Origin of the sequence: Enterococcus sp. 125944, from assembly GCF_051909435.1 — a bacterium.
GTDB classification, from domain to species: Bacteria; Bacillota; Bacilli; order Lactobacillales; family Enterococcaceae; genus Enterococcus_D; species Enterococcus_D gallinarum.
This window is the reverse complement of record NZ_JBQASY010000004.1, coordinates 57,672-173,014: the sequence shown is the minus strand read 5'-3', so window position 1 is coordinate 173,014 and position 115,343 is coordinate 57,672. Positions and strand designations below refer to the sequence as shown.

Genomic DNA, 115,343 nt, shown 5'->3' with positions numbered 1-115,343 from the left:
CTTTCAGCTGCTGGAGATTTTGGTAATCCCGGCATCGTCATAACAGCTCCTGTCAGCGCAACAATAAATCCTGCCCCGGCAGATACTTTGAGATTACGGATCATCACAGTAAAATCTTTTGGCGCTCCAAGTAGTGACGCATCATCTGAAAATGAGTATTGAGTTTTTGCCATACAAATTGGATAATTACCAAATCCAAGACGTTCCAATTCCTTTAATTCTTTTTTCGCACTTGGTGCCAATTCTACGCCTGCCCCACCGTATACTTTTTGGACGATTTTATTTAGTTTTTCTTCAATTGAATCATCCAAATCATAGACATAGCTAAAATGATTTGGCTCTTCTGCTAGTGCAACTACTTTTTCCGCCAACTCTTTACCGCCTGCACTTCCTTTCCCCCAAACATCAGATAGAACAACTGCAACGTCCATTTCTTTACAAGCTTTCTCTACCGCAGCTAATTCTGCAGCTGTATCTGTTGGAAATTTGTTAATAGCTACAACAACTGGCATCCCGTATACTTCTTTAATATTCTCTAAGTGTTTAGACAAGTTAGGTATTCCAGCAAATACTGCATCGACATTTTCTATTCCTAAATCGCTTTTCTTCACGCCACCGTGCATTTTTAACGCACGAATCGTTGCTACCAAAACAACCGCATCTGGTCGTAGATTAGCTAAACGACATTTGATATCTATAAATTTCTCAGCTCCCAAGTCAGCGCCAAAGCCGGCCTCTGTCACTGCATAATCGGCATACTTTAGCGCAAGTTTCGTTGCCAATACGCTGTTGCATCCATGTGCGATATTTGCAAATGGACCTCCGTGAATAAAAGCAGGGGCATGCTCCAATGTCTGTACAATATTTGGCTGAATTGCCTCTTTTAATAGGGCGGCCATTGCCCCTTCTGCTTTCAAATCCCCAGCAGTTACCGGCTCCCCATCGTAATTATATGCAACGATGATTTTTCTCAGCTTATTTTTTAAGTCAGCAATATCGTTAGCTAAGCATAGAATGGCCATAATTTCTGATGCAACTGTAATGTCATACCCATCCTCACGTGGCACGCCATTTACTCGTCCTTGAAGACCATTTACAATGTGACGCAATTGGCGATCATTCATATCTACCACACGTTTCCAAGTAATTCTGCGAGAATCAATTTGGAGAAGGTTCCCCTGATGAATATGATTATCTAATAGTGCCGCTAATAAATTATTGGCGGCACTAATTGCATGAAAATCACCGGTAAAATGTAAGTTGATGTCCTCCATTGGGACTACTTGAGCATGTCCACCACCAGCAGCACCACCTTTCACACCAAATACAGGACCTAATGAAGGCTCGCGTAATGCAATCACTGCTTTTTTCCCAATGGCTGTCAATGCATCGACGAGACCTACTGAAGTAGTGGTCTTTCCTTCTCCAGCAGGTGTAGGCGTAATTGCGGTCACTAGAATGAGCTTGCCATCCTCGTTGTCATCCAATGACTCAATATTATTGATCTTTGCTTTATATTTTCCATAAAGAGACAGATTTTCTTTAGCAATACCAATTGATTCAGCAATTTCTTCAATCGGCTTCATCACAACAGAATTTGCAATTTCAATATCTGATAAGACCATGTCCATAAACTTCCTTTCTATCTACCAATCTAAATGATTACAGCGATTCAAGTATTTGTTGATAGGTTGCATCAGCAATTTTGCTGCCTTCCTCAACTAGCGATTCCCCGGCTTTGCGGTATTGGCGAACAAACATTTCGTCTTTGATGCTTGCAAGGTTAATCAATACATTCAACCACGCACCTTGTAAAGCTGCCTTTAAATTCAAAGCAGCTACTCCCAAATCACTAGCAGCATTGGTATTTGATTTGCCAACCGCAGCCTGTGTGACTTTTAACGCATCCACAATTTTTTCCATCATAGAAAAAGGTGTAACAGCTGCTCCTTTTAAAGCACTCTGCATTGCTTCTCGGCGGGCTTTTTTTTCTTCTTCGGTTGTTTTTGGAAGTCCAAAAACAGCTGACACTTGATTAAAAGCTTCTGTATCTTCATCAATTGCCCTGAGTAAACCCTCTTGCAAAGATTTAGCTTTTTTTTGCAGTAATTCAATTTCGTCTTCGAACTCTGCATATTTTTTTTTGCCAATCGTGAGTTCTGTCACCATCTTTGTCAAAGCAATTCCCTGTGCGGCAGCTAATGCTGAAGCAGATCCCCCACCTGGTGCCGGTGTATCCGAACCTAAAACAGCAATGAAATCGTTTATTTGCATCTCAACGAGTTTCATGACAATCCCCCTATCAATTCAATAAATGATTTTCGAAAACTTGCTTATTATAATTGAACTCTTCAATCTGTAAATAATATTCAGCACAATCAATCAAGGCTTTTGCTGGCGTTAATCCGATTACTTCACTGCCAATAACCGACACACCATAACGTTTTGCTTCAAAGCGAATCGTTTCAAACACACGATACAGTGGTGTTTTCTCGAAGTTCACCATATTCATAGATACTTGAGCAATATTACGATCTTCAAGCATGACACCAATACCCTTGCAGTATTTCCATCCTCCAGAGGATCCGCGAACAATTTTAGCGATTTTATTGGCAATCTCAATATTATCTGTATCCAAATTCACATTGAATGCAACTAAAGGCATTCTGGCACCCACTGCTGTGACACCAGCGGTTGGATGAATTTTGCGTTCGCCATAATCTGGTTGCCATTCTTCTTCCAAAAGTTTTTCTGGCATTTTCTCAAATTGTCCTTTGCGGATCTTCGCTAAATTTTTACGTACGGGTGTAGTGGCTGAATCTTCATATAGAAAAATGGGAATCTGTAATTCTTCATTGATTCGTTGAGCTACTTTCTTAGAAATAGCAATGCACTCTTCCATGGTGACATCTTTGATCGGCACAAAAGGAACCACATCTGTTGCCCCCATACGAGGATGTTCTCCTTGATGCTTCGTCATATCAATATTTTCACTTGCAAACTTCACTAATTGAAATACTACTTCTTGGATTCCTTCTTCATCACCAACGAGTGTAAAAACACTACGATTATGAGATGTGTCAGAAGAATGATCCAACAATGTGACACCTTTAACATTCTTAGCGATCTCCACCAACCCATCAATAACCTTTTGATTTCTTCCATCACTGAAGTTCGGAATACATTCAATTAATTTTGTCATGGTCTATTGCTCCTTGTTTTTATTTTGAACTTTAGGTACGGCATAAATTTGTTCTTACTACATTAAAAAAAATCTATGAATAGCGTTATTTTTATTTCCACACCTCCTAATATACCAGTTTGTTTGTTACCGCTTTCATTCACCGAAATCAGCTTAACACTCTTTCAAATCGGTTGCAAACTCCGTAAAAAAAAGCTTTTCATAATTTTTTCATAATTAAAATTCTGTTTTTTTTTTGGAAAATCCGCCTAATTGTCTTCCGCATTTTTTTGTCTTTTATTTTATTTGACCTTTTTTTGACTTTCTTTTTTAAACTGAAGGTAACCTATCGTTGCGCATTGAATAAAAAACAAGACAGACTTTATTTAATCTTTTTGATTTCTTTTACAAAGTACTTTTTTTGCTTGAATAGGTACACTCATAAACAAAAATTTGTAATCAACACATAAAAAATCTTCAAGTTTTATTTTTGACGTTTAATAGTCGGTGCCCTTCGTTTTTTATACATAAACATTAGAAAAAAATAATTATTATGCCGATAATTCTTTTGAACTTTTGGAAAATTATCAGCAAATAAAGAGGTGGAAACATGAAGAAAATTGTTTTGTTGATTGATTTTGGCAGCACATATACAAAATTAACTCTGGTCGATCCTAGCGCCATGGAAGTCCTTCATACAGCTCAGATTCCCACAAGTAGTCAAGAAGGGTTACAGTTGTGCTATACAGAAGGGAAAAAAGCATTACTTCAAACGTTAAAATTTTCTGATCAAGTAAAGATAGAAGAATATTTCTGTTCTTCCGCATGGGGAGGCTTTAAAATGATTGCCATTGGTTTAACTGAGAGTTTGACATTAGAAGCGGCGAAAAGAGCGGCTCTGGGGGCAGGCAGTCGTATTCTTCAAACTTTTTGTTATCGTTTGACACTGGACCAGCTTGAGGAAATAGAACAACAAAAGCCAGATGTTGTTTTGTTGACAGGAGGGTGTAATGGTGGAAATCAAGAAATCATCCGTCACAATGCCCGTCTTCTTGCTCAGCTTTCTACAGAGATTGCATTGATTGTAGCTGGCAACGAAGACAGCTATGGAGAATTATCTAAGCTCTTGCAAGATCGAAATAATACTTACTTTACCGAAAACGTGATGCCTGATGTTAATAAGCTGAATCCTATTCCGGTTAGAAAAATTGCCCAAAAAGTTTTCTTAGAAAAAATTGTTCATTCAAAAGGGATCCATCAAGTTGCAGCTCACGCAAGTGCCCCCATCATCCCCACCCCTAAAGCTGTATTAGCTGCAGCCATGCTATTAAAAGAAGGGACACAAACTTCGAAAGGTTTTGGGAATTTAGTCGTTGTTGACATTGGGGGAGCGACAACAGATATTCATTCTGTTGGAGATGGTTTACCCCAAGCAGAAAATGTTTACTTTGAAGGATTGGAAGAACCCTATTTGAAGCGTACCGTAGAAGGTGATCTCGGTATGCGTTCTTCTGCAGCAAGCTTGCTAAGGTGCATTGTAGAAGATTCCAATCGAATCAGGGCATTGTCTTCTTGGAAATTTACGACCCTTCAAGCTGCTTGCTATTATAGATGTAGTCATCCAACATATGTACCAAAGACACGAGAAGAATGCCTAATTGATCAATTTTTAGCTCAATCGGCAACGGCTATCGCTTTAGAGAGACATGCTGGAAAGATAAGAAAAGAATATACGCCAAATCGTACAATCTACTACCAGCATGGAAAAGATCTTCGAAATTTCCAAACAATCATTGGTACTGGTGGCGTTATCATTCATAGTCAATCTCCTAAAAAAATAGTTAAACCTGACATCAAGGGCATGTCTAATACTTTGCTACCAGTAGATCCGCAAATTCTTATTGACCAAGACTACCTTTTATCTGCAATGGGACTTTTAAGTCAAAACTATCCCGAAGCAGCATTGAACATTCTAAAGAAGAAACTTTATCGACTCAACCCTTAGTTGTGAAAAGAAGCTGTGACAAAAGTTTTGTCACAGCTTCTTCTGAATAAGCGGTTAGTAATAGCTTTTTCGGAAATTCCTTCTCATTTCTTGAAACTGATCACATCTGTCACAGCCTCAGATATCAATCTTAATGATTTACATGAAAGAATTCTTTTAAAACTTGCAACTCATAGCGGTCTCGGTATTGACTAAGGTTGTCCATTGCTTTTGTCAAATAGTACGATAAATCTTCTTCAACCAAATGATTTAATTGTAGATTTGCATGCCTCTCATTTAGACACTTTTCTTTTACCAGTGCTTTGATAAAATAAACGAGACCACTATCACGCGGATTAGCTAGTTGATTTTGGTAACAGCTTGTCTTTTCAATAAACTCTATCACTTTTCCATAATCTTTTTTGTGAAGGTAAATTAATGTTAAATAAGCATTTAACTGAACCCTTTTCCATAATGAAGTAGTAACTTCAAAATATTCATTTGCCTTGAGAAAATAGGTTTCCGCTTGATCATAATCTTTTTTTGCATACAGTGTAATTCCCATATCAACATAAAAAATAGCCAAGCTCGTCACCAAATTATTTCCTTCACACAAATTGATGGCTTTTTGTTGCAGTTTGATAGACTGCTCATAGTTAGACCGCAAACGCTGGATTTCTGCTAGATAATCATACGCGGCAGCAATATTGCTGTTATACTTTTCGTCAAAACGGTTGGCAATATTAAAAATTGTAATCGATTCTTGGATGTACGATTCTGCTTGATCCAAATCACCGATCATCAGATGATACAAACCTTTCAATCGCAATAAAATACCGATAGATTCGTTGTTATTGGCAGTAATTGCTACATCCATTGCCAAATCGATATAATGTGCCATGTCCGTCGCATTATCAGTTTGAATATAGTAATAAATCATTTGGCGATACCCTCGCAATAAATAGGTTGTTAGATGAAAGTCTTTCGCTTTTACGATTACTCGCTGAATATTTTCAATTCCTCGATTATAGTCCCCGGAATTGATGAAAAAGCGACCTTCTAGATAAAGAAATCTGACGAGCAACAACTGATAAGTACTATCTTCTGCATACTGTCCTTCAATTTCTTTAAGTCTTGCACCTATCTCTTTGAATTTTTCTAATTCATTTGGGTCTTCTCTTCTGACCGATTCACGTGATGCCAAATGTTCTTGATGATAGATTGGAAAGAGTTCATGTTGAATACGTAAAAATAATTGATGATGAGAAAGTTCATAATCTAAGGACTTAAGTTCTTGATGCGCCTGACGATAGTGATACCCGATTGCTGCCAATAATTCGCTATCGTTTTTTGCTTCATTTAACTTTTGCTCTAATAAAACAGCAATTTTTTCATGTATCACACGTAATTTCATATCTGATTGTTGTGCATAAATAAATTGTTTCATCTTATTATGTTTAAAACTAAGGCATACTTCATCGAGATAAATATTCTCATTGATCAATCCTTGCTTGATTAAATTATCGAGCGCTTTATAAACCTCTGCTTTTTGACCATCGACTAACTCAATTAGTACACTCATAAATGCTAATTTCTGAAAGAAAGAAATCAAGTCAATCAATTCCACTTCTACAGGCAATAAGTTTACAAACTGTAGACTAAGCTTATCCTTTATGTTTTGCGTTAATCTTTCCAATGTGTTGCTCTCTTCCAATTGATTTAAGTACTCACTAATGTACAGAGGAACACCTTCTGATTCTCTCATAATAAAATCTATTGTAGATGTTTGGAACGTATGATTAGGCAATTGTTTCTCACAAAAAGCCCTGACCTCAAAATCTTGAAATGGAAGTAATTTCAATGTGATAATTTTTTCATAGCGGCGAACGCTTACGATAAAGTCTTGTATTTCCTTGCGAAAGCTTGATTGCAATGTCATGATAAAAATGATATCCCGATGGGGGTTATGCAGAATTAAACTCGTTAATAGCCTAATACTGGTTCGATCCATCCATTGTAAGTTTTCAATAAAAATGACAACAGGAGTTATTTTCCCCAACTGTTGCAAAGCTTCCGATATGCATTGTGCCAAAAAATTTAACTCAACAGAATCAATGGACCGAAGTACGCGTTGTGCTATTAAATCATTAAAAAATGGAAATTGTTGACTAAATGTTTGTTGCCATTGACTAACTTCAGCTAGCTTTTCTCTTTGCAATAAATGGATGATCTGTTGCAGTAGTTCACGCCATGGACGCAAGCAATGCTCTTGTTCCGTTTTATAACAAGTCACTTTGAATAGCTCATAAGGATATTGAATGTTTTCTATGACTAATTGACACAATGAAGACTTTCCCACACCTAAATCTCCGGTAACTAAGACCGATTGAAATGGCTTTTTTTGTTTTAAATTCGCCAAATTCAACTCCAAGCGCTCCACTTCATTGGATCGTCCATAAAAGTGATTCGCGCGTTTTTTTTGACTTACTCGCTGTTTTTGATTGGCAATCTGTAATGTTCTTTGATAGAGCTGTTTTGTTTCTTCACTTGGTTCAATTCCTAATTCATCTCTAAGTGTCTCTGCCAATTCATAATAGGTTTCAATTGCTTTCCCATTGCGATGATTTTCAATATAAAATTGCATCAATAATTGATAATTGCGCTCATCAAATTCATCAATTGCAATTAATTTTCTGATATTTTTTTCTACATCGGCTACGGCATGAAATGAAATGTCTTCTGCAACCTTTTGATAGCAGCATTCTATAAATTGATGTTCATAGAGATTACGCATCTTAGTCAACCATGCATCAAACAGATCGGAATCTTTCAAATAAAATCCTTTTAAAAATTCATCCCGATAGTCTTCCAGATGAGCATAAGCATCCTTTTCAAAACGATACGTATCACTCTCAATGATTAAATCAGAATTAAACGTCAAAATAGATTTATTCGGTGAAACAATAAATTCCCCTCCCAACGAGCGATTTGCTTGATAAATTGTATTTCGCAAATTCTTCTTGGCACTTTTTTCATCTTTACTAGGCCATAAAATACCTGCTATTTCATCCCGACTAATTTGTTTGTTGATCACCATGTAATACAGCAAAGCATTGATTTTTGAAAAAGAAAAAATTTTTATGTTCCCATCCACTTTTATTGTTGGTGTTCCTAATAATTTAAACGACAATGTATGCTCCATCACTGCTCCTTCTTTCAGTTTTACTAATCTTTATTTTAAAACAACCAACCTAATAAAGATACCGCTTACAACACTGTCCATTATAACCTTCTAAACCTTTTATAAGAAAAACTCTCTAACTCTATCACTAGAATTGGAGAGTTCTCTGCAAAAAGATTTCTAACTATGCTGACGTTGCGAGACGACAAGATCTCCAGCCTTATATACATGTGTAACCAAATTAGTTGCAAAAAAATACAATGGAAAATCGATATTCGGTGCATCAAAAATAGTAATATCTGCCGATTTTCCTTTGTCTAGGCTTCCTACGCTCTTTGATCGACAAATAGAATACGCAGCATTAATCGTAACCGCATTAAAGACTTGAATTGGAGTAAGCTTTTGCATAAAGCAACCTAACTGCATAATAAACTGTAAATTTGCTGTTGGACAACTTCCAGGGTTACTATCTGTCGTTAATGTAATTGCCATACCCTTGTCGATCATTTTTCTTGCTGGTGCATACGTGTTTTCCATTAAGCTAAAGGTGGTTCCAGGCAGCAAATTCCCGATAACTTTGGCTTCGCTCAACTTTCTGATTCCTTCGTCAGTTATCATCATTAAGTGTTCAGCACTAACTGCACCTAACTGTGCAGCAATATCTACTCCCCCAATCGATGCAATTTCATCCGCGTGTATACGTAATTTAAATCCCATTTCTTTTGCGGATTTTAACAATCGATAAGATTCTTCGGCAGAGAAAACCCCTTCTTCACAAAACACATCACAAAATTCTGCTAGTTTTTCTGCTTTTACTTTTGGGAGCATTTCATCAATGATTAAATCAATAAACTCATTAGAACGTCCCTGATACTCTGCTGGAATCGCATGAGCTCCCATAAAAGTAGAAACAATATCGATTGCATGCTCGTTATTCAATTTTTTTGCAACTTCCAATTGTTTTTTTTCTGTTTCCCAATTCAATCCATAGCCGCTTTTAGCCTCTACTGTTGTCACACCATGCATCAGCATTTTATCCAGCAGATCTGCGGATTTATTATACAGCGTGTCAAATGAAGCTTGTCTAGTCGCATTCATTGTATTTAAAATCCCACCACCATCAGCTAAAATCTCTAAGTAAGGCACACCATTTAATTTCTTGGCAAACTCATGCTCTCGGCTACCACCATATACGAGGTGTGTGTGACAATCAATTAATCCAGGTGTCGCTAGTTTCCCTGTGTAATCAATAATTTCCGTATGTTTATCAACCAAATCATTGTTTGGCTGTCCTTCCCCTACGTGCAAAATCTTTCCATCCTTGATAGCGATATAGCCTCCGTTGATGATTATCGCTTCACTCATCTGCTTTCCTCTCAATGGTGCACCCTGATCAATCGGACAAAAAATTTGACTAAAATTGTTTAAAATTTTTTCTGCTTTCATTATTCTTACTCCTCTACAAATTATTCATATTCTGAGTATAAAAAATCATAGTCTAACAGAAGTCAAACGACGCATCTCAACCATTCATAAAATTGGAATAAAATTATTTGTGCGGATAGACGTTTCGTTGACACCGCTTACATATACTGAGAATCGTAAGCCGATTAAGAATATTTTATTCATTCACCATTATTATACACTTGAGGAGGAAATATTAATGATTCAATTACAAGACATCGAACAAGCGATGACAGTTAAGTTAGATGACTTTTTACCTGAAAAAACTATTTTTCAAGAAGGCATTCGCCGCGCACCTGATCGCGGATTCCGTTTAACAAAAGACCAGACAGAACTCGCATTAAAAAATGCATTGCGTTACATTCATCCAAAATATCATGAAATCGTGATTCCAGAATTTATAGAAGAGTTAAAGACACGTGGGCGTATTTACGGTTATCGGTGGTATCCTAAGGAAAGAATCTATGGCAAACCAATTGATGCATATAAAGGTAAATGTACTGCCGCAAAAGCAATGCAGGTAATGATTGATAATAACCTTGATTTTGCTGTGGCGCTTTATCCCTACGAACTTGTAACTTATGGAGAAACTGGTCAGGTTTGTTCCAACTGGATGCAGTATCACTTGATTAAAAAATATCTCGAAATCATGACAGAGGAACAAACATTGGTGATTGAATCAGGTCACCCTTTGGGCCTTTTCAAATCAAAAAAAGACGCTCCCCGTGTGATTATCACGAATGGATTATTAGTTGGGGAATACGATAATATTGATGACTGGGAAATTGCCGAAGAAATGGGAGTAACCAATTATGGACAAATGACCGCTGGCGGCTGGATGTACATTGGTCCTCAAGGAATCGTTCATGGCACGTTCAATACCCTTTTGAATGCTGGTCGTTTGAAACTTGGAATTAAAGATGATGGCGATTTAGCTGGAAAACTGTTTGTTTCCTCTGGACTTGGTGGGATGTCTGGCGCTCAGGGTAAGGCTGGAGAAATCGCCAATGCAGTGGCAATTATTGCTGAAGTGGATAAGTCACGAATCGATACAAGATTAGAACAAGGATGGATTTCTAATCTTGCGGAAACTCCAGAAGAAGCAATAAACATTGCTACAAGCTATCTAAATAAAAATGAAAAGACTTCAATTGCCTATCACGGCAATATTGTCGATTTATTGGAATACATTGACCAAAATGATGTACCAGTTGATTTACTATCTGATCAAACCTCTTGTCATAATGTGTACAATGGAGGATACTGCCCTGCTGGCATTACGTTTGAAGAAAGAACAAAACTATTAGCCACAAATAGTGAAAAATTCCATCAGCTAGTGGATGAAACATTGAAACGCCATTACCATGTAATCAAGTCGCTTGTTGCAAAAGGCACCTATTTCTTTGACTATGGTAACTCTTTCATGAAAGCAATCTATGATTCTGGCATTAAAGAAATCTCAAAAAATGGGATTGATGATAAGGATGGCTTCATTTGGCCATCTTATGTTGAAGATATCATGGGACCAATGCTTTTCGATTATGGCTACGGTCCATTTCGTTGGGTGTGCTTAAGCGGTAAACACGAAGACTTGGTCGCAACAGATCATGCTGCAATGGAAGTGATTGATCCGACTCGCCGTTATCAAGACCGAGACAATTACAACTGGATTCGTGATGCAGAAAAAAATCAATTAGTCGTTGGTACACAAGCTCGAATCTTATACCAAGACTGTATGGGGCGAGTGAATATTGCACTTAAATTTAATGAATTGGTTCGAGAAGGTAAAATTGGTCCTGTTATGCTAGGACGTGATCACCATGATGTTTCTGGAACAGATTCTCCATTCCGTGAAACATCAAATATTAAAGATGGAAGTAATGTTTGTGCCGATATGGCTACACAATGCTACGCCGGAAATGCTGCTAGGGGGATGTCTTTGATTGCACTGCATAACGGTGGTGGTGTCGGAATTGGCAAATCAATCAATGGCGGTTTTGGACTTGTACTAGATGGTTCAGAACAAGTGGACGAGATCATCAAGTCAGCGATTGCCTGGGATACGATGGGCGGAGTGGCACGTAGAAGCTGGGCTCGAAATGATCACGCAATTGAAACGTCCATTGAATATAACAAAATGAATCAAGGGACTGATCATATCACTATCCCTTATCTTGCAGAACAAAGCAGCATCGATGCCGCAATCAATGCGCTTTTTGATTAAATCAAACACGGATTATTTTTTCCCAGGAACTGTGATATAAGTACTTTTTAATAAACTAAACATCTGAACTGCATGATACTATTTACGGTGAAGTCGGTCTTCAGCACAATCTTAAGAGAAAGACAGTTCATCATTATAGAGAACGGATACCTTTTGGCTAGTTTATACTTCTGTCACACTTCCTTTTTTAAGTGATCTACTGAAAGGAAGCGAACCATGTACGCACCAGAAGAAATTGTTGAAATAGCAATCAAAAACGGGGCAAACAAAACAAAAAAAACACTAATAGCAAAATGTTTGTTAGGCTTTATTGGCGGTGCTATGATTTCTTTGGGATATTTAGCTTATATCCGAGTATCCGCCCCCATACCACCAAACTTTTCCGGATTAGGGACATTGTTAGGATCAGCAATTTTTCCTATTGGATTAATCGTCATTTTACTAGCTGGCGGGGAATTAATCACTGGAAACATGATGGCTGTAACAATTGCCTTTTACGATCACCGGATTTCTTATCAGAAGCTTGTAGGCAACTGGGTATTGATTACAATTACAAACATGATTGGAGCAATTTTTGTTGCCTATTTTTTTGGTTACTTTGTTGGACTGACGCATACTGATGTCTTTAGAGAACAGGTCATAAAAATAGCGCAGCACAAGCTAAACACTTCTTTTTCACAAGCCTTCATTTCCGGTATTGGCTGTAACTGGTTTGTTGGACTCGCATTGTGGTTATGCTACGGTGCAAAAGATGCGGCAGGAAAGATTCTATCTATCTGGTTTCCAGTCATGATTTTCGTGGCAATTGGATTCCAGCATAGTGTCGCTAACTGCTTTGTTATTCCCGCAGCAATCTTTGAAGGAGAAGCTACTTGGAAAGCGTTTGTTTTAAATTTTATCCCTGTCTATCTAGGAAATATAGTAGGTGGTGCAGTTCTCGTATCTGGATTTTATTATCTTAGTTATTCAGCAAAAAATGCTACTACCAAAGATAACTAGCACAGAATAAAAGAAGATGAACATATGTATCCTCAATACGTATGTTTATCTTCTTTTTAAGACGTATACCTATTCGTTATTTTCCACTATAAAATAGTTCAGCACCTACTTCGCAAATGCATCTTGCCCTCCATACTTATTCTGGTGGATGGTCTCACTGATCAAGTACTCGTAGATGGAACGCGGAATCTGTACGCCATCTTGCTTTGCTTTCTCAAACTGTAGTTGACTGATCTCACCTGGATAATAGACCTCTGATTGCCCTTCTACAGGCGGAATTTCATGTAATTCATTTACCATTTGATCCATCTGTTCTTTAAATGCCGAAAGATTTGTAAAGCGTTTGGGATCAATGACTAGAAACATTTGTCCTAGGCGTCTTTTTTCAGTGAGATCGGCATACATAGAAGATACATGTTTCCCGAAAGGCAGTCCTAACAGTGAACCGGCTAAAATATCCACCATCATCATCAAGCCATAGCCCTTGGCGCCAGCGATCGGTAATAATCCTTTAACGGCCGTAGGATCTGTGGTTGGTTGTCCTATCTCGTCCACTGCCCAATTTTCTGGGATCGGCTGATTTTTGGCTCGGGCATCGAGTATTTTGCCCCACGCTTGAACGGTGGTAGCCATATCAAAAACAATGGGTTCATGTCCCGCTCGTGGCGCAGCAAATGCAATTGGGTTCGTGCCAAAGTAATTGCGGGTACCGCCAAAGGGAACTGCCATTGGATCTGATTGACACATCGCTAATGCGATCAACTCTTCTTCTGCCGCTTTTTTGACATAATAAGCCATGGTACCACTATGACTGGTTTGTTCGACACCGACATAGGCAATTCCAGCTTCTTTGGCAAGATGGATCGCAATCTTCATCGCTTCATTACAGACGTATTGTCCCATGCCATTGTCGCCATGAAAAATCCCTGTAGCAGGGCCGGTTTTCTCAAAAGATAATTTGGGCGCCAATGTGATTCCGCCTTTAGCGATCCTTTCGGCATAATAGTCCATGCGTACAGCACCGTGGGAATGGACACCTGTTGCATCTGCAATAGCTAAATGTTTCGCCGTTTCGCTGGCAGCTTCTTGCGGCAACCCAGCAGCGATCAGTTTTTTCTTCATCAATTCTTCCAATTGAGTAATAGAAAGAGTGACTAGTTCTTCCATCGTGAATCCTCCTTTAACAATAAAGGAGAAGTACCTGATAGTGACAACAGCGACTTCTCCTTTCTCTTATTGATTAAATATCTGATAGTCCAATTCATCCGCAGATTTCGCAATGATCATCGCAGAATAAACATCTGAATTGACATTCAAAATCGTTCGCAGCATACCGACAAACCATTCTACACCAGCAAAAATCGCGATACTCTCGATTGGGAGTCCTAATTGAGGGACGACAATCGCCAGTGAAACGAGGCCAGCTCCCGGAACAACTGCATTCGCCAAGGACACGAATGTTGCAGTGACAGCCACTGTAATCATTTGGATCAAATCAAAAGGCATTTGATACATCTGGGCAATCGTCATCACTGTGATCGCCATATGCATCGCAGAACCATTACTATTTAAAGACATTCCTAGTGGTAAGACTAGATTTGCGATACGGCTGCTTAATCCCAGCTTATGTTGGGCTTCTTCCATAGCGACCGGTAATGTGATGGCGGACGAGGTAGTCGCTAATGCCATAATGGTCATATTTTTCATATTTTGGATCAAGCGCCATGGATTCACGCGACAATAGATCATCAAAGCAACAATCCATATGGCAAGAAACGTCAGTGTGGCTAACCCATAGATTAGAAGATACTTTCCTAGAGGTAAAATGATCTGTAACCCCAAAGAACTGATCGTTGAAGCAATCAGCGCAAAGATCCCGATGGGCGCTAAAATCATGACATAGCGGATGATCGTCAGCACGACTTCATTCAAGTCAACAATGATTGTTAATAATTGCGACTGCGGATTCTTTTGCAAAAAACGATTTAAAGCAATCCCAAAAAACAGGGCAAAAACGATGATCTGAATAATCGATCCTTTTGACAAGGCATCGAAAATATTGGTAGGAATAAAATTGATCAGCGTCTCCGATGGTGAGATTTCTTGCGCTTGGACAGTGTCAGCAGCCGTTTGTGAAAAATCGATCCCTTTACCAGGGGTAAAGAAAACTGCCATTGCGACACCCCAAGCCGCAGCAAGTAAGGAGGAAATCCCGAAGACCGCGATTGTTTTCCCACCTAACCGTGTCAATTCTTTGGGGGCAATGCCCCCAACAGCCTGAATGATTTGCCCTAAGATCAATACCGGTATTGCCATTTGCATGAGCCGTAGAAAAATATCGCCAACGATTTTTAAGTGAACGCCCGCTTGTGAAAACAGTAATCCAAAAACGATCCCCAACAAAACAGCAATAACGATTTGTGTGACCATTGGTATTTTTTTTATTTTCACCTTGATCCCCTCTTTATTTGCGGAGTATAGTCCCTACCTGTTGATCAAGTACAGCTAAATTTTCAATTGAGGTAATGATCGCTGTCCTTGACGCATCCTCGTTTACAAAGCCGATGGCTGCCTGGATCTTCGGTAACATACTGCCAGCAGCAAAGTGTCCTTCTTCAATATACTGTTCTGCTTGCTCGACAGTGATTTCTTTGAGAGCTTGTTGGTCTGGTTGATTGTAGTTAATGTAGATATTATCAACACCCGTTAAAATAATCAGACGATCTGCTTGGACATTGTCTGCCAAAACCTTGGCTGCAAAATCTTTGTCATTGACTGCTTCCACGCCAACATAGTGCTGATTTTCTTGATAAACAGGTACCCCACCACCTCCAGCACAAATCGTGATTACACCGGCATCGACTAGGGTCTTGATCACGTCTTTTTCGACGATTTCTTGTGGCATCGGAGAAGGAACCACTTTTCGGTAGCCCCGTCCGGCATCTTCTTGATAGACACCCCCGGTTTTAGCCATCGCTGCTTCCGCTTCTTCTTTATCATAAAAAGGACCAATCGGTTTCGATGGTTTTTGGAAAGAAGGATCGTTTTTATCCACTCTGACTTGTGTGATTAAAGAAATCACGGATTGCGGCACACCCCGTTGGGCAAATTCATTGGTTAGTGCATGTTGCAACCAATAGCCGATACTTCCTTGCGTCATCGCAACACAGGTATCCAATTTCAGCTGTGGATTTTTTTCGCTTTCAGCAGCTCTTTGCTGAAGCAGCAAATTACCGACTTGTGGGCCATTTCCATGACACAAAATCACTTGTTCGCCTTTTTCAACAAAATCAGCAATATATTTGGCTGCTTGAGCAACTACCGCTTTTTGTCCACTATCACTAGGGTCTTTATCCAAAATGGCATTTCCGCCTAGTGCGATCACATTTAAACTCATTTTACTGTCTCCTTCTCATTTTCCTTCGCTAATACGGCAAATATTCCTAATCCGATCAGCAGCAACACACACGATAAGTAAAAACCGACTTGCATTGATCCTAATGAATCTGCTAAAAATCCTGTGACATATGGCGCGAGGATCGAACCAGACATTCCGATGAAGTTGTAGGCACTAAGCGTCGTGCCTAACGCTCCGGCTGGTGCATTTTTCGTTACAAATGTCACCACGATTGGATCAAGAGCAAGCTTGCCCGTCAATCCATACAAAATCAACACGGCGATCAATATCGTGCGGTCTGTAACAAAGGCAATCGCAAAAACTGAAAGTGTCGCAAGGGATACCAAGAAATACACCAGTTTTTTCGTTGCTCCTGTTTTGTCGTTCAACCGAGCAAAAATCAAGGCACCAGGAATCGAAGCCCATGGGACGAGAGAAGCAATAAATCCAACACTTGCTCCTTCAAATCCACGTTCTGCGATCAAAAATTGTGGTAACCATGTAATGATAACAAAATTTGCATAAATGCTAGTAAAACATAAGATAAAGGCAGCCACTAAATTACGATTAGAAAAAATTTGTTTAAGAGAGATTTTTTCTTTTGGTCCTTCTTCTTTAACCACTTTTTCTTCATCTTCAGGACGGATGACTTTCTCTTTCAATACCGTGTAAAACAAGATACCGAGAATCAATGTTGGGATCGCCATGATAAAGAATGGTTTGCTCCAATGATCGCCATTATCCAAAACAAGTTTACTTGACAATAGATACCCGCCAGAAGTCCCAAAAGCCATTCCGCTGTTGATAATCGCATTCCCAACGGTTCGTTTGTTATCTGGAATCGCTTCTGTTGATAACGCGTATTGAGGCCCATAATACGCACCTTGACCGATACCGGCAAGTGCGCGAATGACTAAAAACAAGACAAAACTCGTAGCTAATCCACTGAAATACGTGGTCACGGCCAGCAGTACAAACCCAATGGCAATGACTAGCTTTCGACCGATTTTGTCCCCAACGATCCCAAAAGGAATTTGGGCGATGGCATAGGTCAAGAAGAAGATACTATTTGCTAGACCTAGTTGCGTATTGCTTAAATTGAATTGTTCTCCGATCACACCCATGATTGGATTAAAGATCGTCCTTGTGGCATACATTAAGATCCAACCCACAAAGAAAATGGCAACAACTTTTTTCCAATAATTGTTACTTACTTTTTCAGCTGGTCGCTGGTTGATAGATTCCATGATTTCTCCTCTTTTCTATTCTAAAGTGATTGATTCCAATGCTAGCAGCATGCCAAAACACAGATCAATGCCCGATGAATGGCCGATTTTCATGACATCCTTTACATCTTTTTCGATCAGCTGCTGATCTTGGCTTTTCAAATCAGTCAATAATCGATAGATCAATGAATTGACATAACCTTTGATAGAGGCGGAAATATAGGCTTTACTGACATCAGTAGTAGACAAAGGAACCGCTAGAGCAGTTGCTAACTTCTCCACTGGTTGGTCAAAGGCATAAAGCATTGCTTGGTAAGCAACCAATAGATCATCTCCGCTAGGTGTCAATCCCTTCCCTCGGCCAATTAGATAAGCAGTCACTTGCTGCCAATCTGGCTCGGGATGCCGCAACGCTTCAAAAATTTCTAAGGCTCGTTTTTCTAAAGGAAGTCCAATTTTTTCTACTAAATTTTGCTGGGTCAGTATTTCTTTTAAGCTGTTTCGCTCCGCTGCAGTGAAGGTAAGGTCCTTCACTTGCAGCGAAACAAAAGCAACATCTGTCAAAGGCAAAACAATCGTTCCTTTGGTACTATAAAATGTCAAACTATGACTACGTATCTTGACTAAATTTCCCGGCTCCACATAAGGCATGATTGCCCGAAACTGTTCTTCAGGTAAATACATCCCAAATCCTGCCAGATAGCTGCGGTAATTATTGATGTTGATCAACTGTTCATTGACTTGAATATTAAATGAACGATCAAATACACTATGGATTTTCCCCATTCCTCCAAATTGCTGGATCGGAGACAGGTAATCACTCGCAACGATTTTTTCAGTCAACGTCGATCCCTAGTTTCTTCGCATAAGCTGTTAGAGCATTTTCAAAACAGCCTAGAGGTGCTCTAACCGTTCCCGCACCAACTTGTCCTACTCCAGCTTCTTTGTGGGCGATTCCAGTATTGATCACTGGTGTGATCCCTGTTTCGACTACTTTTCGAATGTCGATTCCTAAACATGTTCCTTGGAAGTCCCATGTTGGGATCGAAAATGTCGAATTGTGTCCCAGACAAATTTTTGCCATTTCATTCGATGTTTCCAAGGCATCTTCAAAACCGCCGGCACCGACAAAACGCGTCACGCCTGGTGCAGCAACCATGGCCATTGCCCCAACACCGACGGTTTCCGTAATGGCGCTGTCTCCGATATCAGGATTACCGTCTGCTTCAGTAAAGCCGGTAAAGTACAGACCTTTTGGCGTATTGACCGGGGCAATGTGCCATTCGTCCTCTGTTTCTGCGATACGAATCCCAAAATTGACACCGTTACGGGTCATCGTTGTCACTACTGTCCCTTTTGTTTCTGAACGAGCACCGTCAACGATGGCCTTACCGGTAGCCATCATGATGTTCAAGAAGAATTGATCAGTATCTGCTAAGAACTTGATAACTTCGTACTTTTGATCTTCCGGAATATCTGTTTGAATGATTAGTGGCGAAATTTCTTTCAAGAAGTTCAATGAGGCCGCAATGTTTCGTTGGTGGAATTCATCCCCCATCGTGATCGAACGCGCGATCAAGACATTCAAATTGATGCCTTCTTCTGTCAACTGCAATGCTTTAGCGATCGTCGGTCCTAAAACATCTTTGATCCAATCCAAGCGATCAATGACTTCTTGGGAATAAGCACCAAAACGTAACACTTTGCCGATACCCTCGTTCAAAATACAGTAAGCACGATTTCCTGTCAGACGATTTTCAACCACAAAGACAGGCATGTTTGCAGAAGTGATTCCACCCATCGGGCCAACAGCTTGTACATGATGACAAGGCATGAAACGAACTTCTCCGCTTTCCAACAACCGGCGTGCTTCTTCTTCATTCGTTGCCCACCGTTCAAATAACGCCGCGCCAATACAAGAACCTTGCATCGGTCCAGTCATTTCTGACCACTCGATTGGAGGTCCAGCATGTAATAACGTTTTTTGCTGCTCATTTAGTTCAGCAATGACTGTTTTAGCAGGTACCACATCGATCAAGAAAGGTTGAGCATTCTTGATTTTGTCTGTCACTTCTTGGTTGTCCGCTGCAATTTGATCCTCAAAATCTTCCAGTGCATCCAGAATGCGAATCATTTTTTTATTGCCGCTCGCTCTAGGACGCCAGTTAAATTGCTCCGTTTGTCCACCATATTGCAAGATCGATTCATTAAAACTTTGTAAGCCGACATTGATGATTCGCGGTTTTGTTGTCAATAATTCCATCACTTGCTCACTAACCGTTGGTACATCAATCGTTGTCCCCGTGTAGTCTTCCACCGCTTTATCTGCTTCTGACATTTCGACACCTTTTAACAAGAGTGCTAATTGAACAGCTTTCGCGTTGCTTTCTGCTACATAAACCCCCGCTGCTTTCAAGCGATCGACTGCATCTTGATAATTTTGCGGATCTTTCGTGGTTCCGCAGACTGTAGCCACGAAGTAAAGATCACGCCCAGCTGTTTTAGCTGTTGTTTGTGCTGCTTCGATGGCAGGTAGCAATGCTCCGACCATATCTTCATGTGCACCGTAACCTAAAACCACGTCGAACAAAATAATTCCTGTTTGTTCATCCTCTGCATACTCTTCGATTTTTTGAATCCGTACCTCTGGATCGATCATTGGATGAGGTTTTCCTTGCGTATAAATATCATCGCCTAAATCGATCACATCGTAGCCGTGAGAATGCAAAATATATCCTTCTTGCTTGACTAAACCTTCTAAGTTCAACGCTTCCGAAATCAACATGCCCGCTTCAGCAGCTAGTGTGCCGCCAGAATAAAGGCCTTTAACAACTTTGTCTTTGTCTAAAGTGGATACGTTTGGTTTGTCCAATTTTGTAAAATAATTCCGTTTGACAGCTTCTTCATTTGCTAAATCAACAGCGATTTGTGCAGTTTCTTCCAATGTGTGTGCCAAGTAAACTTTTCCTTCATGGGCTTCAGGTTTTTCACCTAAGAAAATAGCAACGACTGGCTTGCTGATACTTTGCAGCAATTGAACGACTTCATCCCGCACTTCTTTTGCAGGTGGCTTCGAGATGACACAAATCACATCGGTTGGTTCATGATTTTCCAGAGCGACGATCGCATCTTTCACAGTGATGGCTCCCACCTTATCACTGAGATCACGTCCACCAGTTCCGATTGCATGTACTACCCCGCCACCTAGACGATCGATGATCGTTGTGACTTCTTGGATCCCTGTCCCTGATGCACCAACTACACCAATATTTCCAGGTGAAACCACATTAGTGAAGGCAATCGGGATACTAGAGATAATCCCTGTTCCGCAATCTGGTCCCATCATTAATAGTCCTTTTTCATGCGCTAATTTCTTTAAGCGAACTTCATCTTCAATAGCTACATTGTCCGTAAAAGAAAAAACATGCAGACCATTCTTCAAAGCCTTTTCCATCTCGGCTGCGCCATATTCTCCCGGAATACTGAACAACGCCACATTGGCATCCGGCAAAGCAGTCAGTGCTTCTTGCCAAGAAGCTGCAGCAGGTTTCTCTTTGTCGTCACCTTTAGCGGAAAGATCAGCTAGAAAGGTATCGATCGCCGGTAAAACTTCCTCCATGATTTGCTCGTCTTCACTGTCGACAACGATCATCATGTCATTCGGGGAAGCAGCTTCTGCTTCAGGCGTCAGCAAGCCAGTGTTATTTAAAATATCTTTGTTTGCATCTGTCCCCATCATGATCTGACTCATTGTCACGCCATCAAGATCATTGATCGTATTCGTCAACAACATGAGATTGATCGAATCTTGATAGTTGTTCTTTAAGATCACTGTGTTTAACATTTGTTCTCCTCCTTTTCTTATATTTTTATTCTAACGCGACTTGTTTGCGTTTTCATTGGATAAAAGTCTAAAAAAATGCTATACTTTTTATCCAAAAGGGGAAAAAGGAGAATCTTATGCAATTAAAAGAATTGATTGAGCTGCCGCTTTTCAAAGATAGCAAGACACTGACTGGCACGATTGGTTTAACAAATCCGGTGGCCTCTGTCATGGTGCTTGAAGCCATCGATATTGAAAAATGGAGTAAGAAAGATCAGTTGATCTTGACTTCATTCTATGCCTTCACGGATCTTTCTATGGATCAGTTGCGTGTTTTTTTTGAAAAGATGCAGCAGATTGGGGTCAGTGGGTTAGTCGTCAAAGTCGATCGCCTGATTCCAATGATTCCTGAATGGATCATTGGTCTTAGTTTTGATTATCAGATCCCATTGATCAAAGTACAGCAAGATGTTAGTTACGAAGCAATCATGTTGGCTGTTTATGAACCGCTTTTGAATCACCAAACACATCTCTTGCGAACCTACTATGAGGTCCGTCAGCGTTTCATGAAGGTTGAACGCAACCATTCGTCCTTTGAGCAGATCATGCAAGAGTTTTATCAGTTGATCGAAAAACCTTGTTCATTACGGATCCCCCATTTGGATGTTCAAGTTGCGATCGGTCAATCCTTTAAGAATTATGTAGTCACAAAGAGTGAACCAATGAAAACCATCGAATTCACAAAAAATCATTATGAATATCTAGAGCTTTTTTCTCATGAGAACAATCAGTATGTCACTGCAATCAAAGTGGATATCATCAACCCATTCAATGACTTATGTACATTGATCGTTTATCAAAAAGATTCTCAGATCCCCGAAGCAAAGGTCATGATTATCGAGAATGTCGTAGACGTTATTTACGAACGGCTGCAAATGGAATATCTTCTAAAAAAAGAGCGCTATAATCGGATGAATAATCTGGCCGAAGCCATTTTGCAAAGTACACCGAATAATTCCGAAGAATTAGCTGCATTGCTGCAAGAGGCACAATTAGATCGTTATGATTACTACCAAGGAATTGCTTTTGCCTCCAATACCTTTAAAGATAAGCAAAGAAAAATAGCTGTCCTGCACAAATTACGGGCATTGAAAACTGCCCATGTGTTTTTTGAGCATCATAATTATTTAGTCGTCCTGTATAATTTTCAGCAGCTAGCCCAAGAAATCAGTAAAAAGAACTTGGAAAAACAATTTGAAGTCTCTCTCTTATCAGAAGAATCTGCTTGCTTAGCAGTCAGCGAAGTCTTCACTAAAGAACATATCAAGGAAATCTTGCCCCAATGTCTCGATGCCATTCGCTTCAACCGCCAGTTCTATCTAGGACCGATCTTAACTTACAGTGATTTAGGAATCTTTAGCTCCTTTATCAAAGAAAATCAGTTGGAACGACTGCAGCAAAGCATTCCCCCAAAGTTGTACCAAATGTCAGAAGAAGACGAGGAATTATTCGCTACTTTCTATACTTTTTTTATCAGCAACCGCAATTACAAGAAAACTGCCGAGGCTCTTTTTCTGCATTCGAAAACGATTCGCTATCGTCTCAACAAAATCGAGCAGTTGCTGGAGATTGATTTGACAAATCCTATCCAATTGGTCAATTATGAAATCGGTACGTATTTATTAGAATTGAAGAAAAGGAGTCGTTTATAAATGAAAACAGACTTTTTATTATCTACCGGTGCCTCAGTTAGTCTTTACCCTGCTGATTCCATTGAGCAAGAGAGCTATCTGATTTACTTGCATGGTGGCGGATTCGTTTACGGCAGTCGGCAGGATATTCCCAAACCATTGATCGAATTGTTTCATGAACACAACTATACGATCCTATCTATGGACTATTTGTTGGCACCAAACAGTTCACTTTCTGAAATTATTGCCGCTACCTGGGAGAATTTCTTGGAATTAAAAGCGAAAGTAATCAAGGAGCACCCTTATCGAATCTGCGGTCGTTCAGCGGGTGGGTATTTGATGATGGCACTGACGAAAAAAATTTTTGCTGAAAAACTGCCAATGCCCGAAAGCCTAATTAACTTTTATGGCTATACAGACTTAGCTTTCATTGAAACTTCTCGTCAGACGACTCAACCACCATTGTCTGAGTCCCTTCTGCCAAAAATCGAGTTAACAGAGAAAGTATGGGATGATCCCCAGTTTCAGCGTTATCTCTTTTATATTTATGCACTTCAGCAACAAAAATTGACTGAGGTATATGGCATTTCCTCCAATCAGTTGACGGATTATGCGCTCCCAGCGGAAGAGCTACAACTCTTTCCTCCTGTTTTTAGTACAGCCAGCAGTACCGATGAAGAAGTCCCATTTCGCTATAGTAAGGCATTAAAGAAAATTCCAGATAGTAAATTTATAGCTGTTTATGACCTGCCGCATGACTTCCTGAAAGAAACAGATGATGACCAAGTCCAAATGGTTTTTTCCCGTTTAAATATCTGGTTAAATGACCACTGACAAAAAACTAAAACAAAATCATTTTTGACAGGCAGCAGAGTGTTATAAAAAGAACTCTCTGCTGCCTTTGATCAATTTTTCTTCTCTTTCAACTTGAAAATCAGCAAACAATGCTTACTTACACCAAGATTGCTGGTTACATGCTATACTAAAAATGATTATTTGAAAGAAAGAAGGATGAATTTAATGGAATTTGTGGGTATCTTATGCCTAATCCTCCTCACAACAACTCTTTTCTCTCATATAGCAAGACGGATGGGCGTCCCTGCTGTAATTGGGCAATTGTTGGCTGGTGTTTTATTAGGAGGTGCAGGACTTAATTGGGTACATCCAGACATTTTAGTACACGATTTTTCTGAGATCGGTGTTATTTTGCTAATGTTTTTAGCTGGTTTAGAAAGTGATATTTCTTTACTGAAACGCTATTTTCGCCCTGGAATGTTTGTAGCGATCTTGGGGATCCTCTTCCCGATGTTATTCGGCTATCTCACAGGTATCGGATTTCAAAGCAGCGGAACGGAAGCCTTCTTTTTTGGTATTGTTCTAGCAGCAACTTCTGTCAGCATCTCTGTCGAGGTACTCAAAGAACTAAATGTTGTTAATACCAAAGAGGGTTCGACGATTCTAGGCGCCTCAGTTGTCGACGATATTTTGGTTGTTTTGGTATTGAGCCTCAGCCTTTCCTTTTTGGGAGGTTCGGGTACGCAAAGCACCCCTTTGCCTGTCACACTATTTGTAGAACTTATTTATTTTGTTTTGATCTTCTTACTTGTTAAATGGATTGCGCCGTTCTTACTTTCTTTAGCAGAAAAGCTCTTTGCCAATGCCTCAGTCATCATCATGTCTCTGATCATCTGTTTAGGTATGGCTTATCTTGCTGACTTAGTCGGTTTGAGCTCTGTGATTGGTGCTTTCTTTGCCGGGATCGCTGTTAGCCAAACAAAAGTCAAAGAAGAAGTGGAACACAGTGTAGAAGCATTGGGATATGCCGTGTTTATTCCAGTATTCTTTGTTAGTGTCGGCTTAGAAGTAGACTTTTCTTTGTTGAATGAGCAATTACTCTTTATCTTAGCCTTTACGGTAGTAGCTATTTTGACTAAACTTGTCGGAGGCTTTGCTGGCGGAAAAATCGCTCAGTTCTCCAACAATAGTGCTTGGATGGTTGGTGCAGGGATGATATCTCGCGGCGAAATGGCTCTGATCATTTTACAAATCGGACAACAAAATAACTTGATCACACCTGCTCTTTATTCACCCTTAGTAATTGTGGTTTTATTGAGCACACTGATCTCCCCACTGATTTTGAAATATTTTACAAAAAAAATCTATTGATGCAATTCGTAAAAGGCAAAACACCTTCTCAACTGAATTGAGAAGGTGTTTTATTGTATTTAAAGCAAAAAAACATTACAATAAAGCTATATAGGATCAAAAGGCCGACAACACATCGTGAAAGGGCGTATTCTCATGAAAATCATCAAGAACTCCATTGAAAATCACCAAAAGAAAAAAGAGCAAAAAAAACTGATTTTAAGAAAAAAGAACTTTGAATTACGTGAAAGAGGAAAAGATCCTCATAAAGGGTGGCACCCCATGGTCGATACCGGATCCGGCGGTGCGAATGGTGCACTCGTTAAAATCAATAGAGGCACCATCGATATTACCGGAAACAATGACGAAACATTCAACTATTTTTTAGAAGAACAAAGACGAGTTGCTGATCATTCAAAAAGGCAGAACTAACTCTTGTTTAGAATGACTGGCAAGAGCACTTTTCAACTGCTTCTACGATAAATACTATTCAATCCAGACGGTCTCAATCAGTAAATATAATAGTCATCGCTTCCTGCCTGATAGATCTCGATCACTAATTTATGAGGTAAACAAATACTGGTTTGTCCATTTTGAGAGATCCAGCCAGTTTTAACAGCAATCTGATCTGGACTATTGTCTTCTTTCACACGAATTTTTCCGTTATTTATTTCGATAATATTATATTGTTTTCCAGACGGAGCATACGTTTTTGTCAATGATTCAATTTGTTCGAGATTGAATCGGTCAACCTCTTGCCCGTTGATTCGAACGATCGCGTAACGATCACCTGTATTCTCCGCAGCTTGTGCAGAGAAAAAGAATGGCAGAAAAGATCCTACAATCAATGCAGCAAAGAGGAGGTAATCAAAGGGTTTTAATAAACGAATAAAAGAATCTAGCAGCCTCATTCGTATCACCTCTTTCTTTTTTTACTGTTTTTTCTTTAAAACAGCTAGTCGTCTAGTTATGTCCTTTGCTGATTTCAATAATTGAATAAAAAGGCATTGGCAAAAATCACCTGATTTTGCCAATGCCTTTTTATTGAATACAATTAAAATCATAAATGATTGGTTGTGCTCATCATGCGTTTCAATGGATGCTTCCTGTTTTTGCATCATTGTCAGCTGTGGCTACTTAAATCGTTTCTTTTTTAATGGTTTCAATCATTTGATCGATTGCTTGTTTGATTTCATCTTCTGTATCGGGTAATTTGCTTGGTACCCCATCATGCTTACCACTGTCGACTTCTCCGGAAAAACTTACTTCATCCCCTGAAACATTGATTTGGTCTTGATACCCTTTTACAGCGATATAGGCTTTGGCAAGCACCTCAGTTTCTTTCACATCTTCAATTTTTTTCATTGTACTTCCCCTCCTGAATCTTATTGTAGCAACTTCTATTTAAAAACCAAATTGATTTGCTTTGTTTTTCCCAGTTTTAATATCTCCAAAAGAAAAACGAAAGTAGGAAGGACTATTTTTCGGATGGAAAACAACACCGTTTTTTTGTTAAAGTATTTGCATATCTTCTATTGAAAAAAAGCTTTTTTCAATTGATCTTTCTATTCGATAGTTGGTTCTGATAATCTACGGTCTTCAAAATAAGCCGATAAATCAATCAATTCATCCTCTGTAAACTGATTCATTTCTACTTCACCTAAAATCCTTTCTTGCAGTGTTCGATCCATTTCCCAGAAATGGTCGATCTTTTTGAAATGGTCAGCCGAAAACCTGGCAAATACTGGATAAAGAATCAAGAAGTCAGTGTATGTCAGGTCCATGGACTCTGTATAATCCTTTACGTAACCTGAATCTAATGCTTCTTTGGTTGGTTCACCCTTTGGCCCAATCAATCCTTTGTGATATAACAGCTGAAAAATTTCTGCTTTAGTGACTGTCGGATCAACTTTCTTTTGGTAGCAATAAGCCTCTTCAACCAATGATGGATATTGGATCATCATTATTCTCTACTTCCTTTCAGTCATTTGCTTTCGTTATGATCGGTTTCTTCAAAAGATATTCCTTTAATGACACATGGTGACTTCGTGTATAATTCCCACTGGTACTGTCAAAATGGATGGCTGGCTTCTTCAATTGTTGATTTCTCCGCCGCCGGTTTTTCTTTGCCTTTGAAGTTTTTCTAGCTGGTACTGCCATTTTTAATCCTTTCTTGGAAAAATAGTTTCGTTAGCTAATTTTTTTCTTGTTCCGCTTGTATTCATGGATAATTTTTAGCGCACGCTTGCGAGTCTTGATATTTGGACTTTTCAAGCGGCGATAAGCACTTGCCAGATCTGTTTTTTCCAATCATTTTTCCTCCTTTATCGTCCTACTTCTCTCTTTAAGATTCATCTGTATTCTTTACTCACTTCTTTATTTCACGAAAAATTGCTTTTCGCCGTAGTTTTGGTGAATATTTTTTTAATTCCAATCGATAGGGTGTGTTGCGCTGATTTTTGCTAGTCAGATAGAGTCGTTCTCCGGTTTCTACACATTCCAATATAATATTATTTCGCATCCTCAAACTCCTTCCAAAAATCTCTTCAAAAACAAAACGTAACGATTACGTTTTAAACCTTATCATAGAAAAGTAGAAGATTCAAGAAGTTTTTTTATATTTTTGTTATTTTATAAATGAAAGATGTTTCATATGAGTCGTTGATCGTTTCTGAAAAAAATTCTATTTAATAAAATACCAGAAATAAAAATAGCTGTTTCTCTCTTTAAAAACTTTGATTTAACAAAAAAAATAAGATACCCGCAAGCTGGTATTTTAGAACAACTTCTTAAAAATTGTTCTAGTAATTATCCAATACTTTACTGGTATCTTGTTTTTTATTATTCGTGTGTCTTCATCCATTCCGTGATAGCCGACAACCGTTCAAGGCGTAAATTGGGCAACCCGCTGCGAGAAAGGCCATGACTAGAATGCGGAAAGAGGATCAATTTCGTGTCAATGTCATTCCGTTTTAATGCCGTATAAAATTGTTGTCCTTGTTCTTGCGGACAACGCAGATCATTTTCACCATGTAAAACAAGCGTTGGTGTGCTGACATGATCTGCATACGCTAATGGTGACATTTCCCAGAGTGTCTTAGACTCATCTAGGTCATGCAGCAACTGATATTTTACGAAAAATGGTCCAATGTCGCTGGTTCCATAGAAACTGATCCAATTGGAGATCGACCGCTGTGTGACGGCAGAGCAGAAACGATCCGTGTGCCCTACGATCCAATTGGTCATAAAGCCCCCATAACTACCGCCAACGACATGAATTTTTTGGGGATCGATCTCTGGATGATGATTAAGCACGTCCTCCACACCTAAGAGCAAGTCTTGGTAATCTTTATTGCCATAATCTCCTAGGATCGAGCGAACAAACTCCTGACCATAGCCTTGCCCACCGCGAGGATTCAGCAAAATCACTCCGTAACCATTGGCTGCATGAACTTGCATTTCGTGAAAGAACGTCTCCCCATAGCAAACTTGCGGTCCACCGTGAATATATAAAATCGCAGGGTGCTCTTGACTGGTCTCGATCGGTGGTAGATACCATCCTTGGATTTGCCAACCATCTGCTCCCTCATACCAAAAACGCTGCGGTTCACTGATCGACAGGTCATTCATCAGAGCTTCATTCGGATCAGCTACTAGTTCTAGCTCGCCACTAGTTAAGTCAAGCACCGCTAGTCGACTTGGGATCGTTGGTGTCGAATAAGTGATTGCTAAGTGGGTTTCATCAATCTTTGCTGCATCAGTGATATCCATTAATTGGTCAAATAGTAATGTCCATTGTCCTTTCGTATCGACACGGTACAATTGCAATTTTCCATGAGTAGTCACTGGTACGATAAACTGTTGTTTGTTGATCCAGGTTACTGAAACACCACGATTTTTTTGTTGAAAATCACCGATGATCGTATTGCCGATGGCAAGGTCTTGTTCATTTGAGAGGTTGACTACTTCCTTTGTTTCAAGGTCCATGAGATAAAGATCTTCCTGGGTAACAAATCCATAGGTTAGGTCATTCCCCAAAAGCAGCAATTGGTTGCCAGATAAAGCAGCAAAAGAATAAGTCCCTTCAGGCAGATCAGATTCAAATGAGTGATGCTGATTCGTTGTCAGATCATACGCATACAGCATACTTCCATAATGCCATTCTCGTTCGGGTTTCGTCTCTGCGGTATAGAGTAGACCTTGCTCTTTTTCCATGATTGCTTCAAGATGGATTTCCAGATCTGTTTCAAAAATAGTTGCTGATTCTTTCGTCGTTAATAAGACTTTCTTTACGCGCGTGATTTTCTCAGATAAAAAGCCCGCACCATCTGCTTGATAGCCTAATTTGGTCGTCATTTTTATTTTAGGAAAATCGTTTTCAGCAGCTTTTTCTTTTGACGTATCGTATTTTTTCTCAGAGTCATCCACTCGTTCTTTTGATTTATCTGCTGAGACTTGATAATAGACCGCTGTAGCATCGTCTGTCCAAAAATAATTGCTGATTCCCTGCTCTGCTACTAAGACAGAAGCTCGTCCACCGTTTAACGGCATAATCATTAGTTGATTTTTTTCTGTTTCTTTCTCTGTCGACAGAAAGCTCAGCCATTTTTCATCGGGAGAAACTTTTAGCTCGGTACTATTTTTTAATTGGTTGCCCCATACCTGAGATTCTTTTGTCACTCGATCAACACTGAATATCTCCGATTCATAGCAATTCTTTTCCTCATTGACTGTATTCTCAAGATAGAATATGCGCTCACCAGCAACTACTGGCTGTGCCACACTTTTCAACTCAAACAACGACTCTTTTTTTATTTTCATTTACCCGCCTCCAAAATTAGGATAATTCCATTATAGCAAAATCCGCTGACATGATGTCAGCGGATTCACTCTTTATTCTTAATAGGTATATCCACGAACGATGCCGGATTCTTCAAAACCGGTAGAGAAACCCGTTTGTCGGAAAATCGTCTGGCCATTTTCTATCAACGTCAGCAAAATCTCCGTACTGGCACTTTCCCGAATAATTCGATTCATCACACCATCCGTTGGTGCCATCAAGGAATGGCCCTCTTTTTCTGCAACTTCAATCGTTAGTTCAAGCCCTTTTTGCCTAACAATAATCACTAATCGACCTTGTTTGCGAGTCACAGAATCTAAGCGGGCACCATAATACGTTGCCAAGCGATATTCTTTATCCCCTATTTGTAAGACTGAAATAATCCCTAAAAAAGCCGTTCCTAAAAAAGGAATGTCTGCTGCTGAGAAAAAGAATCGGACATCAGGCGCTTCAAATTGATTGCATTGCGCCCAAAGATAGGCAGCGGGAAACGATGTTCCCCAGTCTTTTTCGAGATACCCGATTCCTTCAGAGAAATCAAGTGACTGCTCATTCCATAGCAAAGTTCCCGAGAGGCTATGAGCCATACTTAAAATACCATGGTAGCATTCCATAAATGAAAGGTAGGAAAATGGCCCCATAATACTTGGGGCATAGCGACTCCGAGATATTGGATGAAAGGCACCGTAGGTCAATGTGCCTTTAACTGATAATTCCGCACTCTCTAATGATAACGAAATTCCCTGTTCGCTAAAGTGATTCTCCCCGATCTTAATTAATAACTGATCTTCAGCAGCTGAAAATTCCGCTTCACTAAAAGGAAAATAATGAGAGCCTTCATGGCTGATCACTTGAATAAATGGCTGTTTTCTTCCATCCGATTCAATCGATAGCCCCGGAATAAATGCATACACCTCATCCCCAATTTGATGTTTGAAATACCATCCTTCAAAAAATGCAGCTTTCTTCGTATTGCCATGAAAAAAAAGATCTGTTGTAATCGCCATACATTCCCTCCATTCAGCTATAACTAGTGTAGCATGAATGGCATAAAAGATGGGTTATGACGTTTTCACCAATCCAGGATTGTAAGATCTACGATTTTTCTGTTCGTATTCTCGATCACGGCTTACTTATCTTTTGCAGAACGTCTGGTCCAAAGGATATAAACAGCAAAAGCTGCCACAAGCAATGCAATCAACAGCCCTTTAAACCGATTATCATTTGTCAAATTCTCTTTGGAGGCCCATCGTTGAAGGATTCCAAGTATAACGAAAATCGTTAGCATAAAGGCGACGGGATAAAAGTCTTTTTCCTTGCGCAAGAAAATCAAGGCGCAGGCAGCGACTAATAGCACCAACATTAGCACCATATCCATTGGATAAGATAACGTCACCACAAAAAGGTTAGGGGTATATAGATTCAGTAAAACCAAACCACCAATCCAGACCATCGCTATCACCCACAAAACCAGAAATTTCTTTAACTTACTCTGAAAAAAACCTTGCTTTAAATAAATCGTTTTTTGCACCCCAAAGAAAAAGAGGATGACCAAAACGACTGAAAAAACAGCAGTTGTCACATAAGAATAAAGATTTAACTGCAAGACACTATCAGAAGAAAAGTCATTAAACAGTTTGACCAGCCATGAGACGCCGACCATAATATAAATCAAATTCAACTGATCGATCAAACGGCTTTTAGGTGTGTTACGCAACAGCTCATCTGCCATTTCTTTAGGATTTTTCCCAAAATATTCTTCTGCTGTTTCACCATGATTTTGGGCTTCAAGTAAATCATTGGCTATCTCATAGACTTGAGCAACCACAGCATATTCATCTTGAAACAGGCTAGAAAAAAGTAAATACTCTCTCAAATCTTCAAAATATTTCTGATTGCTTGCTGACAGTTGTTTTGAAATCTCATTTGTTTTGTCTCGGTAATAAGCTAGTTGTTTTTTCTTATTCATTTTCTCACTCCTCCATTATTCCTGCTACTTTGTTTACTAAGCTTTCCCAATGCTGTTTAAAATTGACTAGATACTCTTCTCCAGCTTCGGTCAATGAAAAATACTTCCTATCGGGTCCATCTGGTGATTTTTTTAGTTCTGATTTAATCAGATGCTGCTTTTCCAATTTTTGGAGCAGTGGATAGACGGTACCGCCAACGATCGTTTCAAAACCATATCCTCTCAATTCTTGTACAAGCTCGTACCCATAAATTTCTTTTTTTGAAATAATCTGCAAGACACATCCATCTAAGACGCCCTTTAACAGTTGCGTTTCTCTCACGACATTCACCTCCACGAATCATCTCCTACTAGTATGTTTTACCTATTAGTTGATTTGAGTATATCAAAAAGCATCTAGTATGTAAAGCATACTAGTTAAAAAAATAAAAACACAGTACGTGTAAACATACTGTGTTTTCGATTATCTTTTGATTCCTCGCCCATAGGAATCATTATAAGGTTGAAATGAGCGATCGTGGAGCTGGGTAGCGGCATCTGCCAACCAGTGAATATTTCTAATCAACGCTCGTCCTTGTAAAATTAAATCCGCTTGCTTGGTTTGCAGAATGTGTTCACATAAATTAGGGTTATCCAGCATCCCAACGGTAGCCACTGGGATCTTAACAGCTGCTTTCATAGCTGTTGCAAAAGGTGTTTGATACCCTTCATAAACCGGGATCGTTGGCTTTCTATCTAACAAACCGCCCGTAGAGATATCTAAACAATCAATCCCATCTGCTTCAAGCCACTGTCCAATTTGTTGCCATTCTGTGATTGAATTTTGTTTATCCTCTGTTTCATAATCGGTTAACGACAACCGCATCCAAAGTGACCCATCAAAGACAGCTCGAACCGCTTGAACAATTTCTTTGACGAAACGATAGCGGCTTGCTAATGATCCGCCATATTCATCTGTCCGCTGATTCACGATTGGTGAGAGAAATTGATCAATCAAATATCCGTGAGCTCCGTGCAATTCAATCATGTCTACGCCAGCAGCTTGCGCACGTTTGGCTGCTGCCACAAAGGATTCTTGGACACGATTGATTTCAGCAAGCGTCATTTCGTGAGGAACAGCATAGCTTTCGTTAAAGCGAACGGCGCTAGGTGCTATTGGGTAACCTGCATCCGCTGCTTTGCGCCCAGCATGGTTCAACTGAAGCCCCACTTTGCTACCGAAACCATGAAGCAATGCAACGAGTTTTGATAACTCAACTTGTTGCGCTTCATTCCATAAACCAAGATCATTCTTGGTGATTCGTCCATCTGCTTCCACAGCAGTTGACTCAATGATCAGCAAGCCAACTTTACTTAATGCACGAGCACCATAGTGAACAAAGTGAAATGGCGTGGCAATCCCATCCTCTTTTTTCACTTCATACATGCACATTGGTGAAAGGACAACACGATTCTCTAACGATAACCCCGCCAGTTCAACTGGCGATAATAGTAATGACATACTGACATTCCTCCGCTACTCATTAAATTGCATTTTCTGCTTGTTATCAGTATAGTTGTTACACATAGAAATACAAGCAGAAAGAGTTTGTTTTTTTGAACATGAATCAAAGAACAGTAGGCGAATAGACCAAAAGTCAATTTACTTTGCTGAAAACTACAGTCTCCCGTTAGCTAAGTATGGAGTTAGCCTTTATTATTTAAAAAAAAAAAAGAATTGCTGATTAATAATTCTATCAGCAATTCTTTTCCCTATAGTTATTATACAGGAAAAAACGAGTAAAAAACAGACTAGTATTTTTGCCGCCACCTCGTATAATGAAACATACTCTGGGAAATGGATGTGAAAACAGATGGAAAAGCAACGCATATTAGAGAAACGTCATTTATCTTTTGTTTATCAAAAATTGGTCACTCGAAAAAAAGCCCTACGCTCTTTTCTGGATAAAGGCTACGCAAGCCATTTGCAAGACCTCCAAACAATTGGCACGGATATTCGACTCAATTTTGATAACTTGTCAGACAGTCTGGAAACTTATGCTGCCATTGAGAGCAAAAATCGTGAAATTGACCAAATGAATCTGAGTTTGCAAACAGCCGAAAAAGAACTGGCAGCCGTAGAACGTTTGCTCCAGTCACCCTATTTCGGGAAAATAGTCGTTGACTTTCTTGATGGTGAATCCGCTGAATCCTTTTATATTGGCATCAGCGGCTTTGCAGATGAAGATAGTCATAACTTAGTCTATGATTGGCGCTCTCCAATCGCTGAGCTTTTTTATAACAATACGTTAGGGGATTCTTCTTACCAAGTCAATGAACATGAAATTGCTGTATCTATTAAAAATAGACGGCAATTAATTGTCGCTCATGATAAACTGATCCGCTTTTTCGATACTTCTGTCGCGATCCAAGATGATGTCTTATTGACCGCACTAGAAAAGAACGACGGCAAAAAAATGCGCGACATCACAGCATCCATCCAAAGAGAGCAGAATGCAGTCATTCGTGACCAATCAAGTCAAACCTTATTGGTCAATGGAGTAGCCGGTAGTGGAAAAACCTCAGTTATTATGCAACGGGTCGCTTATTTATTGTATCAATACCGTAGTCAGATCACATCTGACAATGTACTGATCCTTTCACCCAATCAAGATTTTATCCACTATATCTCAGATGTCTTGCCTTCATTAGGTGAAAAGAATCCTTTAAATCAGACGATTCGTCAATTTTGCTCGTATTTGCTGCAAGAAGCAAATACAGTTCCTTTAGAAAATGAGGAAGCCTATTTTTCCCGTTTACAAGAACCTACTTCTTTTCAAACAGAAACGCTCCGCAGCAATGAGTTTGTGGCCTTTCTGCAAGAATCAGCCAGCAAGACAGCCCTGATCGAACCTTCGTTTCACTCAATCCTTCGAAAGGGTAAAGTCGTTATAGCCAAAGAAAAGATTCAGTCAATCTATCAATCTACACCACAACTCCCTATGATCGAGCGATTGCAAGCAACCAAGAAACGATTAATAAGTGAGTGGGAGTCACAATTGATCAGAAATGCCAAAAAGAACCACTTGCAAGATCAAGTATTAGCACTTTCTGAACAGCAGCAGCAACGATACTTTGGTCATTTGATCGAAGACGACTCTCCCTCCAGTATTCAAAAGTATACTGAACAATTATTGCGAACGAGGTATCAAGTCGTTGATGAACAATTGAAACAGAATAGCTGGATCGATGAGGATCAATTTTTAGAACACTATTATACGGCGTTCACCCAACAGCCTTATCTGAAACATTCTACTATCACGTTAGATGAAGCAGTAATTCGTTTATTCAACCGACACCTATTTATCGAGAAACTTCCTGTACCCTCGCTGGCTTTTTTGCTGATCGATGAAATCCAAGATTATACACCCGCTCAGTGTACGCTGTTATTGACACTATTTCCCCGAGCAGCCTTCACCATGGTTGGGGATGAAAATCAAGCAATTTTTAATTCTGCGATTGATTTTAGAGAGATTCAAGAAATCTTTGAGGCTAACAATCGATCAGTCACACGCTATGACTTACGAACTAGCTACCGTTCCAGTGGTGAAATTACTAAATTGTTTGCAAAGCTTGCCAACCATACAACTATGTCGATCATGCCTGTTCGCCCGGCCGGAGAGCCTCCTCGATTTATTCGTTTTGAAAACGAGTTGGAATGGCTGGCAACTATCACACCTTTCATAAAAAAGGGAAGGCAATATACGATACTGACAAAGAGCCATAAGGAGGCTGCTTTTTTGGAAGAATATCTCAAAGGACAGACAAATCAACTCCCCTTTCCTGTTTATTCGATTGACATCGCTAAAGGAAGAGAATTTGATCATGTCATTCTTTATGACGTTTCAAACGAACAATTCTATACAACACAAGACAAGCGAATATTGTATACACTGCTGTCCCGTGGCATGGAAAGTATGCTGGTTACTTATAAAAAAGAACTTAGTGCCTTTTTCTAATCCGAAAACCATTGATTCTTGAATAAAGCCCAGAATAAAACTACTGCCAGATCCAGCACTTAACAACTAAGTTTTTTTAGAAAAAAGTACCTTTTTATCTATTTGAGCAAATGCATCTGCCCAGGCTTAGGATAAATGAAGTTTCACTTTATTTACCCTAAGCCTTTTTGACTTGTCCCTTCAACCTCCGACTCTTCTTCGTTGATCCGCATCCCTTTGTGACAATCTTACTTGTCTTCTTCTATGATCTTAAAAACGTAGATGCAAAGATTTCCCATGGGATTAGAATTAGACGGAATAATTTCGTCACAACATTTGTCCAATAATTGAAATTGCAGCGATCGTCAACCCTGGAAGCTCGTGTCAATTGCTCCAATTCAATTGTTTTATTCAAGCGCGGAAGGCTTTTTTACATAAATTTTAACAACAGTAGAGCATTGAAGCCCAACTGTCAGTTGGAATAGTTGGAGCAGCGTCCGCTATTTGCAGATACAAAAAAACCACTAATGACGAATCATTAGTGGTTAAATCTATTGATTAACGATGAATGTAAGTATAACCGGATGCATTCATTGTTGCTGTGTTTGGTCCTGTAGGTGAAGGGAAGCCCATTCCACCTTGAGAGATCGTAATGGTGTTGCTTGCAGGATCATAAGATTCTACATAGGCTACGTGTCCATACGTACCATCTGCTGTCCACTCTCCGCCAACGGATTGGCCTGCGGCAAAGACAACAACTGCTCCAGCGGCTGGTGTTCCATTCACTGTGTATCCATCAGCTGCTGCTGATGCACCCCATTGGGCACCATTTCCCCAGTAAGTACCAACCCATGGTGCGCGATTTTTAACATACCATGTACATTGTCCTACTGCATACATGTTACCTGATGATGAGTGGTCTTTACCACTACCACCGGTATTGACTGTAGAATTATTGCTGTTATTTGTATTTGATGAAGAACTGTTTGATGAATTTGAACTATTACTTGATGAACTTGAGCTGCTTGATGATCCAGCAGTTGCTGTTTCAACAACAGAAGTATCTGAAGAACTTTCTGTCTTCGTTGTACTTGTTTGAACATCTTCTGTAACAGCTGCTTTTTCTTGCGCTTCTTTCAATGCTGCTGCCTGTTTTGCTTCTTCTGCTTTTTTAGCAGCCGCTGCTTCTTGTTGAGCTTTCAAGACACGTGCTTTTTCAGCTTCCGCTTCTTGTTTTTTCTTGTTCAACGCATCTTTGTCTTTTTCAGCTGTTGCTTGTTCAGCAGCTAAATTAGCTTTCAACACATTCAAGTCTGCTTGTTTTGTAGCCAATGCATCTTTTTGATTTTGCAGCTCAGCTTGAGTTGCTGCTACTTCTTGAATTTTGCTTTCATTTTCTTTTACTTTTTGTTCAACATCTTCTTTGTCGCGTTTTTGCTGCTCAACTAGATCATTGTTGGCATTTACGATTGTTGTCATGGCTTGTACTCGACCAATAACATCCGTCAAAGAATCTGCTTCTAGAACTGCATCGATAAAGTTTGTGCTTTGACCATTTACTTGCACATCGCGTGCTTGTTTTTTGATAGCTTCTTCTCGTTTTGCGATACGTAATTTTAAAGTGGCAATTTTATCTTGCAATTTTTCTGCTTCTTTACCTAGTGCAACTTGTTTAGCTTCTAAGTCACTGACTTTTGCACTCACTGAATCAATTTCTGCTTCTAGAGAATCGATTTGTGATTGAGCATCTGCTTGTTGTCCTTTTAGGGAATCGATTTTTTGATTTTGTTGTTCGATTTGATCATCAATGGAATCTGCTGATACTAATCCTGGTCCTGCAACTGCTGTTAATGTTAGAGAACACACCATTAATGCTGATAACAAACTTTTCTTCACTCGTTTTTCCTCCGACTAGCGCTTTTTGTGTAAATTAGTTGTCTTAATAAAAAATTTACTTAATATAAGAAAATTTAAAGTTCGATTTAACGACAAATGAATTCTAACATAAGCATATGACATACAGATAAAAGGAATGTTACAAAAATGTTTCAAAGACAATTCTTATCAGAAATATTCTTCTATGCTAGCTATAAAGCTTGATAAAACAGCATTTTTAAAATGTTTTTCAAAAAAAGAAATCGATAAAAAAGCGCTTTTTTATTTTTCAGGTAGTCCAAAAACTCCTGAAAAAACCGAAAAATTTGCTTTTTTACAGCGTGAATCCCCTTTTTTCTCTCTTTTGGCTCTCTCTTTATCCGTTTCTTTTTTCATTAAAGAAGATACCGTGTACGCAAAATACTTGATCCTTTCTAAGTGACAAGCAAGTTTTCTCTTCCTATAATAGGAAGAATACCACTCGAAAGGAGGAAGCATCATTTCCAAAAGAAAAATAATTATCTGGATCAGTAGTGCATTGGTTTGCGGCTTACTTTTGCTTGCTCTTTGGACGACCAAAAAAGCGAACAGTGTGTTGCAGCAAGATTCAAAAAGCGAATTTTGGCTGCTAAGCGATGTTCACTTCCTGTCGTCAGCACTTCACGATAATGGTATAGCCTTCAACCAGTTTGCTGAAGGTGCCGCTGGTAAAGAAATGCGCTATCAGAAAGAAAGTTTGGAAGCTTTTGTTGCTGAAGCCCTAGAAAAACGGCCAACAGGAGTGATCTTGACAGGGGACATGACATTGAATGGAGAGAAAGCAAGTGCAGAATCTCTCGCCGAGTTATTGGCACCATTACAAGAAGCTTCGATCATGGTAATGAGTTTGCCCGGCAATCATGAGATTTACAATGGTTGGGCCAGAATTTTTGATGGGGATAAGGAATTTTATGCCGATCAAATCAGCCCGCAAGATTTCAAAGATATTTTTTCCGAAGGCTACGAGAAAGCTGACAGTGTTGATCGGACCTCATTAAGCTATAGCATCAATCTCAATGACCAGTATCGCTTAGTATTACTTGATTCATGTATTTATGAAGAACAAGTGAATTGGAACCAGCCAACTACGAATGGCCGCTTGAAAGAAAGCACCTTAGAATGGCTGAAGGATCAACTAGAAGCAGCTAAACAACAGCAGCAGACACCACTTCTCTTCATGCACCATAATCTTCTGGAACATAATTCATTATTGAAAGAAGGTTATATTTTAGATAACTCGGCGCAATTGCAGCAATTACTAACTGCTTATCAGGTACCAGCGATTTTTTCTGGACACATCCATATCCAAGATATTACAGAAGGCCCCTCTGGTATTCAGGAAATTGTCACCGGCTCTTATTCCACACAAGAACTTGGCTATGGGGTCGTAACACTTACTGATAAAACGATCAACTACGAAAAAAAGGTGATTGATTTGGACCAATGGGCTGCTAAGAACAAGCGGAAAGATCCTCAACTTTTGCAGTATAGCAACTATCAAGCAACCATCTTTCAACAAGATACAACTAAAATGGTGCGCCAACAGCTCGCATCTGTTACTGAATTGACAGAAGAACAAATCAACACATTATGTACATTTATTGCAAAGATGAATGCAGCGTTATTTACTGGTGACGACGCTTATTCGCAAGAAGAAAAAGAAACGATTCGACATTCTGAAGAATACCAGCTGCTGGCAACATATTCTTATTTTCTAAAACAATATGTTGACTCGCTATTGGAAGATAAGAGTCCAGATAATGCGCTGACACTTCCCATAAAATGAACGATAGCCTTCCTGTCATAAGACGGGAAGGCTATCTAACGATGCAATATTTATTCTTTGAAAGTTGAAGCAGACTATTACTACTATTATTTATTTCTCATTTAAACGATGCAATCCCTAACCTCTACTGCATCCTTGTAACTCTGAAGTTACGCCAGTTTTGAATAAATTTCCTAAAAACAAGATAACGTTGGTACAAAAATATTTCTCGTATTCAATCAGTATAACACATTTTGGCAAAAATGTCGTCAACAGACTTCCTCTCTCCATTCTTGTGTAGATTTAGCTTGGTATTCTTTCCTTAACAGGCAACATCACTTCAAAAATCTGCTGTTCTTTTTGATCCGTGGATACATCATCTTGCCACATCAGTTCCCAGATATCTCCATCTATCTGTAAATTAGCTGATTCCAGATAGGCTTTGAATCGTTTTGTAAAATCTTTTAAATGATGGATCTCCCCTCTGACGAATCCCGACACATAATTTCCTGCTGGTCTACAAATAATTGCCTGATCCGAGTACAGAGGCAGTCGTTCTTTGGGAATCATCACTAATGCACGGTAAGGCGCTTCATGGATCGACTCTTGATCGAATGCAGATCCTTCTACTAAATAACCGATGGGGTAGCCACTAAATAAATCCTTGTAATCTAAATAAGGATAAAAACGTGAAAAAGCCTGAAAGACCGAAGTCTCATCATACTCATTGATTTCTTCAGAAACAGCAAAATATTCTTCTGACCGATAACTATAAGTCATATTGGTAAAATCGGCTGTCTGCACTTTTTCAAATCGCGAAATGAACCGATCCAAAACGGCTTTATGTTCCTCTAGTTCCGTTATTTTTTGATCTACTTCTTTACGACGGACAATCAACTCTTTTTGCATCGTCTCAGGATTGCGGTTTCTTAGAAATGTTTGGATTTCCTCTAAGGACATATCCAATGCTCGCAAGACCAAAATCACATCTAATTCCGCACACTGTTCAAATCCGTAATAACGATACCCGTTTTCACCGATCTGTTTAGGTTTGAACAGCCCGATTTGATCATAATAAAGCAGTGTACGACGACTAACACCGCCATAAGCCGCAAGTTCACTGATGGTCAAAAATTTTTTCAAAAAAAATGCCTCCCTCCTATTGACTGTTACGTTACGTTACAGTTTATTCTAGCACAGAACGACGTAATTGGAGGGAATTTTTATGAAACAATTAAAACAATTTTTTTTCACCGAAAAACGCCTATTTCTAGGTACTTTTTTATTTATGCTGATCCATTCTTTCGGGACACTTTTTCTTCCCTATTTTGTAGCCAAGATCATTGATGATGGCATTTTAAAACAAGACCAATCAGCTATCATCCGCTATGGGGGCTGGATGCTGGCTGTTGCACTAGGAACTGGTGTGATTGCTGTCAGTGCTAGTTATTTTTCTGCCCATCTAGCAGGGAAGTTCGGACATCATCTTCGGATCAAACTATTCAACAAAATACAGGAGCTTGCGATTTCTAGTTTTGAAAAATATGGTACACCAACCTTGCTTGCAAGAACAACGAATGACATCAATAACATTCAACAAATCTTGATGATGGCTTTACAAATGATTCTTCCCGCTCCACTGATCATTTTGGCTTCGATTATTTTAACAGGTAGTGTATCTTGGCGAATGGTGTGGATCCCTATTGCAGCGATTGCTTGTTTCTCGATCGTCGCACTTTTCGTCATTTATCAAGCAATCCCTTTGGCAAAAAAAACGCAGAAAAAAGTAGATACTATGATGCGGATTTTGCGTGAAACCTATACAGGCGTACGGGTGATTCGCGCCTTTGACAAAGCTAGTTTCGAAAAAAAGCGGACAGACCAAACCTTTGAAGGGTACGCAAAAGTGATGATCCAAGTCAATCGTTTATTCGCTGTTTTGAATCCAGCCGTACACTTTTTCATGGGGCTGTCCATTCTAAGCATTTTGGGATTCGGCGGTTTCCAAAGTCTCTCAGGAAACCTGCCCATCGGCAGTATCACTGCGATCATCGAATATACCGTTTTGAGCCTTTGGTTTTTGACCATGGCAGCAATGGTGATCGTCATGATCCCAAAAGGATTGACATCCTTGCAGCGGATTGAAGAAGTTTTGTCTGAAGAAGAAACGATGACAGACGGTCCACAGCCAATCTTGCCAAAAGAAAGCTCATTAGTAGCTGCCTTTCATCATGTCTCCTTCACCTATGCTGGGGCAGAGGAACCCGTACTGGAAGATATTGATTTTGAGATCCATCGCGGACAGACCACTGCGATTGTTGGCGGCACCGGATCAGGAAAAAGTACGATCGCCAAAGCACTTTTGCGGTTAAAAGACGTTTCTAACGGCTCAATCACATTATATGATCGTGATATTCGAGAAGTCTCACAGGTCGCACTACGATCATTTATCAGCTATGTTCCTCAAAAAGCATTGTTGATCAGTGGATCGATCTGGGACACATTGACTTTCGGGATTGTCAATCCCGATCCGCAACAAGTAGCACAGGCCGTCAAAATCGCGCAAGCAGAGTCGTTCATCGAAAGTCTACCCGATGGGATCGACAGTCACGTTGCTCAAAAGGGCAGCAATTTTTCTGGCGGCCAAAAACAACGTTTGAGTATAGCGCGTGCATTAGTAAAGCCCGCTCACATTTACTTTTTTGATGACAGTTTTTCGGCCCTTGACTATCAAACAGATGCAAATTTACGGCGAGCATTAAAATCTTATGTCCGTGATTCAGCCGTAGTGATCGTGGCACAGCGTGTTGCAACTGTCATGGATGCTGATCAAATCATCGTTCTTGATGAAGGAAAAATCGTCGGAAAAGGGACCCATTCAGAACTGATGGAAACCTGTAGCACCTATCAAGAATTTGCGGCTTCGCAAGGAATAGGAGGAGAAAAAAATGAGCAAAAAAATAACTGATGCACCAAAAAATTTAAAACATACGAGCATGCGGCTCTTACAATTATTATTCCAGCAAAAAAGCCGCTTCGGACTGATTTTGATTTCTGCTCTCTGCTACGCGACACTTATGACAATCGCACCATTACTGTTGGGTCAAGGATTGGATAATCTCATCACTTTGCTTCAGCAAGGAGGCTGGCAACCAAGTGAATTCTTGCAAGTCATCAAATGGCCACTGCTCCTTCTAGGGATCTCCTGGCTGATGATTAGTCTATTTTCATTTTTACAAGAATACACAATGGCAAGTGTCAGCGAAACATTGACCTTAACCCTCAGAAAAGAATTGACGCACAAGTTTAATCGGTTGCCGGTACGATTTTATGATACGCATCAGACAGGCGATATTTTAAGCCGAGCAATTCTAGACCTGGATAAAGTCTCTGAAGTCCTTCAAGTCGGATTGATGCAACTCATTACAGCCACTCTCAGTATCTTATTTGGTCTTGGTGTGATGTTTTGGCTCAGTCCATTATTAACTGTAGGGATTATCATTATCCTACTGATAAGTGCTTTCGCTACCCATCGACTGGCTCAGCGAAATTTGGTTTACTTTTCAGAAAATCAGACAACATTGGGAGCAGTCGGTAGCCGGGCAGAAGAGTTTTATACTGCCCATTTATTGATCAAATCCTACAATCAGCAATCTGCTGTCGCTTCAGAAATGCACGAATTAAGTGAAAAGCAATTTCATGCTTTTCGTAAAGCACAATTTGCTAGCTATGCGATCAATCCGTTCATTCGCTTTATCAACCAAATCGGGTTTGTCGTAAGTGCTGTGATTGGTGGAATGATGGTAATCAATGGACAGTTATCCATCGGGTTGATCCAAGCCTACTTGCAATATACCAATCAAGTTTCCGAACCGATCACACAAGCTTCTTATATTATTAATACGTTACAAAGTGCATTAGCGTCATTGGAACGGATCTTTGAGATTTTGGATTATCCAGAAGAAAAAGAAACCCAACACCCTCTTGCAGTCCCAGAAGAATTGTCGGGGAGAATCGATTTTGAAGATGTTTCTTTCGGCTATTCTCCAGATAAATTATTGATGCAACATGTGAACCTACAAGTTGCACCTAGACAGACAGTAGCCATCGTGGGGCCTACTGGGGCCGGCAAGACAACTTTGATCAACTTGCTGATGCGCTTCTATCCACTGAATGGAGGCAAGATCCGGATCGATCGCTACGATATGACGGATTTCTCAGCCACAGACATTCGCAAAAAATTTGGGATGGTTTTACAAGACACATGGTTGTTTGAAGGAACGATTGCAGAGAATATTGCTTACGGCAAAAAAGATGCAACGAAAGAGGCAATCATTGCCGCCGCAAAAGCAGCACAATGCGATCATTTTATTCGGACACTGCCGAAGGGCTACGAGACGATCATAGGATCCGAAACCGAACTATCACAAGGTCAGCAACAACTTTTGACGATTGCTCGTGCAATTTTGGCAGATCCAGCTATTTTGATTCTGGACGAAGCGACTTCCAGTGTTGATACCCGAACCGAACAAATGATCCAAACAGCAATGGACACATTGACGAAAAATCGAACAAGCTTTGTCATTGCCCATCGCCTCTCCACGATCAAGAATGCTGATTTGATCCTTGTGATGGAAGCAGGACAAATCATTGAGCAAGGCAAACATGAGGAACTGTTAGCAAAACCTTCATTATACGCCCAACTCTACAATAGTCAGTTTGCCAGAAATTGATTAGAATTTTTGTCACGTTTCATCTAGAGATCAAAAAGCGGAGGCCATCGCCAACAAAAAAGACTGCGTCTAGTATACAGCCGCAGTCTTTTTTTGAGATTCATTGACTCATTCCTTCATTTTTCCTTGGAGATCACCAGGTCAAGAAAATAATTTCCGGAAATGAATTTTTTACTTTAAAGCAAAAAAAGAAGACCATTGCCGGTCTTCTTTTAAAAGTTGTTATTATGCTTTAACGATGTTTGTTGCTTGTAAGCCACGTTGGCCTTCTTCAACGTCGAAAGTCACTGCTTGACCTTCATCTAAAGTTTTGAAGCCGTCGCCTTGGATAGCTGAAAAGTGTGCAAATACATCATTGCCATCTTCACCTGTAATAAATCCAAAACCTTTATCTGCATTAAACCATTTTACTGTACCGTTATTCATAAACGTATACCTCCATATTACACATCGTGTGTGTTTATTTTTGTAATAGAAAATGATGTGTAATTGAAGTGCGTATCAAAAGATAAACAAGTATTAACATATCAGAACTTTACTTTTATAGAATACCATGCCAGAAGAAAAATAGCAATGATAATGCTGCTTTTCTTTTTCGATACTCGTAAAACCTTAAGTTTTCCTTGGCAACAGCTTTTCTAATCCTGTCTCTAGCTCTTTTACCACCTTATTCCTTTCACATATCCTTTGCGCTTTGTAGAATATTTGTAGAACACGCGACGCTTTTGCGTACATAAGAACATGTAAAATAGCGAATTCTAAGACAGTGCTATCTAGGCTATGGTTTCAAGTACAAGATTCAACGCCAATCGATACTTGCCTCTTGCAGAAACATGCACCGAACAATTCTTTTATTTTATCAAACTTGTCTCTGGAAACATTAAGGAAATTTTTAGCCTTTTTTTTATTCTAGTTCTATTTAAAATTATTTAAAAGTAAAATTATTTAAAAGTTAGTAGAGAAAATCCCTAATGACTCGCTGAAACGTAAATTGATTCATAGATGTCCTTCTCATCCCTGTAAAGATAATTTCCATTAAAGCTGCCTTTCTCATAAATTTTTCTTTCTTGAAACTGGATTATGATATTTTCAGTAAGAATTGCTTGATATTTATTAAATTTCTCCTCATTTATGTTTTTTGTTTCACAAACTAAACTCCTCTATGGTATAATCATTTTGTTTTTAAGAAAACTATGGGCATACAAAGGAGAAGGTAACATGAAAAAAACAAAAATCACTTTAATCGCTGCTTCATTGCTAATGGGAGGAACTCTTCTAGCTGCATGTAGTTCTGATAACAATACAACTGCAAGTTCATCCACTGCTGCTTCAACTGCAACAACTGCATCAACAGATGATGTTGTTTCAACAGCTTCAGTAAGTGACCAAACTTCAGTCATTGAAAAAGCATTGAGCGCAGACGGTAACTGGATCGTTGCTGTTACAGACAACATGACTTTCGACAAAGATTTGACAGTTGACGGCGAATTCCATGACAAAGGGGACGCTGCAAATGATATCTACCGTAAATTTGCATTGTACTCTCAAGATGAAAACCGTACAGTAACTGCTGAATACACTGTAACTGTTCCTAAATTAGTTGTTAACTCAGAAAACTTCAACATCGTTAACGGTGTAGTGAAAGGCGACATCGAAGTAAATGCAAAAGGCTTCGTATTGAACGGCACTAAAGTTGAAGGAAACATCACGTTCGCTTCTAAAGAAATTCAAGATTCAGCAACACTTGATAAAGAAGGCGCATCTGTTACAGGTGACGTGAAAGTCAGCGAATAATTTTTTACTGTTTTCTTTGTGAAAAACACTTTCGAAAAAGGAACCTTGGATTTGATTTTATTCATCTCCAAGGTTTTTTCTGTGTTTTTTTATTCTCTGTTTTATCGTTGTTCCCACTAACTTTGTGTAAGTAGCTACAAAGATTTTCTGATAATCTAAAAAATTCCTCCCATCGTTTTTCACTCTGACGCACACTTGCCAAGAATGTTTGACGATAAGAGGATTTTTTACTTCTTGCCGATTAACTGCTTAATTCAATGCTACTCACTCTTCAATAGAAGCCCATTTGTAATCATATTGCGCACCTGCACCATGAGAAACGACTCCTTTGACTTTTGGCGCCCGCAAATGGGCTTCCACGTTTTGGTAAACAGGAATGACACCTTGTTCTGCCATAATGATTTTTTCTGCTTCTAGTAGATCTTGCCAACGAGCTTCAGGATCTCCCGCATGGGTTGAAGCAGCGGCATTCACTGCTGCATCATAATCTGGATTACTCCAACGACCACGGTTATAGGAATTTCCAGTAACAAACAGATCTGTAAAGCTGCTGGCATCTGCATAGTCGGCCCCCCATCCGCCCATTACAACATCAAAGTCGCCGTTGTTGGAACGATCTAGCCGAACAGAAAAAGGTACCGGACTCAAGCTGACTTTCACACCATCCAATGTACTTTCGATTGCACTTTGGACATACTCGATCGCTTTTTTAGTCGAGTCGGTATCAGAAGCCAAGATTTCAAAATCTAATGAATCGATTCCTAAAGCTGCTTTGGCTTTTTCCCAGTGTTCTTTCGCTTTGTCTTCATTGTATTCGATCACACTGCCAGCATCTTCAACAAAATCTTTGTTATCCGTCGGGCTGAAAGTCATACCTTCTGGAATCAATCCTGTCGAAGCTAGAGATCCGTCCCCCAGAATGGAGGATACAAGTGCACCACGATCGATTGCATAAGAAATTGCTTTTCGCAAATCTTCATTACGGAATGGAGAATTTTCTTCTCGCTGATTCAATTCGATATAAGAGGTCCGGGCCAAAGGCTCTGAAACAAAAGCTTCCTCATTTGCCATTTGCTGCGCCAATTCTCCTGTTAAGATCACATCGTCTGCTTGACCATCTTGGAATAGATTCAACGAAGTCGCAGATTCTTTGACAACACTGACATTGATGGTTTGTAATTTAACATTTTCTTGGTCCCAGTACTGATCATTCTTTTCGTAGGACCATTCCGTATCTGTACCCGGTCCATCAAATCCTGTCAAAACAAATGGGCCATTGTACACAGAATTATCACTGGTCGTTGCATATTGATCGCCTTTTTCTTCAACAATTCCTTGATTTTGCGGGAAGAAAGATGGGAAAGCGAGTAAATAATCAAAATAGGGGGTTGCTTTTTCTAAAGTAATCTCTAATTCGTACTCACTGACTGCTTTGATCCCTAACTCGCTAGGATCTGTTTTTCCTGCAGTGATCGATTCAGCATTCTTGACTGGGGCAAACAAATAAGCGTATTCTGAGCCTGTTTCGGCTTTTACTGTCCGTTGCCAGCCGTAAACATAATCCGCAGCTGTTACAGGATCACCATTCGACCACTTAGCATCTTCTCGCAATTTCAATCGGTAGATCAATCCATCTTCACTCACTTCTGCGAGTTCAGCAGCTCCAGCAGGTTGCGGCTTACTGTCAGCATCCAAACGATACAATCCTTCATAGACATTATTCAATGCACTGAAGCTGATCGTATCAGTTGCAAGAGAAAGATCTGCACTAGGCATTTCTTGCTGGACGACAACATTGAAGATCTGTTCCGCTGCTGCTGTTCCATTCGAGGAAGTACTTTCTCCTGTGTTACTCGTGCCTCCTGTCGTACATCCGGCTAATAAGACACCACACACTGCTACCAATCCAAAGGCCCACTTTTTCATTTTCCTCTTCCCCTTAAGTTCATAATTTTCAGAATTTTCTGAAGTTGAATTTGATTTTAATCAATAATTATGATAATTGCAAGAGTTTTTCCCTCGTTTTTTTCAAAAAAGATTAAAAAAAATTTCTTTTTTTCATAAATAATTAATCTACAACCTTTATGTTCTCTTTCAAACAAGAAAAAACTGTGATACGCAAGAGCATCCTATCAGCTCCTTACGTATCACAGTCAAACAATTATCAAGCTTCCATTTTGTAGCTTTCTCTACTATTCTTACGATCTCTTATCACACTAAGAATCGTAGGGATCGCACCAATTGCAGTAAACAGATAGACAAGAGCTAGGTTCCCATAGTATTGACTAGCTTCCAAATAACCTTCTCTTAGCAAGTCAGGCAATATCCGAAATGCATAGAAATAATCAACATCGGTATAATAATTGGCTACACTGATAGACCAATCAATCCGATTGCCTAGATAAACCATGATGACCATAATCAAAACACTACCGATGATGCCTTTGTTGCTCAGCTTTCCGCCAAGAAGTTCATACCCTTTTAAAGCACAGACAGCCATTGCAATACCTGATAATGCCGCTACATAACCTAATTGGCCAAGTAAAATAATGACACCGACCCCAATCAGTGAACCTATAAATGCACCAACTATCCCAGCCAGCCAATTTTCTTTCTTCTGATTCTGCTCATGCAGGCTAGCAAGCATCGCTTCATTTTGCTTTTTGAAACAAGCACTGCAAGCGATCACTGGCAGCCCACCTATGCTGTAGGTATCTATTGGCGCTTCCGATGTTCCGCAAAACTGACAGACAGTTTGATAGTGATTTTCTTTAAGAAAATCAGTGACTGTATCTAGACCAGCAACCAATTTTTCTTTGGTTTTGGCAACAGTCATTGCCCCTCGGAATGTATAAGTGACTTGGTAACCTTGTACAGAGCAGTCCAATATGTCTTTGGAATCAGTCACTACTTGTCTCACTTGCTCTGAGCTAGGTAGTTCTTGGTTTTTGCTGATCGAAAAAGTTGCTGCGAAAGAATAACTATTATTATTCAATTGTGTCAATATAACTTTATACGAACGATACGTACCGTAAATCACACCCATTTTTGGATCTACCGACAACCCCAACGTCTCCGCAAAACTAGATAATGTTTTTACGAGCTTCTTATTCATTTGTCCTCCTTATAAACGATAGATTATAACAAACGTTATAACTTTGAGTGTAAAATAGAGGCTAAAATTGTGTCAAAAGATACGTTTGTGTATTTTGTAACACGATTTGTTTTCTTTAAGCGATTCCCGATATTACCATCTGCTGGCCTTCAGGAAGTGATCGATAAGACAAATTTCTGAAGAGCAGCTGCAACTCCACTGTCTTTATTTGAAAGTGTAACGGCATCCGCCTGTTCCCTGACTCTTCGTGGTGCATTGGCCATTGCGACCCCTACTCCAGCTTTTAGTATCATAGGTAAATCATTGAAGTTATCTCCTATTGCCAACGTTTGCGCTAGAGGCACGTTGTAATAAGAAGCCAGTTCCATCAATGCTTTTTCTTTTGAAACTTCTCGATGCGTGACTTCTAAGTAATTATCTTTTGAAAGGTAAAGAGCGCTCGTCTTCAAAGATTGCTTTTCCCAGTATCCTTTTACTTTTTGGATCTCAGCAGACGTACCGATCAAAAGTAATTTATGAACGGGTATTTGCAAGGACTGTACTAAGGCCAATAAATCTGCCTCCTGCGGTACCTCCTGCGTGATTGCGGCTTCTTTTTTTACCCATTCATCAAGACGATCCACATACCAAACTGTATCTGAATAAAGATTGATAGAAACTTGTGAGAAGTGTGTTCTTGTCTCGCTGATGATTCGCACAACTTCTTTGATTGCAACTTCATGACTTGAGATAGGCGGAGCAGAAAGATTTCCGTTTGCCAGAACTAACGCGCCATTGTAACAAGCCAAAGGATACTCGCTGATTCCTAACGCTTCAGCTAAGTGCTGCATCCCTTTTGGTGATCGTGCAGATGCTAAGACAAAAGGAATTTTACTTTCTTTTAATCGTTGCAGCACCTGTTGTAAGTTTGGGTCAATCTGATGGGTATCATCTAAAATCGTTCCATCAATGTCGCTTACGATTAATTTGATTTCTCTCGTATTCATTTGTGCCTCCTAACTTTAGCTATGACTTTCATTCGACTATCTTCATCCTCAAATTCGCCTAAGGATGAATCCAATTAGCGTGATTTTTTGATTCGTAATGCTTGATTCTTCGCTAAATAAAATGGACGCAAATAAGCGACTGTGTTTGATAAAAGTAGAACATCGGGAGATAGTTGGATGTTCAAGCAGTTTTCGAGATATTCTTTGCGTTTCGTGATACGTTCCCACAATTCTGGATAATCGGCTTTTAATTCTTGTCGCAGTTCTTGATCAGCTAATGCAATACATTCTTCCGCACTGACACCAGTATACTCAGGAACAGATGGAATGATATCTACTTGGAACATCATGCCGCTTTCTAAAGGTGTAAGAGAGTCCGCGTAGATTGGTGAAGACATCCACTCATCATCCGAAACCAGATGTCCAGGATTCAAATGCCAGTGATAACTCTTTTTTGGCAGAACTTCTTCAATCAATCGATACATCTCGCCACCCGTTTGGTTGATTCGAATTGCTTCCAACCAAGTGGTGATCGCCTGGTAATACGGTTTCACGACACGTTCAAGGTAATCTTGTTGTTCAGCCGGCAATTGACTTGCTTCTGAGACGACAAATCCCGTGCGGCTGGAGAGTCCCCCTTTATAACCAATCGTCATTGAGAAAGGATCACCCAAAGCAATTCGTTTGTGCGTTGGATAAAGATTGGCAAATTCAAATCGTTTACCGCTAGCAGCGATTGGCACCACAGAAGGCATTTGTCCCTCTGCCAACAAATATGCCCCAATTTCGGCTTCTTTTTTGCCAACTTCAATCGCATTCATCGCACTCAAAATACAACGAGAAGAAAGGTTAGCCCCATATTCATAATGAGCGATCTCATTGGCATTGTTGTGACTACGGCTTCCTTTTTCACCAATCAGCAAATAAGCAGCATTTACCACATGACATGTCCTTGTGACTGCCCGTTTGACTGCATCTACGATAAAATAAGGAACATCAAAGAGTGTGGCTGGATCTTCGTGATGCGTCGTGAACATCTTCCACCCAATGATGCCAATTTTTTTCTTCTCTTTAAACCTTAAAGAAGAAAAAACAGAGGATAGTGATTTTTCTCCTGTCATAGGCTGATTCGGCAGCGAAAACTGCGGGTAATGGACTAGCTCTGCCGCTATGCGGGAATGAGCCTGCAGCTTTAAATTTTCATTTCCCAAAATGAGTGTTGCGGCGCCAGTTTTATCTAGAACCAATAGTCCTTCCTCGAATCTTGGTAGGAATCCTGTCAGATATTCAAAGTTGCTGCCATGTTCTTTGTCTGCATAGATCACCAACGTGTCAAACTCTTCAGCAGCCATTCGCTCTAAGACACTTTGTTTGCGCTGACTCATGGTCGCATCACTTAAAAAAACTGGAGCGACCTCTTCAAAAATAGGTGGTTCTGGTAAAATGGCTAATTCAATCGCTTTTTTCATGATTAAGACTCCTTCTGATTTACTCTGTTACATAAATGGTCACATTCGCTGCGGCAAGTGCTGCTTGTAACTCGATGTCTGGTTGTTGATCGGTGATTAAAAGATCGATCTCCGGCAGATCACAGACTTTAAAAAAACCAGTCGTTGCTAACTTTGTATGGTCAGCTACTGCAATGACATACTCTCCTTGTTTCACCATCTGACGCTTGACCATGCCTTCTTCTTCCGTATGGATAAATACGCCTTCTGTAGAAAGGGCAAATACTCCTAACAGTGTGTAATCTGCCTGAAATTGGGCAAGTTTGGCAACAGTATCCGCACCATATAAAAATAATTGTTCTTTGTCTAATCTTCCAGGCAAAACCGTAATCGTACTCTGTTTTAGCGCTGCCAATCGTTGGGCATGAGTCAATGAATTAGTAATCGCTTGAAGAGGATAATCTGACAGTTCATTGATCACCGCTTCTACAGTTGTCGATGCATCAAAAATAATCGCAGCTGGCTGTTTGATCCAATGAATAGCTGCTTTAGCAATTTTTGCTTTTATGTCATAAAATTGCCCGGCGCGAGTTTGATAATCATAAATCACGGCTGCAGGGTTCGTCGAAACCGCCCCTCCGTGGGTTCGTTTAAGTACGTGCCGTTTTTCTAATTGAATCAGATCACGACGAATCGTATCTTTTGATACGGATAACAACTTGGACAATCGTTCAATCGAAGCACTTTGCTCAACTGCTAGCACTTCTTGGATTTTAGCTAGGCGCTGTTCCACAAACATCTCTCTGTCATTCCTTTCCACTAAAAAATACAATGCAAAAAATTGCTAAACAATGCAAAAAGATGCAAACGATCTTAAAAAAACTACCTCCAACAAACATGTTGCAGGTAGTTTTGTCGTCATTGTTCTTCTTATTTTACACGAAGCGCAAAGCTGGCTGTTGAAAAACCTGAACTTGCTTCGGTAACCGTGTACCCAGTGCTTGGTGCATGAATGAAGCTGCCGTTACCTGTTGCAATTGCAACATGATACGTATTGCCTTTTTCACCCCAGAATAGAAGATCTCCTGCTTGGGCTTGAGATACAGGGATGATCGTACCGGCACTTTCTTGCGGAACGGTCCAATCGCCAATATTTTTCCCTGTTACTTGTAAAAAGACATAACGAGTGAAACCGGAACAGTCAAAGACATCTGGCCCTTTCCCTCCCCATTGGTAGGGTGTCCCGATATATTTACGGGCTTCAGCTACAATAGCAGCACCGTTAATATTCGTACCGATAGTATTGTTGCCAGAATTGCCAGGATTTGTTGTGGTATTTCCACTGACTTCTTTTACGTAAGCTGCCGTGATCCAGCCACCGCTAGATAACTTATACCACGTCGTATTACCATTGACAGAAGTCCCTTTTTTCTGCGCCACTGCTTTCACTACAGCGTTGCTGCTCAAACTGCTGACAATACTGGCAGTAGTTGAAGCGTTCGAACGAACATTCATCCCAGTCGTAGTCTGTAGATTTTTACTGATTGCTTGTTCGGCAGAATTATTTGATGAATTAGAATTATTGCTGCTTGATCCACCGGTCGATGGATTGCTCGTATTGCTCGCATCTTTGACATAAGCTGCCGTGATCCAACCACCTGTAGATAATTTGTACCATGTCTTATTGCCGTTGACGGATGAACCTGATTTTTGAGCGACAACTTTAACGGTCGTGCTATTGCTCAGACTTCCCACAACACTACCACTTGTTGATGCACTGGAACGTACATTCAATGAAGCGGTGGTCTTGACATTTTTGCTGATTGCTTGTTCTGTGGTTGATGTGTTTCCAGGATTGCTTGTCGTTGAACCGCTAGACACAGCCTGAACATAAGCTGCGGTAATCCAGCCACCATTAGACAATTTGTACCATGTTGTTGTACCATTCACAGAAGTTCCTGATTTTTGAGCAACCACAGTGACCGTGGCATTGCTGCTCAATCCCCGAACGACACTCGCACTGGTTGATGCACTAGACCGTACATTCAGTGCTGCTGTTGTTTTGACGGTCTTATTGACAGCTGTTTCTCCGCTAGTACTGTTGTTGGAAGAGTTGCTGTTGCTGGCGGTTGTTACATAAGCGCCAGAAATCCAACCCCCAGATGACAACTTGTACCACGTCGTGTTCCCATTGACGGAAGTTCCTGATTTTTGAGCAACAGCTTTGATCGTGGTATTGTTCCCCACACCGTTGATAATTCTCGCACTGGTTGAAGCGTCTGAACGCACATTCAGTGAAGCGGTCGTTTTAAATTGTCGATTGATCGTTGTTTCTGACGATCGAGCAAGAGTTGTCGTTGCAGTTGATTTAGTTGACTTTGCTACTTCTGTTTCATTTACTCCTGTAGCGTTGGCCTCTGGTGCGTTGACCAAAGTTGTGAATACACCTGATGTAGAAGCTAACACCGTTGTAACCCCTATACTTTTTTGAATAAAAAGTGATCGTTTTTGTTTCACTAAACGCTTACGGATTGCTTTTCGAGATTCCAATGAAACACCCCCTCCTTTTCATTCTATCAAAATCGATTGATTTTTAACATCTTTTTTCTGTCTGTAACATTTATTTAATGTAGGTTTATTCCTTGGCACCGAAAAATTTTCTTTCTAAAACCACGTTTTACCTATACAAACGATACAAATACAATTCTATTTTAAATGAAAAAAATATAGAACGCTATCAAAACGAATGAACCCGACTGTTTTTTTGGAAACTAGAGTAGCTCCTATCAAATAAACAAGGTAGGCCAATTTTCTTCAATAAGCCTGCCATCTACTCGACATTTATTTGCAATCTAGCCCCTTTTTCTTCACAAACACTATTTTAAAAAGCGTTAAAGCTTTAAAAACAAAAGAGAAACCGTTTTAATTCTTTGTGAAATTATGCTATAGTAAAAAAAAAGGAAGAGGTGACTTAAAATGAAAACGAAATCGAAAGAAAAAGTTTATGCCGAGCGTCAGCATAGTTATAAGCAAGAAAAAGAGGAAATTTTCAAAAAAGCCCTTGCTTCTGTACCAAAAAAAGACAAAAAATCCGCCGCTAAAGACAAACGATGACCCTTATCTGCCTGCGACATTTACTTTAGGCTGCTTTGTAGCTTGAAAAACATGCCTGACTATTCAACCGATCCGAGTAGACTCTCGGTTCGGCTAAATAATCAGGTATTTTTTGTGTCGTTAAAGCTTTAAAGATCCCGTCATTCCTTTGACAAACCCTCGTTGCATAAAGAGAAAAAGGACTAATGTAGGGATCGTTGCAATGACAATTGCTGTCATCTGCACGCCATAGTTCGCAACATAAGAAGCCGATGATAAGTTCGATATCAGCAACGTCATCGTTTGACGATCTTCTGTCTGCAAAAAGATCAGCGGGAGCAAATAGCTATTCCATGAGTTCATAAAAGCATAGATAGCCGCTGCTGCATAAGTTGAGCGCATCATTGGAAAAACGATCCGAAAGAAAATCGTATACTCACTTGCTCCTTCGATCCTGCTGGCATCTAAAATGCCGTCGGGAAAGGACTTGAAATTTTGACGAAAGAAAAAAATCAGGAAGAGATTATTGACTAGCGGCAAAATAACGGCGATATGCTGATTTACAAGATGCAGGCCTGACATCATCTTAAACAATGGGATGACTAATGCAGCCAGTGGAATCATCATGCACAGTAAAAAAAGCGAGTAAATCATTTCACTGCTGCGGGTTTGAAATTTCTCAAAACCAAATGCCGCCAATGATGTGATCAGTAAACTAAATAGAACAGTAATTACAGAAATCTTGATCGAATTCCACATGATCAAGGAAACATTATAGTTAGAAAATAGTTGCTGAAGGTTTGTGATCAGCTGATTTCCTAGTGTGAGTTTTCCAGCAGCAATCTGATTCGATGTATTCGTCGCTCCCGCGATCATCCAATAGAAAGGAAAGATAGAGACGAATGCCGCTACGATCAAAAAAAGATATTTTATCAGTGTATTCACATTTCGCTTCATCGCTGCTCCTTTCTGCTTATTGTCGGTCGTCTTTTGCTAATTTGAACTGCGCATAGGATAAGACCGCAATGATCACTACCAACGCCCACGACAATGTTGCTGAATAACCAAAATTTGAGGTATAGACAAATGAATGATTGTAGATCAGTTGTGCTGCAGTCAATGTCGCATTTGAAGGGCCACCGCCTGTTAAATTCACCACTTCATCAAAGAGCTGAATCGTTCCGATCGTCGATGTGATTGTGGTAAAAACAATCACTGGCTTCAATTGAGGAATAATGATCCTAAAGAACTTCTGAAAGCTGTTTGCGCCATCTATATCCGCAGCCTCCAACGTATCATCTGAAATATTTTGTAATCCTGCTAAATAAAAAATCATGTTATACCCTGTCCAGCGCCAGCATAAGGCAATGATCACCGTCACTTTCGCCCAAAAAGGGCTATTTAACCAGTCTAACGGTTGTTGGATAATTCCAATTGCCAGCAAGCCCCGATTAATGATCCCACCGATCTGGAACATCATCTTAAATAAAACCGCATAAGAAACCAGAGAGGTGACACTTGGCAGAAATAAGGCAAGCTTAAAAAAAGTTCGTCCAACTAGTTTTGGTGTATTCAACACAAAAGCTAGTAAAAGTCCTAAAAACACCATGATTGGCACTTGAAAAATCAAGAAAACAAAATTGTTGAATAATGCTTTGTGGAAAATGGTATCTTGAAACATCCGAACGTAATTGTCTAAACCAACAAAAACGGATTGCAATCCTTGCATCGTATGAAGAGATAAATAAATTGAATAAAGAATTGGATAGATCATGAAAATACTGCTTAAGATCATTGCAAAACTAATAAATTTCCATACTTCTCGCCTTTTTCTCGAAGGATCCATCTTATCCACTCCCTGCTAATGCAAATCGGCTACTCGCCGACTTGCATTGTATAATTATTTTCGGCTTCTTCTAGCATTTCGTCCAAACTCAATGCATCATCAAAATAACTCTGCATAACTCCTCGAAGAGCATCAACCGCTGCTTGCGTATTGTTGCCATAGTCGACACCAGGGATTTCAGCCATCCAACTCGAAAAATCTTTATAGATTGGCGCATCATTGAAAAATGGGTCTTTGTATTGATACGCATCCCCTTTTTGAGATGGCAAATACGTTCCCACTGCCCCATTCTCGACCAATATCTCTTGATAAAATTCATCATTACCTGCAAATTCTGTCTTCAAGAAATCCATTGCCAGTTCTTTATTTGGCGAATCGTTCAAAACTAACCAGCTTGATCCGCCTAGGTTTGAATAGGGGGTCGCCCCATCAACTGTCTCTAATTGTGGCAGATGTGTATAAGCCCACTTGCCTTTTTGATCCTCCGCGGAACGAATCGTTGCTGAAAACCAAATGGCAGAATTAACCGCCGCGACTTCACCACTCGTAACTGCTCCGATTCCCTCAGGAGCAAAATAATCTACCGGTTTTGCTAACTCTTTCTGGTCAATCTCTTTTAGGATCGGCATCATTTCGCGGATCGCTGGATTGTCTTTCAAGAAAATTTTGCCCTCTTCATCGAAATACCACAGTCCGGCAGACTGCATCGCCATCTGCAGATAATGGGTCCCACGGTTGGGAATGAATGCGACAAACCATTTACCGGTCTTTTCTTTCACATCTTCACCGATAGTGACAAATTGGGACCAAGTCAAATCTTTCATATCTTCTTCACTGTAGCCTGCCTCACTTAAATAATCGGTGCGATAATATAATCCGGCAGAACCAGAATCAAATGGGACTGCATAGATTCCCTCCTTATAGGTAGCATTCTCTACTTTGTATTCGGCAAAATCAGCAAAGTCGATGGTATCAGATAACTCCGCAAATTTCCCTTCATAATTCGTAAGATAACTTTGTACATCATAATCATCCATCAAAACGATATCAGGCAATCCTTCTGATACCCCCGACGTGAATCCAGAAACCATTTTTTGCTTTGTGTCCTCATTCGACATTTCGATGACATTCACTTTAATCTCATCATGCCCATCCTTACGGTAGTACTCCCCTGCTTTTTCCATAATTGGAATATTGAAATTCGTATCCCAAGCCCAGACAGTCAATGTCTGCTCATCTGAACTAGCAAAATCTCCTGATTCACTACTCTCATTATTACTGGAACAACCAACAAGCAACGCAAAGCTCAATATACTATATAGAAAAATCAACCTTTTTTTCATTTTTCTCTCCTCCTATTTGCTTTTCCTAAAATCCCAGCAAAGGTGCAATAGAAAGCGATTGCACCTTGCTTTTATTATAGATATCAGATGAAAAAAAACCAAATAATTGAATTTCTGTTGATAAAAATGAATAAATTTGAGCCATGATGAATGGAAACAAAATATGAAAGAAGTGCAGAACAATGAGATTAAAATGAGAAAATGATATAGTAGTGCTAACATACAGGAGGTGAGCAGATGGTTTTTACGATTATTCTAAAATTATTCTTTGGGTTATTTGGCTTATTGTTGGTGGCAAGACTGTTAGGGAAAAAGACACTGTCGGAAATCACACCTTTCGACTTGATTTATACTCTCGTTTTAGGCGGAATTTTAGAAGAGTCGATCTACGATGACAACGTTTCGGTTTTCCATGTCCTTTTCGCTATCGCTTTGTGGGCACTGTTGATTTACTTTATTGAAGAATTTGTTCAAAAAAATGAGACAATCAATCGCTGGTTGAAAGGCGAACCGGCAGTCTTGATTCACAATGGTCAGCTCAATATACAAGAGATTACCCGCAATCATATCGAAATGGAGCAGTTGCGAACCATGTTACGACAACAACAATGTTTCTCCCTTGCAAATGCCAAGTATGTTGTACTGGAAAACGCGGGGCAAATCAGTGTTTTAACACATTCAGAGGATGAGCAAACATTGGCAATCATGCTGGTTGACCAAGGAAATATTCAATATCCTGTACTGCAATCCCATCATTTGAGCGAAACTTGGCTACGAGAAGAATTACAGAAACAAGGCTATTCTTCTTTCAAAAATCTTATTTATGTAGAGTGGTCCCAAGACAATGGGTTTTATATCATCACCAAGGCAGAGACGATCCAGGCTCGCTACCGAATCGATGGCTAAAACAATCATTCGATTTTAAGATACTTTTCCTCTTTAGGAAGATGCCATCAGGAAGATACCATCCATCAACAACTATTTTCGACGAGTAATCACTTAGCAATCAGCATGAGCAAAAAAGGCTTACTTTAAAAACGTTATTTTTTCCTCACTGCCTCTTCATAGAGATTTCTTTGTTTTCTTGGAATTTTTTCAGATGAAAGAAGTATTCTACTGAATTAGATGGAGGTGAAGGGATATAGAGGTAATTGGTGGATTGATTTTTTGGATTCCTGTTTTATTGTTTCTTATTATCGGATCGATATTTATTACATGGCGAAAGAATGTCGTTGTACTACTCTTTCTTTTGATACCATTTTTGTTTTTTTTACTAAATGTTTTTGATCATCATCATTATGAACCCACGTCTGATTTGATGTACAATCTTTTAGGACTAGCTCTTTCAACGATTGCTATCATCCTTTATTTGCTTTTTCAAAGCAAAAAGAAATAGAGTCTATGCCATAAGATCTTCGACAAACGGATATCCCATCGGTGACGATGTCCCGTTGTACTCCAGTCGAATCTTGTAACAAAAGAGCGATGATTCAACGATCAATCAGATGTTTTTTATTTTTACTAAGATTAAATAAGTGAACGAATACTCACTCAAATAAAAGATATCCCAACACTGAGAAATAGTTAGCCCGTCTTCACGATTTTATCGCGAGTATTGGCTAGCTACTCTCAGGCGGGATATCTTTTTTCGCTTGAATCTTCTCATACAAAGCAGAACTCAATTTTTTCACTAGGGCCTTAGCTATTGCTATAATTGCAGGCAACTAGTCCACTTGTTCGATAGTCGTTGTCCCCCAGTTCATGACATTTGCAACATGGACATACCCATCATAAAGATTTAACAGCAAAGCGATTGCACAGACAATATAAACAAGTCGATAAAAAGAATTTGTCTTCTTGTTGCGCCAAATGGCAAAACCGCTTAGGAGGATGCCTAAAGGAAAGATGAATGAGGATACGCCGGCTAAAAGCAGCAAAATCAATCCTTCATCTTTATCAGAAGACATTTGTTGGGTGATAAAACTCAACTTCTTCTTTTTATCTTCAATTTCCACATTATTCTTTTGAATTTGTTCTTTCAATTGTTCATTTTCCTGCAGCAATTCATCAATCGATACTTGATAAAGTTTGCTTAGTAAAACTAAATTATCAATATCTGGATAGCCACGCCCATTCTCCCACTTAGAGATCGACTGACGAGAAATCTTTAATTCTTCTGCTACGGAAGCTTGCGACAATCCGCTTTTCTCACGATATAATTTTAGTTGTTCCGCTAAGGCCACTAATTTCATCTCCTACACCTATTACTTTACAACTAGTTTACCATTAGAAATGGTTGCGGTCACGCTTGCATTTGTTGTAATCGTTCCAGCTTTTTGTTTAAAGCTGCAAGTAGCCTTAGTAGTCGTATGGGTTAATGAACTCGAAAGAATACTTCCTTTCAATGCTTTGATGCTCAAATTTGTCGCCGCTGTGATCTGTTCTTTTGAGTTGATTTTTACATTATAAGAAGCAGTCCAACTTCCTTTGACTGTCTTAGACACTTTATAAGTTCCTTGAGCAATTCGTGCAAAGGGTTGAATATATTCAACAGATAGTACGACTTCATCACCCGCTTCATCAATATAAGATATCTCTTGAGAACCGACGCCAGCGGTCATTTCATAAACAAGCTCATCTGTATTCTTTTCATCCGCTGCAGCTGTGACAGACACCCCCAAAAAACCTAAAAAACAGGCTACTAAAATAACTAATTTCTTCATAAAAACACTCCTCTCTTATTTGTCTTCACTTTATCGCTTTTCTTGAAATATAAGGAGAAACTAGAGGTTTACAGGGGGAAACCATTGGTTTACATCCTTCATTTCCCTTTCATTGTAAACAAAAGGTTGCTTCTTTTCTATAACAATTACTGTAATAATGGAAAAGTACGATCTGTGGGGAGGTGTCAGAATGAAAAGGCAAAATAAAATCCTATTATTCAGTTTTAGTCTGCCGCTTTTTAGTGTTTTTTTCGGTCCAGTATCTAGCCAACAATTTGGTCCCTTGTACGAATATGCTTTTGGCTTCCCGTTAAGATTCATCTGGTATAGGAGTATCAATGAACCTCTTGAAAGTCATTGGGCACTCTTTTCCTTTGAAAAGATCGCTCACTTGCAAGTTGATTTACTTGGCTACTTTCTTGCAGTGCTGCTGACTTATCTCGTTTCCCGATTTTTGTTCGAGCAACTCTCACAATGGCTGCATAAGCATGTGCAAAGCGGACTATTATAAATAAAAGGAATGTTTTCGTTAAGAGGATAAACCCTTTCTCAATCCACAAAGACAATACAACCTCAAGATGTCGTAGGCGAAAACAAGTTCCCCCTATATATTGTGAATAAAACTGTTAATATGTGCATAACTCGGTCTTTGACACGCTGTTTTACGAATAAAACGGCCCAACAAGTATCCTTTTCACAGATAAATGTTGGGCTGGTATCTTAACTCATCCTCATTTTCCAGCAGACCTTCGCAAAAAATTTTTTGCCTTGCTGCTAAACTTATTTCTGTTATTCGTCATTCTCGTGCTATCCATCGATCTCTTTCAGTGCTGCTGACGGCACGTCTTCTTTGGCAATTTCTTCATACGTCTCAACATGTGCCCCTTTATTCGTCAATTTCAAAAAGCGCTCTGTCTTCAACACTTGTAAGCCTTCAAATTCTATCATTCGAGTCTGGCCATCTGCCGTGGCAGCTACTTGTTTGTAATGAGCAGTGCCATAGCCGTTGACCGATTCAGGCGCTTGCGTTTTTACATACATTTCGCTTTTTGGAACAAGTGGATTCAATTGATCTAAAATTCCTGCCACTTCTCCCGATGCTCGGTTAGTGTACAACATGATTCCCCCGCACAGAAGTAAGAAAAACAAACCAATGGATAAGATTGCTCGTACGATTTTTTTCATCATATTCTCCTTTCGTCTCTCTTTCTATCTTAGCAAAATAAAAACAGGGGAAATCGGCCTTAGGTCCCAATCCAAAATAACAAAATTGAAAGGTTGCCGTAAGAAAACTTCTACAACTTATTGATATTTGCTTAATACTGCTTATCCAGCTAGGCAACAAAGGCAAAAAAGATTACAATAATTAAAAAAAGGAGTACCTATATGCTTACACATTTCAATCTTATTGCTATTCTTTTGGCAACACTTGCTTTTATGATCAGCGGGAGCTTACTTTATAATCCAATCCATGCTTGGGGGCGCTTTTGGGCAAAAGAATCTGGCATGCTAAATAAAGAAAGTCATCATATGTCTGCCGGCAATGTCGTTTTTACTTTTGGCGGGACAGCTGTTGGCGGACTATTATTGGCATTTACACTAGGACAAGTCACCTATTGGTTCAATAAGTTTGACCATGACGGTTGGATGATGACGAGCTTGCAAGTGGCCTTTTTGCTATGGCTGGGCGTATTTGCTGTGGCAACTTTCGTAAATGCAGCCTATGCTGGACAAAGCAAAAAACTGATTGGTCTGCATTTATTGAATGGTGCAATCGAGTTAGTCATTATGGGAATCATCATTGGCTTGTTTCCAGTGGTAGGTTAACAAGCTGATACGCAATCATAAGCAAGTGTTTCTCAAGCTATCGGGGGCAGAAAAAAACAGGTAATGTAAACCAATCAGTGAAAACCTGTCGTAAGGTATGAGTGGGCTAGATTGTCTTACGACAATCCTAGTAGTACTTTATTCACCCACGATCTTCTCTTAATCTCTTTCGCTGATTTAGTTGAGCTCTCGGGATTGCTTTTCCCCCTCTAGCAAGCTTGTCGTTTTTTGATTATTCTTGGGCCAAAAAAAGAAAGAAGGGATCACCATCAACTACCTGCCCAATCTCTTGTCCATTGCACGGATCGCGTTAGCTGGTCTTCTATTGATCAATCAGCAGCCTTTGTTTTCAGTCTGCTACATCATTTGCGGATTGACGGATGTTTTAGACGGATTTATTGCACGAACCTATCGATTGCAAACGACCTTGGGCTCAAAACTAGATAGTTTAGGTGATTTTGTTTTTTGGTCCATTGTCCTATTTCTTTACATTAAAACTAAGATCTATCCAGATTGGATCATTTATGGCATTGTCTTAGTCGCTAGCATTCGATTTCTTAATTTGATTTTGACTAAAGTTAAGTTTGCTCAGTGGGGGATGCTGCACACATTGAGCAACAAGATAACAGGTCTTGCCTTGTTTCTCCTGTGTTTCGTGGCATTTACTTTTGGTGACGTATCAGGATATATTTGGGTCGTGACATTCCTGCTCGCTTTGTTTTCATCTATAGAGGAAACACTGATTGTCTGGCGCAGCACTTATTACGAACCGAATCCAAAAGGCTTTTTCACTGTTTCTCATCAATCCAGCTAAATTTTAGCAACAGGAGTATCAAAAAAACGTCCAGCTCTTATTACAGCTGGACGTTTTTTGCGTACTATCTATTATGAATAGTGATGTTTATTTATTTTTTAGCGTAGTCTGAAGCTTGGACCCCTGCTTGACGACCAAAGACCATGATATCAGCAACTGCATTTCCGCCGATACGGTTTTGTCCGTGAATACCACCAGTTACTTCTCCAGCAGCGTATAAACCATCAATAACAGAACCGTCTTTTTTCAAGACTTGTGTATTGGTATTGATTTTTACACCACCCATTGTGTGGTGGATTCCTGGTGCGATTTTGATTGCATAGTAAGGACCAGTTGTTAAGTCATAATCCATTGCTGTTTCTCGACCAAATGCTTCGTCTTTTTTATCTTTAACAGATTGATTCCATGTATCTAGTGTTTTTGCCAATGTATCAGCGTCCATGTCGATTTTCTTCGCTAAGGCTTCGATCGTATCTGCTTCAACGACTACACCTTGTTCTTTGTAGAAATCAACTTGTTTTGCTCGACCTGCTAATGCATCGTCAAAGATCAAGTAAGCATAGCTTTCTGGAAGAGCGGTAATCGCCGCAGAAACATTGTCGCGGGTTTCTAATTCGTTGTAGAAACGTTCACCTTGTTGGTTGACTAAAATCGCACCTTCTCCACGGACTGTTTCACTGACTAACATCCCTGTATCTTGAACAACTGTTGGGTGAACTTGAATTTGATCCATATCGACTGTTGCACCGCCAAGAGATTCAATCATCTTGATGCCGTCACCTGTACTGCCTTCAGATGTTGTGCTGACATAGCCTTTTAAATCCGGACGATATTTTTCAATCATTTCTTTGTTTGAGCCAAAGCCACCAGTGGTAACGACAACTGCATTCCCATTGATCGTTTTTTCTTCATCACCGATTTTTACAGAAACGCCAGTGACTTTTCCGTCTTTTTCGTTGATTTTCTTCACATCAGCATTCACAAACAAAGGAATTTCCTTTTCATGGATATTTCTCAATAGTCCATCTACCAAGTAGGTTCCGACAGCAGAGCCGTCATGTGGACGGTGGATACGTTTGACACTTGCACCACCACTGTAGCTGATGTTGTCTAATGTGATTCCCATACCGTCTAACCAGTCAATGGCTGAAGCTGAGTTATCGACTAAGTAGTGTAAAAGTTCTTGGTCATTCGTACCTTTACCACCTTTTAGTGTGTCATCAAAGAACTGTTGGTTGCTGTCTTCGATTCCTTGTTCTTTTTGGAATTTTGTTTCAGAAGCATTCATCCCACCAGAAGATTTCAATGTGTTTCCGCCTGCGATCGGCATTTTTTCCAAGATGACTGGATTCATCCCAGCTTCTTTGGCAGATAAAGCAGCTGCCATTCCGGCACCACCAGCACCAACAATGACAATGTCATATTGATCTTTTAGTTCAGAAGGATCGGTATATTCTTGTTCAGATGCACCTGAAGCCACTTCTGTTTCGCTTGATGATGCTGAACTTTTTGCTGTTTCACTATCTTTTGTCGCCCCGTTACTACCACAAGCACTGAGCAATAATAAACTTGCAGCGCCAATGACCAATTTCTTTAATCCACTTGTTTTCACTTTTTTCCCCCAACTTTCTTTCTTTTGTTTGATTGTTCTTTGATTCTTCCACTGAAAAAGCAGCGCTCTAGCACTATTGATTGTTACTTTATTAACAAACAAGAATAAAAAAATATTTTGACTATTAACAATTTCAATTGCTTTAAAATCAGCGTTATCATCTAAAAAACAAACCCAACATATTTATATAAACATAATAAAAATAGAAAATAATAAAATCACGCTTATATTTTGTGTAATTTTTCATTAGTTGTTCTAATCGAAATTTCATTTACTGTGTATATGTCCCCATTGATCAGCGGTGCATACATAGAAATATATACACACCGCAGGCAAAACCTTAGGAATTTTTCTTTGATTGCTTCTGGTCAAAATTTATTTGATTGCTTCTATTCTTTACTTGCCAACTGCTAGTTGCTTTTTTGGAACGATAATTTTCTACATCTTTATTACACAGAAATATCCTTAGCGCTTTCATGATTTTCGAAAACGGCACTGACTACTTGTTGCGAAAAAACAATCACATTCTCCTGCAAGATGTGTTCTCTTCTGATGGATTCGATTTTCTTTGTCAGACGTTCAATCTCTAAACTGTCGATCGCTCCACTCATGTAGATTGCCGAACGATTCTGGTAGGTGTTTGAGATAATGATGTCTGGCTCTTCAACTAGTGATTCCGCAGCAATAAAATCAATATTATAAAGAGCGGAGAAGATCTTTTTCAGCTGCATAATGAAGAACTGTTCAAATGAGAAAGGAAAATCTGTTTCTACCGAAACAACAATCTTTTTCTCAAATAAAGTAGGTGTGATCAGAGACGTGTAGGCAAGAACATATCGTAAGAGCAGAAACTCCTGTTTTTCTGTAAGTTGCCCTGTTGTGCTGCCAAAACAAATGGTACGTATTTTATTCACAAGCACTGGGTAGTAGTGTCTGTAATAGCGGATGATATCTGAATCGGAACCTACTTCCAGGAATCCTTCAAAAGCGTCATAAAAAGAATGCGCCGCCAATAAAATGCCGAAGACATTTTTCTCATTTCCGCCATTTAACGGCAATGTCAATTTTTCTGAGAGACTGACTGCTTCTAAATACACCTCTGCTTTTTCTCTTTCCCAAAAATCGATGATTTGCTTATAGGTCGCCTTTTTAGCGTAAAATTGCGTGGAAGTTTGCATCATCAAAAATAGAAAATAAATGCTTTCATCTCTAAAAAAGCTATACTGAAAGAAAGAATCTTTGATATTTTGAAACTCTTTTTCAAATAGATCTTGAGTCATATTGATCGACCATTGAGGCATTTCCTCCATTTTCAAGCGGTTGCCTTTTTTATCTCTGAGGATGTTGATCGCAATCAAGTAGCACCATTTATCCACGATCGATTGCTTCAGTTGAAAATCAAAATTAGGTAAGATTCGCTGAACGAATAATTCTCTGATATGAGCATAATTCAATTCGGGGTAGGGCCACTGACCGCCTTTACAAATCGTCCAAAAAAAGGAATGACCAAAGTAACGAATTTGGCTTTCGGACCCTTCAATCACGATCCGTCTATTTTTTGTCCCTATCTTTAATTCAAAGCGTTGCAGACTACGGTTGATGCAATGAAATTTTTTTCTTAGGTTTGAAAGGCTTATGTAATTCAATTCACAAAACTCTTCAATCTTAATTCTTTTTGACAATAGACAGTTCTCGATCACTTGATATATGACTGACTGATTATAAATTTCATGTTGTATATCAAAATAAATGTTTTTATTGCCACTAAAAGAGCACCCTAATGCTTTTTTGATTTTGATTGCTTGCGGATTGATTTTTTGCAATTCATTAAGAATACTATCCGTTGTTTTTCGATTCACATTCAGTCTTTCTGATAAATTAACGATTGTTACAAAACTATTTGACTGATAAATATAACGCAAGCAATTGACCATTAATTGGGTTCGCTTTTCAAAAAGATCCTGAATAATCATGTCTTCCTCCTGCATTAAATAGAAGTTCGTTCATAAGTTGCTTTCTTTCATACTCATATAAACTGATAAAACGATTAAATATATATATTAATTTTTAAGCTAATTTTAAACATTTGTCGAATAAGTCGCTCATTCTTCATCTGTTCTATGTAGTGCGCCTCAACAAAGGAAGAACGCTCAACTTTTTACTGTTATAAAAAAAGGCATCTGACTGCCTTCTCTGACCTTAATTCTGTAATTGATCCTCCCTACTACTTAAGTGCTTCCTTTCAGCCATCAATTTTTAATGAGAATTTAACTCCACTAACTAAAAATTATAAAGTTAATCTGTATCTTGAGAAACCCAATTCGGGAAAATGAACTCACTTTTTTTTACATTGTCACTAGAAATGTTTTGGCAGGAACTCCTATAAATGCAGGAAAATTATTGTTAATAAAGACCTTTTTATCGCTGCTTTCGGTTAGCCATTTACTGACGATAATTATCCATGTGATGCTTTTATACTTTTTCAGGAAAAACAAAACCCCCTATTTTATCTTACACAAGCAAAAGAGACCTTCGAGAATAGCCAAAGGTCTCTTAAAAAAATTATTGTTGATGTTTCTGGACTCATCCTATACGAACGTTCTTGCGAGCGGTATATGTTTTAAGATGATTTGCTTCGTGTTTTTTTTAATGCTTTAAATAAGGTGTGATATTGGCCTTTAAAGGACATGGCTTGTTCAAAAATATCTTCACCGTCATTCAGCATCTTAACAGTAACCCAACCTAAAGATTCAGTAATAGCACTGGCTACCCCCGCGTTAATGGACGCGCCGGCGATCGTACCGACCCCCGGTACGAACTTGATAATATTCCCCACAGCGCTTCTACCTAAACTAACAACAACTAATTCTTTAGAAATGCTTTTTGCGATTCCCTCGACCCACGATTGACCAAACAACTTGTGTAGTCTAGCCATCATCGTCATTTGAACAGGTACAAGGAGTATCGCATCTGAAAACGGAATAGGTGAACAACCAATGATGGCCGCCGTCAGAGAAGCGGCATGGATGATTCGATGCGCCTTCTTCTTCGTCGCATCATCCACACCCATTAAAAATTCAGAGAAGACGGCATCAAATTGGGTACGGCTTTTTGCTTGGATCTTTTCTGCCGTATGTTTTGACTTCTCAAAAGATCGACGAATGATCCCTGCCGTTTTGTTTGGTAGTTTGGTTAAAACTTCTGCAAAGAATGACTGAAACTCTTCTTGTTCTGCCGATTCTTTCACAGGTTCATCCACTTGTTGCAGCAAAATCTCTTTTTGAGATTTTTTATTTTTGGGAGTGTTTCTCTTTAATTTCATAAAAACCACCTTTAATGATTAGTTGTCATAGATTTAGTTGCTTTCTCAACCTCTTATTTTCATCATACACTAACAAACAAAAATCACCTAAAGCCGCGCTTCAGGTGTTATAATTCTTAACGGAAGCACAAGAAATCAACTTCTTTCTAACAGAAAAGCTCACATGACCGATCCAACGATACCCCCTTTAAACGAGAGTCTCTCCCGTGGTATAATGACTACTTGTTTCTTGGGTATTATGAAAGTGTCATAACTCTATTCAGAGAAGCGTGTTTTATTCATATAGGCAGCAGCTGCTGCCAATCCCCACAACAAATCATCATTTGATAAGGAGAAAACAAATCAATGACCTATGCACTTGAAATAAAAGATCTAAAAAAAGTCTATGCGACCGGCGTCGAAGCATTACGCGGTATCAACTTGACAGTTGAAGAAGGTGACTTCTATGCGCTTTTAGGGCCGAACGGTGCTGGCAAATCAACAACCATCGGGATCATTACTTCACTAGTAAACAAATCTTCTGGCAGTGTCAAAGTTTTCGGTTATGATTTGGACAAAGAATTGGTTCAAGTCAAGCAACAAATCGGCTTAGTTCCACAAGAATTCAATTTCAATCCTTTCGAAACAGTACAGCAAATCGTCGTCAATCAAGCGGGCTACTACGGCGTTCCTCGCAAAGAAGCGATCGCTCGTAGCGAAAAATACCTAAAGCAATCCAATTTATGGGAGAAACGCGATGTTCGGGCCAGAATGCTTTCGGGAGGAATGAAGCGCCGTTTGATGATTGCACGGGCTTTGATGCACGAGCCGCGACTCTTAATCCTCGATGAACCAACAGCTGGCGTAGATATCGAACTGCGCCGAGAAATGTGGGCCTTCTTGCAAAAATTAAATAAAAATGGTACGACGATTATTCTAACCACTCACTATTTAGAGGAAGCAGAAATGCTCTGCCGCAACATCGGAATCATTCAATCCGGTGAATTGATCGAAGATACCAGCATGAAGACCCTTTTGTCCAAATTACAGTTTGAGACATTCCTCTTTGACTTAGATACCTATGTGAAACCACCTGTGATCTCCGGCTATAAAAGTGCTTTTGAAGATGATCAAACGTTAGCAGTCGAGATTGAGCGCAATCAAGGCGTTAATGATTTGTTTGAGCAATTTACTAAGCAAGGAATCAAAGTTCTTTCCATGCGCAACAAATCGAATCGTTTAGAGGAACTCTTTTTGAAATTAACCGAAGAAAAGCATGAAGCGGGGGAAAAAAATGTTTAGTCTTTATTTTACAGCATTAAAAAGTCTAGCGGTCAAAGAAACCAACCGCTATTTACGGATTTGGGTCCAAACACTCGTACCACCAGTGATAACGACTTCGTTGTACTTTATTATTTTTGGGAAAATGATTGGCGGCCGTATTGGCGAAATGGGCGGCTTCTCCTACATGGAATTTATCGTTCCCGGGCTGATCATGATGTCAACGATCACCAGTTCTTACGCGAACGTTTCGTCTTCTTTCTTTTCTCAGAAGTTTCAAAAGAATATTGAGGAACTTTTAGTTGCACCCGTACCTACTCATGTGATTATTTGGGGATTTGTTTTCGGTGGTTTGGGCAGAAGTATTTTAGTTGGTATGCTGGTCACAGTGATTTCTCTCTTTTTTGTTCCTTTGCATGTTTTTTCTTGGGTAATGGTTATTCTGACATTAGTGATGACCGCAATTCTTTTCTCACTAGCTGGTTTGCTAAATGGTATCTTTGCCCAATCATTTGACGATGTATCGATCGTGCCAACGTTTGTCCTACAGCCACTGACTTATTTAGGAGGCGTCTTCTATTCCATTTCGATGCTGCCACCAATTTGGCAAGCTATTTCTAAAGTGAATCCAATCGTCTATATGATCTCTGGATTCCGTTATGGCTTTTTGGGCACAACTGATGTGCCGATTTTAGTCTCTGTTCTGATTCTAGTTTTATTCATAATTGTTTTGTACGGTATCTGTTGGAAATTAATTGAAAAAGGCCGCGGTCTACGCAGCTAAGAAACTGACAGCTATCTTTCAATGAAAACAGGAAGGCTGTGCCAAGAACTCTCTTAGTTCTTGGCACAGCCTTTTTCTAATTCTTTTTGCCTTGTCTTTCGGGACTGACCCAAACACCGCTGCCGTGTCCCAAAATTGTTTTGACCGCTGGTATGAAGGTCGTTACGATCGTTAAAGCATTGACCATCCAATAAATCAGCATATAAAATGGTGCAAAAATGAAATACTTGATTTTTCTGCCAGCATCGTCCACCAATAAACTAGTCAACAACTGCATGATCCCAGCAACCATTTCAAAACAAACGAATAGGAAGGCCATTGTCACCATATGATACATTCGTTCAATGTTTCCTTCGAATGCAAAACGAAGAAAAGAAAAGATGAACAGTGCTGAAGAGATCCAAAAGAAGATCGACCAAATAATACTCAATGTTTGATCCACAAACATGACGGACCGACCAATATTTTGAAATGGATGAGTGAATACTTTTTTGAAATTTGTCAGCCAGACTTCTGTACCGCCTTTTGCCCAACGTTTCCGTTGGCGATAAAGCATCTTCATGGTCTCAGGAACTTCCATGAAAAACATGATCCGCGGAGCAAACAAGGACAACCAGCCTTGGAATTGGTGATCCCAGGCAATACTGATATCCTCGGTGGCACGATTTTGGCGGAAGAGTCCCACATCGATCAAAGCATTTTTTCGATACATCGTGTTGGCACCGCTGTATGCATAGATAACACCTAGCACGCCTTGTTGCGTCCGCTTGATAATACCTACGATACTTGAAAATTCAACAGTTTGTGACTTACTGACAATCGTCGTCCGATTCTGAACGTCCATGTTTGCAGTGATCGCTGAAATATTTACCGCATCTTGGCGAATAAAGTAATTGACATATTTCCAGAGTGCATCGGGTTCCGGTACAGTATCTGCATCGTTACTCAAAATCAGTTCTCCATTAGCAAAACCGATCCCGATATTAAAGGCATGGGCTTTTCCTTGGTTTTTTTGGATGCGTACCACTCGTAGATTAGGGTAGGTTTGCTGCAAACGCTTAAGGATTTCTGGTGTTTGATCCGTTGAGCCATCATCTGTGACTAACACTTCGTAACGGGTATAATTCAGTTTATTCATTAAGTAATGAATGGTATCTTCAATGACCACTTCTTCATTATGGGCAGGAACCATGATCGTGATCATTGGCTCTACTTCTTCGGAAATGGGGATCCATTCAATCTGTTGATGCTTAAACAAATACGTATGACAAAGGACGCCAATGAACCAAGCAAAGCCGCCTAAGATTGGATAAGTAAATAAAATGGCCACCAATAGAAAAAGGAAGAAATCCACTATCGGGTATCCCGTATCGATTTGTTCAATCATAGAGAGACCCCCTTATCTTTATACAACTTTACTATTTCTGTTTCCGTTAGATTTTGTTCCGGTTTCACTTCATAATAACAAACAGAATGCCGCATCTCTTCAGGACCAAAACGGTCATCAAAAAATTCTTCCAACACTTCTTTGCGCTGTTCAAGTTTTCTTTCATCATGCAAGACTTCTTTCCGCAATGTATGGCGAAAACGCCGATTGTTCCTCACGGTCAACAGAACAAAAAGAATAACTAAAAGAACGAAGGAAATTCCTAAAAACAATGCTAACAATCTAAAAATAGTGGCTTCCTCCACATAGGTCCTAAATCGTATTTGAGCGGCTGTTTGCGGAAAGAAAACCGGGAAAGCGACCCAAACGAATGGTACGATCACAGCAATCCACGCAAGCAGTGTCAAAAATGATTGCCACAACGTTAACTTTAAATGTCCTTTTTCAAAAAACAAATCTGAAACCAGCTGTTGACTGACTTCTTCTCTGGTGATTCTTTTTTTCATCCCACATCCTCCTTTTGGCTGTAACTCTCTTCTCCATCTATACATCGCTTATTACTAAAAAGAAGCATCAACCCTGGTAGCGGTCACAAAAACACTTAATCAATAAAAGCTATATTTGACCTCTTGTAGGACTAGGTCTAAGCGAGTATACCTACATTTTAGTTGAATCGATTCGAAAGAAAAAGAAACTAGCTTGCGCCAGTTTCCTTGTGATCCTATTCTTTTAATTCGACTTCCTAAGAAGAAAACCGCTAACAACAATTTCAAAAGTTATCAGGCAAGTCCATTTTTTTGAACACCCACGAATCTTGCTTTTTAGTACCCTTTCATCCAGACAGATTCTAATTGATTTCCGTCCGGATCAAGCACTTCAAAACCAAGCATTTCTTCCTCTGGAATCCCCATCTCTACTTGAAACGACTGTCCCCCATTGGCTTCAGCCGCTTTAGCAAAGTCTCGAGCTCCTTCAGGTGTATCAAAGCTAAATGCGATCAAGGCAGCATTCGTCTTTTGCGTATCCGCAATCTTTCTACCATTTAAAAACTGTTCATAAAACGCATATTCTAACAGCATCACCCAAATCGTCTCATTCCACATCATTCCACTTGATGTTTCATTCGAAAATTCTTCATTCTTGCTAAAGCCCAACGCTTCATAAAAACTAGTAGCTCGCTTGATATCTTGAACAGGCAAATTGATAAAAACCATCTTTCCCATGCTGCTTCCTCCTTTGACAAACCCGAGCGACATGTCATTGCTCCTTTATTATAAAGGGCCGATCCAGATATACAAAACAATCAATTTGAAGCTATTTCACAAAAAATGCAGCGGCATTTTTCAGGATGACTCCTTTTCTCCGTGCCAGCTGCATTGTTTCATATCGATTTTTCCGTTTGTTTTAAAGACGATCCCTTCTGCTAGCAGCCGCTGCTTTCGTTCTACGGCGGTAAAGCCCACGATCTCGCCGTCTGCTCGTACTACCCGATGGGCTGGTAATGACTCTGGGCAATATTTCATGGTGCGTCCTACAGCTCGTGCGCCATTCAAGCGACCTAAAGCCCAAGCTATTTGGCTGTAAGAAGCCACTTTGCCATACGGAATCTTCTTTACGAAACGATACACCTCTTCATAAAATGGATTCATACCTATCAAGCAGCTCCTTTCAAGCGTTAGCGAATTTGCTTGTTCGCTCAATGCACGATAACTTGCATGCCATAAAGGGCATGTTCATAAAACCATTTTGCATCTGCAACAGTCAAACGGATACACCCATGAGAATTGGCTTTTTGTCCTAGTTCTTCTGCTTCTTCTTCAATATAATCTCCCGAAGCGTCAATCGGCACCGAATGAAACAAGTAGACGCCATGATCTTTCCAAGATACCCAATAGTTCGCTCCCTCGCCAGAAGATTCATTAAAAAAAGTTTCTCCTCTTTCAGCTTGAATGGAATAAGTTCCTGTAGGCGTTCTTCGGTCTCCTCCTGATCCAGTAGAGCAAACCATCGTATAAAGCACTCGATTCTTCCGCATGATCTTCACCCGCTGGTTTGCCAATGAGACATCGACCCAATCACCTTCTTGTAAAACAGGATAGGCTTTCTTCTCAGATGGATGACGCCAATCTGCGACGGCTACTTCTGTCGAAGAAGAATCCTCTGAGGATTTAGACGTTCCTGATCTCTCCTTTTTAGTAATTGCATTTTTTTTCGTAGGGATCGTTGCTTTTTTAGGAATGGTCTGTTTGATCTGTTCTGTAGACTGGTTCGTCTGACCAGCGGCTACGTTATGTGATAGGCTGGCACTAACAATGAATAACAGCACAGCACTCACAAACATACCAATGGTTCTTTTAGGGTATCTTTCTTTCATTATTTCTATCCTTACTAAGCCGTCGAAAAATCTCTCAGGCACAATTTCCAGTTCATTTTACCAAAGCTGCTTCTAAAACGTGATTTTAATCAGCAGTGACAAAACAAGTTAACAGCAGATTTCCAGCGTCTCTTAAAAAACTCTTGATAAAATGATCCATTAGCAGTTTAACGCCTTTGTAACTAAAAAGCCAGTTAAAAATGAAAGAGTAGAACCAGCCTCATCGTGCAGCGCTTCAAACGGATGCGGACAGGCCTCATTCAATCGGGTGGTAACTAAACCCTCGTCCTAAAACTTCAGCTACATTGCTGGCAATTACAAATGCCTGCGGATCAATGCTTTCAATCAATTGTTTGATATCAGCAAATTCTTGATCGTTGACAACGATCAATAAAACTTGTTTCTCACTTCTTCGATGAACACCTTGTGCTTCTAACAAGGTTGCCCCTCTAGAAATTGCCGTTGCAATGGCCGCTTGAATCTCGTCAAGATGTTCCTCACTCATGATCATCACAGACTTCTTGCGGTCCATCCCAGTTTCGATATAATTCATCACGATCGAAGTAATCACAATCGAAAGAATCGCAAACAAAAATTCTTCAAACCCAAAAACCAGTAAACTCATTGTTACCACAACCGCATCTGTGGCTAAAAGCCCGATGGAAGGATTGATATGGAAATATTTCTGGAAGATCAGCGGCGGAATCGTAGTTCCGCCACTAGAAGAATTATTTTTATATAAAATAGCAACCCCAGCAGCAAAAATCGCACTCCCAAAAATAACAGACAGCAGACGATCACTGGCCAACATATATTCAGGCACTACGGCAATTGCTAACGGAAAAACTATGCTGCCGAACAGCACCTTGAAGAAAGGCGCTTTCCCCAAAAAAACATAGGCCAGAACCAACATCACACTGTTCAGAACCATGATCACAAGCGCACGGTCCCAGCCCAAAGCAGATTCCATCAAGATTCCAATGCCACTGACCCCTCCAGCTGCAATATGATGAGGACCTAAAAACATGTTGATGCTCACCGCTAGAATCACCAGTGCAGAGAGTATTTTACTATAAGTTATCAATTGCTTCATTGTCTTCCTCTTTTCTTTGATCATCCGAATAGAAGCTGTCATTTTTTCCGAGAACTTGTGCTTTTACTATACCCTCATCTCTGAGTTGAGACAAAATTTCTGTTCAGAAGACTGAAACTTTTTTTTTATAGGATCAAGTACAGGTAAGAAAAATTTGCTCAAAGCTTGGTTGTTCAGGAACCTTTTGACTTGCGTTCTGACGTTCATTTTCTCACAGAATCGTTGGAAAAGAGAAGCATTTTTTTCAGCCTTCTCTGAAAATGATCATCTAGAATGCTGCTGCATTTCCATCTTTTTGCACTTGACTATCTTTAGGGATTCCCTTATTATCAAGGTTAACGATTTTAAATCAGAATTTTCTGAATTTTTAGGCGAAATAAACAAAATGAGGAAGGATGAACCATTTGAAGACAAGCAAACAAACCACTTGGTCTGGCGAACCCAACGAAGCAGCAATCCAACTGCTCCAGCAAGAAGGCAAAGTCATCGTTTGCCCCACTAAAGTAGGCTATATTATTGCCGTCTCTGACAAGAAAGGACTAGAACGCAAGTTTTCTGCCAAAAATCGCAAACGTAATAAGCCAGGAGTTGTATTATGCAGCTCATTGGAACAATTACAAGAATTAGCGGAATGGAACGATGAAATTGCGGCAGTTTACCAAAAATGTTGGGACAACGATGTTCTTTTTGGCGCGATCTTACCATGGAAAGAGTCTGGAAAAGCATATATTCCTGACGGATCGCAAGAATTGATGATGGATACCAGGGAAACGAGTTGTTTCGTCATCAAATTCGGCGTTCCTGGAGAACAAATCGCTAAAGCTCTTTGGGAGGAAAAGCAACAGCTATTGTTTGCCAGCTCAGCAAATCCTTCTGGTAAAGGCAATCGTGGTCTGGTGGAAGGAATTGGTGAACAAATCGCTAACGAAGCAGACCTCATCATTGAAAGCAATGACTATGTCGCTTCGATCCAACCTGATAAAACGATAGAGACCCGCTACGAACAAGGAGTCATGGTTTCTTTCGTAGATTCTGCTGGCAAATTGATTCCTCATCAAGGCTCTCAGCGATCGATCACCCCGGCGCCTGTATTGATTCGGAAGGGTTTAGTTGTAGATAAAATCCAACTGTTTTTGTCCGATCACTTCAATTCCTGGGACTATCGCCACGGCGAATACTACTAAGCAATTCATAGATTAGGACATCAGTCCAAGCATTCAACTAACCTTAGCTACGACTCTTCGACCGTAGCTGAGACTTTAGATCGAACTGCTTACAGCTGATGTCCTAATTTTTTGAGGGTAATTCTTGCATACAACAGCATTTTCCTTTCAATACTACTCTTCACAGATCAAATCATTTCTTTGATCGTCATGATAGCGTTCCAGATTTAATGATTCAGCTTACTGGTTACATCAGTCAGTCCCCTATGAAAACAGTCTCTTCCTAAAGAATAGAGCTACTATTTCTTGATGATCATCTGAATCGCTTGTTCCAGCTTCTGTGCTTGTTCTTGAGGATCTTTTTCTGGATTCTCGAAACAATCTTTCAAGTTCTCTGCAACAATCATGCCCATCACACGATCGATACTTGAACGTACCGCACTTAACTGAGTGATGATATCGATACATTCCTTCTCTTCTTCGATCATTTTTTGAACCCCACGAATCTGCCCTTCGGCACGTTTTAAACGATTCAGCACATTTTTTTGATCACTTCTTGTCTTATCCATCGTCTCACTCCTTTCCCATTAGAATATACCCTACAATGGTATAACGGTCAAACATTCTTTTCGTATCCGCAATGTTAATCAAATCAAATCATTGACAAATATAGAAAAACGGGGTTTAATATACCCCATACCGTATATAAAGGAGAATGTCTATGTTTTCATTGTTTCGTTCTGTCCCTTCCATCTCTATTCGTGATTTTTCCGCAGCACTGACTGCAAAAACGAAAGTTATTGATGTCCGGACGCCCTCTGAATACCGGGGTGGGCATATTCGAAATGCCGCCAATATCCCATTAAATAAAATCGCCCACTATTCAGGAAAAAAAGAACCGTTATATGTGATCTGTCAATCAGGCGTCCGCAGCAAACAAGCTGCCAAATTATTGATTAAAATGGGCTATGATGCCACAACGATTCGCGGTGGCATGAATCAATGGCAAGGACCAATTCAAGGAGGAAAATAAAATGAAAGTACTGATTGTCGGTGGGGTCGCCGGAGGCATGTCTGCTGCAACTCGATTACGCCGCTTAATGGAAGATGCTGAAATCATTGTTCTAGAGAAAGGTCCTTATGTGTCATTTGCGAACTGCGGCCTTCCTTACTTTATCGCAGGTGAAATTACTACTCGCGATCAATTACTACTGCAAACACCAGAGTCCTTAAAGGCACGTTTTGGTTTGGATGTTCGTCCAAATCAAGAAGTACTGGCTATTCACCCAGAACAAAAGAATGTGACTATCCATCGAGATTCTGAGACTTATGAAGAATCATATGACAAGTTGATTCTTGCTCCGGGAGCAAAAGCAATCATACCAAAAATCCCAGGATTAGACCGTGCCACAAACTGCCGTCAGTTACGAAATGTGCCGGATATGGATGCTATTTTGCAGAAAATCGATCAACATACCCGCCAAGCCGTCGTAGTCGGTGCCGGCTTTATTGGATTGGAAATGGCAGAAAGTCTGAAAAACCGTGGCTTAGAGGTCACCGTCGTTGAGAAAGCATCGCAGGTTTTACCTGCGATGGATGAAGAAATGGCTGCCTATGTCAAAAATGAATTGATAGCGAAGGGAATCAAGGTCATTACGGGCCAATCCGCAGTTTCTTTTGAAGAAGAAGGGAAAAAAATTCGGTTAGAAGATGACACTGTACTGGACTCAGACCTGACATTATTGTCTATCGGGGTCCAACCAGAATCAAGATTAGCAGCGGAAGCTGGAATCACTACTGGTATTCGAGGAGGAATCCTTGTAGACGAAAACTACCAAACGTCGCAAAAAGACATTTACGCTGTCGGAGATGCTATTGTCACGAAACAACAATTAACTGGAGAAGATGCGCTGATTTCTTTAGCCTCACCAGCTAACCGGCAAGGTCGACAAGTCGCAGACGTGATCGCTGGTCTGCCAAGGAAAAACCGTGGCAATATTGGAACTGCTATCCTGCGAGTCTTTGGGCTTACAGCAGCCATGACCGGATTAAGCGAGAAAGCAGCAGTATCTGCGGGCTTGCAGCCAGCTGTGATTCATGTCAGCGGAAAAGATCATGCTGGCTATTACCCTGGTGCTAAAGATCTGCTATTGAAATTGATTTTTAATAAAGAGACAGGTACTCTCTATGGTGCTCAGGCCGTTGGACAGAGTGGCGTCGATAAACGAATGGATGTATTAGCCACAGCCATCAAAAGTGGATTGACGGTGGCAGATTTAACAGAACTGGAACTGAGTTATGCACCGCCTTTTGGTTCCGCCAAAGATCCAGTGAACCTGATCGGCTATGCGGCATTGAATCTAATCGAAGGGATCAGTGAATCAATCCAGTGGCATGAACTTTCTGCAGAATTAGCTGCCGGCAAACAATTACTAGATGTCCGCAATACAGCGGAAATGACTGGCCGCTTCAAAAACGCCCTGCATATTCCGCTGAATGAATTACGAGACCGACTGACTGAACTTGATCCGACTGCTTCTTATATCGTCAGCTGTCATAGCGGACTGCGAAGCTATTTAGCCGAACGGATTCTCAAACAATCTGGCTACGAGGCAAAAAATCTAGACGGGGCTTTTGCGCTTTATCAAACCGTCAGACCGGAGGAAATCATTCATGTATCGCTCGATCACAATGCCTGAATTTTATCAAGCAAGCAAACAACAGAAGTTCCACCTGATTGATGTCAGAGAAGTCGATGAATTTATCAGCGGCCATGTACCAAATGCGCAAAATAATCCGTTATCTCACTTCACTACTGCCAATTTGGAGAAAGACCTTGACTACTACGTGATTTGTCACTCAGGTGCTCGGTCAGAGCAAGCCTGTCACTATATGGACCAGCAAGGGTTCAAGGCGATCAATGTATTAGGCGGCACTTCTGCTTGGCCAGGTGAACTCGTTTAAAACACGTTACACCAAATAAAACCCAATGACCGCTACTTTGATCCAAGTAGCAGTCATTGGGTTTTGGTTTAAACTCGTCAGCTAACTATTCAAAAACAAATTGATTGTGGTAAAGTTCGGCATAAAACCCGTTTTCTGCCAATAATTCTTGATGGCTACCTTCTTCGATGACTTGCCCCTCCCGCAAGACAACGATTCGATCGGCATTCAAAATCGTCTTTAGACGATGGGCGATGACAAAACTGGTCCGTCCTTTGATGGCTTCATCCATTGCTTGCTGAATCTTCGCTTCCGTCACCGTATCAACATTACTGGTAGCTTCATCCAAAATCAATAAAGATGGATTGGTCAAAATCGTGCGAGCGATACTCATCAACTGCTTTTGCCCGGTACTGAATAGATTGTTTTCTTCCGTGATTGGTGTATCATACCCTTGTTCTAACGTCATGATAAATTCATGGATGTTGGCCTGTTTTGCTGCTGCAATAATCGCTTCCTCACTGGCATCCGGCTTACCAAAAGCAATATTTTCCCGAATCGTCCCAGAAAACAGTACCGAATCTTGCAACACGATCCCCACATGCTCCCGCAATGCATCTAAATCTAACTGTCGAATGTCCTGACCATCAAATGTTACTGAGCCATTCGTCACATCATAGAAGCGATTCAAAAGATTCATGATGGTTGTCTTTCCAGAACCAGTTGGTCCTACCAATGCCACCATTTCACCCTTTTTGACATGGATGGTGACATCTTTAAGGATTAAACGATCACTATCATAACCGAAATCAACATGATTCAATGCCACTTCTTGCTTGATACCAGTGATTTTTTCACCATTTGCCGGTTTTTCTTCATCCGGTTCATCAAACATCTCATTCAAACGACGGGCGCCAGTGATTGCCAATTGAATCATGCTGTAACCAGAAGAAATCTGCATCAACGGTTGATAGTATTGTTGAGAATATTGAACGAAAGTCACCACAAGGCCTAGAGCAACTGAACGTTCCAAATCCCCATTCAATGCTAACCAACCGCCAAAGAAAATCACGATCGCCGTGTTGACCAGCGACATTCCTTGCATCATTGGGAAAAGCAATCCTGAGTAAACTTGTCCTTTGTAAGTGGCTTCCCGAACACTTTGGTTGTGCTGCAAAAATCCATCAATCGTTTCTTCTTGAAGACCGTTGGTGATGATGATCCGTTGGCCGCTGATTTTTTCATCAATGTACCCGTTTAGTTTTCCTACTTCATCTTGCTGCAGATCGACATATTTGCGAGCTTTTTGGATCACAATGACTGCAATCAGGATGGCAATTGGTGTAGACGCAATCGTCGCCCAAGCTAATGTGACATTTTGTCGGAACATCATGATCAAAATCCCGATCATCAATACCACATTGGTCAATACTTGCAGCAATGCTTGATTCAAGCTGTTTTGAATGTTATCCAAATCGCTGGTAAAACGACTCAAAATTTCACCATCTTGATGGGAATCAAAAAATTTGATCGTCAATTTTTCCAATTTATTGAATAACCCGATTCGCATCCGATTGGTGGATTTCCCCACCACTTGCGTGAACAAGATACTATAAATAAAGTTTGCTCCACTTGCCAATACGTAAAACAGCAGTAACTTCCAGATGACAGATACGAATTTTGACTTGTCATCTACGCCTTGCATCAATCCACCAACATAATTCGCTAATTCCTGAAAGGCTTGCCCCACATAGACCGGTGCTTGGACTTGCAGATAAGTGGCTGCAATCAAGGTAATGAAAATGAAAAAGAAAGAGAGTTTGTATCGTTTTAAATAGTGATAAAAAAACTTGCTTGCTTTGATCAAATCCGTCATAGTTATTCAGCTCCTTTCTGAGTCTCAAAAATTTCCTGATAAATTGGATTGTTGGCAGCTAACTCTTGATGGGTACCTACTCCAACCAGACGACCTTTATCCAACACCAGGATGCGGTCCGCATTCACAACAGAAGCAATTTTCTGTGCAATGATGATCGTGGTGGTAGCTTGCAGTTCTTTTTCAAAGGCTTCACGAACCAGTTTTTCCGAACGAGCATCCAATGCACTCGTACTATCATCTAGAATCAAGATTTTTGGTTCCCCGATGACACCTCGTGAAATAGATAGCCGTTGCTTTTGACCACCAGAAAAATTACTGCTTCGTTCCGCTACGGGTGCTTCAAAACGGTTCGTCAATTTTTGAATGAATTCACTTGCCTGCGCGATTTCTGTTGCATGGGTCATTTCAGGGACAGTGGCGTTCTTTTTGCCGTGGCGCAGATTTTGGGCAATGGTTCCGGAGAAAAGAATCGCTTTTTGTAGAACAAAAGAAACGGTTTGACGTAAGCTTTGCTCATTTACTTCTCGTAAATCGACGCCTCCAACTCGCACGGTTCCTTCTGTTGGATCAAACAAGCGCGGAATCAATTGAGCTAATGTCGATTTCCCTGCACCAGTTGCCCCGACGATCCCAATCATTTCTCCAGGAGCGATTGAAAAACTGATGTCTGTCAAAGCATTTTTCTCATCCCCAGGATAACGGAAAGAAACGTGCTCGAATGCCACACTGCCTGCTAATTCTTGCTGTGGAACATCTTTGTAGGACAAGTCTGGTTCGGTAACCAGAATTTCTTTCAATCGTTTGAGAGAGACCGCTGCCCGAGAAGTCATCATCATCATCATACCGCCGATAATGATCGCCATCATGATCTGCATCAAATAATTCATGAAAGAAGCGATTCCCCCGATCAATGTCGGATCGTCTTTTGCAAGGTCGCTGACAAAGAAGATCGCGCCTACGACCGCTAAGTTGGCTGCCAGCATAAAGGACGGAATCATCACAGAGAAAAGCGTACCAACGATGATGTTGTGTTTTGTTAGTTCGTCGCTGACTTTCGTGAAACTGTTCAATTGATTTTTTTCTTGAACAAATGATTTCACCACACGAATCCCTAAAAGATTTTCTTTTGCTGCACTATTGATTTTGTCGATCAAATTTTGAATGATCATGAAATGTTTGCCCATCTGTGTAAAAGAAAGACCAGTAATGATCACTACTGCAACGATCAATGCGACGATTACCCACCAAAGTTGAGGCATCGTGATCATGGCTAAGATAAAGGCACCAATAAATAAGAAAGGAATCCGAAACAACGACTGCAAGGAGATCATCACTAAATTTTGGATTTGGGTGATGTCATTGGTCAGTCGAACCACCAGATTTCCTGCTGAGAATTTCTCGATATTACCAAACGAGAAAGTTTGGATTTTACGAAAGGCTTCTTCACGAATATCCGCACTGACTCCTTGCGCTACTTTGGCAGAGAAAATAGTATTGATGACCCCAGCCACCAGCCCAAACACGGCTAGACCGATCAATTGGACCCCAATCGATTTCATTTCATTATCGTCTTCTTTAATGATTGCTTCCAATACTTGTTGCAGCAGCTTCGGCTGCCATAACGTAGCCAGTACCATGACAGCTACAGAAACCAGCGCAATAAAGACAGCGCCTTTGTATTTCTTTACATGGCGTAAAACAAGATCCATCTTAAAACACACTCCTTTACAGTTTGACAGGCATTATTTAACACTGTAAAATAAAGCCGGACAATAATTTACCATTTTTAGAAAAATGTTGCAAGCGAACAAAGGATGATTTTTTTATGGAACAAAAGTTATCAAAAGAATCAATTATTCATGCGGCTTTTGCCTACCTAAAGGAAACATCTGACCTTTCTCAGTTAACCATGCGCAAATTGGCAAAAGTACTTTCTGTTCAAGCACCGGCATTGTATTGGTATTTCACGAATAAACAAGAGCTGTTGCAAGCGATGGCTGAAACGATGGAAAATGATCTGCCGGATGTCCCTGCGGGTAGCTGGCAAGAACAGTTGCAAACCTTTATGGCCAATTACTACGATCTCTATCTCCAATATCCCTGTGGTGCAGAACTAGAGATTCATACGATTCCTTCCTATCCTAGCCGACTGCTGCATTTAGAGCAAATGATCACTATATTGATCGAAGCCGGCTTCACTCCTGCCCAAAGCCGTCAAACCGTTCAGGCATTGCATCATCTCTTATTGGGACACTTACTCGATCGTCAAAAAGAAGAACAATTACGAGCAAAAATTGTAACTGGCGATGATAAATTGCGGGCACATGTCTCTGCTATGCGCAGCTATGTTGTTGAGAATCATTTAAAAGGGATGGCAGAAGGCATCCAACAACGCAAACAAATCGACGAACGTCAAGTTTTTCTGGAGAGTATCGCGATTTATCTGGCTGGCTTACACAAGCGAAATACCTCTCTAAAATAAAAAAACGCCAACAAATCTCACTAAGTTTCCTTAAATCGCTTTCCGATTTCAAGGCACGAGGCTCATTGGTGTTTTTGTTGCGTTTTTTAAAGCGTTGTTAGTTCTTCTTTTTGTTTTTTCGTCAATTTCTGATAAACCAGTTCATAAGAGGTCAAAATCAACTGTTCAATTTGTTCGTCTGCTACCTCATCCGCTGCCAGACGAATAGAATTCCAGTGGGTTTTATTGGCATAGTATCCGGGAATAATCGCCTTAGGGTATTGTTCACGTAATTCTTCATTGACTTCCGGTTTATTTTTCAACGTAATGATCGCATCATCATTCGCTTCAGGACTCATCATACCAAACTGTTTGCCGATTAGACCAAAATAAATCGTCCCCCAATCCTCACGATAGGCCACATTAGCACCTGCCAATGACTGACCGTAACTTTTCAGGCGATCGATTCGTTGTTGGATCTGATTATTCATTGCCATCCCTCCGGTTTGAAACTGATTTTTTCTTTAGTGTACCATATCTTAGAGGGTTTCTTTCATCAGCAAACTGTTGATTTAGATAAAAAAACAGACCCGCTAAGCGAGTCTGTGATACGTATGAATGTTTGGCTTGATTAATACCAACCGTTAGCTTCCCAGAATGCTTTTGCTGCAGACCATGAACCATAACGTGAAGCAACATAATTATCGGCTACTTTTTCTTGATTGGCCGCTGAATAGTCCCCATTCAAGTAAGAGTTAGTCAACTGATAACGTCCATAGTATTGGCCATTTGTTGCTGTATAAGAACCGCCAGATTCTTTGTTCGCAATCCATTCTTTAGCTGAAGCTTCTGAACTTGTTGCTGCAGAACTGCTTGATGCAGATGAGCTCGGGCTTGTTTGTTGGCTGCTGGCAGGTTGTGAAGCTGGTTCTTCATAAGTGACTGATGATTCTGCAGCTGCTGAAGAACGTTCATTTGTATAGCTGGCATCGTCTGTTGGTAAGACCAGTGTTTCACCAACATAGATCAAATTTTTGTTCGTAATGCCGTTTGCTTCAACAATTTTATCAACGGCTTCTGAGGTGCCAAAATAGTTATAGGCAATCGTAGATAGTGTATCCCCAGATTGCACCGTGTATTCTTCATCAGCAAACGCATCTTGTCCACCTAGAAACACACCCAGACCTGCAAGGACAGCTGTACTAAGCAAAACAGTTTTCAATGACTTCATAAAATAATTCTCCTCATCTTGTAGCGTTTATAGTCTGTCGCAGGAGAAATCTCCAACGCATAGACTAGTCTAACACCAGAGAATATTTCATAGGTGAAAATCTCGTTACAGATGATTACGAATGCGTCGAGTTCCTTACGTTTCGTAAGCGTCGCGTAATTCCTTTTGAATCAACAACGATTATCAACATAAAAATATAAATTAGTTATTTTATTTCAATAAAAGTGAATCCCCTCTTTTTTATTTATGAATTGTTACAAATTGGATGAATTTACACACAGTCGTAACAAAAAAAGCTGCAGCTGAACAGCGCGTTTCCATGAATGCTTGTTGCATCGACTGGAAGCAGGCGCTCACTTGCTGCAGCATCTTTCGCTGACACTTTATCTAACCGTTTTTTTCACTGGAATCAACTTATTCATCACAATAGCAGCAATCGCACTTAACGCAATCGGTGAATCCAATAAGTATTGTAGAAATTGCGGAGTTTCTTGTTTGATCTCAGCCGGCATGAACAAAAGACCGATCGCTAAGATTAGCGGAACACCAATAATATAGAGTTCACGTTCAGAAAACTCTTCATTCTTGATCACTCGAAAGCCGCTAAGCAAAATGATCACACAGACAACTGCGAAGACACCACCGATTACCGCTGAAGGTACGGCATGGATCAATGCTGATAACTTGCCGACAAATGACAAGAGGATGAACCAGCAGGAAGCCATCACAAAGACTTTTTTACTGGCAACCCCAGTAATGGAAATGATACCGGCATTTGTTGAATACCCCGTCACTGGTGTCGTTCCTACTAAAGCAGCCACCAGGCAACCGATTCCTTCACCAATGACTCCTTTATTGATTTGTTCATCTGTCACAGCTTCCTCAGTGACAGAGCTGACGGCATACCAAGTTCCTGTTGTTTCTGCTAGTAATACCATATAAATCACCAGCATCGTCAAAATAGCTGAAACATCAAAATGAAGACCATAATTGACGAAAATAAGTTTTGGCAAACTGAAAAATGAAGCATCCGCAACAGACTGGAAGTCCACGCCGCCCATGAACCAAGCAATCAGCGTCCCGATCATTAAGGCAATAATCACCGAGCTAATCCGGAAATATTTACCTAAACGAGGGAAGTAATCACCTAACATCGAGAATAAAATCAAAATTGCTGCTGTCACTGCAGCCAAAAACATGTTCTGATTAGCCGATAATGTCTCAGTAGCTGGATAAATGTTGCTGGTAAAAGCTGTAGGTAACAATGTCAGTCCAACGATCATGATGATCGTGCCACTGACGATCGTGGGAATAAAGTTGCGGACAATATACTTATAGATCCCTGTCATCCCTAAAAGAATAACAGCCAATGCCCCGACAATACTAGCTCCTAAGACAGTATCCATACCTTGCGCTCCAAAATAGATACCAATGATTGCGCCTACTGGTACAAAGGACGGCCCTTGACAGACGGGCAATTTCAAGAAAAAGAGAACTTGGATCAGCGAAGCAATCCCAGCACCTAAAAAGGTGGATTGGATCAGCCCGGCTGCATCCGACGAGCTCATGGCAACAGCAGTTGCAATAATAAAGGGTGGGACATACACATCCATTGCCAACACGTGTTGTAAGCCAAGAACAATGGCTTGTCCTAAAGGTATATCTTCATTCATTCCGATCGTTAAACGATTACTTCTGGTTTCCACAGTATCAATCTCCTCATTTTTCATGTACTTTTTTTCCTTGCACCCAGACCTGACGAATGTTTTCAGCCGTTGCTAGATACAAAATCTTTTGTAATTGTTCTTTCGGTTGGTTCAGTACACCAAAAGCTGGCAATGGATTACCAGAATAACAAGTATCGATCACTTGAAGGTCGCAAGCGTAGCCTTCCTTGATAAGACCAATCGGTAGTCGTAGCGCTTCGCCCCCTCCTTTTGTCGCCAATGAAAAAGCGTCGATGACTGAGATACGCGCATTCGCAACACCTCGATTCGTTTGGGGCAATGTAACATCCACACCGTCTTCTAACATGCGGGAAGACATAACAGCTTGCTTGATATTGTCATACAAACTTGGAGAAAAGCCGCCAGAGATATCTGTGCCTAGTCCAATCGTTACGCCTTGTTCTTTAAGCCGATTGATAGGGATCACACCATTGGCAAAGTACGCATTGGAAATCGGGCAGTGAGCAACAGCAGTCCCTGTTTCCACAAAGATCTCACCATCTTTTTCATCGATAAAATTACAATGAGCCATCACAGCTTTTTCTCCCAGTAAGCCAAAATCCCGCAAGACTTCTGTGTCGGTTTTACCAAATCGTTCCAAGACGTGATCGTGTTCCCATTGGCCTTCACTGCAATGGGATTGTACATGGACATCGTATTTTTGTGCGAGTTGTCCTAACCCAGCCAGACCTTCATCCGTGCAGCTTGGGACGAATCGTGGTGTCACTACTGGATAGACTCCTTGACGTGTCGTTTTTGCCAACTTTTGGACTTCTTTAATGAAGGTTTCGGTCTCTGCTAGTGCCGTAGCAGTTGAGGCATCTCGATAAAAATCTGGGTTCGCGTCGGGATCATCCATGACTACTTTCCCCACTAGCCCTCGTTGACCCTTCTCAGCACAAATCTTGGCTAATTGTAAACTTGCTTCCAAATGAACGGTCGCAAAATAAAGAACCGTCGTTGTTCCTCGAGCCAGTAGTTGCGCAACTAAATCATGGTACACTTCTGAAGCAAAACTTGAGTCCGCGTATTTTGCTTCCAACGGGAAGGTACACTCATCTAGCCATACATTCAACGGCTCATCCAATGCAACTCCTGCTTGCGGCCATTGGGGTGCATGAACGTGCAAGTCGACGAATCCCGGTAAAAAATACTGTCCCTTCTGCAATTCAACTAGCATTCCTTGTTTGGCAGCTGCCAGCATTTCTGGATAGTCTGATTGTTCTGTTGTGACCACCCTTTCGATCATCCCTTCAGCATCCACGCAAATGAGGACATCCTCTAAGTATTCCAGCACGCCATCTGTGGGTGTGTGAAATACAGAACCTTTAAAATATTTTGTTATTGACATAAGTTTTCTCCTTTAACAAACTGCATCAGACTGCTGCTTTGACATTAGCAGTTTTCATTAAAATAAGCATCAATGGTTTTATTTTACATTCATTCGGATTTTTTTCAATAAAAACCGTACATTAATCCTGACAAAAAGAATCTAATGTTCGTTTTTAAGGCAAAAAAAGACATTTGGTGTGTTCACCAAATGTCTTTCCTTCCCTTAAAGCTGAATTGTCGTACCACTATTGCCAGCTAAAGTTTCCGCCGCTTTTTCCAATGAAGCGATCACTGCTTGACGCCCATCCTTGGAAGCAGCAAATGCGATCGCTGCTTCCACTTTTGGCAACATACTACCAGGTGCAAATTGATTTTGGTCAATGTACGTTTGCATTTCAGCGACAGTGGCTGTTGTCAATCCTCGTTGATCTGGTTGACCATAGTTGACAAAGACTTGGTCAACAGCGGTTAAGATAATAAAGATATCCGCATCGATCAGTGCCGCCATCTTGGCTGCAGCAAAGTCTTTGTCAATCACCGCGTCAACTCCTTTATAGCGAGTGCCTTCATAAACCACTGGTATGCCGCCTCCGCCACATGCAATCACCACTTGACCTGCATCTACTAATGTTTTTAGACTGATTTTTTCATAAATGTCCACTGGTTTAGGAGAAGGAACGACCCGACGCCAACCTCGGCCTGCATCTTCTATATAAGTGTCGCCGCTTTCAGTCATTAATTGCTGAGCCTTAGCTTCACTATAGTAGCCACCGATTGGTTTCGTTGGATTCGTAAAAGCTGGATCAGCTGGATCGACCACCACTTGCGTCAACATGGAAACGACCGGAATATTTTCCAACCCGCGAGAAACAAGCTCTTCATCAATCGCTTGTTGCAAATGGTAACCGATGTACCCTTGACTCATAGCTGTGCATTCAGGAAATGGCATGACGTCTTCTTGCGTTTTGCTGGTTTCCTCAAATGCTAAGCGAATTTTGCCAACTTGAGGACCATTCCCGTGAGCAATCACCACGTGATGGCCGTCACTGATTAGATCAGCAATCGATTTTGCTGCCACTTGGGCTTTGGTCAATTGTTCGTGCGCAGAGTCGCCTAAAGCATTTCCGCCTAAAGCGATGACAATTTTTGACATACGTCTCCTCCTATCTTTGCGGTTGTTGTTGCGTGATACAGTGAATATTCCCGCCACCGTATACGATCTCAACTGTATTTACGCCCACAACTTCTTTATCTGGGAAAATCTCTGCTATTTCTTCAAGTGCCCGCGCATCATTTTCGTCTCCGTATTGAGGAACGATCACACCGTTGTTTGTAATTAGAAAGTTCATATAAGAAGCAATACAAATGTCGCCATCTTCTCGCGGCATGGTTCCTTCTACGTAATCAATCTTGAAATCCCCATTGATCGTGACATTTTCTACTGGGCAGCAAAGCTTATGAACTTTTAATTTGCGGCCTTTGGCATCGGTCATTTCATTCAAACGCTTGTATGCAGCTTGAGCCGCTTCATAAAATGGGCTGTTTTTATCTTCAGTATAGATACAAGCCACTTCTCCAGGACGTACAAAACATGCCACGTCATCCACATGTCCATTGGTTTCTTCCGGATCGATCCCGTCAGCTAACCAAAGGATCTTCTCACAGTTCAAGTAGGCGCATAATTTTTGTTCGATTTCTGCTTTTGTCATATGGGGGTTCCGGCCATCACTCAACAAACACATCTCCGTCGTTAACACAGTGCCTTCCCCATCGACATGGAAGGATCCCCCTTCTAAAATAAACCCTTCCGTCCGATAAGAATCCACATGCTCGATCTCACAGATCTTTTGAGCAACTAAATCATCTTGATCCCAAGGAAAATACAAGCCATCGACTAATCCGCCCCAAGCATTAAATCCCCAGTCATTGCCTCGTAATTCGCCTTTGTCGTTGATGACAAAGCTAGGACCACAGTCACGAATCCATGCATCGTTATTAGACATTTCATAGACAGTGATGTCTGCAGGCAATTGACGACGGCAGTTTTGATATTGTTGTTGCGACACGACCACATTCATTGGCGTGAATTTGCTGATCGCTTTTGCGACTTCAGCAAATGCTTCTTGAGCTGGTTTGCCCCCATCACGCCAGTTATCCGGGCGCTCTGGCCAAATCATCCATACTTTCTCTTGTGGTTCAAACTCTCCGGGCATTCTAAACCCGTCTTGTTTCGGTGTGGTCTTTTCGATTCGTTTCGCCATGATACAGCACTCCTTCTTTTTTGATTTTTTTGATCCAGATAATGGCTTCACCAACGAGGGCAAATACAATTGCTCCAATCGTGATTGGTAATTGCTGACTCAGTGATTCAGCGTCAAATTGCAAAGGAAGCGCTGTGAAAATCAATGAGATCACGATCATGATCATCGGTAGTGCGACTAATACCTTCAAGAACAAATCGCTGCCGCTCACCTTGAAAGGTCGAGGTGTGTCTGGATCAATTTTACGTAATTTATAAAACGCAGGAAACACAGGGACATACGATAGTAGGAACATTACTAAGTTCAGTGAGAAAAATGCCCAGAATAAATCTTGATTTGGTAAAATTGGGGCGATGACGACGACGATAGAAGCAACGATACCATTCATAATTGCCGCACCAGTAGGCATGCCATTTTTTTTGCTGCGTTTGGCAAATACTTTCGGCATATCGCCATTTTCGGCCGCATAGCAAGCAGTATTATTGACCCCTAACGACCAAGAAATCATGTTGCCAAACAATGTCAGCAAGAACAAAAAGGCCATCGAAATAATGAACCAGCCGCCTGTTGATCCTGTCAATAATTTAAAACTATCCATCAATCCACTGCCGGTACTGATTTGATCCGTAGGAATCGCTACACCGATCCCGAAAGCAGAAAAAATGTAAATGGCGGCAATCACCAGTCCACCGGCAATGATCGATTGAGGAATTTGCTTCTTAGGGTTTTCCATGTCACTTGCAAATGTACAAATCACTTCGAATCCTAATAAGTTAAAAATGATTACCGAGATAAAAGACAAACTATTCAAATTGAAGCTTGGCAGCATCGAAGAAAGAGTGAACTCATTCGCAACACCTTTGGTAAGGGCCGTATAGAGACCTAAGCCACCAATCAAGATTGCTAACAGCATCTTGATCACTGCTGCCCCATTCAAAATCCATACACTGTCACTGACCGGATAAAAACTGATCCAAACGATGACCCATATAAAAATCAGTTCGATCACGATAGCAGCCACCGTGGAAAATTCACGACCTGTGATAGTCGTCAACAAGTCAGGACAGACTACGGCTAGAGAGGCTAACCATAATGGATAATTGATCCAGTAGTACCAAGAAACCCGAGAACCCCAGCGATGACCGAAAGCTTGTGTCACCCAATCATAAATACCGCCATCACCAATATACGTTGTTCCTAATTCTGATGAAATTAACCCATAGGGCAAAAGGAACGCAACCAATAGAAAGATCCACCAAAAAAACTGTGAATTTCCGATTGCTGCTACCGGTGCAGCCGCTTCTGCCACAAATACAACACAAATAACCGATAAGATGGCACTCATCAAACTAAATTTTTTCTTTTCTCCCATTGTTTTCTTCCTTTCCGGTACAAGGGAATAAGGGTTGACCAACGATTGAAGGATTCTTGCAACTAGCGGATTTCTCTCTCGTGAATCCCAGTTCAGCACATAAGCTGCGACATTATTAGAACGAGCTTCCGCTCAAAAGAATCGATTCGCAGTTCGTTGGCCCCTCCTCAAGAACCAAAACAGTCTTCACGCATCCCCTTGATACGCAGACTATTTCCTTTCCTCATCTCTTGCGTCTAGTTTCATCTAACAAAACTTCCAAGTCTTTTTCAGCCGCTGCTTTTTTGGTCTCGTCGATTGGATTTTTATCCGCATAATCCCGCATCAAGTACACTAAGAGACCGCGAATCGACGTTAACCGGTTTTCTGCTTCATCAAAACAGATCGAGTTTGGTCCATCCATGACCTCATCCGTGACTTCTTCTCCACGAGTGGCAGGTAAGCAGTGCATAAATTTCGCTTGTTCACCAGCGCGTTTCATCAAGTCAGCGTTCACTTGGTATTTAGGGTAAAAAATACGCATGCGTTCCTCTTCTGATAATTCTGCTTCATACAGTCCATACCAAACATCTGTATAAACAAAATCCGAACCTTCGATAACATCGATTTGATCTGATATCGTATAGGAACCGCCAGAATCTTTACAAATCGCGTCTAATCGTGCGCGATGGTCTTCGTTTAACTGGAACCCTTCTGGACCAAATTGAACGAATTCCATCCCCATTTTTGTTGCGATCAATCCTAAAGAGAAACAGACTTGTGTGGCATCACCAATAAAGGAAATCTTGCAGTCTTCGATTTTTTTGCCTGCTGGAAGATGTTCGATCATGGTGCAAAGATCGCCAAGTTCCTGCGTTGGATGGTTGAAGTCAGACATACCATTAATAACTGGGATCGTGGCATTCGTTGCTAAGTCATACACACTATGATGCCGTTCCACGCGAGCCATCAAAATGTCAACTAAACGAGAAAGAACACGGCTTGTGTCTTCTATCGTTTCATGACCACCCAATTGAATTTGTCCTGGTGCGAGATATTCTGCATGCCCTCCTAATTGTGTCATTGCTGTTTCAAAAGAAACCCGCGTTCTAGTAGATGATTGTTGGAAAATCATCCCTAATACTTTGTTCTTTAGTAAAGGGGGGTAATAACCATTTTTGATGGCCGCTTTGATTTTCAATGACAGGTCAACGATTTGTTGGATCTCCTCCTTCGTGTAATTTTCCGTTGTAATAAAATCTCTTTTTCCCATAATGAAACCTCCTAAGTGATTTGTTTGCTTTTGCATCTTCACTTTAGGTAAAAAAGGCGGAGTTTACGATAAGCTATTAGTTGTAAACGTTATCACACTTATTCTATACTTGCTGAGGACAAGTTTATTTTTGGATATAAACCAGTTATTTTCCAAGGGTTTACAAAAGTTTAGAGGAAAGTTTAGCGGAATTAAAAGTAAAGATAAAACAAATGGTGTTATAATTAGGATAAGAAAATTGGTGTAAGAAAAATTGAAAGGGGATTCAATATGATAGCTATTTTTATATACAATATTTTATTGATCATTCTATATTCAATCACGATGACTTTTGCTATTTATTCTTACTTAAAAGAAAAAAACAAATTATTTCTTTGGATTAGTTTGTATCTGGCATTCTTTATTTTTGACAATACAATTATTTATATGACGGAATTTCTCAATTCCTTTGCCCAAAGTTATGATCAGGCATTTATGAGTGCACCAGCAGTTAAAACTATTATATTTATGGGAAATGCCTTTTTCTCCATTTCTATTCTTGCCGAACTACGCAAAGAAAAACTCTCTCCCCTCCATTATACGCTATTGATCGTTTTGGCCATTTGGATGATTACGACCCCACTGATGGAAAACTCAGCATTTAAAGTTTGGCTCTATTATCTTGGTAATCAACTCTTCCTTTTTTATCTAGGAATTTATTGTTGGCAAGGGACCAAAAAGAAGCTCCCTCTACTGAACAAACACTATTTAAAACAGTTGATGATCATCAATCTCTTCTTTAGTATTTTGATCATAATTGAAGATAGCTTCGTGATTTTCAATGTCGACCAGTACAGCTCGTTAGCGACAAAGATTTATAATCGCAGTATTTCAGAGGATATCTTTTCGATTGTTGTTTGTATATTATTACTGCACTTCTTTATCAAAGAACGCCAACCACAGGAAGAAAAACCGCAAGAGCAAGACGCCTCTCTCTTGATTCAAAACTTTTGCCGTATTCATCAGTTTACCCAACGAGAAACGGAAATCTTTGCGTTGCTGTTGTCCCATCAAACCAATCAGGAAATCGCCGATCAGCTCTTTCTTTCATTGGGAACGGTCAAAACCCATGTTCATAACATTTTTATCAAACTTGAGATAAAAAAACGCACGCAAATTATGATTCTTTTTGAAAAGTACAAAGAGACCCATGAGGCAGCTGCCTAAAAAAGACCTGGAAGGATCGCTTCCAGGCCTTTTAAAGTTTAAAAACCAGTCATTCATTGCTCTGAACGGCTTATTCTTCCATATATGCATACTTGATGATCGTTGACGGTCCGAAAGTTGGATAGTACACACCTTTCAGGGAAGGATTGACCATAATACTACGAGCTCTTTGGTAGATCGGGACAATCCCGGCGGTTTCTTCTACTAATAGTTTTTCTGCTTTGATCATCGTATCCCAACGTGTCGCTAAATCATTGGCATAGGTCGTATTGCTATCAGCAATCAACTGGTCATAGTCTTTATTTTCATAATTCGTGTTATTCGGTGAAACGAGATTGTAAAGGTACGTCATCGGGTCTTGATAATCTGGTCCCCATGTTCCGATAGCTAACTCGTAATCGCTTTTTCGTGTCAATTCAATCGAATTATTCAATGGGACAGACTTGATTTCAACGGTCAAGCCCGGTAAGACTGTCTGTAACTGATCCTGGATGAATTCAGCCACTTTTTTATCTGCATCAGTGTCTTTGGTTAACATCTCGATGGAGATCTTATCCCCAATATCAGCAGTGGCTTTTTGCCAGTAAGCGAGTGCAGTGGCTTTATCCGGTCCTTCGAGAGGCGCATCTTCTCGAAAATCTTTACCAGTTTCAGGATTGAAGACAAAGTTGTTCGGAATAAACCCATTGATTGCTTCTGATCCATCCGATAAGACATCTTTGACTAAAGCTTCTTTATCAATCGCATAATAAACGGCTTTTCGGACATTTTCATTGGCAAAGATCGTATCTTTACCATCTCTTTTCTGATTCATCTTGAAATAGTGGATATAAGAGGTCAGCACCGTCTGTAGTTCTTCGTTAGCGGCATTTTGCTTCACGTATTCCCCATAGATATCCGCCATATCCAACTGTCCTTCATTGAAAAGATTATATCCTGTAACAGCTTCTTTGATCACTTCATAATGGATATTCTCCAGTTTGATGGCATCACGATTGTAGTAGTCTTCATTTTTTTCCAAATCCCATGTAGAGGAAGCTTGATCCCAATTTTTCATCAAAAAGGGGCCATTAGTTAAAATATTTTCACTTGATGTGCCATAAGCATCCCCTTTTTCGGTGACAAAAGCTTCATTTTGTGGAAAAAATGGAGTAAAGGCCAATATCGAAGTCAAATAAGGAACTGGCTGTTCCAATTGGATCTCGATCGTGTACTCATCCGTAGCTTTCGCACCTAGTTCAGAAGGGTCTTTTTCCCCATTGATGATTTCGGTGCCATTTTTAAATGTACCGTCCAATAAAAACATGTAGTTTGCTTGATTGGCTGGCGTGGCTAGCCGTTGCCAAGCATAAATAAAATCTTTAGCCGTCACTGGCTCCCCGTTACTCCAAGTAGCATCTTCTCTCAACGTGATCGTGTAAGTCAGACCATCGTCGGATATGTTGGGGAAATCTTTGGCGATAGCCGGTGCGACCTTATTGGTGTCATCGATTTGATACAATCCATCAAAGACATTGACTTGGGCATTGATACTTGCCGTATCTTGTGTAGAGAGTGTATCCATTGATCCGATTTCGCTTTGTTCCATCAAATTGACCACACTGCTCGCTTGGGCAGTCGCTTTAGATTCTTTCTGATAACTACAACCTGAAAAACCAATGACGCTAGCAACAACCAACAAAAACATCATTCTTTTTTTTCCTTTATTCCTCATTTACGTCCTCCTTTTTACATGCGTCCCAACACTTATCGAAGCGCTTTTTCTAAAATCGTCATCTCAATCAATTCAGCTTGCCAATCCAGCTCATCATATCGGTAGCCTTTCTTAGCAGACTCAAATTCTCCCCGCTGATTGTCGATGGGGTCTGCTCGTAAGAATTGCTTCGCTACGGTAAATCCCCCTTGAATACAGTTATTAGCAGGTAAGCGAAAAATATCTAGGTTTCCAAAATAATAACGCCAGCGCTCTTCATTTCCCCCTCGAAATGCGCTGCCCCCAAACGAAACATCTACATAAAGCCAACCGTACTCTGGTAGATAGAAGCGCGCCCAGTCATGAGGGCCCACAAAAAATTCTGAAACATATAAACCCGACTCCCATTCAGCTGGGATATTCGCCATACGACACAAAGTGATAAATAAAAGTGCTTGAACCCCGCAGTCTCCTTTCTGATTGACTGCACAGTACTCACTGATATTCGGAATCGCATAATATTCTCGCATAAATGAATAGGTCACTTTGGTGGTCACAAAATGATAAATCGCATACGCACGTTCCAAGGGATTTTTTGCTTCCGGCAAAATTTCCTGCAATAATTGCTGTAGAAAAGGCGTAAATTGAATATGGGGAGCGAATTCATTGAGCGCTGATGCAAATGCGGTTTTTTCCGACTCAGTCAACTCACGAATCATGGTTTGCTCATCCAACAACTGGAATAAATCCGTATAAACAGCCGTCAATTCATAGCTGTGTTCCACAGTCGCTTCAATTGAGGAAGGGTCGTTGGTTTCAAATGCGATCGTTCGCTGTGGTGCAGCGAAGGGATCAATCTGCTTGACCTCTCCTTTTGTCTGAAGAATCTTGGCATTTGCTACCTTTCCAGTGTCTCGAGGCAAAGGAATGTGCGTCAAGAAAGGACCGTCTTCTTTATTAAGCGTTGTTAGTGGTCTAAGTGATTGTTTCAAAACGATTCGAGCAGTCCTTTGTCCGAGTTGTTTCATTTTTTCTACATTCTCATCCAGTTCTACTTGTCGGGCACTGTCAATTCCGTTTTCTTCCTCAAATAAGTAGCGCGTATAATAGTCTGAGCGCGTCTTAACGAGATTAGCAATAAAGCGTTCATGGAAAACTTTTTTGCCGTTCAAGTAGATCCATTCAACCTCTCCTGCTTCCACTAAGCGATCCAGTTCTTCTCGCTGAAAATCGACAAAGGACTGTTGCATCATCTCCAGAGCTTTGGTTTCTTCATAGGGATATTGCTTTGCTTCAAAAACAGTCAAAACCTTTAATTCCGTTTGCAAACGATCTTTTAAGACTTCACTGATACGGGCATTGTTCAGCTTCTGATGAATGAGTCTACGTGTTAAAGAAAAATCACCAAAATCTTTGGCTCGTTGAATGTCTTCTGGCAAAGGAACCACTAGATTGGATAGATCATTAGGATCCATACTCACTGCGCCACCTCCTCTTTTTGTTTAACGCCTAATCCAGCCGCTTCATTAAGTTGAATCACCGGTGTTTTTTCTGTACCAACAACCCCTTCATACGCAAGAACTGCTAAATCAAACGTCGCGTCAAGGTCAGCGAAACGAACATTTTTTTGTGCAGCAACAAAGTGAGCTGCCGCTGCGATACTAATATTGGTCTCCCCTGCCATACAACCTACCATACAAGGGATATTCGCAGCTTCGCAAATACTATTGATCTGTAACGCTGGATAGATGCCGCCACATTTCATCAATTTGATATTGACAGCATCTACTGCATCTTTTTTGATCAATGATAACGCATCTTGAGGTACAAATGCCGCTTCATCTGCCATGATCTGTTGGTTGACTTGAGTTCTGATAAAGGCTAATCCATCAATGTCACTAGCAGGTGTTGGTTGCTCAAAAAAAGCGATATCATATTTCTGCAACTGTTCAATCATTTTTATTGCCTGCTTTGCCCGCCAACCTTGGTTGGCATCAATTCTCAATTCGATGGCTGGACCGACAGCTGCCCGAATTTGTTTTACTCGTTCAATATCGTCTTTCTCATCCAATCCGACTTTGATCTTCAGTGCAGTAAATCCTTGTTCCACAAACAATTGAGCATTCTCTGCCATCACTTCTGGAGTATCGATGGAAATCGTCATATCTGTCTCTACTTGGTTATCCTGACCGCCTAAAAGCTGATACAAAGGAAGTCCTGTACTTTTTCCCAATAGATCATAGCAAGCCATATCGAGAGCTGCTTTGGCAGACCCATTGCCTTTCATGCACTGGTTCATGATGCTATGGATCCGGCTTAATTGCCGTGGATCTTCTCCAGTTAATGCATCAGCCAATAACTTTAAAGCAGCTTCACAGCCTTCAAGTGTCTCCCCTGTCACTAAGGGTTCAGGTGTTGCCTCACCGATCCCAAAGTCCCCTGTGTCAGTGATCACTTTAATGGTCAAATTGCTGACCTCAGTAATAACGCCTAATGCAATTTTAAATGGCTTGCGCAGCATCATTTTATTTGCAGCAATTTCCACACGTTCAATTTTCATCTTCATTCCCCCCTCTAACTTAAAACTGACTATATCATTCCGTTTTTTTCTTTTCAACACTTTTTCTGAATTTTCTGAATTTTATTTTTATACAGATTATGCATAACTCTACCAACTTATCTCCTTTGAGCAGTAAATTTAATAACAAAAAAAGAGCAAAAATTTGCTCTTTTAATCAGATAATTGTATTTTATTAATAATCGTCGGATGCCAACGAACATTGATTTGTTTAATTGTATCAAGCGGACACTTTGGTTGTCGATCAGCTGTTAACAAACCGTTTTTTTCCTGTTCCACATCCGTCAACTGCGTATAACAAAAGCCGTGAAGAATTTCTGACTGATAGACAGCATCAATCACCCGCTGATAGTCCTGAATAAACTCTGCTTCATTAGCTGCATTGGTATATCCCCAGCCTTGAGCCCCTGTATCATAGCCGATCCCGCCAAATTCTGTTAACAAGATAGGAACATCTTGATGTTGAAATCCTGGACAATAAATTTTTCTGCGATTGGGTTCAGAAGCTAAAATCGTATCTTTTGTTCGCAAACTCGCCACAAAATGGGCGTATTTCTCCAGTTCTTCTTTCGTTCCATGAACATAGCTGTGAATCCCACAAATATCACTTTCTGTCATCTCCCAGCCATCATTTGAGATAACCAATCGAGTAGGATCTAAAGAATGGATCAAGTGATAAATCGCCTGCGAAAAATGCTGTTGCTGACGATCGACACTAATGTTCGGTACCCCCCAGCTTTCATTGATCGGTACCCAAGTTGTGATACAAGGATGATTGTAGTCACGGTCGATGATCTCTTGCCATTCAGCCATCACTTTCCCCCCGCTAGTTCGTGTATAAACACTCGGTGAGGCACATTCTCCCCAAACAATGAATCCTAACTGATCTGCCCAAAACAAAAAACGGGGGTCCTCTACTTTTTGATGTTTGCGACAGCCGTTGAAGCCCATTGCTTTGGCTAATTCGATATCTTTCTTGTAATCTTCATCTGTAGGAGCTGTCATGAGACTTGTGGGCCAGTAGCCCTGATCCAACACTAGTTTCTGATAATACGGGCGGTTATTTAAGTGGACCATGCCATCTTGAATATGAATTTTTCGCATGCCAAAATAGCTTTTAACGGTATCGATACACTTTCCTTGTGACCAAACATCAAAGACGACATCAAAGAGATTCGGGGTCTCTGGAGTCCAAGTCCATCCGCGACCGTGAAAGTCACTGCGGTCGATCTTTTGATTGAATAGACTGTAAGAGCGTGTGAACTGGTGCTCGGTCAACTGCTGGCGATCAGAAACGATCAGCTCTTCGCCGTAATAAATTCTGGTACACAATTCTTTATCCGTCAAATCACCAGCATAATGATAGGCGATCTCTACGGATCCCCGATCAAACTCACTGGTATAAAAGACCTTTTCTAAATAGCCGTTTTTGTCAACTGCCTCCAACCACACCGTCTGCCAGATACCCGTTGTTCGGGTATACCAGATAGCAGCAGAATGTTCCTGCCAATATTGCTTGCCTCTTGGTATTTCTTCATCTGTTGATGGATCAAAGACCTTTAGTGTGAGCAGATCTTTGTCAAAGGTCAAATAGTGAGTCACATCAAAAGAAAATGAGGTGTGTCCGCCAATGTGTTCCCCTACTAACTGATGGTTGATGTAGACCCAGCAATGGTAATCGACAGCGCCGAAATGTAACAATAAACGTTTGTCTTGCCAAGTATCTGGCACCATCAGCTCTCGCTGATACCAAACACCGTCATGAAAGCTTTTGATTTCAATTCCACTTTGCTTGGACTGAAAGACATAAGGAACTTCGATCATCTGTGTCAATGCTTGTGGCTGTTGTTCCTCTAAGTTGTCGGTAAAATCAAATTGCCACTTACCGTTTAAATTCAGCCATTTCCTTCGTTCAAATTGTGGGCGCGGATATTCTGGTCTGTTCATAGTCGTCCTTTCCTTTTCAAATTTTTTTATTACGAGGCAAACTAGCCTTTGCTTCCAGAAGTAAGACTGATTCCTTGAATGAAATACTTTTGACCGAAGAAAAACAAGACTAACGCAGGAATCGTCATTAATGTAGAAGCCGCCATCATGATATTCCATTGAGAAGAAAATTGCCCTTTTAGTTGCAATAATCCGAGAGCTAATGTTTGTTTGCTAGGATCATTCAAGTAAATCAAGGGGCCAAAAAAATCATTCCAAGTATTCATAAACGTAAAAAATCCTACAACCATCATGGCAGGTTTAACTAACGGAAGCATGATCTTATAAAAAATCTGCCAGTGGGTTGCACCATCTAGGATCGCCGCTTCATCTAATTCTTTTGGGATACCAGCAAAAAATTGTCGCATCAAAAAGACATTGAACCCACCACCGCCAAAAAAGGCTGGGGCGATCAAAGGTACAAAGGAATTTACAAATCCTAATTTATTCCACATCATAAATGTCGGAATCAACGTCACTGCACCTGGAAGCATCATTGTCGCAATGACCATCGCAAACCACATATTCTTGTATTTAAAGTTCAAGCGGCCAAATGCGTAACCGCATAAGCAAGAAGTAAAGACATTCCCGATAATGCAGGGAATAATAATCAAAAACGTGTTAACGAGATAGGTCTTTAGATCCAAAACTTGAAAGACATCTGCGTAGTTAGAAAATAATAATTGATCAGGTAGCCACTTAGGGGGGAACTCAAAAATTTCATAGGAATCCATAAACGAGCTGCGTACTAGCCATAAAAATGGAACCAATGAGATCAGTCCAATCACCACTAATGGAACATACATCATGTATTTTGCTTTTCTCATGGTCATTTTTCTTGCCCTCCATAATACACCCAATTTTTTGCCGTACCAAAAACCAGCATAGTAAACAAACCAATAATCACAAATAGGATCCATGCTAATGCGGATGCATAACCAAACTGATTTTCTTGGAATGCTTTGCGGTAGATCAACAATGCGTAAAACAAGGTCGCATTATTGGGGCCGCCTCCAGTCATAATGTATGCTTGCGAGAATGTCTGGAAAGACCCAATCAACCCCATCACCAAGTTAAAGAAAATGATGGGCGAGATGGCTGGCAATGTCACATACAAAAATTTATGGCGCCAATTGCCGCCATCTACTTCCACAGCCTCCATTAGGTCTTGGGGAACATCCTGCAGCCCAGCTAAGAAAACCAGAGCGGTACCGCCACATCCCCATACGGCCATTAAAATCAAAGATGGGATCGCTGTTTGTTCATCAAAAATCCAGTTAGACGGCGGCAAATGGAAAAATTGCAAAACAGAATTCAGCAAGCCAAAATCCGGGTTGAATAACCACATCCATAAAATGTTTGAAGCCACCGCTGGAACTACCACCGGCAAGTAGAACAATGTTCGAAAAAATGCCTGTCCTCGAACTTTGACATTCATCAACAATGCGATCACTAGTGCAGCGATCAAACTACTTAGCGTACTGCCAAAAGCAAAGGTGAATGTCACAACCACCGATTTTTTGAAAAACAGATCATCCATAAAAATCGTACGGTAGTTATCGATGCCGGTAAATTTGAATGCACCGATGACATTATAATCCGTAAAACTGAGAATCAGACTAACGATCATGGGGATGATGGTAAAAATCAATAATCCGAGAATTGCAGGGGCTGCAAAAGCATACCCTGCACGATTCTCTTCTTTGTGTAAATCATATTGTTTCTTTTTAGATTGTTCATCTGTTTTAAGTGTGATCATTCCTTCGTCCACCTACTTCACATACTCGTATTTGTCCCCGAACTGTTTCTCTAGTTTTGGCAAAATGTCTTCCTCAACTACTTCTCTTGGAGCTTTCTTGCCAGTCCAGACCTGTTCTAACGCGGGGTTCACGATTTGCTCGATCGAAGCAGCATCTTCGCTATAGAAGGCCTTGTTTTTTGTCAACGCTTGCTCTTTTGCTTCAACCAGTGCTTCTTTTTTATATTCTGGTGAACGATCGCTTACGGCCCATTTTTGAAGGTACGTTTCATCTGAGAACCAATTGTCTTGGTTAGGTAACCATAATCCTGAATCGATGACATCTAAACTATTCTCAGGGTCTAAAAGATACTCTAAAAATGTTTTGGTTTCTTCCCAATGTTCTTGTGTGTTTTCATTATCAAAAACCACGATTGGCGGACCAAAATTCATTTGAACGACTTTTCCCATTTTTGGTAAGACACCCATACCTAACGCTAACCCTTTTTGTTCGATAGCGTCCCCCAGAGAACGTAAGTCCCAAGATCCTGTGATCGTCATCGCTACCCTATCTGTCAGCATTGCGGTATCAGTTGAAGGAATCGTACTTGCCTGTGAGGGTTTCGGCATCACATAATCTTTGTACATCAAATCCTGAATTTTCTCTAACGCTTCAATCGAAGCATCTGTTCCAATCAGGATCTGTTTGCCGTCCTGACTAAGCACCCCACCGCCATTGCTGATTAAGAAAGATTCATAGCCTAGACCAGTAAAATTGGAGATCCCATAGGTTTTGATATTTTTTTCGTCAAAACCAGCATCGCCTGGATGATTGCCATTTCGGTCGACTGTCAGTTCTTTCAGAATGGATACAAATTTATCCCAATCCCACGCTTGATTGACGTCATGAGGTGGGACTTCAACCCCCTTTTCTTCAAAATATTTCGTACTGTAGAACAGTGTAAGCATTCCTGGCCCTGCAGGCGATCCAAAGACTTTCCCGTTGTACTCCGAGCGTGTCTCTGCGATTTTGTTCTCAAATGGTCCTCCTGATTCATACAGCTCTGTCAGATCCCTTAAGTTGCCGCTCTTCCCCCACTCTGCCGTGCTTGTTTCAACCATATAGCCGACATCTGGAAGTGTTTTGGTACTAGCTTGTGTGTTTAGCTTCTCCATATAATTGTCATAAGGGATCTGCTGCGCTTTTACTTGGATCTCGTCTTGTGATTCATTAAAGTTTTTGATCAATTTATCGATCGAATCTTTCTCCAATGTATCGCCCCAAAAAGAAAAATTGAGGGTAACTTTACTCGCTTGATCACCAGCATCATCATTGCTCCCACATCCCGATAATAAAAAACTTCCGCCTATAACCAATGTGGAAATGAGTAGACCAATTTTTTTCATCTTCTTTGCTCCTGCCTTTTTATATTCCATTTGTATGCGCATACAATAGTTCAAAAAGAAAATCAGACGGATTATTTTTTACAAAATGATTGCTTCATGTTGCCAAAATAATGCTGTCTGTTTTTCTTTACAATTTATACTATACAAAACGAAAATACATATTTCTTCCCGAGTTATGTGTTCCTTATTCCCGATTTTTGTTTGGCTCTATTTTCTAAATTAGAAATCGATTACATTTATTCTATCAGGCACATCACACAGTAAAATAAAGAGAGCAACACCGCATCACTATCTATAGAACAAAGGAGTAGAATACATGAGCTTATACTTGGAAATTCCTGAAATCAATCCGCTGTTCCCTTTCAAAACCTTTACAAATGAAGGGTGGTCGATCACTTATCCTCACTGGCACAAAGAAATTGAATTTATTTATTGTTTGGAAGGAACTGTCAGATTAGGGGTGGATGACGAGATCATTCAAATGCATGAAGACGAGATCTATTTTTTTTCTAGTGGTGAACCGCACTTCTTCTTGTCTTCGCCAAATAGTGAACGAATCGTTTATCAATTTGATATCAAACTCTTTCAAGGGCATGACAATATCTCGCCAAATGATCGTCCATTGGCCAAAGTATTTGAGACCGTCGTCAATTACAGTAAAGATTGGCCTACCCCGATCCAAAAAGAGATCCAGACTATCTTGCTTTCTATTTATCATGAAAACCAGAAACAGCGTGAAGGGTATCAATACAGTATTTTGAGCAGTTTGTATAAATTAGCGAATCTCTTGTACCAACTGCCATTGAAGAACAAAAAAACAGAAAAAGCCGCTTTAGATAGTACATTAAAAAATCGCGAGACATTGTTCCAGATCGACACCATCCTCGACTATATTGAGTCCAATTATTTAAATGCGATCACGATTCAGGATGTTGCTGATCATGTGGGGTTTAGTCCTAGTTATTTCTCACGCTTCTTCAAAAAAAATATCGGGATGTCTTTTACCAGTTATCTGGCAGAATACCGCATCCATCGGGCAAAGTATATTTTAGGAACAGAGCTGGTTCCCATGGCAGAAGTAGCTGCCCGCTCAGGTTTTTCTAGCGTCAAAACCTTTCATCACGTCTTTAAATCAATGGTTGGCACTTCTCCTATGAAATTTCAAAAAAATATTTTCGGCTTTCACTAAATAACTACGCAAACAAAACCGAAATAGATTCCAAATCGTTGAAACCGCATTTATCATTTTTATCTAGAATAGGCAATAGTTCATCAGAGAAAAAGAGATCGGAGACTTCCAGATCTCTTTTTTGTTCTCTCGAAGGAGTAATAAAAAAGCGGGGGAGACAGGAGGGTTAACTGCCGAGATAACAGAGGACTCCACGAAATTTGCTTTTCAATTTTTGGGGTATTTTGACTTATTTTCGAAGATGCTGCTTCTGCTCCCTCTGTGTAGGCGTGTTTAGAGCGTGGAACAAAAGGAAAAAACTTTTGTTCCACGCTCTAAAGAAGAATGACTTGCTACCCAAATGCTTCATCTACACAGAACTTCCTTGTACGGATCAAATAGAATAAACAGCACTCAATTAATTGGTAGAGAATAAATAGTCCCCCGTTTTTACTTGCTCTTGAATCGTTTTAGCAAAACTACCATGTTCGGGAGTATTTGTGACAATGACAGGTATCGTTACATCATATCCCGCTTCTTTGATTTGTTGTCTGTCAAAAGAGATCAGCGGTTCACCTGCTTTCACATATTGATTTTCTTCCACATGAAGAGTAAAGCCATCCCCCTCCAGACGTACCGTATCGATCCCAATGTGGATCAAAAGTTCCACGCCATTCTCTCCTCTTAATCCGATAGCATGTTTTGTTGGGGTAGTCATGATGATGTAGCCATCGAATGGAGCATAAACGACGTCATCCTCAGGGAGAATCGCAATGCCGTCTCCCATCATTTTCTCTGAAAACATCGGGTCATTCACTGATTCCAAAGAGACAACCGTTCCTTTTACAGGGCTATTTATTTTTACAGCTTCATTCGCCTGATTGAGTTTATTTTCTCTAATACGCTTCTTTTCCATGAAAACAGTGAGAGTATATGAGACACAAATCGCAAGCAGAATAACAATGATCGAAAACCAGAAGTTTGCGTTAAAGCCAGAGCCATCTGTTGGGATGAATGTCGGAATGGCAATTAATCCTGGTGATACGACTGCGTACTGCTTCAGTTGAACAAATCCAGCTAAAATACCGCCAACTGCTCCACCTGTGATTGCCCCGATAAAGGCACTGCGGTAATTGATCAAGACACCAAAGATAGCAGGTTCAGTGATTCCCATCACGCCAGTTAATCCAGAAGAGAGTGCTAGGGCCCTTTTCTCGGTATTCTTTTCACTATACGCAATCGCTAACGCTGAAGCACCAACGGCGACATTCGCTGCTAACATTGCTGGCATGACAAATGAGTCATAGCCATAATCTCCTAGCATTGCAAAAACGAGTGGAAACAATGCTTGGTTTGTTCCTGTCATCACAAGTAAAGGTGTCGTTGCCCCCAACAAACCAACGGAAAACCAGCCTAATTTATCATACAAAAAGCTCAAGCCATTAGCAATATAGCCTCCCACTTCATTTCCGATAGGACCTAATAGAATCAAGGTTACCGGTACTGTGATCAAAATGACAAGCAATGGTTTAACAAAGTATTTGATAGACTGGGGAATCAATTTATCCGCGATTCGATCAATCACTGCCATAAATAATACCCCGAATATCACTGGAATCGTTGTGGTATTATAACTCATTGTCGGTACAGAAAGGCCTAAGAAGGTAAGTCCTTCTACACCATTGATCAGTGAATGAACAAGAATTGCCCCTAGGAACATCCCCATCATGCCATTGATACCTAATTTGCGAGCAGCACTAAATCCAATATAAATAGGCAAAAAATAGAATCCAGCATCATTCACTGCATTTAAAATCGTATAAGTTCCACTTTCTGCAGATAATCCGAAAAAGGTCACACCAATAGTTAAAACGGCAGATACCAATCCGGCTGCTACAAGGATAGGCAATACTGGAACAAAGGTACCACTGATAAAGTCAACGACTAATGCCCCATAATCTTTTAACCTTCTTTTTTTTCGATCAGTGGATGTGTTTTCACTTTTATGCTCTAATTTCTCCATAAACATTGCATATACCTTAGGGACATCTGGTCCAATGATTAATTGAACATCGTGATCTCTTTTTACTGTACCTAAAATCAGTTTATTTTTCTTCAGCTGATCATCATCGAAGGCGGATGGATCATTCAATTGGAGTCGTAATCTAGTAGCACAATGGTTCGCTGTTTGCACGTTTTCGATTCCGCCGATGTGATCGATGATATACTCAACTAGTTCACTATAATTTGTCATAGCCGATTCATCCTCATTTCATTTTATAAATCGCTTTCATTTCATTTGATAATCAAAACTGGATCATCTGTTTCTTAGCAAACTGCCTATCCGAACGATACTGATTTTGCTCCTAGGAACCGCAAGATCAGTGTCATAAAAATACGATTACTCGCACCGTTCAATGACTTTCGTTCGGATAGTATAGTGTCTACTGTTTTATGTTACAAATTTATAGTTGTACCCCGTTTCCTTCTCACTCTGGACGTTTCAGGGACTGCCCATTTGAATGAATCACTTCTTTGTACCAATAATAAGAATCTTTAGGAATTCTTCGCAAATCAAGCAATTCGTCATCTGTCGTATTGATATAGACAAGCCCGTAACGTTTTGCCATGCCATTTCCCGTGCTCAATAAATCCGTAAAGGACCATGGATTGTAACCAAATACTTTTGCCCCATCTTCAATGGCTAGACCAACTTGGTAGATTTGGTCATTCAAGAATGCAATTCGTTCTTGATCATGGACTTTGCCGTCTTCTCCTAACGTTTCATGGGCACCGTAACCATTTTCCGTTATAATCATCGGCAAATGATAATGATCCTCCATATAGCGTAATAAGTAACGCATGGCAACGGGATCGATCTCCCAGTCCCAATCCGTGGTCTCTACAAATGGATTCACTGTTTGAGCAAAAATACCTGGATAATTTGGATAAACGAATTCTCCTTTTTTCCCAGACTTATTCAACCCAATTTCTTGACGTTGTGAATCAGCCGGTGATTCTTTTGCAACATTGCTGCGATAACAATTAATGCCAAAGAAGTCAATTTTTGCTTGGGCAACGAGTTCCATGTCTCCAGGGCGAATATCTGGATCAATATTGTGTTCTTTCCAGTAACGTTTGATAAATCCATTGTATTCACGATTGGCATTGAAATCATTCCAAATTTTTTCGGTTAATTCTTCGGCATTCATTGCTGCAATCTGATCTTCTGGTTTAGCAGATTCAGGATAAAACGGAACCATCCCAGGAACGGGTCCAATTTTCCCATCCTCAACTAACTCATGACAAGCAATAACTGCTTTAGCATGACAGAGATTCATAATATGGTTGACTCTCCATTTGTCTTCGAACCACGTCTCTGGATACTTACAGACACCTAACCAATCACCATAGACGATCTGCATATTTTGTTCATTGATTGCTAGCCAGTATTTTACACGGTCTCCAAACGCATTGAAGCAAGTTCTGACATACTGATCGAAGGCATCGATGATCCCACGATCATACCAACCATTAAACTCTTCATCTACCCATACCGGCATGTCATAGTGATACAAGGTAACGATTGGTGTAATCCCATGAGCAACGAGTTCATCAATCAACTGATTATAGAAATCAATGCCTAATTGATTCGGAACACCAGAATTATCTGGATAAATTCTAGGCCAAGCAATAGAGAAACGATAAGAGGTAAATCCTGCGTCAGCCATCAATTGAACGTCTTCTTTGTATTTATGATAATGATCAGCTGCAATCGAATTATCGGTATAGGGCTTTTTTTTCTTACTATTCAAGTCAATGATCGCTGTAGAACGACCATCCTCTGCCACTGCGCCTTCTACTTGCCAAGCAGCGCTTGATGCTCCCCACAAAAAATTATCTGGAAATGTTGGTTGATCTTTAAAATGCATGACCTTAGCCTTCTCTCTTATATTTAAGTAAATAACCGTTGAATAATAAATCAAGGACAAAATCAATGCCATAGGTATAGTAAAGCAACTCATTGATTTCTTTCTCATGTGTTTGTGAACTTAAATGATATAATTTGTCAAAGTAACGATTGTAAATTGGGTTGCGGTTGTTGGTAAACAAGATCGCTGTTGCTGGAATCTCTTTAAATACATCTAGCATGGAAGAAACAAATAGACCCGAAAGTGAAAAAACAATGATCAGTGGCTCTTTATAAGTGGTTAATGCGACAGTTAGATCATCTTTTGAGGTTAGTAATGTGATTCGTTTGCCAAAAATAACCATCCGTTGCTGAAAAGTTTTGACGCTCCCTGCGATATTGCTGGAGCATAAAATCATTACCTCCTGATTGCTATTGATCAGTCGAACCAAGCGATCGACTTCTTGTGTGTTAAAGCGTAAGCTGAGTTCTTCCATTAAAGAAACAATGTTGCTTTGAAGCTTCGACAAGAAATCCTCATACCCATAAAATTTCTGAAATTCACTGATGCCATCATCAAATGTTTCTGCGTTTCTTTTCATTTCCAAAAAATTTTCGTACCCTAATTGTTTGGCAAACCTTCTAATTGAAGCTCGCGAGACATGCTTTTCTTCCGCAATTTGATAAATGTTCCATCGTGCCACACTCTTAAAGTTATCCAAGAAAAATTTTGCCAACTCAAATTCCACTGTTCCTACTTCATTTTCGTTCACAATATGATTCAGCTTATAAATAAAATTCAATCGATTATTATCCATTTTTTTAATCTCCCTTGGCCAAGTTTGATTGTATCCATAGTATAGCGTATCCGTTTACAAAAATGGGGTGCATATCTTGCACCCACAAGGAATATCCTAGGAAATCAACTAAGTTTGTTGCCCTTCCCTTCCAGTTTATCAATCAATCACGACTCCTTGATTAGAAGATTCATTGCATGTCACCTGAAGATAGCTTTTAGACAGTTCGTATTGCTGGGGCATAGAGTTTGAATAAAATGGGGGCCTTTTTACGAAAAAAAAAGAATCAATTGTTTTTTTACCAATTGATTCTTGCGAATGATCCAGCAAACAGTTGCTCACGGCTTACAACCTCAGAGCGGTTGCTGACATCTGCTCATTATAGAATGTTGTCATGCTCTATTTACAGACCTTCTTTCAGATGTTCTTTGCTAGTTTTTCTCACCCAGATGTCTTTACCCGTTTGTTCAATAAATAATTCAGTTTCAGGAGCTAGCTGACACTCAACTTTACCTTCCTTTAAAGTAATTCGCAATTCTTCCCCTTGATAAAAAAGCTTAAAGGCAAGTTCTGTTATTTCTTTTGGTAGGTGATTGGACAAGCGAATGCCTTCATCATAATAAAGACCAGCAAAACCATAAATCAAACTTAGCCAGCTGCCTCCCATATTTGCCGCATGGATGCCATCGACGACGTTTTTTTGCAAATCAGTCAGATCCATCAATGCCGTATCCATGAAATAGCGATATGCTTTTGCTGTTTCTCCGATACGACTAGCCATCACACTGAAAATCGAACGAGACAGCGAAGAATCATGAGTGGTGACTTTTTCATAATACTGATAATCTTGTTTTAGTTGTTCTAGGGTAAAATCACCCGTAAAAAGCATTTGCGCTAATACGGTATCCGCTTGTTTGCAGACTTGATGTTTGTAAATTATCATCGGATGATAATGCAACAATAAGGGATAGTTAGCAGCTGGTGTCTCTTCAAAAGGCCAGACAGATTGTTCAAGAAATTCATCATCTTGCTTGGTAAGTCCACGAGACGTATCATAACCGAAATACATGAGGTCTGCGGCTTGCTGCCATTGATCGATCAGTTCCATATGCTTTTCGTATCGTTTCGCCAGTTCAATGGCATAATATAAATTGTTTTGAGCCATTTTGTTGGTATAAAAGTTATTGTTGACCAATGCACTGTATTCATCAGGTCCGGTGACCCCATTGATACAAAAAGAAGGTTTGCCGTCTTTTTCGATGAAATCACCATAACTCAACCAAAATTTTGCCGTTTCGAAAACGACTTCACTGCCGACTTCTTCAATAAAGCGGACATCTCCTGTGACCCGTTCATAGAGTTGAAAAGCATAAACGATATCGGCATTGATATGCAGTTGTGCGGTTCCGGCAGGATAATAGGCACTCGTTTCTTGACCATCAATGGTGCGCCATGCAAACAGTGCACCGTCTTGGCTCAGCTCTTGTGCCCGTTTTTGCGCTTGCGGTAAAATAGTTGCTCGATAAGTAAGCAATGCTTTCGCAGTGTCTGGATTGGTGTAAGTAAAAAAAGGCAACAAATACATTTCAGTATCCCAAAAATAATGACCTTCATACCCTTCACCTGTCAACCCCTTGGCAGCAAAATTGGTTCTGCCATCACGTCCTGCCCCCTGATTCAGGTGAAACAGATTGAAGCGGATCCCCTTTTGTAGTTCTTGATCACCCGTGATCTCGATATCACTCGCTGCCCAAAACTGCTGATAGCTTTCCCTCTGTTCGGCAACAAATGTTTCAAAATCAACCGCTTCTTGATAAAAGGGTGCGTCCTCTGCTTCTTGTAATCGCAGTTGAAAAATCGTCGTCAGGGATTCTCCAGATTGGATTTGCCCATCGCCGCCTATCACCCGAATCGCCAGTTTTTTTTGACTATGAGGGGCTGTCCAAATGGCATAGTCGCCATGCTCTTCTTTCAGAAGCTGATGCTCTTTATTCGCAACACGAGGATCATCTGTTTGATTGACTGTGAAGCGCTGGTCCAATGGATGGGAAACAGTGATTGGCTCTGTGAAATTTGCATTTTTGATTGTGTAACGACAAACATAAAATTCACTGCGCGTCATGGAGGCAAAAGATTGCATCTCAAGATCAAAGCTTTTTCCTAATGGGGTTTCTACATGGTAAGACTCATGAAGGATGCCTTCTGCCATATCTAATGTCAGCTGGATTTGTTCCGTCTGCCAAACGCTGTCCGACGACTGCTCTGTCCAATGCTTAAAGAAAGCCCCCGCAGGTTGGGTAACTTGCAGATGGTTTGGTGTTCTTTAGCATAGCCATAAGCCCATTCGCCGTATTGGATCGGTTCACTGTCAAAAAAACCATTGACAAAAGCCCCGGGATTCCCAGGATAGTACGCATTCACTTTAAGGGGATGCCCTGCTCGGACACCGATTTGACCATTCCCCACAGCAAACAACGTTTCTAAATATTCCGGTTTCTGATGAGAGAGTTCTTGTGCCTGCAATAAAAATCGTTTGTCCATCTCTGTTCGTCTCCTCCGCTTTTTTCTTTCAGTTCTATCCTACACTACTAAACACCCAATGCAAAGAATCCGACTTCAGCTGGGAGGGGCATCTACTTTGGTTCTTCTGATAGAGTATGGTACCATGAAACAAACTTGAAAGAAGGCGATTACTTGGATTTATGGCTAACAAATATTCGAATGGAACCAAGCTACATCAAAGAAAATGGCTGGACCTCTGGCAGCCAAACCAAACGGGCGGCGATTGGGATCAGTGAAGAAAAAATTACCGAGATCCTTCCCATGGATGAATGGAAAGACACGCCAGGAATAACTGTTATCGATGGTCAAGGCCAGTTATTATTACCCGGCTTGATTGAAAAACACTGCCATTTGGATAAAAGCAAATTAGGAACTCCATGGCGTCCTGTCACACCGGCAGCCAACTTAGTAGAACGTTTTGAAACAGAGATTCCTCAATTGGATGCATTGCCTCTTTCGATTAAAGAACGGGCACAACAATTGATCGATTTAGAATTGCCTCATGGTGTCGTGTCCTTTCGCTCCCATATTGATATTGAACCAATGACTGAACTGCGCTATTTTGATGCACTAACTGAATTGCTTGCTGACAAACCATTTGGTTCGGAACTTGTTTTGTTCCCGCAACACGGTCTGCTGCGATCAAATGCCGTCGCATTAATCGAAGAAGCATTAGCTACTGGTAAAGCTGCATTCATTGGTGGGGTCGATCCTTATACATTAGATCAAGATTATCAGCAATCATTAAAAACAACCTTTGAGCTGGCAAAAAAAGGCAATGTTGGCATAGACATTCATCTACATGACCGCAAAGAAGCCGGTCGTGCAACGATCAAAGAAATCATTCGGCTGACCAAAGAATATGCTATGGCAGGCAATGTCTTCATCAGCCATGCCTTTGGCTTAAATGATTTTGAAGGAGCTGAACGCACAGAAGTTTTTCAAGCTTTAGCAGATCAGGACATTCATATCGTTTCAAGTATTCCAATCAGTCAGGGAACGATTCCTCCCCTTAAAGAATTACAAAGTTATGGGGTTACTGTTCACATTGGTTGTGACAATATTTATGATTCTTGGTCATCACTGGGTGACGGCTCCTTGCAAGAAAAGCTCGCTCGTTATTTAGAGATTTTTGGCGTTCAATCACAAGAGGCATTGACCCAGGCATTAGGCTTGGTAACAGATGGCAGAGTGCCATTAGATCAAGAAGGAAATCAACAATGGCCAAAAGTTGGCGATTCTGCTGATTTTCTTTTGACCCCTGTTTCTTCAACGGCTGAATTTGTCGCCCGCAAAGGTCACGTCAGCTGCAGTTTCTTTAAAGGACAACCAATCTACAACGCATAACCAATAATTACTGACAAAAAAGCCGATTTGCTACAGAAATGTAGGAAATCGGCTTTTTACGAATCAATGGTTGCACAAAAAATGATTCGGTCACCTCTCTTTTGCTGATTTCGCTTGACGCTGATCCGATTATTCGGTTTACTTATGATAGCGAATACAAAAAGTGAGGGATTACCATGTATACTGCAAATATGCAACGATATGAACGCATGACATATAACCGTGTCGGAAAATCAGGTTTAAAACTTCCTGCAATTTCCCTTGGTCTATGGCACAACTTCGGTGATACAGATCCAATTGCGAAACAGCGGGAAACGATCCTAGGAGCCTTTGATCTAGGCATTACCCATTTTGATTTGGCCAACAACTATGGTCCCCCTGCAGGATCGGCAGAAAAGAATTTCGGCCGCATTTTAAAAGAAGACTTACAGGCTTATCGGGATGAATTGATTATTTCATCAAAGGCTGGTTACTATATGTGGCCTGGTCCCTATGGTGAATGGGGTTCTAAGAAGAATTTGATTGCCAGCTGTGATCAAAGCCTGCAACGTCTAGGCCTAGATTATGTCGATATTTTTTACCATCATCGCCCAGATCCAGACACACCATTGGCAGAAACGGCTCATGCACTGGACTTGTTAGTACGGCAAGGAAAAGCCCTCTATGTTGGTGTGTCCAATTATTCTGCAGAACAAACAAAAGAAATCGCCAAGATTTTGAAGGACCAAGGAACCCCCTTTATCATCCATCAACCTCGCTACAATATGTTTGATCGTTGGATCGAAGATGGATTAACAGCTGTCTTAGAAGAGGAAGGATTAGGTGCGATCGTCTTTAGCCCTCTGGCACAAGGATTATTGACTGATCGTTATCTGCATGGTATTCCCGAAGACTCTCGAGCGCATCGCTCAGATAGTCCTTTTTTGACAGAAGATCGTGTAGCTCCAACCTTAAATGTAGTCAGACAATTGAATGATATTGCTCAAGAGCGAGGACAAAGTTTGGCAGAAATGGCATTAGCTTGGCTGTTGCGTCAAGAGACTGTTGCTAGCGTATTGATTGGTGCTTCTCGTTTGAGTCAACTACAAGCAAATGTCCGGGCTTTGGACCAATTAACTTTTTCTGCTGAAGAACTAAAAAAGATCGACGAAATTTTAGTGCTTTTAAAGAAATAAGCGTTTGATTTGCTCGCTGGCCTTTCCCATGGGGGAACTATTGCCCCGCATTGAGTAAGAAGGCGGAAGCTTCATTCCAAACAACAAAGAAATCAAACGACCGCAGTGTGTATTGTCCAGAAGCTATTAATGCTTCGATGCAATAACCCTCGCGGTCGTTTGGTTCTTTTTTGCTACATTTTTTGCTACATTTTAGTTGATGGATTCTTTTTGCCAATCAATGGCTAATTGCAGGCAGCCTTTGATGCCACTTTCATTCACTAGTTGCCATGGAACAATGTACTCTTCTACGCTTGGAATCGAAATGTAGCCCCCTAGTTCCAACAAAAATTGTTCTCTGATTTTTGACAGCAAGTGGGTCTGATTCATGACACCACCGCCTAAAATAATCTTATCTGGTACAAAGGACAATGTATAATTGACCAATGCTTGCGCTATATAATAGGCTTGCAGCTCCCATACAGGATGATTTTCAAGAAGAGTCTCTCCCTTTTGCCCCGTTCGTGCTTCGATGGAAGGACCGGCAGCCAGTCCTTCAAAGCAATCCTGATGATAAGGGCAAGTGCCGACATATGAATCCTCTGGGTGCCGTTTGATCCGGATATGCCCCATTTCAGGATGAGATTTGCCTTGGAATAACTGGTTATTCACGATTACACCGGCACCGATCCCAGTCCCCACCGTCAGATAAATACAGGTATCGCAGTCTTGAGCAGCCCCTTTTTTTAATTCCCCATAGGCCGCTGCATTGACATCTGTTGTCCAAACCATTGGAATCGGATAGCGTTGTTTTAACGTCCCCAAAAAGTCAAAATTTTGCC

97 protein-coding genes and 1 pseudogene (2 of these 98 cut by a window edge) are annotated in these 115,343 nt (G+C 40.4%); 29 read left to right on the top strand and 69 right to left on the bottom strand.

Going from position 1 to position 115,343, the window contains the following annotated elements; all coding sequences use genetic code 11:
• The 3 genes in view from ACTFWY_RS05635 to ftcD are tightly spaced (at most 37 nt apart) and all read right to left on the bottom strand, a layout consistent with a single transcriptional unit that may run on beyond the window.
• Positions 1–1,625: the 5' portion of a formate--tetrahydrofolate ligase gene (locus ACTFWY_RS05635; RefSeq protein WP_170081299.1), read on the bottom strand. The gene continues 43 nt to the left of window position 1, outside the view; the window shows 1,625 of its 1,668 coding nt (coding positions 1–1,625); the start codon lies at positions 1,623–1,625; its stop codon lies beyond the left edge, outside the window.
• A 37-nt stretch (positions 1,626–1,662) separates the two neighbouring features.
• Positions 1,663–2,289: a cyclodeaminase/cyclohydrolase family protein gene (locus ACTFWY_RS05630; protein WP_003125724.1), complete on the bottom strand. Its 627-nt coding sequence runs from the start codon at positions 2,287–2,289 to the stop codon at positions 1,663–1,665.
• Positions 2,290–2,302: 13 nt separating this feature from the next.
• The gene (gene ftcD, locus ACTFWY_RS05625; protein WP_003125723.1) at positions 2,303–3,202 is read right to left on the bottom strand and encodes a glutamate formimidoyltransferase; all 900 of its coding nucleotides are present in this window, start codon (positions 3,200–3,202) and stop codon (positions 2,303–2,305) included.
• 589 nt (positions 3,203–3,791) lie between these two features.
• Here ftcD and glmL point away from each other — a divergent pair.
• Positions 3,792–5,186 (top strand): methylaspartate mutase accessory protein GlmL, encoded by a 1,395-nt coding sequence (gene glmL / locus ACTFWY_RS05620; protein WP_170081298.1) that lies wholly within the window; start codon positions 3,792–3,794, stop codon positions 5,184–5,186.
• Positions 5,187–5,316: 130 nt separating this feature from the next.
• Here the strand turns inward: glmL and ACTFWY_RS05615 are convergent, their stop codons facing one another.
• Both ACTFWY_RS05615 and hutI read right to left on the bottom strand, forming a co-directional pair.
• Positions 5,317–8,367 (bottom strand): AAA family ATPase, encoded by a 3,051-nt coding sequence (locus ACTFWY_RS05615; RefSeq protein ID WP_439926398.1) that lies wholly within the window; start codon positions 8,365–8,367, stop codon positions 5,317–5,319.
• A gap of 159 nt (positions 8,368–8,526) precedes the next feature.
• Positions 8,527–9,792 carry an imidazolonepropionase gene (hutI, locus tag ACTFWY_RS05610; RefSeq protein ID WP_311828269.1) on the bottom strand — a complete coding sequence of 422 codons (1,266 nt, stop codon included), beginning with the start codon at positions 9,790–9,792 and terminating at the stop codon, positions 8,527–8,529.
• Positions 9,793–10,009: 217 nt separating this feature from the next.
• Here hutI and ACTFWY_RS05605 point away from each other — a divergent pair, with 217 nt between their 5' ends.
• Positions 10,010–12,034, top strand: coding sequence for a urocanate hydratase (locus ACTFWY_RS05605; RefSeq protein ID WP_003125719.1), 2,025 nt, complete (start codon positions 10,010–10,012; stop codon positions 12,032–12,034).
• Between the two features lie 216 nt (positions 12,035–12,250).
• Positions 12,251–13,033: a formate/nitrite transporter family protein gene (locus ACTFWY_RS05600; protein WP_311828268.1), complete on the top strand. Its 783-nt coding sequence runs from the start codon at positions 12,251–12,253 to the stop codon at positions 13,031–13,033.
• Between the two features lie 105 nt (positions 13,034–13,138).
• Here ACTFWY_RS05600 and allD read toward each other — a convergent pair whose 3' ends face one another.
• The 6 genes from allD to fdrA form a co-directional block, all read right to left on the bottom strand.
• Positions 13,139–14,200: an ureidoglycolate dehydrogenase gene (gene allD, locus ACTFWY_RS05595; RefSeq protein ID WP_311828267.1), complete on the bottom strand. Its 1,062-nt coding sequence runs from the start codon at positions 14,198–14,200 to the stop codon at positions 13,139–13,141.
• A 66-nt stretch (positions 14,201–14,266) separates the two neighbouring features.
• Positions 14,267–15,484, bottom strand: a complete 1,218-nt coding sequence (locus ACTFWY_RS05590; protein WP_219645167.1) for a dicarboxylate/amino acid:cation symporter — start codon at positions 15,482–15,484, stop codon at positions 14,267–14,269.
• Between the two features lie 13 nt (positions 15,485–15,497).
• Complete coding sequence (gene arcC / locus ACTFWY_RS05585) at positions 15,498–16,430, bottom strand: carbamate kinase (protein ID WP_138371124.1); 933 nt, start codon at positions 16,428–16,430, stop codon at positions 15,498–15,500.
• The gene (locus tag ACTFWY_RS05580) at positions 16,427–17,677 is read right to left on the bottom strand and encodes an MFS transporter (protein ID WP_311828266.1); all 1,251 of its coding nucleotides are present in this window, start codon (positions 17,675–17,677) and stop codon (positions 16,427–16,429) included. Before ACTFWY_RS05580 ends, arcC (ACTFWY_RS05585) begins: the two co-directional genes overlap by 4 nt.
• Before the next feature lie 15 nt (positions 17,678–17,692).
• Complete coding sequence (locus tag ACTFWY_RS05575) at positions 17,693–18,499, bottom strand: DUF2877 domain-containing protein (protein WP_138371125.1); 807 nt, start codon at positions 18,497–18,499, stop codon at positions 17,693–17,695.
• Entirely contained in the window at positions 18,492–21,500 is a 3,009-nt protein-coding gene (gene fdrA / locus ACTFWY_RS05570) for a DUF1116 domain-containing protein (protein ID WP_103301027.1), read from the bottom strand. Before fdrA ends, ACTFWY_RS05575 begins: the two co-directional genes overlap by 8 nt.
• 116 nt (positions 21,501–21,616) lie before the next feature.
• On the opposite strand from fdrA, the gene ACTFWY_RS05565 reads away from it, so the two are divergent.
• The 4 genes from ACTFWY_RS05565 (at position 21,617) to ACTFWY_RS05550 (ending at position 25,747) form a co-directional block, all read left to right on the top strand.
• Positions 21,617–23,191: a PucR family transcriptional regulator gene (locus ACTFWY_RS05565; RefSeq protein ID WP_219645165.1), complete on the top strand. Its 1,575-nt coding sequence runs from the start codon at positions 21,617–21,619 to the stop codon at positions 23,189–23,191.
• The gene (locus tag ACTFWY_RS05560) at positions 23,192–24,004 is read left to right on the top strand and encodes an alpha/beta hydrolase (protein WP_311828265.1); all 813 of its coding nucleotides are present in this window, start codon (positions 23,192–23,194) and stop codon (positions 24,002–24,004) included.
• 186 nt (positions 24,005–24,190) lie between these two features.
• Complete coding sequence (locus tag ACTFWY_RS05555) at positions 24,191–25,336, top strand: cation:proton antiporter (RefSeq protein WP_219645164.1); 1,146 nt, start codon at positions 24,191–24,193, stop codon at positions 25,334–25,336.
• Between the two features lie 135 nt (positions 25,337–25,471).
• Positions 25,472–25,747, top strand: coding sequence for a hypothetical protein (locus tag ACTFWY_RS05550; protein ID WP_086269038.1), 276 nt, complete (start codon positions 25,472–25,474; stop codon positions 25,745–25,747).
• Between the two features lie 77 nt (positions 25,748–25,824).
• Here ACTFWY_RS05550 and ACTFWY_RS05545 read toward each other — a convergent pair whose 3' ends face one another.
• The 11 genes from ACTFWY_RS05545 to ACTFWY_RS05495 all read right to left on the bottom strand — a co-directional run bounded on the left by ACTFWY_RS05545 (position 25,825) and on the right by ACTFWY_RS05495 (position 33,625).
• Entirely contained in the window at positions 25,825–26,226 is a 402-nt protein-coding gene (locus ACTFWY_RS05545) for a NusG domain II-containing protein (protein WP_081132103.1), read from the bottom strand.
• Between the two features lie 226 nt (positions 26,227–26,452).
• Positions 26,453–26,680 carry a hypothetical protein gene (locus ACTFWY_RS05540; protein WP_003125702.1) on the bottom strand — a complete coding sequence of 76 codons (228 nt, stop codon included), beginning with the start codon at positions 26,678–26,680 and terminating at the stop codon, positions 26,453–26,455.
• Positions 26,681–26,880: 200 nt separating this feature from the next.
• Positions 26,881–27,279, bottom strand: a complete 399-nt coding sequence (locus ACTFWY_RS05535; RefSeq protein WP_170081569.1) for a hypothetical protein — start codon at positions 27,277–27,279, stop codon at positions 26,881–26,883.
• Between the two features lie 16 nt (positions 27,280–27,295).
• Positions 27,296–27,475, bottom strand: a complete 180-nt coding sequence (gene rpmF, locus ACTFWY_RS05530; protein WP_003125700.1) for a 50S ribosomal protein L32 — start codon at positions 27,473–27,475, stop codon at positions 27,296–27,298.
• Positions 27,476–27,505: 30 nt separating this feature from the next.
• Positions 27,506–27,625, bottom strand: coding sequence for a putative metal homeostasis protein (locus ACTFWY_RS05525; RefSeq protein WP_021150266.1), 120 nt, complete (start codon positions 27,623–27,625; stop codon positions 27,506–27,508).
• 58 nt (positions 27,626–27,683) lie between these two features.
• Complete coding sequence (gene rpmG, locus ACTFWY_RS05520; RefSeq protein WP_081132107.1) at positions 27,684–27,836, bottom strand: 50S ribosomal protein L33; 153 nt, start codon at positions 27,834–27,836, stop codon at positions 27,684–27,686.
• A gap of 320 nt (positions 27,837–28,156) precedes the next feature.
• Entirely contained in the window at positions 28,157–30,136 is a 1,980-nt protein-coding gene (locus ACTFWY_RS05515) for a S9 family peptidase (protein ID WP_409535884.1), read from the bottom strand.
• A gap of 78 nt (positions 30,137–30,214) precedes the next feature.
• A complete protein-coding gene (locus ACTFWY_RS05510; RefSeq protein WP_311828262.1) occupies positions 30,215–31,162 on the bottom strand; it encodes a tocopherol cyclase family protein in 948 nt (315 codons plus the stop codon).
• Positions 31,163–31,284: 122 nt separating this feature from the next.
• Positions 31,285–32,124 (bottom strand): hypothetical protein, encoded by an 840-nt coding sequence (locus tag ACTFWY_RS05505; protein WP_103300268.1) that lies wholly within the window; start codon positions 32,122–32,124, stop codon positions 31,285–31,287.
• Between the two features lie 4 nt (positions 32,125–32,128).
• Positions 32,129–32,446, bottom strand: a complete 318-nt coding sequence (locus ACTFWY_RS05500) for a PadR family transcriptional regulator (RefSeq protein ID WP_311828261.1) — start codon at positions 32,444–32,446, stop codon at positions 32,129–32,131.
• A gap of 141 nt (positions 32,447–32,587) precedes the next feature.
• Positions 32,588–33,625: an oxidoreductase gene (locus tag ACTFWY_RS05495; protein WP_003125693.1), complete on the bottom strand. Its 1,038-nt coding sequence runs from the start codon at positions 33,623–33,625 to the stop codon at positions 32,588–32,590.
• 352 nt (positions 33,626–33,977) lie between these two features.
• Between ACTFWY_RS05495 and ACTFWY_RS05490 the strand changes: the two genes are divergently transcribed.
• The gene (locus ACTFWY_RS05490) at positions 33,978–36,122 is read left to right on the top strand and encodes a HelD family protein (RefSeq protein WP_311828260.1); all 2,145 of its coding nucleotides are present in this window, start codon (positions 33,978–33,980) and stop codon (positions 36,120–36,122) included.
• 537 nt (positions 36,123–36,659) lie between these two features.
• Here ACTFWY_RS05490 and ACTFWY_RS05485 read toward each other — a convergent pair.
• A complete protein-coding gene (locus tag ACTFWY_RS05485; RefSeq protein WP_081132112.1) occupies positions 36,660–37,997 on the bottom strand; it encodes a CHAP domain-containing protein in 1,338 nt (445 codons plus the stop codon).
• A 184-nt stretch (positions 37,998–38,181) separates the two neighbouring features.
• Here ACTFWY_RS05485 and ACTFWY_RS05480 point away from each other — a divergent pair, with 184 nt between their 5' ends.
• Entirely contained in the window at positions 38,182–38,418 is a 237-nt protein-coding gene (locus tag ACTFWY_RS05480) for a hypothetical protein (protein ID WP_347093564.1), read from the top strand.
• Between the two features lie 96 nt (positions 38,419–38,514).
• Positions 38,515–39,801, top strand: coding sequence for a metallophosphoesterase (locus tag ACTFWY_RS05475; protein WP_311828258.1), 1,287 nt, complete (start codon positions 38,515–38,517; stop codon positions 39,799–39,801).
• Positions 39,802–40,083: 282 nt separating this feature from the next.
• Here ACTFWY_RS05475 and ACTFWY_RS05470 read toward each other — a convergent pair whose 3' ends face one another.
• The gene (locus tag ACTFWY_RS05470) at positions 40,084–40,923 is read right to left on the bottom strand and encodes a MerR family transcriptional regulator (protein WP_103300264.1); all 840 of its coding nucleotides are present in this window, start codon (positions 40,921–40,923) and stop codon (positions 40,084–40,086) included.
• 82 nt (positions 40,924–41,005) lie between these two features.
• On the opposite strand from ACTFWY_RS05470, the gene ACTFWY_RS05465 reads away from it, so the two are divergent.
• Positions 41,006–42,748 carry an ABC transporter ATP-binding protein gene (locus tag ACTFWY_RS05465; RefSeq protein WP_103300263.1) on the top strand — a complete coding sequence of 581 codons (1,743 nt, stop codon included), beginning with the start codon at positions 41,006–41,008 and terminating at the stop codon, positions 42,746–42,748.
• Positions 42,729–44,513, top strand: a complete 1,785-nt coding sequence (locus ACTFWY_RS05460; RefSeq protein ID WP_103300262.1) for an ABC transporter ATP-binding protein — start codon at positions 42,729–42,731, stop codon at positions 44,511–44,513. The genes ACTFWY_RS05465 and ACTFWY_RS05460 overlap by 20 nt, the downstream gene beginning before the upstream one ends.
• 225 nt (positions 44,514–44,738) lie before the next feature.
• Here ACTFWY_RS05460 and ACTFWY_RS05455 read toward each other — a convergent pair whose 3' ends face one another.
• Positions 44,739–44,939: a cold-shock protein gene (locus ACTFWY_RS05455; protein ID WP_003125681.1), complete on the bottom strand. Its 201-nt coding sequence runs from the start codon at positions 44,937–44,939 to the stop codon at positions 44,739–44,741.
• 792 nt (positions 44,940–45,731) lie between these two features.
• Here ACTFWY_RS05455 and ACTFWY_RS05450 point away from each other — a divergent pair.
• On the top strand, positions 45,732–46,307 hold the full coding sequence (locus tag ACTFWY_RS05450) for a polymer-forming cytoskeletal protein (protein WP_005470607.1): 576 nt from the start codon (positions 45,732–45,734) through the stop codon (positions 46,305–46,307).
• Between the two features lie 264 nt (positions 46,308–46,571).
• On the opposite strand, the gene ACTFWY_RS05445 is transcribed toward ACTFWY_RS05450, so the two are convergent.
• The 6 genes from ACTFWY_RS05445 to ACTFWY_RS05420 form a co-directional block, all read right to left on the bottom strand.
• Entirely contained in the window at positions 46,572–48,233 is a 1,662-nt protein-coding gene (locus ACTFWY_RS05445; RefSeq protein ID WP_138371129.1) for a peptide ABC transporter substrate-binding protein, read from the bottom strand.
• Between the two features lie 238 nt (positions 48,234–48,471).
• A complete protein-coding gene (locus tag ACTFWY_RS05440; RefSeq protein ID WP_003125678.1) occupies positions 48,472–49,422 on the bottom strand; it encodes a hypothetical protein in 951 nt (316 codons plus the stop codon).
• 149 nt (positions 49,423–49,571) lie between these two features.
• Positions 49,572–50,408: a Cof-type HAD-IIB family hydrolase gene (locus ACTFWY_RS05435; RefSeq protein ID WP_081132117.1), complete on the bottom strand. Its 837-nt coding sequence runs from the start codon at positions 50,406–50,408 to the stop codon at positions 49,572–49,574.
• Positions 50,409–50,482: 74 nt separating this feature from the next.
• A complete protein-coding gene (locus ACTFWY_RS05430) occupies positions 50,483–51,877 on the bottom strand; it encodes a M24 family metallopeptidase (RefSeq protein ID WP_081132118.1) in 1,395 nt (464 codons plus the stop codon).
• A 19-nt stretch (positions 51,878–51,896) separates the two neighbouring features.
• On the bottom strand, positions 51,897–52,655 hold the full coding sequence (locus ACTFWY_RS05425) for a DeoR/GlpR family DNA-binding transcription regulator (protein WP_223132481.1): 759 nt from the start codon (positions 52,653–52,655) through the stop codon (positions 51,897–51,899).
• Positions 52,656–52,786: 131 nt separating this feature from the next.
• Positions 52,787–54,406 (bottom strand): C40 family peptidase, encoded by a 1,620-nt coding sequence (locus tag ACTFWY_RS05420; RefSeq protein ID WP_171917258.1) that lies wholly within the window; start codon positions 54,404–54,406, stop codon positions 52,787–52,789.
• 426 nt (positions 54,407–54,832) lie between these two features.
• Here ACTFWY_RS05420 and ACTFWY_RS05415 point away from each other — a divergent pair, with 426 nt between their 5' ends.
• A complete protein-coding gene (locus ACTFWY_RS05415; protein ID WP_021150289.1) occupies positions 54,833–54,970 on the top strand; it encodes a hypothetical protein in 138 nt (45 codons plus the stop codon).
• A 120-nt stretch (positions 54,971–55,090) separates the two neighbouring features.
• Here ACTFWY_RS05415 and ACTFWY_RS05410 read toward each other — a convergent pair whose 3' ends face one another.
• Genes ACTFWY_RS05410 through ACTFWY_RS05400 form a run of 3 tightly spaced genes read right to left on the bottom strand, consistent with a single transcriptional unit; the run spans position 55,091 to position 58,138 of the window.
• Complete coding sequence (locus ACTFWY_RS05410; RefSeq protein WP_195957423.1) at positions 55,091–55,906, bottom strand: carbohydrate ABC transporter permease; 816 nt, start codon at positions 55,904–55,906, stop codon at positions 55,091–55,093.
• 16 nt (positions 55,907–55,922) lie between these two features.
• Positions 55,923–56,795 (bottom strand): carbohydrate ABC transporter permease, encoded by an 873-nt coding sequence (locus tag ACTFWY_RS05405; protein ID WP_171917259.1) that lies wholly within the window; start codon positions 56,793–56,795, stop codon positions 55,923–55,925.
• A 29-nt stretch (positions 56,796–56,824) separates the two neighbouring features.
• Positions 56,825–58,138 (bottom strand): ABC transporter substrate-binding protein, encoded by a 1,314-nt coding sequence (locus ACTFWY_RS05400; RefSeq protein ID WP_005470601.1) that lies wholly within the window; start codon positions 58,136–58,138, stop codon positions 56,825–56,827.
• Between the two features lie 237 nt (positions 58,139–58,375).
• Here ACTFWY_RS05400 and ACTFWY_RS05395 point away from each other — a divergent pair, with 237 nt between their 5' ends.
• On the top strand, positions 58,376–59,044 hold the full coding sequence (locus ACTFWY_RS05395) for a DUF421 domain-containing protein (protein WP_103300255.1): 669 nt from the start codon (positions 58,376–58,378) through the stop codon (positions 59,042–59,044).
• A gap of 818 nt (positions 59,045–59,862) precedes the next feature.
• Here ACTFWY_RS05395 and ACTFWY_RS05390 read toward each other — a convergent pair.
• Entirely contained in the window at positions 59,863–60,381 is a 519-nt protein-coding gene (locus tag ACTFWY_RS05390) for a helix-turn-helix domain-containing protein (RefSeq protein WP_003125666.1), read from the bottom strand.
• A 21-nt stretch (positions 60,382–60,402) separates the two neighbouring features.
• A complete protein-coding gene (locus ACTFWY_RS05385; RefSeq protein ID WP_003125665.1) occupies positions 60,403–60,861 on the bottom strand; it encodes a DUF5626 family protein in 459 nt (152 codons plus the stop codon).
• A gap of 190 nt (positions 60,862–61,051) precedes the next feature.
• On the opposite strand from ACTFWY_RS05385, the gene ACTFWY_RS05380 reads away from it, so the two are divergent.
• Entirely contained in the window at positions 61,052–61,372 is a 321-nt protein-coding gene (locus ACTFWY_RS05380) for a hypothetical protein (RefSeq protein WP_003125664.1), read from the top strand.
• Between the two features lie 296 nt (positions 61,373–61,668).
• Here ACTFWY_RS05380 and ACTFWY_RS05375 read toward each other — a convergent pair whose 3' ends face one another.
• Entirely contained in the window at positions 61,669–61,980 is a 312-nt protein-coding gene (locus ACTFWY_RS05375) for a YxeA family protein (protein WP_369914311.1), read from the bottom strand.
• Between the two features lie 267 nt (positions 61,981–62,247).
• On the opposite strand from ACTFWY_RS05375, the gene ACTFWY_RS05370 reads away from it, so the two are divergent.
• Together ACTFWY_RS05370 and ACTFWY_RS05365 are read left to right on the top strand one after the other, a co-directional pair.
• A complete protein-coding gene (locus tag ACTFWY_RS05370) occupies positions 62,248–62,688 on the top strand; it encodes a DUF1761 domain-containing protein (protein WP_138371132.1) in 441 nt (146 codons plus the stop codon).
• A 238-nt stretch (positions 62,689–62,926) separates the two neighbouring features.
• Positions 62,927–63,502, top strand: a complete 576-nt coding sequence (locus ACTFWY_RS05365) for a CDP-alcohol phosphatidyltransferase family protein (RefSeq protein ID WP_103300253.1) — start codon at positions 62,927–62,929, stop codon at positions 63,500–63,502.
• 91 nt (positions 63,503–63,593) lie between these two features.
• On the opposite strand, the gene ACTFWY_RS05360 is transcribed toward ACTFWY_RS05365, so the two are convergent.
• The 3 genes from ACTFWY_RS05360 to ACTFWY_RS05350 form a co-directional block, all read right to left on the bottom strand.
• Complete coding sequence (locus ACTFWY_RS05360) at positions 63,594–65,114, bottom strand: flavocytochrome c (protein ID WP_060814452.1); 1,521 nt, start codon at positions 65,112–65,114, stop codon at positions 63,594–63,596.
• 449 nt (positions 65,115–65,563) lie between these two features.
• A complete protein-coding gene (locus ACTFWY_RS05355; protein ID WP_228073963.1) occupies positions 65,564–67,087 on the bottom strand; it encodes a helix-turn-helix domain-containing protein in 1,524 nt (507 codons plus the stop codon).
• 647 nt (positions 67,088–67,734) lie between these two features.
• Entirely contained in the window at positions 67,735–68,436 is a 702-nt protein-coding gene (locus ACTFWY_RS05350; RefSeq protein WP_034704047.1) for a YcjF family protein, read from the bottom strand.
• A gap of 345 nt (positions 68,437–68,781) precedes the next feature.
• Here ACTFWY_RS05350 and ACTFWY_RS05345 point away from each other — a divergent pair, with 345 nt between their 5' ends.
• Together ACTFWY_RS05345 and ACTFWY_RS05340 are read left to right on the top strand one after the other, a co-directional pair.
• Positions 68,782–69,717: an ABC transporter ATP-binding protein gene (locus tag ACTFWY_RS05345; RefSeq protein WP_003125657.1), complete on the top strand. Its 936-nt coding sequence runs from the start codon at positions 68,782–68,784 to the stop codon at positions 69,715–69,717.
• Positions 69,710–70,480, top strand: coding sequence for an ABC transporter permease (locus ACTFWY_RS05340; RefSeq protein ID WP_003125655.1), 771 nt, complete (start codon positions 69,710–69,712; stop codon positions 70,478–70,480). The genes ACTFWY_RS05345 and ACTFWY_RS05340 overlap by 8 nt, the downstream gene beginning before the upstream one ends.
• 76 nt (positions 70,481–70,556) lie before the next feature.
• Here ACTFWY_RS05340 and ACTFWY_RS05335 read toward each other — a convergent pair whose 3' ends face one another.
• The 6 genes from ACTFWY_RS05335 to ACTFWY_RS05310 form a co-directional block, all read right to left on the bottom strand.
• Positions 70,557–71,867, bottom strand: a complete 1,311-nt coding sequence (locus ACTFWY_RS05335; protein WP_439926404.1) for a glycosyltransferase family 2 protein — start codon at positions 71,865–71,867, stop codon at positions 70,557–70,559.
• Positions 71,864–72,373 carry a hypothetical protein gene (locus ACTFWY_RS05330; RefSeq protein WP_005470580.1) on the bottom strand — a complete coding sequence of 170 codons (510 nt, stop codon included), beginning with the start codon at positions 72,371–72,373 and terminating at the stop codon, positions 71,864–71,866. Before ACTFWY_RS05330 ends, ACTFWY_RS05335 begins: the two co-directional genes overlap by 4 nt.
• A 315-nt stretch (positions 72,374–72,688) precedes the next feature.
• Positions 72,689–73,090: a VOC family protein gene (locus tag ACTFWY_RS05325; RefSeq protein WP_311828163.1), complete on the bottom strand. Its 402-nt coding sequence runs from the start codon at positions 73,088–73,090 to the stop codon at positions 72,689–72,691.
• A 120-nt stretch (positions 73,091–73,210) separates the two neighbouring features.
• Positions 73,211–73,516 (bottom strand): MGMT family protein, encoded by a 306-nt coding sequence (locus ACTFWY_RS05320; protein ID WP_311828162.1) that lies wholly within the window; start codon positions 73,514–73,516, stop codon positions 73,211–73,213.
• A 47-nt stretch (positions 73,517–73,563) separates the two neighbouring features.
• On the bottom strand, positions 73,564–74,241 hold the full coding sequence (locus tag ACTFWY_RS05315; RefSeq protein ID WP_086269025.1) for a L,D-transpeptidase: 678 nt from the start codon (positions 74,239–74,241) through the stop codon (positions 73,564–73,566).
• A gap of 256 nt (positions 74,242–74,497) precedes the next feature.
• On the bottom strand, positions 74,498–75,334 hold the full coding sequence (locus tag ACTFWY_RS05310) for a YitT family protein (RefSeq protein ID WP_029486479.1): 837 nt from the start codon (positions 75,332–75,334) through the stop codon (positions 74,498–74,500).
• Between the two features lie 395 nt (positions 75,335–75,729).
• Between ACTFWY_RS05310 and ACTFWY_RS05305 the strand changes: the two genes are divergently transcribed.
• Complete coding sequence (locus tag ACTFWY_RS05305; protein WP_439926406.1) at positions 75,730–76,518, top strand: L-threonylcarbamoyladenylate synthase; 789 nt, start codon at positions 75,730–75,732, stop codon at positions 76,516–76,518.
• Positions 76,519–76,796: 278 nt separating this feature from the next.
• On the opposite strand, the gene ACTFWY_RS05300 is transcribed toward ACTFWY_RS05305, so the two are convergent.
• The gene (locus ACTFWY_RS05300; RefSeq protein WP_003125645.1) at positions 76,797–77,066 is read right to left on the bottom strand and encodes a metal-sensitive transcriptional regulator; all 270 of its coding nucleotides are present in this window, start codon (positions 77,064–77,066) and stop codon (positions 76,797–76,799) included.
• Positions 77,067–77,218: 152 nt separating this feature from the next.
• On the opposite strand from ACTFWY_RS05300, the gene ACTFWY_RS05295 reads away from it, so the two are divergent.
• The 3 genes from ACTFWY_RS05295 to ACTFWY_RS05285 are packed head-to-tail and all read left to right on the top strand — an operon-like array spanning position 77,219 to position 79,461.
• Positions 77,219–77,530 (top strand): rhodanese-like domain-containing protein, encoded by a 312-nt coding sequence (locus tag ACTFWY_RS05295; protein WP_171917265.1) that lies wholly within the window; start codon positions 77,219–77,221, stop codon positions 77,528–77,530.
• Between the two features lies 1 nt (position 77,531).
• Complete coding sequence (locus tag ACTFWY_RS05290; RefSeq protein WP_311828160.1) at positions 77,532–79,196, top strand: FAD-dependent oxidoreductase; 1,665 nt, start codon at positions 77,532–77,534, stop codon at positions 79,194–79,196.
• Positions 79,171–79,461, top strand: a complete 291-nt coding sequence (locus ACTFWY_RS05285) for a rhodanese-like domain-containing protein (protein ID WP_003125640.1) — start codon at positions 79,171–79,173, stop codon at positions 79,459–79,461. Before ACTFWY_RS05290 ends, ACTFWY_RS05285 begins: the two co-directional genes overlap by 26 nt.
• 85 nt (positions 79,462–79,546) lie before the next feature.
• Here ACTFWY_RS05285 and ACTFWY_RS05280 read toward each other — a convergent pair whose 3' ends face one another.
• Positions 79,547–81,316, bottom strand: a complete 1,770-nt coding sequence (locus ACTFWY_RS05280; protein WP_311828159.1) for an ABC transporter ATP-binding protein — start codon at positions 81,314–81,316, stop codon at positions 79,547–79,549.
• 2 nt (positions 81,317–81,318) lie between these two features.
• Positions 81,319–83,028, bottom strand: a complete 1,710-nt coding sequence (locus tag ACTFWY_RS05275; RefSeq protein WP_156247688.1) for an ABC transporter ATP-binding protein — start codon at positions 83,026–83,028, stop codon at positions 81,319–81,321.
• A gap of 116 nt (positions 83,029–83,144) precedes the next feature.
• On the opposite strand from ACTFWY_RS05275, the gene ACTFWY_RS05270 reads away from it, so the two are divergent.
• Entirely contained in the window at positions 83,145–83,801 is a 657-nt protein-coding gene (locus ACTFWY_RS05270; RefSeq protein ID WP_311828158.1) for a TetR/AcrR family transcriptional regulator C-terminal domain-containing protein, read from the top strand.
• Between the two features lie 86 nt (positions 83,802–83,887).
• Here the strand turns inward: ACTFWY_RS05270 and ACTFWY_RS05265 are convergent, their stop codons facing one another.
• From ACTFWY_RS05265 to ptcA, 8 genes are all read right to left on the bottom strand, one after another.
• Positions 83,888–84,271, bottom strand: coding sequence for an MmcQ/YjbR family DNA-binding protein (locus ACTFWY_RS05265; protein ID WP_311828156.1), 384 nt, complete (start codon positions 84,269–84,271; stop codon positions 83,888–83,890).
• A 140-nt stretch (positions 84,272–84,411) separates the two neighbouring features.
• Positions 84,412–85,011: a LysM peptidoglycan-binding domain-containing protein gene (locus ACTFWY_RS05260; protein ID WP_103300243.1), complete on the bottom strand. Its 600-nt coding sequence runs from the start codon at positions 85,009–85,011 to the stop codon at positions 84,412–84,414.
• Positions 85,012–85,394: 383 nt separating this feature from the next.
• Positions 85,395–86,684, bottom strand: coding sequence for a uracil-xanthine permease family protein (locus ACTFWY_RS05255; RefSeq protein WP_172461439.1), 1,290 nt, complete (start codon positions 86,682–86,684; stop codon positions 85,395–85,397).
• A gap of 46 nt (positions 86,685–86,730) precedes the next feature.
• Positions 86,731–88,089, bottom strand: coding sequence for a guanine deaminase (gene guaD, locus ACTFWY_RS05250; protein WP_311828154.1), 1,359 nt, complete (start codon positions 88,087–88,089; stop codon positions 86,731–86,733).
• 204 nt (positions 88,090–88,293) lie between these two features.
• Entirely contained in the window at positions 88,294–89,223 is a 930-nt protein-coding gene (arcC, locus tag ACTFWY_RS05245) for a carbamate kinase (RefSeq protein ID WP_103300242.1), read from the bottom strand.
• 10 nt (positions 89,224–89,233) lie between these two features.
• Positions 89,234–90,331, bottom strand: a complete 1,098-nt coding sequence (aguA, locus tag ACTFWY_RS05240; RefSeq protein ID WP_311828153.1) for an agmatine deiminase — start codon at positions 90,329–90,331, stop codon at positions 89,234–89,236.
• Positions 90,285–91,703 carry an APC family permease gene (locus ACTFWY_RS05235; RefSeq protein WP_029486475.1) on the bottom strand — a complete coding sequence of 473 codons (1,419 nt, stop codon included), beginning with the start codon at positions 91,701–91,703 and terminating at the stop codon, positions 90,285–90,287. The genes aguA and ACTFWY_RS05235 overlap by 47 nt, the downstream gene beginning before the upstream one ends.
• Before the next feature lie 223 nt (positions 91,704–91,926).
• On the bottom strand, positions 91,927–92,955 hold the full coding sequence (gene ptcA, locus ACTFWY_RS05230) for a putrescine carbamoyltransferase (RefSeq protein ID WP_176332949.1): 1,029 nt from the start codon (positions 92,953–92,955) through the stop codon (positions 91,927–91,929).
• A gap of 270 nt (positions 92,956–93,225) precedes the next feature.
• Between ptcA and ACTFWY_RS05225 the strand changes: the two genes are divergently transcribed.
• Complete coding sequence (locus ACTFWY_RS05225) at positions 93,226–94,161, top strand: response regulator transcription factor (RefSeq protein WP_155853053.1); 936 nt, start codon at positions 93,226–93,228, stop codon at positions 94,159–94,161.
• Positions 94,162–94,231: 70 nt separating this feature from the next.
• On the opposite strand, the gene ACTFWY_RS05220 is transcribed toward ACTFWY_RS05225, so the two are convergent.
• The 7 genes from ACTFWY_RS05220 to ACTFWY_RS05190 all read right to left on the bottom strand — a co-directional run bounded on the left by ACTFWY_RS05220 (position 94,232) and on the right by ACTFWY_RS05190 (position 103,563).
• Positions 94,232–95,875 carry a peptide ABC transporter substrate-binding protein gene (locus ACTFWY_RS05220; protein ID WP_003125623.1) on the bottom strand — a complete coding sequence of 548 codons (1,644 nt, stop codon included), beginning with the start codon at positions 95,873–95,875 and terminating at the stop codon, positions 94,232–94,234.
• 32 nt (positions 95,876–95,907) lie between these two features.
• On the bottom strand, positions 95,908–97,329 hold the full coding sequence (locus ACTFWY_RS05215; protein ID WP_103300281.1) for a transglutaminase-like domain-containing protein: 1,422 nt from the start codon (positions 97,327–97,329) through the stop codon (positions 95,908–95,910).
• A gap of 2 nt (positions 97,330–97,331) precedes the next feature.
• Positions 97,332–98,414: a dipeptide epimerase gene (locus ACTFWY_RS05210; RefSeq protein WP_003125621.1), complete on the bottom strand. Its 1,083-nt coding sequence runs from the start codon at positions 98,412–98,414 to the stop codon at positions 97,332–97,334.
• Between the two features lie 171 nt (positions 98,415–98,585).
• Entirely contained in the window at positions 98,586–100,379 is a 1,794-nt protein-coding gene (locus ACTFWY_RS05205; protein ID WP_171917272.1) for a glycoside hydrolase family 2 protein, read from the bottom strand.
• A 41-nt stretch (positions 100,380–100,420) separates the two neighbouring features.
• Positions 100,421–101,251 carry a carbohydrate ABC transporter permease gene (locus ACTFWY_RS05200; RefSeq protein ID WP_003125619.1) on the bottom strand — a complete coding sequence of 277 codons (831 nt, stop codon included), beginning with the start codon at positions 101,249–101,251 and terminating at the stop codon, positions 100,421–100,423.
• Positions 101,248–102,177, bottom strand: coding sequence for a carbohydrate ABC transporter permease (locus tag ACTFWY_RS05195; RefSeq protein WP_081131941.1), 930 nt, complete (start codon positions 102,175–102,177; stop codon positions 101,248–101,250). Before ACTFWY_RS05195 ends, ACTFWY_RS05200 begins: the two co-directional genes overlap by 4 nt.
• Before the next feature lie 12 nt (positions 102,178–102,189).
• Complete coding sequence (locus ACTFWY_RS05190) at positions 102,190–103,563, bottom strand: ABC transporter substrate-binding protein (RefSeq protein ID WP_103300235.1); 1,374 nt, start codon at positions 103,561–103,563, stop codon at positions 102,190–102,192.
• Between the two features lie 316 nt (positions 103,564–103,879).
• On the opposite strand from ACTFWY_RS05190, the gene ACTFWY_RS05185 reads away from it, so the two are divergent.
• Positions 103,880–104,752 (top strand): AraC family transcriptional regulator, encoded by an 873-nt coding sequence (locus ACTFWY_RS05185; protein WP_060814421.1) that lies wholly within the window; start codon positions 103,880–103,882, stop codon positions 104,750–104,752.
• Positions 104,753–105,149: 397 nt separating this feature from the next.
• Here ACTFWY_RS05185 and ACTFWY_RS05180 read toward each other — a convergent pair whose 3' ends face one another.
• From ACTFWY_RS05180 to ACTFWY_RS05165, 4 genes and pseudogenes are all read right to left on the bottom strand, one after another.
• Positions 105,150–106,985 (bottom strand): beta-glucoside-specific PTS transporter subunit IIABC, encoded by a 1,836-nt coding sequence (locus tag ACTFWY_RS05180; protein WP_311828152.1) that lies wholly within the window; start codon positions 106,983–106,985, stop codon positions 105,150–105,152.
• A 235-nt stretch (positions 106,986–107,220) separates the two neighbouring features.
• Complete coding sequence (locus tag ACTFWY_RS05175; protein ID WP_029486467.1) at positions 107,221–108,663, bottom strand: glycoside hydrolase family 1 protein; 1,443 nt, start codon at positions 108,661–108,663, stop codon at positions 107,221–107,223.
• 4 nt (positions 108,664–108,667) lie between these two features.
• Positions 108,668–109,459 carry a MurR/RpiR family transcriptional regulator gene (locus ACTFWY_RS05170; RefSeq protein ID WP_029486465.1) on the bottom strand — a complete coding sequence of 264 codons (792 nt, stop codon included), beginning with the start codon at positions 109,457–109,459 and terminating at the stop codon, positions 108,668–108,670.
• Positions 109,460–109,841: 382 nt separating this feature from the next.
• Positions 109,842–111,979, bottom strand: a pseudogene (locus ACTFWY_RS05165) (glycoside hydrolase family 65 protein).
• A gap of 153 nt (positions 111,980–112,132) precedes the next feature.
• Between ACTFWY_RS05165 and ACTFWY_RS05160 the strand changes: the two are divergent.
• Positions 112,133–113,347, top strand: a complete 1,215-nt coding sequence (locus ACTFWY_RS05160) for an amidohydrolase family protein (protein ID WP_439926413.1) — start codon at positions 112,133–112,135, stop codon at positions 113,345–113,347.
• 176 nt (positions 113,348–113,523) lie between these two features.
• Positions 113,524–114,522, top strand: coding sequence for an L-glyceraldehyde 3-phosphate reductase (gene mgrA / locus ACTFWY_RS05155; protein WP_113849338.1), 999 nt, complete (start codon positions 113,524–113,526; stop codon positions 114,520–114,522).
• A 192-nt stretch (positions 114,523–114,714) separates the two neighbouring features.
• Here the strand turns inward: mgrA and ACTFWY_RS05150 are convergent, their stop codons facing one another.
• Positions 114,715–115,343, bottom strand: the 3' portion of a protein-coding gene (locus ACTFWY_RS05150) for an ROK family protein (protein WP_311828168.1). Its footprint extends 241 nt past the window's final position; only the last 629 of its 870 coding nucleotides appear in the window; its start codon lies beyond the right edge, outside the window — the gene reads right to left on this strand; the stop codon is at positions 114,715–114,717.

Bases quoted from the DNA above. Each gene is read 5' to 3' on its own strand.
- ACTFWY_RS05555 (WP_219645164.1), top strand. From the start codon at position 24,191: ATGGAATTTGTGGGTATCTTATGCCTAATCCTCCTCACAACAACTCTT.
- ACTFWY_RS05600 (WP_311828268.1), top strand. From the start codon at position 12,251: ATGTACGCACCAGAAGAAATTGTTGAAATAGCAATCAAAAACGGGGCA.
- ACTFWY_RS05340 (WP_003125655.1), top strand. From the start codon at position 69,710: ATGTTTAGTCTTTATTTTACAGCATTAAAAAGTCTAGCGGTCAAAGAA.
- ACTFWY_RS05550 (WP_086269038.1), top strand. From the start codon at position 25,472: ATGAAAATCATCAAGAACTCCATTGAAAATCACCAAAAGAAAAAAGAG.
- ACTFWY_RS05190 (WP_103300235.1), bottom strand. From the start codon at position 103,563: ATGAAAAAAATTGGTCTACTCATTTCCACATTGGTTATAGGCGGAAGT.
- ACTFWY_RS05315 (WP_086269025.1), bottom strand. From the start codon at position 74,241: ATGAAAGAAAGATACCCTAAAAGAACCATTGGTATGTTTGTGAGTGCT.
- ACTFWY_RS05395 (WP_103300255.1), top strand. From the start codon at position 58,376: ATGGTTTTTACGATTATTCTAAAATTATTCTTTGGGTTATTTGGCTTA.
- ACTFWY_RS05460 (WP_103300262.1), top strand. From the start codon at position 42,729: ATGAGCAAAAAAATAACTGATGCACCAAAAAATTTAAAACATACGAGC.
- ACTFWY_RS05580 (WP_311828266.1), bottom strand. From the start codon at position 17,677: ATGGAATCTATCAACCAGCGACCAGCTGAAAAAGTAAGTAACAATTAT.
- ACTFWY_RS05235 (WP_029486475.1), bottom strand. From the start codon at position 91,703: ATGGGAGAAAAGAAAAAATTTAGTTTGATGAGTGCCATCTTATCGGTT.
- ACTFWY_RS05370 (WP_138371132.1), top strand. From the start codon at position 62,248: ATGCTTACACATTTCAATCTTATTGCTATTCTTTTGGCAACACTTGCT.
- ACTFWY_RS05290 (WP_311828160.1), top strand. From the start codon at position 77,532: ATGAAAGTACTGATTGTCGGTGGGGTCGCCGGAGGCATGTCTGCTGCA.
- ACTFWY_RS05385 (WP_003125665.1), bottom strand. From the start codon at position 60,861: ATGAAGAAATTAGTTATTTTAGTAGCCTGTTTTTTAGGTTTTTTGGGG.
- ACTFWY_RS05450 (WP_005470607.1), top strand. From the start codon at position 45,732: ATGAAAAAAACAAAAATCACTTTAATCGCTGCTTCATTGCTAATGGGA.
- ACTFWY_RS05615 (WP_439926398.1), bottom strand. From the start codon at position 8,367: ATGGAGCATACATTGTCGTTTAAATTATTAGGAACACCAACAATAAAA.
- ACTFWY_RS05210 (WP_003125621.1), bottom strand. From the start codon at position 98,414: ATGAAAATTGAACGTGTGGAAATTGCTGCAAATAAAATGATGCTGCGC.
- ACTFWY_RS05295 (WP_171917265.1), top strand. From the start codon at position 77,219: ATGTTTTCATTGTTTCGTTCTGTCCCTTCCATCTCTATTCGTGATTTT.
- ACTFWY_RS05490 (WP_311828260.1), top strand. From the start codon at position 33,978: ATGGAAAAGCAACGCATATTAGAGAAACGTCATTTATCTTTTGTTTAT.
- ACTFWY_RS05400 (WP_005470601.1), bottom strand. From the start codon at position 58,138: ATGAAAAAAAGGTTGATTTTTCTATATAGTATATTGAGCTTTGCGTTG.
- ACTFWY_RS05510 (WP_311828262.1), bottom strand. From the start codon at position 31,162: ATGGCGATTACAACAGATCTTTTTTTTCATGGCAATACGAAGAAAGCT.
- ACTFWY_RS05415 (WP_021150289.1), top strand. From the start codon at position 54,833: ATGAAAACGAAATCGAAAGAAAAAGTTTATGCCGAGCGTCAGCATAGT.
- ACTFWY_RS05345 (WP_003125657.1), top strand. From the start codon at position 68,782: ATGACCTATGCACTTGAAATAAAAGATCTAAAAAAAGTCTATGCGACC.
- ACTFWY_RS05480 (WP_347093564.1), top strand. From the start codon at position 38,182: ATGCTAGCTATAAAGCTTGATAAAACAGCATTTTTAAAATGTTTTTCA.
- ACTFWY_RS05495 (WP_003125693.1), bottom strand. From the start codon at position 33,625: ATGTCATTACTATTATCGCCAGTTGAACTGGCGGGGTTATCGTTAGAG.
- ACTFWY_RS05375 (WP_369914311.1), bottom strand. From the start codon at position 61,980: ATGTTGTACACTAACCGAGCATCGGGAGAAGTGGCAGGAATTTTAGAT.
- ACTFWY_RS05325 (WP_311828163.1), bottom strand. From the start codon at position 73,090: ATGGGAAAGATGGTTTTTATCAATTTGCCTGTTCAAGATATCAAGCGA.
- ACTFWY_RS05285 (WP_003125640.1), top strand. From the start codon at position 79,171: ATGTATCGCTCGATCACAATGCCTGAATTTTATCAAGCAAGCAAACAA.
- allD (WP_311828267.1), bottom strand. From the start codon at position 14,200: ATGGAAGAACTAGTCACTCTTTCTATTACTCAATTGGAAGAATTGATG.
- ACTFWY_RS05185 (WP_060814421.1), top strand. From the start codon at position 103,880: ATGAGCTTATACTTGGAAATTCCTGAAATCAATCCGCTGTTCCCTTTC.
- arcC (WP_103300242.1), bottom strand. From the start codon at position 89,223: ATGTCAAAAATTGTCATCGCTTTAGGCGGAAATGCTTTAGGCGACTCT.
- ACTFWY_RS05220 (WP_003125623.1), bottom strand. From the start codon at position 95,875: ATGAGGAATAAAGGAAAAAAAAGAATGATGTTTTTGTTGGTTGTTGCT.
- ACTFWY_RS05300 (WP_003125645.1), bottom strand. From the start codon at position 77,066: ATGGATAAGACAAGAAGTGATCAAAAAAATGTGCTGAATCGTTTAAAA.
- ACTFWY_RS05380 (WP_003125664.1), top strand. From the start codon at position 61,052: ATGAAAAGGCAAAATAAAATCCTATTATTCAGTTTTAGTCTGCCGCTT.
- ACTFWY_RS05280 (WP_311828159.1), bottom strand. From the start codon at position 81,316: ATGACGGATTTGATCAAAGCAAGCAAGTTTTTTTATCACTATTTAAAA.
- ACTFWY_RS05465 (WP_103300263.1), top strand. From the start codon at position 41,006: ATGAAACAATTAAAACAATTTTTTTTCACCGAAAAACGCCTATTTCTA.
- ACTFWY_RS05195 (WP_081131941.1), bottom strand. From the start codon at position 102,177: ATGATCACACTTAAAACAGATGAACAATCTAAAAAGAAACAATATGAT.
- ACTFWY_RS05410 (WP_195957423.1), bottom strand. From the start codon at position 55,906: ATGAAGCGAAATGTGAATACACTGATAAAATATCTTTTTTTGATCGTA.
- ACTFWY_RS05320 (WP_311828162.1), bottom strand. From the start codon at position 73,516: ATGAATCCATTTTATGAAGAGGTGTATCGTTTCGTAAAGAAGATTCCG.
- mgrA (WP_113849338.1), top strand. From the start codon at position 113,524: ATGTATACTGCAAATATGCAACGATATGAACGCATGACATATAACCGT.
- ACTFWY_RS05335 (WP_439926404.1), bottom strand. From the start codon at position 71,867: ATGATTGAACAAATCGATACGGGATACCCGATAGTGGATTTCTTCCTT.
- ACTFWY_RS05175 (WP_029486467.1), bottom strand. From the start codon at position 108,663: ATGCATTTTAAAGATCAACCAACATTTCCAGATAATTTTTTGTGGGGA.
- ACTFWY_RS05430 (WP_081132118.1), bottom strand. From the start codon at position 51,877: ATGAAAAAAGCGATTGAATTAGCCATTTTACCAGAACCACCTATTTTT.
- ACTFWY_RS05535 (WP_170081569.1), bottom strand. From the start codon at position 27,279: ATGATGATCCAATATCCATCATTGGTTGAAGAGGCTTATTGCTACCAA.
- rpmG (WP_081132107.1), bottom strand. From the start codon at position 27,836: ATGCGAAATAATATTATATTGGAATGTGTAGAAACCGGAGAACGACTC.
- ACTFWY_RS05440 (WP_003125678.1), bottom strand. From the start codon at position 49,422: ATGAATAAGAAGCTCGTAAAAACATTATCTAGTTTTGCGGAGACGTTG.
- ACTFWY_RS05305 (WP_439926406.1), top strand. From the start codon at position 75,730: ATGAACCATTTGAAGACAAGCAAACAAACCACTTGGTCTGGCGAACCC.
- ACTFWY_RS05255 (WP_172461439.1), bottom strand. From the start codon at position 86,684: ATGAATGAAGATATACCTTTAGGACAAGCCATTGTTCTTGGCTTACAA.
- ACTFWY_RS05265 (WP_311828156.1), bottom strand. From the start codon at position 84,271: ATGAATAATCAGATCCAACAACGAATCGATCGCCTGAAAAGTTACGGT.
- ACTFWY_RS05310 (WP_029486479.1), bottom strand. From the start codon at position 75,334: ATGAAGCAATTGATAACTTATAGTAAAATACTCTCTGCACTGGTGATT.
- ACTFWY_RS05170 (WP_029486465.1), bottom strand. From the start codon at position 109,459: ATGGATAATAATCGATTGAATTTTATTTATAAGCTGAATCATATTGTG.
- fdrA (WP_103301027.1), bottom strand. From the start codon at position 21,500: ATGTTAAACACAGTGATCTTAAAGAACAACTATCAAGATTCGATCAAT.
- aguA (WP_311828153.1), bottom strand. From the start codon at position 90,331: ATGGCGAAACGAATCGAAAAGACCACACCGAAACAAGACGGGTTTAGA.
- ftcD (WP_003125723.1), bottom strand. From the start codon at position 3,202: ATGACAAAATTAATTGAATGTATTCCGAACTTCAGTGATGGAAGAAAT.
- guaD (WP_311828154.1), bottom strand. From the start codon at position 88,089: ATGTCAATAACAAAATATTTTAAAGGTTCTGTATTTCACACACCCACA.
- rpmF (WP_003125700.1), bottom strand. From the start codon at position 27,475: ATGGCAGTACCAGCTAGAAAAACTTCAAAGGCAAAGAAAAACCGGCGG.
- ACTFWY_RS05215 (WP_103300281.1), bottom strand. From the start codon at position 97,329: ATGGATCCTAATGATCTATCCAATCTAGTGGTTCCTTTGCCAGAAGAC.
- ACTFWY_RS05540 (WP_003125702.1), bottom strand. From the start codon at position 26,680: ATGAAAAAAATTGAAGATGTGAAAGAAACTGAGGTGCTTGCCAAAGCC.
- ACTFWY_RS05405 (WP_171917259.1), bottom strand. From the start codon at position 56,795: ATGGATCCTTCGAGAAAAAGGCGAGAAGTATGGAAATTTATTAGTTTT.
- arcC (WP_138371124.1), bottom strand. From the start codon at position 16,430: ATGAGTTTAAATGTGATCGCACTAGGCGGAAATGCCATTTTGGATAAA.
- ACTFWY_RS05435 (WP_081132117.1), bottom strand. From the start codon at position 50,408: ATGAATACGAGAGAAATCAAATTAATCGTAAGCGACATTGATGGAACG.
- ACTFWY_RS05200 (WP_003125619.1), bottom strand. From the start codon at position 101,251: ATGACCATGAGAAAAGCAAAATACATGATGTATGTTCCATTAGTGGTG.
- ACTFWY_RS05355 (WP_228073963.1), bottom strand. From the start codon at position 67,087: ATGATTATTCAGGATCTTTTTGAAAAGCGAACCCAATTAATGGTCAAT.
- ACTFWY_RS05560 (WP_311828265.1), top strand. From the start codon at position 23,192: ATGAAAACAGACTTTTTATTATCTACCGGTGCCTCAGTTAGTCTTTAC.
- ACTFWY_RS05605 (WP_003125719.1), top strand. From the start codon at position 10,010: ATGATTCAATTACAAGACATCGAACAAGCGATGACAGTTAAGTTAGAT.
- ACTFWY_RS05505 (WP_103300268.1), bottom strand. From the start codon at position 32,124: ATGAATAAGAAAAAACAACTAGCTTATTACCGAGACAAAACAAATGAG.
- ACTFWY_RS05260 (WP_103300243.1), bottom strand. From the start codon at position 85,011: ATGAAGTCATTGAAAACTGTTTTGCTTAGTACAGCTGTCCTTGCAGGT.
- ACTFWY_RS05180 (WP_311828152.1), bottom strand. From the start codon at position 106,985: ATGACAAATTATAGTGAACTAGTTGAGTATATCATCGATCACATCGGC.
- ACTFWY_RS05330 (WP_005470580.1), bottom strand. From the start codon at position 72,373: ATGAAAAAAAGAATCACCAGAGAAGAAGTCAGTCAACAGCTGGTTTCA.
- ptcA (WP_176332949.1), bottom strand. From the start codon at position 92,955: ATGGGAAAAAGAGATTTTATTACAACGGAAAATTACACGAAGGAGGAG.
- ACTFWY_RS05275 (WP_156247688.1), bottom strand. From the start codon at position 83,028: ATGGATCTTGTTTTACGCCATGTAAAGAAATACAAAGGCGCTGTCTTT.
- ACTFWY_RS05565 (WP_219645165.1), top strand. From the start codon at position 21,617: ATGCAATTAAAAGAATTGATTGAGCTGCCGCTTTTCAAAGATAGCAAG.
- ACTFWY_RS05515 (WP_409535884.1), bottom strand. From the start codon at position 30,136: ATGAAAATAAAAAAAGAGTCGTTGTTTGAGTTGAAAAGTGTGGCACAG.
- ACTFWY_RS05630 (WP_003125724.1), bottom strand. From the start codon at position 2,289: ATGAAACTCGTTGAGATGCAAATAAACGATTTCATTGCTGTTTTAGGT.
- ACTFWY_RS05205 (WP_171917272.1), bottom strand. From the start codon at position 100,379: ATGAACAGACCAGAATATCCGCGCCCACAATTTGAACGAAGGAAATGG.
- ACTFWY_RS05270 (WP_311828158.1), top strand. From the start codon at position 83,145: ATGGAACAAAAGTTATCAAAAGAATCAATTATTCATGCGGCTTTTGCC.
- ACTFWY_RS05445 (WP_138371129.1), bottom strand. From the start codon at position 48,233: ATGAAAAAGTGGGCCTTTGGATTGGTAGCAGTGTGTGGTGTCTTATTA.
- ACTFWY_RS05350 (WP_034704047.1), bottom strand. From the start codon at position 68,436: ATGAAATTAAAGAGAAACACTCCCAAAAATAAAAAATCTCAAAAAGAG.
- ACTFWY_RS05425 (WP_223132481.1), bottom strand. From the start codon at position 52,655: ATGTTTGTGGAACAGCGCCTAGCTAAAATCCAAGAAGTGCTAGCAGTT.
- glmL (WP_170081298.1), top strand. From the start codon at position 3,792: ATGAAGAAAATTGTTTTGTTGATTGATTTTGGCAGCACATATACAAAA.
- hutI (WP_311828269.1), bottom strand. From the start codon at position 9,792: ATGAAAGCAGAAAAAATTTTAAACAATTTTAGTCAAATTTTTTGTCCG.
- ACTFWY_RS05455 (WP_003125681.1), bottom strand. From the start codon at position 44,939: ATGAATAACGGTACAGTAAAATGGTTTAATGCAGATAAAGGTTTTGGA.
- ACTFWY_RS05225 (WP_155853053.1), top strand. From the start codon at position 93,226: ATGATAGCTATTTTTATATACAATATTTTATTGATCATTCTATATTCA.
- ACTFWY_RS05545 (WP_081132103.1), bottom strand. From the start codon at position 26,226: ATGAGGCTGCTAGATTCTTTTATTCGTTTATTAAAACCCTTTGATTAC.